Genomic DNA, 114,557 nt, shown 5'->3' with positions numbered 1-114,557 from the left:
AGGCTCACAGAGACTGCGAAGGAGCTGAAATCATGTATATCGCAGGCTTCGTCATTCCCGTGCCGGAGGACAAGATGGAGGCCTATCGCCGATGGGCCGAGAACGGCGCGGCGCTGTTCAGGGAATACGGGTGTCTGGAGATCGTCGAGTCCTGGGAGGACAACGTCCCCAGTGGCACGCACACCGACTTTCGCCGCGCCGTGAATGCGAAGGACGGCGAGAAGATCGTCTTCACCTGGCAGGTCTGGCCCGACAAGGCAACGCTCGAGGCCGCCGAAGCCGGGATGGGCGACGACAAGCGATTTGAGGCTGCGGGCGACATTCCGTTCGATCCGAAGCGCCTGATCCTGGGCTGCTTCAGCCCGATACACGTCATGGGGCGCCAGGACCGGTAAGGGCGTCGTAGCGGAACTATATATCTTAGTAACTCACATAAGTTTGACATGTGATTTGCGAAGCCCTGCAATGCGCCGGACCGTGATTGTCGGTTCCTGCGCGCTGCCTAGATGCAGGGTGTGAACCTCAGCCTGCATCGCACGCTGGGGATGCTTTTGTGGGACCCTTAGCAGGAAAAGACATCATGACATCGACTTCGAAGACGATCGCAGCGTCTGCTGCGGCGCTGTGTGCGTCTGCGTTTTTTGTTCTGTCGGCACCGGCTGCGAAGGCCGAAGACTACTGCATCACCAATGGCGCCCAGGCCGCCCATGGTTGCGGCTATCCGACGATGGAAGCCTGCCGGCAGGCGGCCGGTGGCATCGGCGGCTCGTGCTCGCAGGCCGGCGGCGCGAAGACCACCAACGACGCGCTCGCCTTCCAGCCGAAGCAGACGCAGTCGCGCACCAAGCCTCGTTCGGGCGCGCAAAACTAACGCCTGACATCGAGACCGGATCCGGCACATTGCGGCCTCCGAGAGCGATCTCGGGGGCCGTTAACTTATGACAAGCAGACAACAATGCGCTGCGGCGCCCATCAGCGATACCTTCCGCGAAACTCGCGGGGACTGGCGCCGGTCCAGCCGCGGAAGGCGCGGGAAAAGCTCTTCTCGTTGCGGAAGCCGGCGATCTCCGCGATCCGCTTGATCGGGGTGCGGCCGCGCATCAACTCCTGCTTGGCGAGCTCGAATTTGGTCTCTTCCTTCAGATCGCGCAGCGAGGTCGCTTCCTCGCGCAGGCGCCGGTGCATGGTGCGGGTGGAGAGCGCAAGCTCGCTTGCGACATCCTCGGCGCCGAGACTGCGTCCGCGCGCATTGCGCAGCACGCGGCGCACGCGCTCGACCAGCAGCCGGTCGCGCCGATAGGGCAGCACGGTCAGCCGCAGCGCGCCCTTGAGCATGCTGTCGAGATCGGCCGGGCTGCGGGTCAGCGGCAGTGAAAGATAGTGCTTGTCGAACACGATGCGGGCGCCATCCGCATCAAAGCTCAAATGCCTGCAGAAGATCGTCGGATAGACCGAGACGTGGCCCGGCTCGGAATAGGGAAACTCGGCCGCACGTAGCGCGATCGCGGAATCGACGGCCCAGCAGGAGAAGCCGAGGACATAGCGGAGCAGGGTGACGAGGCAGAATTCGCGCAAGGGGCCGAGATCGCGCTGCTCGCGAAGGGAGATGGTCGCGGTCTCATCACCAAGCGAGAGCTCGAACAGCACGTCCTCGGTCAGCAGGCGATGATGCCGGCACCAGCGCTTTAGCGCGACTTCGAGATTGGGGGCCGTGATCGAGGCGCGGCACAGCATGCCATAGGTTCCCCAAGGCAGCCGGCGCGAGAACCAGCCGAGCGCTTCGTCGTCGAGCTCGTGCATGGCGTGGCCGGCCAGCGCCTCGAACTGGGCCGCCGTCACACGTCCGTCCTGGGATCGAACGAGATCCTCGGTGACCTGCCCCTTGCCCAATGCCTCGGCCGGATCCCGCCCGTAAACGGCATAAGCGGCAACTACGCCGTGGACGAAGGCGGCTGGGGTCATGGCGCGGCGGGGCGTCGCGGTTGCGGCTTGGAACGGCATGAAAAATCCTCGCCAAAGTTGGCGGAAAATGCAACCTTTTCGACCGCCAGGACGCCCGGGCAGGGGTAGGTTCGGACCCGACAAGAATACGGAGGAATCGCCTTGAACATCCCGAGCATCGATTTCGATCTGGGCGAAGACATCAGCATGCTGCGCGACACGTTGCGCGCCTTCGTGGAGGCGGAGATCGCCCCGCGCGCCGCCGAGATCGAGAAGGCCAACCTGTTCCCGGCGGATCTCTGGAAGCGCCTTGGCGACCTCGGCCTGCTCGGCATGACGGCACCGGAGCAATATGGCGGCTCCAACATGGGCTATCTCGCCCATATCGTCGCCATGGAGGAGATTTCGCGCGGGTCGGCAGCCGTGGGCCTGTCCTACGGCGCGCATTCCAACCTCTGCGTCAACCAGATCCGCCGCAACGGCAACGACGCGCAGCGCGAGCGCTATCTGCCAAAACTGATCTCCGGCGAGTATGTCGGCGCGCTGGCGATGTCCGAGCCCGGCGCCGGCTCCGACGTCGTCTCGATGAAGCTGCGTGCCGACAAGCGCGGCGACCGCTACGTGCTCAACGGCTCGAAAATGTGGATCACCAATGGCGGCGACGCGGACGTGCTGGTCGTCTACGCCAAGACCGATCCCGAGGCCGGCCCGCGCGGCATGACTGCCTTCCTCGTCGAGAAGGGCTTCAAGGGATTTACCCACGGCCAGCATCTCGACAAGCTCGGCATGCGCGGCTCCAACACCTATCCCTTGTTCTTCGACGAATGCGAGGTGCCGGAGGAGAACGTGCTCGGCAAGGTGGGCGAGGGCGTCAAGGTGCTGATGTCCGGCCTCGATTATGAGCGCACCGTGCTCTCGGGCGGCCCGCTCGGGATCATGGCGGCCTGCATGGACGCGGTGGTGCCCTACATGCACGAGCGCAAGCAGTTCGGCCAGCCGATCGGCGACTTCCAGCTGATGCAGGGCAAGCTCGCCGACATGTATGCGACCTGGCAGGCCACACGCGCCTATGTCTATGCGGTCGGGCGCGCCTGCGACCGCGCCGACCATGCGCGGACCCTGCGCAAGGATGCCGCGGCTGCGATCCTCTATTCCGCGGAGAAGGCGACTTGGATGGCGGGCGAGGCGATCCAGGCGCTCGGCGGCGTCGGCTACACATCCGAATTTCCGGTCGGCCGGCTGTGGCGCGACGCCAAGCTGTACGAGATCGGCGCCGGTACATCCGAGGTCCGCCGCATGCTGATCGGCCGCGAGCTGATGGCCGAGACGGCGTAGGTCCGGCGCACTTGGAATTGCCGTGGTCCCACCTGGCCGCGGCCTCTCACCAGATCACCAGAAACGCGGGACAACATGCCGCTCCATTCCAGCATCGATCCGTCGTCGTCAGACTTTGCGCGCAATTCCGAGGCCATGCGCTCCCTCGTCGCGGACTTGCGCGAAAAGCTCAGCCAGGTCGCCGGCGGCGGCGGCGAGGCCTCGCGCAACCGTCACACCTCGCGCGGCAAGATGCTGGCGCGCGAGCGCGTTGACCTGCTGGTCGATCCCGGGACCTCGTTCCTGGAGCTGTCGCCGCTGGCGGCCTACGGCCTCTATGGCGGCGACGTGCATTCGGCGAGCGTCGTCACCGGGGTGGGGCGCATCTCGGGCCGCGAATGCGTGATCGTCGCCAACGACGCCACCATCAAGGGCGGCACCTATTATCCGATGACCGTGAAGAAGCATCTGCGCGCGCAGGACATCGCGCGGCAGAACAATCTTCCCTGCGTCTACATGGTCGATTCCGGCGGCGCCTTCCTGCCGCTCCAGGACGAGATCTTTCCGGACGAGCGGCACTTCGGCCGCATCTTCTACAACCAGGCGCAGATGTCGTCGCAAGGCATCCCGCAGGTCGCGATCGTGATGGGGTCCTGCACCGCCGGCGGCGCCTATGTGCCGGCCATGTCGGACGAGAGCATTATCGTGCGCAACCAGGGCACCATCTTCCTCGGCGGCCCGCCGCTGGTGAAGGCGGCGACCGGCGAGGTGGTGACCGCGGAGGAGCTCGGCGGCGCCGACGTGCATTCGCGGCAATCAGGTGTGACCGATCACTACGCGCAGAACGACGCCCACGCGATCGGCATCGCCCGTCGCATCGTCGGCACCCTGAAGCCGTCGAGCCGGCCGAACCTCAACATGCATCCGCCGCGCGATCCGCTGTTCGCGGCCGAGGAGATCTACGGCGTGGTGCCGGTCGATGGCCGCAAGCCGTTCGACGTGCGCGACATCATCGCGCGCGTCGTGGATGGGTCGGAATTCGACGAGTTCAAGAAACTCTACGGCACGACGCTGGTGTGCGGCTTCGCCCATATCTGGGGCTATCCGGTCGGCATCATCGCCAACAACGGCATCCTGTTCAGCGAGAGTTCGCTGAAGGGGGCGCATTTCATCGAGCTGTGCTGCCAGCGCGGCATTCCGTTGGTGTTCCTGCAGAACATCACCGGCTTCATGGTCGGCAAGAAGTACGAGGCCGGCGGCATCGCGCGCGACGGCGCCAAGCTCGTGACGGCGGTTGCGACCGCCTCGGTGCCGAAGTTCACCGTCGTGATCGGCGGCTCCTACGGCGCCGGCAATTACGGCATGTGCGGCCGCGCCTACTCACCGCGCTTTCTCTGGATGTGGCCGAACGCGCGCATCTCGGTGATGGGCGGCGAGCAGGCCTCGATGGTGCTGAGCCAGGTCCGGCGCGACAATATCGAGGCCAGGGGCGATAGCTGGTCGAAGGACGAGGAAGATAAGTTCCGCGAGCCGATCCGCGCACAATATGAGAGCCAGGGGCACCCCTATTACGCGACCGCGCGTCTGTGGGACGACGGCGTGATCGACCCGGCCGACACGCGCCTGGTGCTCGGGCTTGGCCTCTCGGCGGCGTCGAATGCGCCGATCGAGCCCACCAAATTCGGCCTGTTCAGGATGTGATGCGATGGACCGCTCAAAGCTCTACCGGCGTTTTCACACGCTCCTGATCGCCAACCGCGGCGAGATCGCCTGCCGCGTCATCCGCACCGCGCGCGCCATGGGCCTGCGCACGGTCGCGGTTTATTCCGAGGCCGACCGCGACGCGATGCATGTCGCGCTCGCCGACGAAGCCGTGCTGCTCGGCCCCGCGCGGGCGCGCGACAGTTATCTCAATGTCGAGCGTCTGATCGAAGCCGCGCGAAAGACCGGGGCGGAGGCCGTGCATCCCGGCTACGGCTTCCTGTCGGAGAATGCCGAGTTTGCGCATGCCTGCCTCGACGCGGGGCTGGTCTTCGTGGGGCCGACCGCCGGGATGATGACGGCGATGGGCTCGAAGTCCGGCTCGAAAGCGCTGATGGAGAAGGCGGGCGTGCCGCTGGTGCCCGGCTATCACGGCGAGGCCCAGGACGAGGCGACGCTGGCGAAGGCCGCGAACCAGATCGGCTTCCCGATCCTGGTGAAAGCGTCCGCCGGCGGCGGTGGCCGCGGCATGCGGATCGTGCGCTCGGCGGCCGAGCTCGGGCCCGCGATCGTCAGCGCCAAGCGCGAGGCCAAGGCCGCGTTCGGCGACGACCGCATGCTGATCGAGAAATATGTCGACAATCCCCGCCACATCGAGGTGCAGATCATCGGCGACAGCCACGGCAATCTGCTCTCGCTGTTCGAGCGCGAATGCACGCTGCAGCGCCGGCACCAGAAGGTGATCGAGGAAGCGCCGTCGCCGACCCTCAATGCGGCACAGCGCGAGACGGTCTGCGCCGCGGCGCGAAAGGCGGCCGGCGCGGTGAACTATGTCGGCGCCGGCACAATCGAGTTCGTCTCCGACGGCAAGGACGTGTTCTTCATCGAGATGAACACGCGTCTCCAGGTCGAGCATCCCGTGACCGAACTGATCACCGGAATCGACCTCGTCGAATGGCAGCTGCGCGTCGCCTTCGGCGAGGCGTTGCCGCTGCGGCAGGACGAGATCCGCCTCAACGGCCACGCGGTCGAGGCGCGCGTCTACGCCGAAAATCCGACCAAGAACTTCATGCCCTCGGTCGGAAAGATCTCGACCTGGCGGCTGCCCGCGGAGACCGGCGGCCTGCGCATCGACGCGGGCTATCGCGAGGGCGACAGCGTCTCGCCGTACTATGACGCGATGCTCGCAAAGATGATCGCCTGGGCACCGACCCGGGATGTCGCGATCGAGCGGCTGAACCGCGGACTGGAGGACTCCGACGTCCGCGGCATCGTCACCAACATCCCGTTCCTGTCGGCGCTGATCACGCATCAAAAAGTGCGGGCGAATGCGATCGACACCGGCTTCATCGAGCGCGAGCTGGCGGTGCTGACGCAGGCTACGCCGGCGCCCGGCGAGCTCGAGCTCTGCGCCGCGGTCGCCGCGATCGTGAACGACGAACGGCAGGCCGCGCAGGCAGAGGCGAATTCGCCCTGGCAGACGTTCGGCTGGATGCCGGTCGGCCGCCGTCAGCGCAGCTTTGCCTTCCGTGTCGGACATGGTGTTAGTCATGGGCCCGAGCAGAAGATCACCCTCAACTACGGCAGCGGACCGTCGACGCTGGTCATCGGCGACCGCGAGCTGGCATTCGCGATCGCGCCGCGCGATGGCGGCTTCGATCTGACGCTCGACGGCGTCAAATCCCAGGTCGCCGCCGTGATCGACGGCCATGAGCTCTATTTGCGCACGCGCCACGGCCGCTTCGACCTGCATTGGGTCGATCCGTTCGGCGGCGAGACCGAGGAGCAGGCCGGCGCGGACAAGATCGCGGCACCCTTGCCGGGCACGGTCGTCGCCGTGCTGGCCGAGGAGGGCGCAACGCTGGAGAAGGGCGCGCCGATCCTCACCCTCGAAGTGATGAAGATGGAGCAGACCCTGCGGGCGCCCTATGCCGGCGTGCTGACGTCGATCAAGTGCAAGGTCGGCGACATCGTGCAGGAGGGCGTCGAGCTCGCCGTGGTCGAGCCTTCAGGAGAATGAGATGAGCGAGCCCGTCCGCATCATCGAGATGGGGCCGCGCGACGGCCTCCAGAACGAGAAGATTCCCGTCAGCGTCGAGGGCCGCATCGCCTTCGTCGAGGCACTGGTCGCTGCCGGCCTCGATACGGTCGAGGTCGGCGCCTTCGTGTCGCCCAAGGCGATCCCGCAAATGGCAAGCTCCGATGCCGTGCTGCGCGGCGTGAGCCATATAACGGGTGCCGAATTCCACGTGCTGGTGCCGAACGAGAAGGGCTATGACGCCGCCCGCGCCGCGGGCGCGAAGGTGGTCTCGGTGTTCGCGGCAGCCTCCGAAGGCTTTTCGCGGGCCAACATCAACTGCACGGTCGCGGAGTCGATCGAACGGTTCAAGCCGGTGCTGGCGCGCGCCAAGACCGACGGCATCAAGGTGCGCGGCTACATTTCCTGCGTGCTGGGCTGTCCGTTCGACGGCGAGATCAAGCCGAAGGCGGTGGCCGATCTTGCTAGCACGCTGTGGGACCTCGGCTGCTACGAGATCTCGCTCGGCGACACCATCGGCGTCGGCACCCCGGCCAAGGCGAAGGAAATGCTGCGCGCCGTCAGCGCCGACATCCCCGCCGCCAATCTCGCGATGCACTTTCATGACACCTACGGCCAGGCGCTCGCCAACCTCTATGCCGGGCTGGAGCAGGGCGTCCGCGTCATCGATGCCGCCGCCGGCGGCCTCGGCGGCTGCCCCTACGCCCCCGGCGCGACCGGCAATGTCGCGACCGAGGATGTCGTCTACATGCTCGAAGGCATGGGCATCAGCACCGGCGTCGACATGGAGAAGCTGCTGGCGGCGACGAACGAGATGAGCGGCGTGCTGGGCAAGCCGCCCGTGAGCCGCGTGGCGTCCGCGCTGAATGCGAAGAAGAAGCGAACTACGTCCTAATTTTCGTAGGGTGGGCAAAGGCGCATAGCGCCGTGCCCACCATCTCTCCGCGATCGAATTTGGAAATGGTGGGCACGCTTTCGCTTCACCCACCCTACGAGACAACGAAACGCGCGGTCAGGCCGCCTTCAGCCCAACATCCGGCAGACGCGGCCGGTTCTTGAGCGCCTTCACCATCATGGCCTCGACCTCGGCCTTTTCCTGCGGCAGCAGGGCGAGGCGGGGCGGACGGGTCAGCACCGTGCCGCGGCCCATGATGTGCTCGCACAGCTTGATGCACTGGACGAGGTCCGGGCGCGCATCGAGATGCAAGAGCGGCATGAACCATTCGTAGAGCGGCATCGCCTCGGCATAGCGTCCCGCCTTGGCCAGGCGAAACAGTGTCTCGCCCTCGCGCGGGAAGGCGTTCGACATGCCGGAGACCCAGCCCACGGCGCCCATGGCGACGCTCTCGACGATGACGTCGTCGAGGCCTGCGAACAGCACGAAGCGGTCGCCGACCATGTTCCTTGTGTCGATGAAGCGGCGCGTGTCGCCGGAGGAATCCTTGAAGCAGACGACCGTCTCGACGTCGGCGAGCGAGGCCAGGATGTCGGGGGTGACGTCGTTCTTGTAGATCGGCGGGTTGTTGTAGAGCATCACGGGAAGGTCCGTCGCGGTGGCGACGGCGCGGAAATGCGCGGCGGTCTCGTGCGGCTTCGACGAATAGACCAGGGCCGGCATCACCATGACGCCGTCGATGCCGACGCGCGCGGCTTCCTTCGCCGTCTCGACCGCGAAGGCCGTGGTGAACTCGGCGATGCCGCACAGCACGGGCACGCGCCCGGCCGCGACGGATTTCGCCGTCTCCATGATCGCGACCTTCTCCTTGCGATCCAGCGACGTGTTCTCGCCGACGGAGCCGCAGACGATCAGACCGGAGACGCCGTCGCGGATCAGTCCGTCCATCACCTTCGCGGTCGCGTCGATGTCGAGCGAGAGATCGTCGTGGAATTGCGTGGTGACGGCCGGGAAGACGCCTTCCCAGGAAACGCGGCGGCTCATGGTCTTACTCCAAGTAAGTTTTGCCGGCGGGGGGCTGGGGCCGCCGGCTGTGGTGAAGAGGATGGCGGGCGGGATCAGAGCGTGGCGCCGACCTTGCGCAATTCGGCGAGGACCGGAGCCTTGGGCAGCCAGATCTTGTCGAACTCGGCAATGACCGCCTCGGTGTCGCCGGCAGGCACCTGGCGGATCGGGATCGACGCGTTCTTGAAGTTCTCGATCAGCGCGGGCTCGTTGCCGGCGAGCTCGTCGATCTGCGCGTCCAGCGTCGACTTGACCGTCTTGGCGATCAGCTCGCGGTCGGCTGCGGGGAGCGACTGCCAGACCCGGCCCGAGACCACTGCGGCCATCGGCATGAAGACGGCGTTCATCTGGAGGATCACCTTCGAGACCTTGTCGAAGCGCTGGTTCCAGGAGAATTCGAGATCGGCCTCGAGGCCGTCGACCTGGCCGTTGGCCATCGCGTCGAACACCTGCGGCGTCGGGATCGGCGTCGGCGCCGCGCCGAGCGAGGAATAGAAATCGCGATAGACCGGCGTCGGGTTGATGCGCAGCTTCATGCCCTTGATGTCGGCGAGCGAATTCAGGTCCCTGGAGGAGAACACCGCGCGCATGCCGGTGATGCCCCAGCCGAGCCCGATCGTGCCGGTCTCCTGCGGCAGCACGTCGAACAGCTTCACCGCCGCGGGATGCCGCACGAATTTCGCGACCGCCGGCGTCGAGCGGACGATGTAGGGCGCATTGATCGCGGCGATGTGCGGGACGCGCGAGCCGAGCTCGGCGGCCTGGATGAAGCCCATGTCGAGCGCACCGGACTGCAATTGCTGCATCATCGCGGGCTCGTTGCCGAGTTGGCCGGAGTGGAACACGGTCAGCGTCAGCCGACCGTTGGTGGCGGCCTTGAGGTCGTCGCCGAATTTGAGTGCGGCCTTGTTCCAGGAATGGCCGTTCGGCGTGATCAGGCCGAGACGGATTTGGCCTGCGCGAGCGCCAGCGACGGCGCGAACACCGATGCGGCTGCGCTGGCGGCGAGAAAGCGGCGACGTGAAAGCGGCATGGTCGGGCTCCTTTTGGACGGGCCTATTTGACGAGGATCAGCGAGAGCGAAGGGAAGAGCGAGAGCAGCACCAGGAGGACGCAGGAGATGACGAAGAAGGGCAGCGTCACCATAAACATCTTGCCGGGCTTGGCGCCGGTGACAGCGGCCGCAACGAAGAAGCAGAGCCCGACCGGCGGTGACAACAGGCCGAGCACCAGGTTGATCACCACGACGACGCCGAAATGCCGGGGGTCGATGTGATACACGTCGGTCGCGATCGGCAGCAGGATCGGCACCGTCATGATCAGGCCGGGAATGCCGTCGATGACCGTGCCGATCACCAGCAGGATGACGTTGCAGATCAGCATGAAGCTGATCGGGTCCTTGGCCGCCGACTGGATCCAGCCGGCGGTCTCCTGCGGCACCTTGCCGAAGATCAGGACCCAGGAGAACACGGCCGCAGCGGCCACGAGAAACAGCACGATCGCCGAATAGATGGCACTGCGCAGGATCATCTGCGGCAACTGGGAGAACTCGAACTCTTTGGTCCAGTATTTCCCGACCAGGGCAGCGGCCACGGCGCCGACCGCGGCGGATTCCGTCGCGTTGGCGAGTCCGCCGAGGATGGTGCCGACGATGACGATCGGGATCAGCAGGGTGGGTGAGGTGCGCAGGATCGTCATGACACGCTGGCGCGGCGTCTGATAGTCGGCGCGGGGATAATTGTAGATGTATCCCATCAGCGCGATGACGAGGCAGAACATCACGGTCAGGATGACGCCCGGCACGATTCCGGCGATCAGCATGTCGCTGACCGAGACCTGCGCGAGCACGCTGTAGACCACAAACATCACCGAGGGCGGGATGATCGGGCCGAGCATGCCGCCATAGGCGGTCAGTCCCGCCGCAAAGGTCTTGTCGTAACCCTTCTTCTCCATCTCCGGCACCATGATCTGGGCCATGATCGCGACCTGCGCGGTCGCAGATCCCAGGATCGAGGAGATGAACATGTTGGCGAGGATGTTGACGTAGGCGAGTCCGCCCTTCAGCGAGCCCACGAAGGCCATCGCCATGTCGACGATGCGGCGGGTGATGCCGCCGCCATTCATGATCTCGCCGATCAGGATGAAGAGCGGAATGGCGATCAGGCCGTAACTGTCGACGCCGCCGAACAGCTGGAGCGGATAGGACTGGAACAGCACCGGATTGCCGGATGCGGCGATGTAGACGAGGCCGGCGAGGCACAGGCAGAGCCCGATCGGCACGCCGACCAGCATGATCGCGACGAAAGCGGCAGACGTGATCATCAGTTGACCCCGTCGAGTTCGGAGAGCTGGAAGCCCCTCAGCGGCGTGCGCGGGACCAGCTCGAGATCTTCAAGTAGATTGGCGAGGCCGTGAATGGTCATCGACACCGCGAAGATCGGCAGCGTCAAATAGAGCACCCAGGTCGGCCAGTTCAGCGTCTGGGTGTGCTCGGTGTAGAGGAAGTTGAAGGTCTCGGCCGCGAGCTTGCGCCCGTCGAAGCCGGCGCGTGCGAGCCCGATCGGGTCCATCCAGAGCACGCAGGTGACGATCAGGGCGACGCCGAACACGACGACGAGACCTGTCGAGATCACTTTGGCGATCTTCTGGTGCTGCGGCGAAAGACGCTCCGTCAGCATCGTGACGGCGAAGTCCAGCCGCAACCGCGTCATGGCGGAGGCGCCGATGAAGGTCAGCCAGACCACGCAATAGACTGCCGATTCATCGATCCAGTAGATCGGGAAATGCGAGTAGCGGGTGACGACGTTCACCAGGATCAGTGCGGTGAGCAGGTACATCAGGCCCATCAGCGCCAGACGTTCGAAGGCCAGCAGTGCGCTCGAACCCCTGATCACAATCCGCCGGGCGCTGAACGCGCCCGTATCCGGCATCGTCCCTTCGGTCATCAAAGGCCCCAATCCCCCGTCAGAATTCTCGTGCCAAGGCAAAATGTATAATTTATACATTTTGGGTGTCAAACGGAGATTGCGGTCATTTCGGCGGCAGGACGCGCTTTTGCTGGGCACCTGGTTTTGTGGGGGGCTGGCTTTTGCTGGCGCCCTCAACATGCAAGAGAGGGACCGCTTTCTGCCGGACGAGTCGCGAAGAAAGACGGAAGGTCAGATGAAACAGCCTCTGAAGCATCGCACCCTGTCGGCTGCGATCGTCGACCAGCTCCGGCAGGCGATCCTCGACGGCACCTATCCGGCGGGATCGCAATTGCGCCAGGATGCGCTTGGCGATGCCTACGGCGTCAGCCGCATTCCGGTGCGCGAGGCGCTGTTCCAGCTCGAGGCCGAAGGGCTGGTGCGCATTGTTCCGCAGAAGGGCGCCATCGTCTCGGAACTGTCGCTGGACGAGATCAACGATGTGTTCGACCTCCGCCGCATCCTGGAGCCGCGCCTCCTGGCGCAGTCGGCGCCGCGCTTCACCGCGGAGGATTTCGCGGGGCTGGACGACATCCACAAGAGTTTTGAGAAGGCGATCAAGGCGCGCAACGTCAGCGACTGGGGCCAGCTCAATGCCGACTTCCACATGGCGCTCTACGTTCACGCCCCGCAGCCGCGCACCCGCGCGATCGTGCTGTCGCTGCTCCAGACCAGTGATCGCTACACGCGCCTGCAGCTCTCCAACACCAAGGCGATGGGGACGGCCGAGAAGGAGCACGCCCACCTGATCGCGCTCTGCCGCGCGCAGAAGGTCGATGAGGCCTGCCGGTTTTTGGAGCGGCACATCGAGGCCGTGCGCAAGGATCTGTTGCAGGTCGTAGCCGGCAGCACGATCGCGCCGAAGTCACGGCGGAAGGAGAAATCGTAGGGTGGGCAAAGGCGCATAGCGCCGTGCCCACCGTCTAGGCGTCGTACATTCTGGTGGGCACGCTACGCTTTGCCCACCCTACGGAAGTTGCGATTGCCGCTACCTGCTCCCGTCCGGCCCCATCACGAGATCCGGCAGCGCGGTCGAGATGCCCGGCACGAAGCAGAGCAGCAGCACGGCGAGCATCATCAGCAGCACGAAGGGCAGGGTGCCCCAGATCACCTCGCTGAGGGGAATATCGGGCGCGACGTTGCGGATGACGAAGATGTTCAATCCCACAGGTGGGTGGATCAGCCCCATCTCCATCACGATGGTCATGACCACGCCGAACCAGATGATGTCGAAGTTCGCGGCGCGTAAGGGTGGCAGGATGATCGGCGCGGTCATCAGGATGATCGAGACCGGCGGCAGGAAGAAGCCGAGCACGACGACCATGACGAGGATCGCGAACAACAGGCCCCAGCGCGGCAGGTGCATCGCGACGACGGATTCGGCGACCGATTGCGAGATGTGCAGATAGCTCATCACGTAGGAATAGAGCAGCGACATGCCGATGATCATCATCAGCATGGTCGATTCCCGGATCGTCGACTTCATGATCGGCGCAAGGTCGCTCGGCCGCCACACGCTGTAGATCGCGGCGATCAGCCCCAGCGCGAGGAGCCCGCCGAGGCCGGCGGTCTCCGACGGCGTGGCATAGCCGCCATAGAGCGCAATCATGACGCCGGTGAGCAGCAGCACGAAGGGTATTACGCGCGGCAGCACGCTGAAACGCTCGGCCAGCGTGTACTCGTCGCGGGCGAGAATTGCGGCTTCCGGTCCGCCTTTCCTGTAGATGGCCTCAGCGGCGGCATATTCCCGGCGGAAACGGATCACGGCATAGGTGCCGAACAGGGACACCAGCAGCAGGCCCGGCCCGATGCCGGCGAGGAAGAGACGCCCGAGTGACTTTTCCGCCGCGACCGCGAACAGGATCATGGTGATCGAGGGCGGCAGCAGGATGCCGAGCGTGCCGCCGGCGGCGATGATGCCCGCGGCAAAGCCGCCGGAATAGCCGCGCTTGCGCATCTCGGGGATGCCGGCCGAGCCGATTGCCGAGCAGGTCGCTGGGCTCGAGCCCGCCATCGCCGCGAAGAGCGCGCAGGCGAACACGTTGGCGACGCCGAGCCCGCCGGGGACGCGATGGAGCCAGGCATGCAGGGCCAAATAGAGATCCTGGCCGGCACGCGACTTGCCGATCGCCGCGCCCTTCAGGATGAAGAGCGGGATCGACAGCAGCGTGATCGAGGCCATTTCCTCGTAGACGTTCTGCGTCACCGTATCGAGGGAGGCCGACGGCATGTAGATGCCCATGAACACGACCGCGACCGCGCCAAGTGCGAAGGCGATCGGCATGCCCGAGAACATCACGACCAGCGTCGCAATCGCGTAAGCTAGGCCAATACCGAAAACGCTCATGGACGCCTGGCTCCTGCGAAAGGCAGCGCAAGCTGCACGAGAATCTGGACGCAGAGCAGGCTCATGCCGAGCGCCATCAGCGAATAGGGAATGGCGAGTGGCGGCGACCACATCGAGTTCGAGACCTGGCCGTCGACATAGGCCTCATGGGCCAGCGTCCAGGACTTCCAGGTGAAGAAGGCGCAGAACATGAATGTCGCGGCATCGACCAGCCAGAGCCTGATCCGGTTCGCCAGCGGCGAGAGCAGGCCGACGAAAGCCTCGATGCCGATATGACCGCGGTTCTGCTGCACATAGGCGGCCGTCATGAAGGTCGCGCCGACCAACAGGAACACGGCGGCCTCGTCCTGCCAGTAATTGGCGGCCTTGAACAAGGCGCGGCTCAGCACGCTGTAGCTCAGGATGGCGCAGGCCGCGACCAGCGCGATCGCCGCGAACACGACGATGATGCTGTTGAGGATGGCGAGACCGCGATCGATCGCCGCCGCAAGGCCGGTCCTTGCGGCAGCGTTGGCCTGGTCGTCACGATCCGGAAGCGGACCGTGACTCATGCCGCGACGTCGGTGGCGAGCTTGAGCAGGTTCGCGGCGGTCGCGGTCTTGGCGCCGTAATCCTTCCACGCGGTGTCGCGGGCGATGTCGCGCCACTTGCCGACGGTCGCGGCATCGAGCACCGAGACCTTGGCGCCGGCCTTCTCGTAGACCTTTGCGACCTCGACGTCGTCGTCCTGCGCGCCCTTGCGGCCGAAGACTTCGAGCTCGGCGCCAACTGCGAGCAGCACGTCCTGCTGGTTCTTCGGCAGCTTGTCGAAGATCGCCTTCGACATCATCAAGGGCTCGAGCATGAACCAGTAGGAAGCGCCCGCGCCCGAGGTCAGCGACTTCGCGACCTCTTCGAGCCGGAACGAGATCAGGCTGGTGGAGGAGGTGAGAGCGGCGTCGCAGGCGCCGGTCTGCATCGCCGCGTAGATTTCGTTCGAAGGCACCGACAGCACCGAGGCGCCGGCGGTCTGGAGCACCATGTCCATCTCGCGCGAGCCGCCGCGCACCTTCATGCCTTTGGCGTCTTCAGGCGCGACGATAGGCTTGGAGCGGCTGGCGAGGCCGCCGGCCTGCCACACCCAGGTGAGCAGGATGATGCCCTTGTCGGCGAGGAAGTCGGAGAGCGCCTTGCCGACCGGCTCCTTCTTCCAGCGCATGCCCTGGTCGTAGGTGGTGACGAGGCCCGGCATCAGGCCGATATTGGTCTCCGGCAATTCGCCGCCGGCGTAAGGCATCGGATAGAGCGAGATATCGAGCGCGCCCTTGCGCATCGCGGAGAACTGCGCGTTGGTCTTGATCAGCGAGGAGTTCGGATAGATCTCAGCGGCAATGTCGCCATTGCTGCGCTTGGCGACTTCGGCGGCGAACATGCGGCAGAGCCGGTCGCGGAAATCGCCCTTATCGATGGTGCCGCCCGGGAATTGGTGCGAGATCTTCAGCGTGGTCGCGGCATGCGCGGTGCCAGTGCCGAAGCGGAGAATGGCGGGTGCCGCGACGGCGGTCGCGAGCAGGTGGCGGCGCGTGAGCATGGTGTGATTCCCTTGGACGGTTCTTGTTTGGTGTGATTTGGGTCAGGCCTTGTGAGACCGGTGCCTGGGCCCATCCTAGCCGGTCTTTCGCCCGATGTTCTCTCATCTGATAGTTCGAGACCGAATGCCGCGGCAAGTGTCGGTCGTGCTGCGCTGCACACTTCTGGTCCTCCTAGGCCAGGCGGAACGAGGGACGGCGGCGGCGCGCAGAAATTTATCAGCGACCGCGTAACAACGCCGCGTGGCAATCCGTCGAGATTGAATAGCGGCGTCCGTCGCTGACAAACACCATCTCGAAGGGAAGACCAATCATGACCATTCGCACCCGCATCGCGCTCGGCGTCTCGGTTGCCGCTCTCTCGCTTGGCCTCGCGCTGTCGCCGGCCGCCTTTGCCCAAGACAAGATGGGCAAGGAGGACGGCATGATGAAGAAGGACACCATGTCCAAGGACGGCATGAAGAAGGATGCCATGACCAAGGACGACGGCATGAAGAAGGATCACATGTCGAAGGACGGGATGAAGAAAGACGACGGGATGATGAAGAAGAACTGATCTTCCATCGTCGCGGGAGGCGTTTGCGCAAGGCAGACGCGCGCTCTCGAAAGTCCGGAGCGGTCCCGTGGACCGCCCCGGAGCGATGTCTCAGTTCAAGTTCAACTGAATGTGACTTGTGAACGTTACTTGCGCTTGGCCTTGCGGGCGGCGTAACGGGCGTCGCGCTTGGCCTTCTGTTCGGCCTCGAGCGCAGCCGCTTGGGCGGCCGCTTCCTCGGCCTCACGCGCAAGTCGCGCAGCTTCCGCGGCCTTGGCTTCTTCCTCAAGGCGCTTCTGCTCGGCCTTTTCCGCCTCGCGCGCAGCCTTTGCCTCGGCGCGCTTGGCCGCGAGCGCCTCACGCTCGGCACGCTTCGCCGCAACCGACGGATCATCCGGTCCCGGTTGGGATTTGAATTTGTTCAAAAGATTTTTGCGGGCGTCCTGCGCCGCCTTTTGCCGGTCTGCGAAACCTGGTTCCCTGAATCCACTCATCGACGAGCCTTGTCTTCCTCGCTTTCGACCCTACATCACTGCGTGTTGGTACGTCGGCTGGGCATAGCAGGCGCCACGCGACGCAGATGCGTGTACATCGCCGCGCGTCGCAACGCCACCCAAATCGCAGCCGACCAGGTAGACGAAAATCGCCTCCCGACGATCCTCGTAGCCCGGAAAAACTGCCGAATTGTGATGTCCCTCATAAGGGAGCACGCGGAGCGGCGCCTAGCGTCCGCGCCAACGAGACGGAGCACGGGCATGATGATCTTCCGATTGAGCCTGAAGGCGCTCGCAATCACCGTCGCTGTCGCCGCCTTGGCCGGCGCCGCGTTCCTGCTCGCCCGTCCGCAGCCGATCGAAAGTGCCGTCCTGGGCGCCGACTGGGAGTGCAGCCAGACCGCGTTCGTGCTCACGACTTGCGCACCACGCGTCCGTGAGGCGATCCCCGCGGTCGAAACCTCGCGCAAGGATGCGATCCGGGCGACCCGAGGCTGAACCGGAACTTGCGATGTGACGCCACGCCGCAGAGGTGTTAAAGCCGGCTCGCCTCCGTGATCATCCCGTCATGACCAAGCCCGAGTCTGAGCCCAATTCCGAACCCAAGCCTGAACCGGGTGAGGGGCCCAAATCCCCGCCAAGACCTCAATCCGGTGACAACCGCCGCGGCGCGGTCGCCGGCCTGATTATCGCGATCGTGATCCTCGGCGTCGGCTGGTGGCTGGCCCGCGATCTCACCGCCGCCAGCAAGATGCAGGACTGCCTGATGTCGGGGCGGAGCAATTGCAACGTGATCGAGCCAGCCCGCTAGAAGTGCTCCAACGCTGCCCGCTGCAGCTCTTTGGGGCCGAAAAATCGCCGTGATCTTAATCATTTGTAACGGGACTTAGCCGATCAGGCAGGTCAGTTATGTCAGTCGGCATCAGCCCAGCGCGCAGCGAATCGTCTATCGCGCTGGGACCACGGCGATCGGCCACGGCAATCGAAAGAGTAGGGGGGCAAGCACGCATGAGTGCGTCCAGCAGCAAGAAGATCATCATTCCCTTAGTTTCGGCCATGTCGTTGCTCGCGCTCTCGGCGCAGGCGCAGGAAGCCAGGCCACCGAGGGACGCCGGCCAATTTCCGGCAGCGCCAGCTCCGGGCTTACCGTCCCAGAACAATCAGAACATGCGCAAGGGCCCGCCGCCGCAGCAGGCGGCCCGGCCTGCGCCGCAGCCCGGCGGCCAGCCCCATGCGGGCCCCGGGGCCGGTCCGCACAATGCGGGCGGCCCGCCGCCCGGACGTAACTACGCCAGGGGACCCGCACCGGCGCGCGACTGGGGCGGACACGCCTACCGCGGCAACGTCGCCTGGGATGGCGGGCGCTGGCGCCACGAGGTCCACAACGGCCGCTCCGGCTGGTGGTGGGATGTCGGCGGCGTCTGGTACTATTATCCGCAGCGGATGGCCGGTCCGCCCGGCTATATCTCCGAGGAATATTACGACGACGTGCCGGTGGCTTACGCCCCGCCGCCGGTTGCCTACGAACCGCCGCCTCCGCCGCCGCCGGCCGATCCCGGCGCGAGCGCGCTTGGCGGCGCCATCGTCGGCGGCGTGCTCGGCGGTCTGCTCTCGGGCAACGCGACGGGCGCGGCCGCGGGCGCCGTGATCGGCGGCGCCACCGGCGCGATCGCCGGTGCTACGGCTGCCTCGCGTCCCGGCTACTACCTGGCCGAGGGCAATTGCTACTACCGCTATCCGAGCGGCCAGTATGTGCAGGCCGATCCTCGCGCGTGTTACTGAGGGTCCAGGCAGCTCTGAAATGAAGAGGCGGGCGAAAGCCCGCTTCTTTTTTGTCCGGGTTTGTCGTCTTGGCTTGGCGCCGCGGCGGAACGACTGATTGCCGCGCGCCTACGACACCAGCCAGGTCATGAACGCCATGAGACCCCAGACCAGGCCCGCGATCCAGGCCAGCATCACGATGCCGATGGTCGCAAGAAAGGTGACGCCGAACGCGTCGGACCTTTTTCGCGGTGTGGGGACGTGAGCCTCGGCTGCTGCTTCTCGTGTCATGACCGCAAGACCACCCGTGCCTTCTCCCGCCTTTGGGAGCGCTGAGATGTTCTAGCCGAGACGCCGGGCGCAGGCTGTGACGCAATTCACATCCGTCTGAATGATGCCGAGTCTCACGGGTTCGTGCGGTATGGGCGTCGCACGGTCGCCGTGGGGCGCTTTAAAACCGCGGGTGCAGTTTCATATCCGCTACAATTGAAGCGTGTGGAAAACGCTCACGACAACGCTGATTATCCGCAATCATGCGGACGAAATTGCCATGCACTTGTCCAGATCGGACGGCTAGAATCCGCCCCATGTGTAACAAGTACGATCCACAGCACGAAGCCGAGGCGGCAATGAAGCGCGCCGCGGCATCAGAAGGCCCGGACCGGCAACGACTCATCGAGCTCGCCATTGCCTGGCATCAGCTGGCACGCGACCGGCGCGACGATGAACCGACGGAATAGTCGGATCGAGCCGACGACTGTCGGCCGAATCCTTGAGCCTGCGATCCACCGCAAGCGACGTTACACGCCGCGATCGATTCCTGCCGGTTTCGACCCGTGCTCGTAATCCTGGAAGCATGGTCGATCCGCCGAACGGCGATTCTGGTCGCTCCCGCCCGCCAGCGAACGAACGGCGAAGGCCAGCTGATGCTGGCTCGCCGCGACGTTCATAATGGAAGCTTGGGCCGCCGCGAGGTGTCTTGCGATCCCGCCGGAGTTCAAGTCCACGCCCGCATCGATCGCCAGAAACGACATTGCGCCGACGGCAATTCCGGACGCGACAGCCATTCTTGTCCATTCAGATGACGGCATCACAAAACCTTCGACACCTTTTCTGCATGCCGGATAGGTAGGATTCTCTCGCCGCCGGGACAGGCCCGCGCACGCTTTGTTGAAGTGCGCTGGATCTGCAAATCACGCCGCCACGGAGATCGCGGGCCGGGGTGATTTCTGGCTCTCGTCGGCTCGGCTCAGCCCGAACGAAGCCGATCCGCACGGAGAGTTAAGACTGGCGATCCCAGCAGGACTCGAACCTGCAACCCGCGGAGTAGAAATCCGCTACTCTATCCAGTTGAGCTATGGGACCGTCTTAAGGCCGCTCTTGAGCCGGCCTCGGCTACCGTCTGCCGGTCTTCTATCACGCCAAATATGAAAAATCCGCACGTCCGCCAAGCCTGAACCGAACCGTTTTCCTCAATGGCGCGACAAAACGGAACGGTGGGGTGTCAGGGTGCCGGGTTGAGTCGGCAGCGGACCGGACGATGGATCACATCGCCGGGAACGCTGAACAGCTTCCGGGACACGGCCGCCGGTCGACCGGCTAGATATTGCTGCGCCATTAGGACGGCGTGCGCGGCGGTATCTTGATCGGTCTCCTCTGGGCCTGCCTTGTCATGGCGAATGCGACGTTTTGCACCTCTGGTTCCATCGCCTTGAGTCCGTCACCTTTCCACGCATTTCATGCGACAAGCGGCGTTCGTCCGCGATTTCCGGGAGTCCATCCATGATCGGTCTTGTTCGCGCCGTCACAATCTGCGCCGCGCTGGCGCTCGGCCTTTCGGCTGCGCAAGCCGCCGACAAGGCTTTCAAACGCGACGATCTCGCCGATTCCGCGATCAAGCTCGAGGCGCAGATCAAGAGCGAGGCGGGACCGGTCGCCAAGACCAACGCGACGCTGCGCACGGATGCTGACGCCGCCTTCCGGCGCAATGATTACCGTGCCGGCCTGTCGGTGCTCGGCCAGATTGCGGCCACGACGCCTGACGATGCCGGCAACTGGCTGCGGCTTGCCAAGGTGATCTTCCAGATCTGGCCGAAGAACTCGAGCGAGCAGACGTTCCTGCTGGAGCGCGCCTCGACGGCGGCCTACATCGCCTATCAGCGCGCCGGCAATCCGGGCGAGGAGGCCGACGCGCTCGCGGTGCTCGGCAAGTCGCTGGCCGAGCGAAAACTGTGGCGGCCGGCGCTGGATGCGCTGCGGCTGTCGCTCGACATGCGCGAGGTCGCCGACGTCCGCGGCCAATACGAGAAGATGCGCGACGAGCACGGCTTCCGCCTGCTCGACTATACCGTCGATTCGGATTCGGCCAGTCCGCGCGCCTGCTTCCAGTTCTCGGAGGAGCTCGCCAAGCGTACCGACTTTGCGCCGTTCCTCGCGCTCGCGGGCCAGGACAAGCCGGCGCTGTCGGCCGAAGGCAAGCAGCTCTGCGTTGACGGCCTGAAGCACGGCGAGCGCTACAACATCAACCTGCGCGCCGGCCTGCCGTCGACGGTGAAGGAGGGGCTGCCGAAATCGGCCGAGTTCAACGTCTATGTGCGCGACCGCAAGCCCTTCGTGCGCTTCACCAGCCGCGCCTATGTGCTGCCCAGGACCGGCCAGCGCGGCATTCCCGTGGTCAGCGTCAACACGCCCGCGGTCAACATCAACGTCTTCCGGATCGGCGACCGCAACCTGATCAACACGGTGGTCGACAGCGACTTCCAGAAGACGCTGTCCAAGTATCAGCTCAGCGATCTCGGCGACGAGCGCGGCGTGAAAGTCTGGACCGGCGAGCTCGCGACCGCGATGACGCTGAACCAGGACGTCACCACGGCATTCCCCGTTGACCAGGCACTGGGCGAGCTCCAGCCGGGCGTCTATGTCATGACCGCGGCGGCCAAGGGGCCGGGCTCGGACGACGAGTACCAGCTCGCCACGCAATGGTTCATCGTCTCCGATCTCGGTGTGTCGGCCTATTCCGGCAACGACGGCATCCACGTGTTCATCAACTCGCTGGCCTCGACCGAGCCGGTCGGCAAAGCCGAGGTGCGACTGGTCGCGCGCAACAACGAGATCCTGGCCACCCGCAAGACCGACGATTCCGGTCATGTGCTGTTCGAGGCCGGCCTTGCGCGCGGCGAGGGCGGCCTGTCGCCGGCGATGCTGACGGTGACGGGCGAGAAGGCCGACTATGCCTTCTTGAGCCTGAAGACCTCGGCCTTCGACCTCAGTGACCGTGGCGTGGCGGGCCGCGTGGTGCCTGTTGGCGCCGATGCCTTCGTCTATGCCGAGCGCGGCGTCTACCGCTCCAGCGAGACCGTCTATCTCACCGCGCTCTTGCGCGACGGGCAGGGCAATGCCGTCACCGGCGGGCCGATGACCCTGGTGGTCGAGCGCCCTGACGGCGTCGAATACCGACGCGCCGTACTGTCCGACCAGGGCGCCGGCGGCCGCACGCTGTCCGTGCCGCTCAACTCGGCTGTGCCGACCGGGACCTGGCGAGTGCGTGCCTTCACCGATCCGAAGGGCTCGTCGGTCGGCGAAACCACCTTCATGGTCGAGGACTATGTCCCCGATCGGATCGAATTCGAGTTGTCCGCCAAGGACAAGCTGATCAAAGCTAACGCTCCAGTGGAGCTTAAGGCCGACGGTCATTTCCTCTACGGCGCACCCGCCGCGGGTCTCCAGCTCGAAGGCGACATGCTGATCGCGCCCGCTTCGGAACGTCCGGGTTTTGCCGGATATCAATTCGGCGTCGCGGACGAGGAGACCACCTCGAACGAGCGCACGCCGCTTGAGAATCTGCCCGAGGCCGACGCGAACGGCGTTGCCACCTTCCCGGTGACGCTGGACAAGCAGCCGGCCTCGACCCGCCCGCAGGAGGCGCAGATATTCGTCCGCATGGTCGAGACCGGCGGCCGCGCCGTCGAGCGCAAGCTGGTGCTGCCGGTCGCGCCCGCGAGCGCCCTGATCGGCGTCAAGCCGTTGTTCGGCGACAAGAACGTGGCCGAAGGCGACAAGGCCGAGTTCGACGTCGTGTTCGTCTCGCCCGAGGGCAAGACGTTGCCGCGTGACGGCCTGCGCTACGAGCTCCTGAAGATGGAGTCGCGCTACCAGTGGTATCGCCAGAACAATTACTGGGAGTATGAGCCGGTCAAGTCGACCTCGCGCGTCGCCGACGGCGACCTCACCATCGCCTCCGACAAGCCGTCGCGGGTCTCGCTCAGCCCGCGGCCCGGCCGTTACCGGCTCGACGTCAAGTCGAGCGACGCTGACGGGCCGGTGACCTCGGTGCAGTTCGACGTCGGCTGGTATTCCGATGGCAGCGCCGATACGCCGGACCTGCTGGAGACCTCGACCGACAAGCCGCAATACGCCTCCGGCGACACCATGACGGTGTCGGTGAACGTGCGCAGCGCCGGCAAGCTCACCGTCAACGTGCTCGGCGACCGCCTGCTGACGACGCAGACGATCGACGTCAAGGAAGGCACCGCGCAGGTGAAGCTTCCGGTCGGCAAGGACTGGGGCACCGGCGCCTATGTGGTGGCGACGCTGCGCCGTCCGCTCGATGCCGCCGCCCAGCGCATGCCGGGCCGCGCCATCGGCCTGAAATGGTTCGGCATCGACAAGCAGACCCGCACGCTGAGTGTGAAGCTGACGCCGCCGGCGCTGATCCGGCCGAACGCGATGCTGAAGATCCCGGTCAAGCTCGACGGGCTCAATCCGGGCGAGGACGCCAAGATCGTCATCGCCGCGGTCGATGTCGGCATCCTGAACCTCACCAATTACAAGCCGCCGGCGCCGGACGATTACTATCTCGGCCAGCGCCGCCTTTCCGCGGAGATCCGCGATCTCTATGGGCAGTTGATCGACGGCATGTCGGGCACGCGCGGCCAGATCAAGTCCGGCGGCGACGCCGGTGCGGCCGAACTCCAGGGCTCACCGCCGGCGCAGAAGCCGCTCGCGCTTTATTCGGGCATCGTCACGGTCGCCGCTGACGGCACCGCCGAGGTGAGCTTCGACATTCCGGAGTTCGCCGGCACCGCGCGCGTGATGGCGGTAGCCTGGACCGCGAGCAAGCTCGGCCGCGCCAACACCGACGTCGTGATCCGCGATCCTGTGGTGCTGACCACGACCTTGCCGCGCTTTCTGCTCAATGGCGACCACGGCACGGTCAACCTCGAAATCGACAATGTCGAGGGCCAGGCCGGCGACTACGTCATCAACGTGAAGACGGGCGGCCCGGTGAAGATGACCGGCAATCCCGCAACCACGGTCAAGCTCGCCGCCAAGCAGCGCAACGCGTTCTCGCTTGCGCTCGATGCGACCGCGGCGGGACAGGCGACGCTCGACGTCGACATCAAGGGGCCGAACGGGCTCGCACTCGCACGCCACTATGCGTTCGACGTCAAGGCGGCGACGCAGGTGCTGGCGCGGCGTTCGATCCGGACGCTGGCGAAGGGCGAGAGCCTGACGCTGACCTCGGACATGTTCTCCGACCTCGTGCCGGGCACCGGCAGCGTCTCGGTCTCGGCGAGCCTGTCCACGGCGCTCGATGCGGCGACGATCCTCAAAGCGCTCGACCTCTATCCCTATGGCTGCTCGGAGCAGATCACGAGCCGCGCCATGCCGCTGCTCTATGTCAACGAGCTTGCGGCCGGCGCGCATCTTGCCATGGACACCGAGGTCGACCAGCGCATCCGCGACGCGATCGAGCGGCTGCTGGCGCGCCAGGGTTCGAACGGGTCGTTCGGCCTGTGGTCGGCCGGCGGCGACGATGCCTGGCTCGACGCCTATGTGACGGACTTCCTGACCCGGGCCCGCGAGAAGGGCTTTGCGGTGCCGGACGTGCTGTTCAAGAACGCGCTCGACCGCGTCCGCAACTCCGTCGTCAACGGCAATGAGCCGGAGAAGGACGGCGGCCGCGATCTCGCCTACGGCCTCTACGTGCTTGCACGGAACGGCGCGGCTCCGATCGGCGACCTCCGCTATCTCGCCGATACCAAGCTGAGCAACCTCGCGACGCCGATTGCGAAGTCGCAGCTCGCCGCGGCGCTCGCGCTGGTCGGCGACCGTAACCGCGCGGAGCGGGTCTATGGCGCTGCGCTCGACAGCCTCGCGCCCAAGCCGGTGCTGGAGTTCGGCCGCACCGATTACGGCTCGCAGCTTCGCGATGCGGCGGCGCTTGTCTCGCTTGCCAGCGAAGGCAACGCGCCGAGGGCGACGCTGACGCAGGCGGTGTCGCGAGTCGAGACCGCGCGCGGGCTGACGCCCTACACCTCCACGCAGGAGAACGCGTGGCTGGTGCTGGCGGCGCGGGCGCTCGCCAAGGAGAACCTGTCGATCGAGGTCGACGGCCAGCCGGTCAAGACCGCGCTCTATCGCAGCTACAAGGCGGACACGCTGAGCGGCAAGCCGCTGAAGATCACCAACACCGGCGATGCGCCGGTGCAGGCGGTGGTCTCGGTGTCGGGCTCGCCGGTGACGCCGGAGCCGGCGGCCTCCAACGGCTTCAAGATCGAGCGCAATTACTTCACGCTCGACGGCAAGCCCGCCGACATCAGCAAGGTCAAGCAGAACCAGCGCTTCGCGGTGGTGCTGAAGATCACCGAGGCCAAGCCGGAGTACGGCCACATCATGGTGTCCGACTATCTGCCGGCGGGCCTGGAGATCGACAATCCGAAGCTGGTGTCGTCCGGTGACAGCGGTACGCTGGACTGGATCGAGGACGGCGAGGAGCCGGAGGATACCGAGTTCCGCGACGACCGCTTCACGGCGGCTGTTGACCGGGCCTCCGACTCCAAGTCGGTCTTCACCGTCGCCTATGTTGTCCGCGCCGTTTCGCCGGGTAAATACGTATTGCCGCAGGCTTATGTCGAGGACATGTACAACCCCTCGCGCTACGGGCGGACGGGGACGGGGAACGTCGAGGTACGGGCGGCGAAGTGAGTGGAGCGCAGATGAGCGAAGCCAACCAAGTGTCTCGTCATTCCGGGATGGTCCGAAGGACCAGACCCGGAATCTCGAGATTCCGGGTTCGGCTCTTCGAGCCGCCCCGGAATGACGGAGAAGGAGGGCGCACCACCATGCGCATCCTTTCCGTCCTCGCCTCCACACTCATCCTCGCCATCACCGCCTTCGTCGGCTGGGTCTACTCCCTCGGCCCGCTCCCGCTCGACGAAGCGCGGCAGGTCTCCACCACGATCGTAGATCGCAACGGAAAACTGCTGCGCGCCTATGCCATGGCGGACGGCCGCTGGCGGCTTCCGGTCGACGCCAGGACCAACGTCGATCCGATCTATCTCAAGCTGCTGCTCGCTTATGAGGACCAGCGCTTCTATGCCCATGACGGCATCGATCCGCTGGCGCTGGGCCGCGCCGCGTTGCAGCTCGGAACGCGCGGCCAGATCGTGTCCGGCGGCTCGACCATCACCATGCAGCTGGCACGGCTGATGGAGCCGCGGCGGCAGCGCTCGCTCTATGCGAAGCTGCGGCAGATGGTCCGCGCGATCGAGATCGAGCGGAACCTCGGCAAGAGCGAAATCCTCGACCTCTATCTCGCGCTGGCGCCTTATGGCGGCAATCTCGAAGGTATCCGCGCCGCCTCGATCGCCTATCTCGGCAAGGAGCCGAAGCGGCTCTCGCTGGCTGAAGCCGCATTGCTGGTGGCGCTGCCGCAATCGCCGGAGACGCGCCGGCTCGACCGCTATCCCGATGCGGCGCTCAAGGCCCGCGACCGCGTGCTCGACCGCATGGTCGAGGAGCACGTGGTCAGCCTCGATGACGCAAAGCAGGCCAAGGCCGTGCCGGTGCCGAAGCTGCGCAAGCCGATGCCGGTCCTGGCGCCGCATGCGTCCGACACCGCGCTTGCGACGGTCAAGGATACGCCCGTCATCAAGCTGACGCTGGACGCCAATCTCCAGAAGGTGCTGGAGCCGCTGGCGCGCGACCGCGCGGTTGCGCTCGGTGCGAACATCTCGGTCGGCATCATCGTGGTCGACAACGAGAGCGGCGACGTGCTCGCGCGCGTCGGCTCGGCTGATTATTTCGACGAGAGCCGGGCAGGGCAGGTCGACATGACGCGCGCCATCCGCTCGCCAGGTTCGACGCTCAAGCCCTTCATCTACGGCCTCGCCTTCGAGGACGGCTTCGTCCATCCCGACAGCCTGATCGACGACCGGCCTGTCCGCTTCGGCTCCTACGCGCCGGAAAATTTCGACATGACGTTCCAGGGCACCGTGCCGGTGAAGAAGGCGCTGCAATTGTCGCTGAACGTGCCGGCGATCGTGCTGCTCGACCGCGTCGGCTCGAGCCGGCTGGCGTCGCGGCTGCGGCAGGCCGGCGGCAATCTCATCCTGCCGAAGGACGAGGCGCCTGGGCTTGCCATGGGGCTCGGCGGCGTCGGCGTGACGCTGCAGGACCTTGCGCAGCTCTATGCCGGGTTTGCCCGCCTTGGAACCACCAAGCCGCTGCGCGAGATCGTTGCGGCCAAGGACGACCGCGAGCCGCTGCGGCTGCTGGATCAGGTCGCGGCCTGGCAGGTCGGCAACGTGCTGCTGGGCACGCCGCCGCCGGAGAACGCGGCCCCCAACCGGATCGCCTTCAAGACCGGCACATCCTACGGCTATCGCGACGCCTGGTCGGTCGGCTTCGATGGCCGCATGACCATCGGCGTCTGGGTCGGTCGGCCCGATGGAGCGCCGGTTCCCGGCCTGATCGGCCGTGTCGCCGCCGCGCCCATCCTGTTCGACGCTTTCGCCCGGACCGGTAAGACGCTGGCGCCGCTGCCGAAGCCGCCCAAGGGAACCCTGGTCGCCAGCAACGCCAAGCTGCCGCTGCCCTTGAAACGGTTCCGCCCGGTCGGGGAACTGGTGCGGACCGGCAGCGAGCAGGCGCTGCACATCCAGTTCCCGCTGAACGGCTCGCGGATCGACGTCGATCGGTCGGGTGGCTCTGAGGCCGCAGCCATGCCGGTCAAGGTCGCCGGCGGCGTTCTGCCCATGACCGTCATGGTTAATGGCACGGCGCTCGGCGAGATCGACGGGCGCCGCCAGCGCCTGATTGATCCGCCTGGTCCGGGCTTTGCGCGGCTCACCGTGATCGATGCCACTGGCGCCGCGGACACAGTTGTCATTCGAATTCAATGACCCGGCCTTAAGCGGTTGTCGGAATGACGGTTTCAGCGTAAGCGGAACCAATGGCCGAGACCTACCCAAGCCCCCGTTTTGGAGCCCCCCGCGAGCCGAAATCGCCCGTAAATCCGGGTAGCCGGCTGGTGTCGATGCTCGATGTCGTCACGGCTAGCCACGCCCGCGCGGTGGCCTTTCTGGTGCTGTGCGCGCTGCTGCTGTTCCTGCCGGGCTTCTTCACGATCCCGCCTGTCGACCGCGACGAGGCGCGCTTTGCGCAGGCCACCAAGCAGATGGTCGAGAGCGGCGACTATGTCGACATCCGCTTCCAGGAGGACGTCCGCTACAAGAAGCCGGTCGGCATCTACTGGTTGCAATCTGCGGCAGTCGAAGCCGCCGCGGCACTCAAGCTGCCGAAGGCCGAGTTGCGGATCTGGGTCTACCGGCTGCCGTCGCTGCTGGGGGCGATCGGCGCCGTGCTCATGACCTATTGGGCGGCGCTCGGCTTCGTCACGCGGCGCGGTGCGGTGCTCGCAGCGCTCTTGATGTGCGCCTCGGTGCTGCTCGGCGTCGAGGCGCGGCTCGCCAAGACCGATGCGATGCTGCTGTTCTGCGTGACCGCCGCGATGGGCGCGATGGCGCGGGCCTATCTGTCGTGGCAGCGCGCCGAGGACGAGACACATCCGCCCTGGAGCTGGCCCGCGATCTTCTGGACCGCGCTCGCCGTCGGGATCCTGATCAAGGGGCCGCTGATCCTGATGTTCGCCGGCCTGACCATCGTCGCACTGGCGATCCAGGACCGCGACGCCTCCTGGCTGTGGAAGCTGCGCCCGCTCTGGGGCCTGATGTGGATGCTGGTGCTGGTGCTGCCCTGGTTCGTCGCGATCTTCTGGCGCGCGGGCGATGCGTTCTTCGCGGACTCCGTCGGCGGCGACATGCTGAGCAAGATCGGCGCGCAGGAATCCCATGGCGCGCCGCCCGGACTGTACCTCGCGCTGTTCTGGATCACCTTCTGGCCGGGCGCGCCGCTCGCGGCAATGGCGGCGCCTGCGGTGTGGCGGGCGCGGCGTGAGCCCGGTGCGCAATTTCTGCTGGCCTGGCTGGTCCCGTCCTGGATCGTGTTCGAGGCGGTGCTGACCAAGCTGCCGCATTACGTGCTGCCGCTGTACCCGGCGATCGCGATCCTGACCGTCGGCGCGCTGGAGCGGCGCGTGCTGTCGCGCTCCTGGCTGATGCGCGGCTCGGCCTGGTGGTTCGCGATCCCGGCGGCCGCCTCGATCATCGCGGTGGTCGGCGCGGTGATGCTGACGCGGCAGCCGGCTTTCGTGGCCTGGCCGTTCATCGCGGCGTCCCTGATCTTCGGCCTGTTCGCCTGGTGGCTGTTCGACACCAACCACGCCGAGCGCTCGGTGCTGAACGCGCTGGTCGCAGCCTTGATGCTTGCGGTCGTGGTCTACGGCATCGTGCTGCCGTCGCTGACGCCGGTGTTTCCGAGCATCGAGGTCGCGCGTGCTCTGCGCAACGTCACCTGCGTCGGGCCGAAGGCGGCCGCCGCCGGCTATCACGAGCCGAGCCTTGTGTTCCTGACGGGCACCCAGACGCTGCTTACCGACGGCTCGGGCGCAGCGGACTTCCTGCGGCAGGGCAGCTGCCGCTTCGCGCTGATCGAGCAGCGCTCGGAGCGCAGCTTCGTGCAGCGCGCCGAGGCGATCGGGCTGCGCTACAAGGTCGGCGCCCGCATCGACGGCTACAATTTCTCGCAAGGGCGCGCGATCTCGATCTCGATCTTCCGCTCGGAAGGCACCGAATAGGATGCCGGCCTCGACCAACATCGCGCCGCGGCCGAGCTATCCCGCGCAGTTTCTGACCGTGACGGGGCGTGCGCTGGCGCAGCTCGTGCGTTCGCCCTCGCATTCGCGCCGCGCCGAGGCCGCGCGAAAGCTGGCGCGCCATTCGCTATGGCTCAGCGCAGCGGGCGCGGCCCTGGTCATCGCGCTGATGCTGGCGTTCGACCTGACCGAGATCCAGTTGATGCCGGCGCGCGGCACGCCCGGCCTGTGGCCGATCCGCATCCTGACCGATTTCGGCAAGGACGAGTATGTGCTCTCGGCGCTGGCCGTCGCCCTCGTGGCCGTGGCGCTCGTTGCGGCCGGCCTTTACGGCACCCGCCGCGCGTTGCTGCTCGGCCTCGGTACGCGGCTCCAGTTCCTGTTTCTCTCCGTTGCATTCTCGGTGTTGATCGCCGAGATCCTGAAATATCTCATTGGCCGCGGACGTCCGTTCGTCGGCGGCAAGGCCGACCCGTTCAACTTCATCCCGTTCGAGGGCAGCGGGGCCTATGCCAGCCTGCCATCCGGCCATGCGGTGACGGCGTTCGCGCTCGCTTTCGCGGTGTCGGCACTCTGGCCGCGGCTGCGCGTCTTCATGTTCACTTACGCAATCGTGATCCTGCTGACGCGCCTGGTGCTGCTCGCGCATCATCCGAGCGACGTCGTGGCCGGCGGCCTGATCGGCATGGTCGGCGCCATGGCGGTCCGCTACTGGTTCGCGGCCCGTAGGCTCGGCTTCGCCATCCGCGCCGATGGCAGCATCTTGGCCATTCCAGGACCGGTCGGCGGCCGCCTCAAAAGGGTTGCCCGCGGGGCCTCCGCCCCATAAAAGCGGCTGCCTGCCGGGGCCGCCGGTTCCCCGAGGCGCAGGCCAATTCCAACCACGAGCCTCATTTGTCGACGCCCCAGCCTTCGGTTTCCATCGTCGTTCCCGTGCGCAACGAAGCCGACAACATCGCGCCCCTGATCGAGGAGATCACCGCGGCGCTCGACAGCCGCTGGGATTACGAGATCATCTACGTCAATGACGGTTCGACCGATACGACCGGCGAGCGGCTCAAGGCCATCATGGCGCAGCGGGGCAATCTGCGTCAGCTCCGACATGCAAAATCCGGTGGCCAGTCCGCTGCCGTGCGCAGCGGCGTGCGTGCCGCGCGCGGCGCGATCGTGGCCACGCTCGACGGCGACGGCCAGAACAATCCGGCGTTCCTGCCGGACCTGATCGCGGCGGTCGAGAAGGGCGCCCATGTCGGGCTCGCCGCGGGCCAGCGCGTCGGACGCAAGGACACGGGCTTCAAGAAATTCCAGTCGCGCGTGGCGAACAAGGTCCGCAACGGCATCCTGAAGGACGGCACGCGCGACACCGGCTGCGGCCTGAAAGCATTCCGGCGCGAGGTCTTCCTCGCGATGCCCTATTTCGACGGGCTGCACCGTTTCCTGCCGGCACTGGTGCGGCGTGAAGGCTACGAGATCGCCTATGTCGACGTGATCGACCGGCCGCGCCGCTCCGGCGTGTCAAATTACGGTTTCTTCGACCGGCTATGGATCGGCATCATGGATCTGGCCGGCGTGTGGTGGCTGATCCGACGCAAGAAGCCGACGCCCGACGTGACCGAGGTGACACCTCATGACTAGCCTTCTCAACTATCTGCACGACGTCTTCGTCGTGAAATTCGACGCCTGGGTGATCCTGGGCTTCGTGGCGCAGGCGTTCTTCACCATGCGCTTCGTGGTGCAGTGGATCGCGTCCGAACGTGCGCGCAAGAGCGTCATGCCGGTCGCGTTCTGGTTCTTCTCGGTCGGCGGCGGTGCGCTGCTCCTGGTCTACGCGCTCTATCGCAAGGATCCCGTGTTCATCGCGGGCCAGGCGCTTGGCCTCGTCGTCTACCTCCGCAACGTCTATTTCATCATCATCAACGGCAAGCAGGTCTCGAGCGAATAGCTCGCTCTTGTGTGCCTCATCGGCATGAACAAGTTACAAGCTGTCCTGTTCACGTCAGTCCTTCTGGTCGGCCTGCTGTTACTCGGGCTCGGCCTGTTCGAGCTCGGCAGCACCGTCGCGTTCCTTGTGCGGGCCGAGCAGACCGAAGCGCGGTTCATGGGTGCCGTCGCGCGGACCGGCGGGAATCATGGCGGAACGTTTCTCTATCCGTCGTTTCAATTCACGACGATCGACGGGCGCTCGGTGACGTTCACGTCCTCGTCGGGCTCGACCGCTCAGCCTTATTCAGACCGCGAGCAGGTCAAGATAGCCTACGATCCACGGCGGCCCGAGGATGCGCGGCTGCTGTCGTTCCTGACGCTGTGGATCGCTCCGGTCCTGCTTTGCGGCGCGGGCCTGCTGCTGGCGGGCGGCGCGGTTCTTGTTCGCGCCGGGCTAGCGCGGCAACGCCGAGGCCGCGCCTGAGGCGGGCAGGGCGGCGGTCTCGGTCTCGGTCCTGCGATACGGCTCGCCCGCGGCATCCAGCACGGGATATGCGACCGAGCAGATGTGCGAATGGATGCGGCGCAGATCGCGCAGCACGTCGAGGTGCAGCGAGGTGGTCTCGATGGTCTCGGGGCGGCCCTCGCGCAGGCGGTCGAGATGGCGCTCGACGGCGGCAAGCTCGGTGTTCTTCAGCGTGGTCTTCTCCACCAGCAGCTTGCGCGCTTCATTCGCATCGCCCGACATGAACACGCCGAAGGCGATCCGCAGCGATTCCATCGTGCGCTTGTGGAAGGCGGCGAGTTCCTCGGAGCCCTCGGCCGAGAACTGGAAGCGGCGCTTGATCTTCTTGGTCGCAAGCTCGCTCAGGCTCTTGTCGATGATGTCGCCGATGTGCTCGAGGTTGATGGCGAAGGAGATGATCTCCATCGCGCGCCGCCCCTCGCTCTCGTCGAGGCTGCCCCGCATCAGTTTCGTCACGTACAGCTTGATGGCTTCATCCAGGCCGTCGACGACATTGTCCATCTTCGAGACCTGGTCGACCAGGGCGCGGTCGCCCGTCATCATCGCGGCCATGACCTTGCGCAGCATCACCTCGACGAAGTCGCCCATCCGCAGCGTTTCGCGGGCGGCGTCGGCGAGCGCCAGCGACGGCGTCTCCAGCGCGGTCTCGTCCAGATAGCGCGGGCGGGCCGGATCGGTCTCCTGGATGCGGGCGGGCAGGAGGCGGGTCAGCAGGCGCGACATGGTGTCGAGCAGGCCGATGAAGATGATGGCGGTGCCGACATTGAAGGCGATGTGGAAGGCGGCCGTCATCCTGGCGAGATCCGGCTGCCAGGCGTGCATGTGCTCCGCGATCACGCTCAGGAATGGCAGCACCAGTGCAATCCCGATCACGCGATTGACGAGATTGCCGACCGGCAGGCGGTAGCTCGCGGGATCGTCGCGCCTGGCCCCTTCGAACACGGGGTTGATGGCGCTGCCGAGATTGGCGCCGAGCACCAGAGCCAGGGCCGCGTAGGGCGTGATGAACTGCGAATAGGCCAGCGACATGATCAGCAGCACGCTGGCGACGCTCGAATGCACCGCCCAGGTGACGAGCGCCGCGATGACGATGCACAGGATGGGATCACCCGTGATCGCCGACATCACGACGCGCACGCCGGGTGCGTTCTCGGCCGGCGCCAGCGTGTCGAGCAGGATGTGCAGCGACAGCAGCATCAATCCGAGGCCGATGCAGACGCGGCCGACGTCCTTGATCCGCGAGCGCGGTCCGGAGCGGAAGGCGACGAGGCCGAGCACGAACAGCACGGGCGCGACGGCAGCAATGTTGAACGACAGCACCTGCACGATCAGCGTCGTGCCGACATTGGCCCCCAGCATGATGGCAAGCGCTGCGGCGAGGCTGACGAGGCCCTCGGCGGTGAACGAACTGGTGATCAGGGCGGTCGCGGTGCTGCTCTGGAGCAGCGCGGTGAGCCCGAGGCCGGCGGCGAACGCGCTGACGCGGTTGCCGAGCGCCTTGCCGAGCAGGCGGCGGAGGTCCGGGCCGAAGGCGCGCAGGATCCCGCTGTGGACCATGTGCAGTCCCCACAGCAACAGCGCCACGCCGCCCATCAGATCGAGCAGAACCAACGTTCCCATGCTCCGTGTCCGGATTGGAGTCGTTTGGTGAAGCTAGCGCCAAATGTCTGGGGATCAAACCATTTGTTGGCGCGTCGGCGTTAACGTTTGCGGCGGCTGCGCGTTCCCGCGGCGCGGATGCCGCGACCTCAGGCGCGATGCCTTTTGAGCAGGCTCACATTGCTGTCTTGAGGGCATCGAAGCCGCGATCGAGATCCGCTTTGAGGTCGTCGGTGCTTTCGAGCCCGATATGCAGACGCAGGGTCGGACCGCCCGGCGCCCACTTGGTCGCGGTGCGATAGCCGTCGCAGTCGAAGGGAATCGCAAGACTTTCGAAGCCGCCCCAGGAGAAGCCCATGCCGAACAGCTTGAGCGTGTTGAGCATGGTGTCGACGGCCTTCTGCGGGGCCGGCTTCAGCACGATGCTGAACAGGCCCGAGGCGCCGGTGAAGTCGCGCTTCCAGATCGCATGGCCCGGATCGGTCTCGAGCCCGGGATGCAGCACGCGCGCGACCTCGGGTCTGGCCGCGAGCCAGCGCGCCATGTCGAGGCCGGAACGATGATGCTGCGCCAATCGCACCGACAGCGTGCGCAGGCCGCGCAGCGCCAGGAAGACGTCGTCGGGGCCGGCGCAGACGCCGAGCAGGCGGATGCCCTCGGCGATCTGCGGCCACGCTTTTGCGTTGGCCGAGATGGTGCCGAACATGATGTCGGAATGGCCGCCGATATATTTGGTTGCCGCCTGCATGCTGATGTCGACGCCCTGCTCGAGCGAGCGATGATAGAGCGGGGTGGCCCAGGTGTTGTCGTCGATGACGAGCGCATCGCGCGCATGCGCGACCTCGGCGATGGCGCGGATGTCGGGCATCTCGAACGATTGCGAGCCCGGCGCCTCTACCAGCACCGCACGCGTGTTGGGCTTGAACAGCTTGTCGATGCCGGCGCCGATCAGCGGATCGAAATAGGTGGTCTCGACGCCGTAGCGGGCGAGCATGCCGTTGCAGAAATTGCGCGAAGGCCGATAGACATTGTCGCAGACCAGAATGTGGTCGCCGGTCTTCAGCACCGAGAGCAGGGTGGTGGAGATCGCCGACAGCCCGGATGGCACGATGCCGACGCCGGCGCATTGCGGCCCCTCCAGCGCCATCAGCGTGTCCTGGAACGCCCTGGTCGTCGGGGTGCCGTGGCGGCCATAGGTGAACTCGCCGCGATGGGCATGCAGGTCCTCGGCGGTCGGATAGAGCACGGTCGAGCCGTGGAACACCGGCGGATTGACAAACCCCTTCTGCGCCTTGGTGTCGCGGCCAGAGGTGACCAGCCGGGTCTCGGCCTGCTGCTGGGAGGGGTGCGAGGAATCCATGCGCCTGCTTTCAAAACTGCGTTTCCGGCGGGCGCGATGCGCCCCGCTGGCCGGCCGAAAGGCCGCTGTCGTTAATAACAGAACACAGAAGAGTCCCGTCAACCCCTTGACCCGGCTCGCCAGTCGTTCTGTGATGCGTAGGTGCTATTCAGTCGCCGCATGTTGAGGGGCCTGCCGCGACCTTCGATCCATCGTCTGACCGGACCTTGCGCCACAGCCATAATGGCGGGCGCCTGCGGCGGGGATTAAGGTATGGCCTCCCGAGATCGGCGAGTGTTCGGCAAAGTTTTCCAGCATGACTCTTGCAAGGCTCACCCTGGCAGAGACGATCCTGAGACAACATTCCTGACCTTGAGACGACCCTTGAAAGGCCTTCCCCCCCATGAAACGCGTAACCCTGGCTCTCACTCTTGCTCTCGCCGCCGGCCTGACTGCCCAAGCCGCCGATGCGCAAACGCTCAAGACCGTCAAGGACCGGGGCACGCTGTCCTGCGGCGTCAGCCAGGGCCTGCCGGGCTTCTCCGCGCCCGACGACAAGGGCAACTGGACCGGGCTCGACGTCGACGTCTGCCGTGCGATCGCGGCCGCCATCTTCAACGATCCGACCAAGGTCAAGTTCGTGCCGACCTCGGCCAAGGACCGTTTCACGGCGCTGCAATCCGGCGAAATCGACGTGCTCTCGCGCAACACCACCTGGACCATCTCGCGCGACACCTCGCTGGGCGCCAACTTCACCGGCGTGACCTATTATGACGGGCAGGGCTTCATGGTGAAGAAGTCGCTCAAGGTGAATTCCGCCCTCGAGCTCAACAGCGCCTCGGTCTGCGTGCAGACCGGCACCACCACCGAGCAGAATCTGGCCGACTACTTCAAGGCCAACAACATGAAGTACGAGGTAATCGCGTTCGGCACCAACGACGAGACGGTCAAGGCCTATGAGGCCGGCCGCTGCGACGTGTTCACCACCGACCAGTCGGGCCTCTATGCCAACCGCCTCAAGCTCGCCAATCCCAATGACCACATGGTGCTGCCCGAAATCATCTCGAAGGAGCCTCTCGGCCCGATGGTGCGCCACGGCGACGACCAGTGGTTCGACATCGTGAAATGGACGCTGTTTGCCCTCGTCACCACCGAGGAGCTCGGGGTGACCTCGAAGAACGTCGACGAGAAGGCGAAACTCGAAAGCCCTGAGTTGAAGCGCGTGCTCGGCAGCGACGGCAATTTCGGCGAACAGCTCGGCCTGACGAAAGACTGGGTGGTGCGGATCGTGAAGGCGGTCGGCAATTACGGCGAGGTGTTTGATCGTAACGTCGGCGCGGGCTCGCCGCTCGCCATCAATCGCGGCCTCAACAATCTCTGGAACAAGGGCGGTCTCCAGTACGCGCCGCCGATCCGCTGATCCCGCTTGAGCGGCACGCGGCGATGAGCACCGAGGCTCGAAAACCGCCGGCCCAGATCGCGCTGAAGATCAGGCGCATTCTGGGCGGCAAGGCAGGCTGGAACGGCGTCGCCGTCCAGTTTGCCTTCGCGGCGATCCTGGGCTGGATCGGTTATGAGATCGTCTCCAACGCCCGCGCCAACCTCGAAAACCAGCACATTGCCGCCGGCTTCGGCTTCCTCAGGAACAATGCCGGCTTCGACGTCAACCAGACCCTGATCTCCTACACCGGCTCGGACACGTTCCTGCGCGTGTTTATCGTCGGGCTTCTGAACACGCTCGTGGTCTCGGTGGTCGGCATCTTTTTCGCCACCGTGATCGGCTTTATCGTCGCGCTGTGCCGGCTGTCGCCCAACTGGCTGCTGTCGCGCATCGGCGAGCTCTATGTCGAGATCATCCGCAACCTGCCGCTGCTGTTCCAGATCCTGTTCTGGTACCTGGCGGTGCTCGCGGCGCTGCCAAATCCCCGGCAGAGCATTTCGCTGCTCGGCATCGCCTTCGTCAGCAATCGGGGCCTCGTCATTCCCCGTCCGATCGGCGAGAGCGGGTTCGAGCCGTTCCTGGCGATGCTGGTCCTCGGCATCGTCGCATCGCTGGCGTTGCGCTTCCATGCGCGGCGCGCGCTGTTCCAGCGCGGGCAGGTGATCCGCATCTGGCCCTATGTGCTGGGCCTGCTGTTCGGGCTGCCGCTGGTCACGATGCTGGTGTTCGGTCTGCCCTTCACCTTCGAGCTGCCGCAGCTCAAGGGCTTCAATTTTGCCGGCGGCTCGCGGATCATCCCGGAGTTCGTGGCGCTGACGGTCGCCTTGTCGACCTATACCGCCGCCTTCATCGCCGAGATCGTGCGCGCCGGAATCCTGTCCGTGCACAAGGGACAGATGGAGGCGGGGTCCTCGCTGGGCTTGAGCCGCGGCACAACGCTCCGGCTGATCGTCGTGCCACAGGCGATGCGCGTCATCGTGCCGCCGCTGACCAACCAGTATCTCAACCTCACCAAGAACTCCTCGCTGGCGGTCGCCATCGGCTATCCCGACCTGGTGTCGGTGTTCGCCGGCACCTCGCTGAGCCAGACCGGACAGGCGATCGAGATCATCGCCATGACGATGGGCGTCTATCTCTTGATCTCGCTCGTCACCAGCGCCGTCATGAGCGTCTACGGTTGGCGCGTCAGCCGGAGTCTGGGCGCATGACCGACATCACCTCGTCCAGCTTCGTTCGCCAGGACCTGCTCACCGAGCGTCCCGCGCCGGTGAAGACCACGGGCTTCGTCGGCCTGATGCGCACGCGCCTGTTCAACTCGCCGACCAACATTCTGCTCACGATCGTGGGCGCCCTGCTGCTCTGGTTCACCATCATTCCCTCGGTCAGGTTCCTGATGGTCGATGCGGTCTGGGCCGGCAAGGATCGCACGGCCTGCCTGGCCGAGAATGCCGGATTTGCGGTCGGCGCCTGCTGGCCCTACATCCAGGCCAAGCTGCCGCAACTGATCTACGGCTTCTATCCCGAGGCCGAGCGCTGGCGGGTCAACCTCACGCTCATCCTGGCGGCGGTCCTGCTGGTGCCGCTGCTCGTTCCGCGCCTGCCGTCGAAAGGGCTGAACGCCGGCCTGTTCTTCTTCGCCTTTCCGGTGGTCGCATTCTTCCTGCTGCGCGGCGGCGGCATCACCGGCTTTGGCCTGAGCTGGACGGCCGGCCTCCTGCAATTGTTCGACGACAGCATCATCGGGGCAGGGCAGGCCCTGCTCAATCTCAGCAAGACGTCGGCCATCGCCCCATTGCTGTGGGTCGTTGGCAACCTCGTCGTGCTTGTCGGCACGGCGATCTACTGGCTGATCTTTCCGCTGACCTGGCTGCGCGATCAGCTCCAGGGAACGGGCCAGTCGGTCTGGGTCGATTTCGCCATCACCGCGGTGATCGTCTCCCTGATCGCCTTCCTTCTCGGCGGTGGTGTGCGCGCCGGCTGGCGTGCGCTCGCATCGAGCATTGCCACCTTCGTCGCCATCGCCATCGTGATCAAGCTGATGGGGCTCGATCATGGCGGGCTGCCGGTCGTGGAGACGAGCCTGTGGGGCGGCCTGCTGGTGACGCTGGTGGTGTCCGTCACCGGCATCGTCACCTCGCTGCCGATCGGCATCGCGCTGGCGCTGGGCCGCCGCTCCACCATTCCGCTGATCCGGATCTTCTCGATCGCCTTCATCGAGTTCTGGCGCGGCGTGCCGCTGATCACCGTGCTGTTCTTCGCGACCTACATGCTGCCTCTGTTCCTGCCCGGCAATTTCACCGTTGACGGTCTGGTGCGTGCGCTGATCGGCATCGCGCTGTTCACGGGCGCCTATCAGGCCGAGAACGTTCGCGGCGGGCTTGCTGCTATCCCGCGCGGGCAGGGCGAGGCCGCGGCCGCCCTCGGGCTGTCCTGGTGGAAGACGACCTCGCTGATCGTGCTGCCGCAGGCGCTGCGCCACGTCATTCCGAACCTCGTCAACAGCTTCATCTCGCTGTTCAAGGACACCTCGCTGGTCTCGATCGTGGCGCTGTTCGACCTCCTGGGCTCGCTCAGGGCCTCGTTCTCGGATCCGAAATGGTCGACGCCGTCCACGGCGTTCACGGGTTTCGCGTTCGCGGGGATCATCTATTTTCTGTTCTGCTTCGGAATGTCACGCTACTCGCTGTTCGTCGAGCACCGCCTCAACGCCCACCGCCGCAACTGATCGAGGCCACCATGTCCGACCCCATCGTCAAGATTTCCGGCCTGAACAAATGGTACGGCGAATTTCACGTCCTGCGCGACATCGACCTCGAGGTGAAGAAGGGCGAGCGCATCGTGATCTGCGGGCCCTCGGGCTCCGGCAAGTCCACGCTGATCCGCTGCATCAACGCGCTGGAGGAATTCCAGGAGGGCGAGATCGTCGTCGACGGCATCGCGCTCGGGCCGAACCTCAAGCATGTCGACGCGGTGCGCCGCGAGGTCGGCATGGTGTTCCAGAGCTTTAACCTGTTCCCGCATCTGACGGTTCTGGACAATTGCACGCTGGCGCCGATCTGGGTCCGCAACATCCCCAAGAGGGATGCCGAGGCAACCGCGATGAAATTCCTGGAGCGGGTCAAGATCCCGCACCAGGCCAACAAGTTTCCGGGCCAGATGTCGGGTGGCCAGCAGCAGCGCGTCGCGATCGCGCGCGCGCTGACGATGAACCCGAAGGTGATGCTGTTCGACGAGCCGACCTCGGCGCTCGACCCCGAGATGGTCAAGGAGGTCCTCGACACCATGGTCGACCTCGCCGGGGAGGGCATGACCATGCTGGTCGTGACCCACGAGATGGGATTTGCCCGCGAGGTCGCCAACCGCGTCGTGTTCATGGACGCCGGCCAGATCATCGAGGCCAATACCCCGAACGAGTTCTTTGCCGCCCCCCAGCACGCCCGCACAAAACTGTTCCTGAGCCAGATTCTGCGGTGAGCGCCTGAAAATCCGGCGGCCTCGCTGCTCCAACCGACCCACCAGCTTCGCACCATGCGAATCAGCTTGCCTCTTTTCGGACCATCCTCCGGAGAGAGACCTTGCAGAGCAGTGTCGGCGCGCGCGCATACCAGAATGCGCGATTGGAAAAGAAGCTGAGGAAGCAGGCGGACGCCGTCATGTCCTTCGCGATCGAGGCGCTTGGGCAGGGCAGATTTGACGAAGTCGAGATCCTTTGCCGCGAGATCCTGAAGGAGGTTTCGGATCACTTCCACGCCACGCACCTGCTCGGCCTGCGCGCGTTCGACGGCGGGTGGCTCGAGGACGCGCAATTCCTGCTTGAGCGCGCGGTTGCACTCGATCCGCGTTCGCCCGATGCCCATGGCAATCTCGGGGCCGTGTATTTCGCGCTCGAGAGGTTCAAGGATGCCCGCGCATGCCAGGAGAAGGCCATTGCGCTGAAGCCGAATTGTCCGATCACCCTGACCAATCTCGGCAATATGCTGCTGCACCTCGGCCTCGCCAAGGAGGCGATCGAACTGCACGAGCGCGCCACCAGGCTGAAGCCGAACTATGCCGATGCATTTTGCAACCGCGGGATGGCGGAACTGATGATCGGCCAGTTTGAGCGCGCCGGGGTGGACTTCGATCGCGCCCTGTCGTTTCAGCCGCGTCACGCCGAAGCGATCGCCGGCAAGGCCATGGTGAGCCTCGAGCTCCGGCACTTCGAGGCGGCGGAGGCCGCCTTCGAAGCTTCGCTCGCGCTCAAGCCGGGCTCACCGCGGATTCTGGTGCAGCGCGGACGGCTCCATTTGACCCTGTACCGGCTGGAGCAGGCGGCCGCGGATTTCGATGCAGCGCTGGCGCAATCGCCACGGAACGAGCTCGCGCTGTGCTGGAGGGCGCAGGTCGACATTATGGTGAGGAACACGGCGGGGGCGATGGCGGGCGTCAAGACCCTGCTTGAGGTCAATCCGCAATCCGAGGCGGGCATGTCGCTCCTGGCCTCTTGCTATGCGAACCAGGGAGACATCGCGACGGCGCTCGAATATCTCGATGCGGCGCTGGCGATCGCGCCGGACTTTCCGGAGGCCATCGGATACAAGATTTTCGTGCTGGATTACCTGCCGGAGGCCGATTTCGTGGTCCAGCAGGCGGCACGAAAATATTGGTGGGATCAGATCGGCGCCAAGCTTCCGCAAAGGACCCTGTCGCCGCGCGATCTCGATCCGGACAGACGAATCGTGATCGGATATGTCGCGTCCGAATTCAGGCAGCATTCGGCGGCGTACACCCTGTTGCCGGTGATGCGCCATCACGATCACGCCAAGTTCAAGATCGTCTGCTATTCCTGCTGGCCGTTGCAGGATGGGATGACCGAGAAGTTCAAGGCTTGCGCAGACGTCTGGGTCGAGGCCGCGCAGTTTTCGGACGATGAACTGGCCGATCGTATCCAGGCCGACGGGATCGATATTCTGATCGATGTGTCCGGACATACGACCGGCAGCAGGCTCCATGTTTTCTCGCGGAAGCCGGCCCCCATCCAGGTCACGGGCTTCGGGCACGCAACAGGCACGGGCCTTCAGACGATGGACTACGTGCTCGCGGATCCGATCTTCATTCCGCAGTCGGCGCGCCACCTGCTGGCCGAAAAGGTCTATGACCTGCCGAGCCTGATCACGATCGATCCCATCCTGGACGTGCCACCTTCTGAGCTTCCCATGCTCCGCAACGGCTATGTGACCTTCGGTGTGTTCAACCGCATCTTGAAGATCTCGGACGAGGCCATCCGGGTGTGGTCGAAGGTGATGCGTGAGGTGGCGGGATCGAAGATCATCATCAAGAACGGGCTGCTCGACGATCCGATGCTGCGCGACGGTCTGATCGCGCGGTTCGTGGCACAGGGCATCGCCGAGGAGAACGTCATCTGCATGGGCTCGACCTCGCGCCGCGAGCATTTGCGGGCCTTTGCCAAAGTCGACATTTCGCTCGACACCTTCCCGCAAAACGGTGGCATCAGCACCTGGGAATCCCTCTATGCGGGCGTCCCGGTCGTCGCCAAGCTCGGCAACGGCTCCTCGTCGCGCGCCGGCGGCTCCATCGTGGCGGCCGTCGGTCTCGGCGACTGGGTTGCCGATGACGACGAGGGCTATGCCGCGATCGCGTGCAAATTTGCCGCGCAGCCTGCTCATCTGGCGAAGCTGCGCGCGGATCTGCCGGCGCAGATCGCCAATTCACCCGCCGGCAACGTCGAGATCTACACGCGTGAGGTCGAGGCGGGATATCGCCAGTTCTGGCGCGACTATTGTGCCGAGGCCTCGGAAACATGCGACGTTGCGTAGGCACGTCCGCCGCGCCGGACCGGGACGTCCGAGGCCTGAGATCATCGACATCAGCTCTGGATGGTGCATGCCCGAGGCTGGTCCCGAGCCAGATCCCGCGCGGGGCACCGGAAGATCCCGGGGTGTTGCCGGTCCAGCCGATCGGGCGGCCTCGGCCGCGAATCAGTTAGACTCTCGGTAAGGCCATCCTCCGGAGAGTAACCTTGCAGAACAGCGGCGGCGCGCGCGCATTCCAGAACGCGCGATTGCAGAAGAAGTTGATGAAGCAGGCGGATGCCATCATCTCCGCCGCGGCCGCCGCCTATGGCCAAGGCAAATTTGCCGAGACAGAGGCGCTATGCCGTGAGATCCTGAAAGCGCTTCCGGATCATGTCGACGCCTTGCACCTGCTCGGGATGTGTGCGCATGACGGCCGCCGCCTGGAGGAGGCCCGGGAGCTGCTCGAGCGCGTGATTGCGCTCGATCCGCGCCTGCATGACGCCCATAACAACCTGGCGACCGTGCACTTCGACCTCGGTAATTTCGAGGAGGCGCGGCGGTGTCAGGAGAGGGCCATCGCGCTGAAGCCGAATTTCGTGGTCGCGCTGACCAACCTCGGCAATACGCTGATGCATCTGGGGCAGTACGAACAGGCGCTCGAACTGCACGAGCGCGCAATCAAGATCAAGCCGGACTACGCCGATGCGTTCTGCAATCGCGGAATGGTCGAGATAGTGCTTGGACAGATCATGCGCGCCAAGGAAAGTTTCGATCGCGCCTTGCTGTTTCAGCCGCGTCACGCCGAGGCAATTGTCGGCAGCAGCATGGTCTGCATGGAGCTCCGGCACCACGAGGAGGCGGCAGCCAAGCTTGCCACGGCGCTCGCGATCAAGCCCGGCTCGCCGAGGATTCTGGCCCAGCGAGGGCGGCTCAGTTACGAGTTGCAGCGCCTGGAGCCGGCGCTTGCGGATTTCGAGGCCGCGCTTGCCATTTCGCCCAAGCTCGAACTGGCCCTCCGGGGCAAGGCACAGGCCTGCCTCGTGATGGGGAAGACCGCGCAGGCGATGGCGGCCGCAACGGCCTTGATCGAGCAAAATCCGCGCTCCGAGGTCGGCTTGGCGTTGATGGGATTTTCTCATTCAAATCAGGGAGAGATGGACGCCGCGATCGAATATCTCGATCGTGCGCTGGCGATCCGCCCGGACTATGGAGATGCGATCAGGGGCAAGATCTTCTTGCAGGACTACCGCGCCGAGGCCGATTTCGCGCTCCAGCAGGCGGTACGACGAGATTGGTGGGACTTGATCGGCTCCAGGCTGCCGCGGCGGACGCTGCCGAAGCGGCCGCTCGATCCGGACAAGCAGATTGTGGTCGGCTATGTCGCTGCCGAATTCCGGCAACACTCGGCGGGCCTCACCTTGCTACCGGTGCTGCGCCATCATGATCACGCCAACTTCAAGATCATCTGCTATTATTCCTGGCCGGGAGCGGACGAGTACACCGCCATGTTCAAGTCGCTGGCGGACGTCTGGGTCGACGCCTGGGACCTTTCGGACGACGAACTCGCCGATCGCATTCAGGCTGACAATGTCGACATCCTGATCGACGTTTCGGGCCATACGACCGGTAACAGGTTGCAGGTTTTCGCGCGAAAGCCTGCCCCGATCCAGGCCACTGGGTTCGGACACGCGACGGGCACGGGCATGCAGACCATGGACTATGTGCTCGCGGATCCCGTTTTCATTCCGCCGTCGGTCCGGCATCTGTTTCCCGAAAAGATCCACGATCTGCCGTGCCTGATCACGATGGAGCCCGTCTCGGATCTGCAGCCGTCCGAGTTGCCGATGCTCCGCAACGGCTACGTCACCTTCGGCGTGTTCAACCGCATCTACAAGATATCGGATGATGCGATCCGTGTGTGGTCGCGGATCATGCGCGAGGTTCCGGGATCCAAGATCGTCCTCAAGCACGGTCTGCTCGATGATCCCCTGCTGCGCGATAGCCTGATCGCGCGTTTCGTGGCGCAGGGCATTGCCGAGGAGAATATCACGTGCCTCGGCACCACCTCGCGCAACGACCACCTGATGGCCTTTGACAAGATCGATATTTCGCTCGACACGTTCCCACAGAATGGCGGCATCAGCACCTGGGAGTCCCTCTACAAGGGCGTTGCCGTCGTCGCCAAGCTCGGCATTGGAGCCTCTTCGCGTGCCGGCGCCTCCATCGTGGCCGCCGTCGGTCTCGGCGACTGGGTCGCCGAGGATGACGATGGCTATGTCGAGATCGCCCGCAAGTTTGCATCGCAGCCCGATTATCTGGCGAAGTTGCGCGCGGGATTGCCGGCTCAGATCGCAGCCTCGCCCGCCGGCAATGTCGAGATCTACACGCGTGAGCTCGAAGCGGGTTACCGCCAGTTCTGGCGAGACTATTGTGCCGCCGCCTCGGAGAGCGGCGACGCTGCGGTAAGCCGGACAGACGCACCTAGCGGTTCCTGAGCCGGATCCTGCAGCGAGCCCCGGAATAGCCCGGAAGGATTTCCGGTCCCGCCGACCGGCCGGCCCGCCGCGCGAATCAGTTAGACTCGCCGCGGGCCATCTTCCGGAGAGACACCTTGCAGAGCAGCGCCGGCGCGCGCGCATTCCAGAATGCGCGATTGCAGAAGAAATTGAAAAAGCAGGCGGACGCCGTCATCTCTGCCGCGGCAAGCTCCTATGGCCAGGGCAGGTATGCGGAGACCGAGGCGCTCTGCCGCCAGATCGTGCAAGCCGTTCCGGATCATTTCGACGCCACGCACCTGCTCGGCCTGTCTGTGCAACAGGGCGGGCGCCTGGAAGAGGCGCAACAGCTGCTCGAGCGCGCGATCGCGATCGATCCGCGTTCGCACGAGGCCCACAACAATCTCGCGGCCGTGTACGTCGTTCTTCAGAAATTCGAGGCCGCTCGCGCCTGTCAGGAGAAGGCGATCGCGCTGAAGCCGAATTTCACGCCGGCCCTGACCGGCCTCGGCAATACCTTGCTCAACATGAACCTGCCCGAGCAGGCGATCGAGATGTACGATCGCGCGATCAGGCTAAAGCCTGACTATGCCGACGCGTTCTGCAACCGTGGCCTGGCCGAGCTTGCGCTGCGCCAGCTTGATCGCGCCAGGCAAAGTTTCGAGCGGGCGCTGCTGTTTCAGCCGCGAAACGTGGAGGCGCTCGTCGGCAAAGGTTTGGTCAATATCGAGCTCAAGAACTTCGACGAGGCAAAGGGCGCGCTCGAGGCGGCGCTCGCGATCAGGCCAGGTTCGGCGAAGATCCTGGCGAACCGCGGACGGCTAAATTTTGAGATGTCGAGGTTGGAACAGGCGGCTGCGGATTTTGACGCAGCCCTTGCGATTTCGCCCAAGCTCGAGGTGGCCTTGCAGGGGAAGGCGCAAGTCTCGCTCGCCGTGGGAAATACGGCGCAGGCGATCCTGGCCTGCACCACGTTGCTGGAGGAAAATCCGCGCTCCGCGAGCGCGATGGCGCTGATGAGTGCTTGTTTTGCAAACCAGGGAGAGATCGCACCGGCGATCGAATTGCTGGATGCCGCGCTGGCCATTGTGACGGATGCCAGCCTGATCGGGCGGAAGATCTTTTTCCTGGACTATCTCTCCGAGACGCCGATTTCGCTGTTCAGCAGGCCGTCCGAACGCAGTGGTGGGACGCAATCGGCGTCAAATTGGCGCAAAGGAAGCTCGCGCCCCGGCAGTTCGATCCCGACAGGAGGATCGTGATCGGCTATGTCGCTGCCGAGTTCTGGTTCCACTCGGCAGGGTTCACGCTGTTGCCGGTGCTCGCTCATCACGATCATAGCAAATTCGAAATCGTCTGCTATTCGTGCTCACCGGTACGAGATGAAGTGACCGCCAAATTCGAGTCGCTGGCGGACGTCTGGGTCGAGGCCGGGCGGCTCTCGGACGATCAATTGGCCGATCGCATCGAGGCCGACAAGGTCGATATCCTGATCGACGTGTCCGGACACACGACCGGCAATAGGCTCCCTGTCTTTGCGCGGAAGCCGGCCCCCATCCAGGTCTCTGGATTCGGACACGCGACCGGCACTGGCCTTCGGACCATGGACTATGTGCTCGCGGATCCGGTCTTCATTCCGCAATCGGCCCGCCATCTGTTGGCCGAGAAGGTCCATGATCTGCCCTGCCTGATCACGATCGATCCGATCCTGGATGTGCCGCCCTCGGAGCTTCCGATGCTCCGCAATGGCTACGTGACCTTCGGCGTGTTCAACCGGATTTACAAGATTTCGGATGAGGCGATCCGCGTTTGGTCGCGCGTCATGCGTGAGGTGACCGGGTCGAAAATCATCATCAAGCATACTATGCTTGACGATCCCTTGGTGCGCGACCGCCTGATCGCGCGGTTCGTGGCGCATGGCGTCGCCGAAGCAAACATCACTTGCCTGGGCTCGAGCCCGCGCGCCGAGCATCTGCGGGCCTTTGCCAATGTCGATATTTCGCTCGACACGTTCCCGCAAAATGGCGGCGTCAGCACCTGGGAATCCCTCTATGCGGGCGTTCCGGTCGTCGCCAAGCTCGGTAAAGGTGCCTCCTCGCGCGCCGGTGCCTCCATCGTGGCGGCCGTCGGTCTTGTCGACTGGGTTGCCGATGACGACGCGGGCTATGCCGCGATCGCGTGCAAATTTGCGGCGCAGCCCGCTCATCTGGCGAAGTTGCGCGCGGATTTGCCGGCTCAGATCGCGGCCTCGCCCGCCGGCAATGTCGAGATCTACACGCGCGAGGTCGAAGCGGGTTATCGCCAGTTCTGGCGCGACTATTGTGCGGTTGCCTCGGAACGCGGCGAGGTGGCGTGAACCAGCCGAACCGCGACGATCAAACGAAGGGCGGCTTGATGTTGCTGCGCTTCTCCAGCCATTCCGGCACCGGAAGGTTCTTGGCGCGCATGAAGTCCGCATTGAACAGTTTTGACTGATAGCGGCTGCCGGAATCGCAGAGCACGGTGACGATGGTCTTGCCGGGGCCGAGCTGCTTGGCGAGGCGTATCGCGCCGGCGATGTTGATGCCGGTCGAGCCGCCGAGGCACAGGCCCTCGTGCTGGAGCAGGTCGTAGATTTCCGTGACGGCGTCAGTGTCGGGAATGAGATAGGTGTCATCGACCTTCGCGCTCTCGACGATCGCGGTCGCCCGGTTGAGGCCGATACCTTCGGTGATCGAACCGCCCGGCGTCGCCTTGGCTTCGCCGGTCCTGAAATACTCGAACATCCCGGCACCATGCGGGTCGGCGCAGGCGATCCGGACGTTCTTGTTCTTTTCCTTCAGAAGGCGGCTGACGCCGGCGAGCGTGCCGCCGCTGCCGACCGAGCAGACGAACCCGTCGACCTTGCCGCCGGTCTGCTCCCAGATCTCCGGCCCCGTGGACTCGTAATGCGCTTTCGCATTGTCGAGATTGTTCCACTGGTCGGCGAACAGCACGCCGTTAGGCTCGGTCTTGCGCAGCTCGTCGGCGAGCCGGCGGCCGACATGCTGGTAGTTGTTGGGATTGGCGTAAGGAAGCGCCGGCACCTCGATCAGCTCGGCGCCGCACAGCTTGAGAAAGTCCTTCTTCTCCTGGCTCTGCGTCTCCGGGATCACGATCAGCGTGCGATAGCCGCGCGCACTCGCCACGACCGCGAGCCCGATGCCGGTATTGCCGGCGGTCGCTTCCACCACGAGGCCGCCGGGCTTGAGCTCGCCGCGCTTCTCGGCCTCCAAGATCATCCACTTGCCGGCGCGGTCCTTCACCGACTGGCCGGGATTCATGAATTCGGCCTTGCCCAGAATGGTGCAGCCGGTCGCCTCCGAGGCGCGTTTGAGCTTGATCAGCGGGGTGTTGCCAATGGCTTCGACAACGTCGTTTCGAATGGTCATGTCAGGGGGAAATCACTGGCAAGGGGTTGATCAGGTTGGCCAGAACCTAGTGCCTGGGAGGCCAAAGGGGAAGGCTTTTGCGCTGCGGCGAAACGGGTGGAAGTGCCCCTCCGGGCAACCATATTTCGGGGGAAGATGAGCGCGGGCGATCCTGAGCTGCGGCGCCGGATTTCGGTGGAATGATTTGTCCGACAACTGTCAGGGCATGGAAGATAATGGTCGTCGCGATCAACCTTGGCGCCCAATCTCCGCCGGGGCGAGATGGCGGACGACACGTCTGCACAACAGCTGCATATTCCTTCTCGATCACTGCCGGCTTCGTGACGATGGCCCGCCGCGGTTTGAGGTGGAGCCAAAGCCGCATAAAGCTTGTTGCCGACCAATGCTCCGCCGGATCAAACGGATCCGTGTGGGTGTGGCGCCAATATCACATGAAATCTTGGTAAGCTTGAATCCGCTTCGCGATGGCGGAAAAATACGAGAAGTCTTTGCAAGACAGCCATATCTTGCACTTTCATGGCGCGGATATCCGCGCATCCGGGTCGCCATCTCGCACCTGCGGGACTGTCCCGCTGTTCCGCGCCCGGCTAGTATGAAGCTCAAAGTTCCGCTGAAAGCATCACCGTTGTGATCGAGCTACACGAAGCCCCCCGACTGTCCGGCCGCGAATCGGTTAATCCGGCTGCGCGGTGGCGGCTCGGTCTGCCCGGCGGGGGGTGGAAGTGACACAGCATGTTCTGGCGACCGTCATGCGGCGGTCTCTAGGTTCTGCGTCCCGGACGCGTCGTGCGGCGCGCTGGCTTGCCGTGCTGTGCCTCGCCGCCGGTTCAGGCGGTTGCGTGCTGACGCAGGATCTTCCGGATCCCGCGCTCGATGTTCCCACGCAGTACAAATACGCCGGGAAGGGGGATACGCCGCCGTCGCTGGATTGGTGGCGCGGCTTCCGTTCCGCCGAGCTGACGCAGCTGATGGAGGAGGCGCAGACCGTCAACCTCGACATCGCCGCCGCCGTCTCGCGCATCGTCCAGGCGGACGCCCAGGCGCGGCAGGCGGGCGCCGCGCTGCTGCCGAGCGTGTCGACCGGCGGATCGGAAACCTATTCACGCACCTCGGGCTCGTCATCCTCGGGTCTCACCAACGGCGGCCGCGAGGTCGTCAATTATTCGGCTTCGCTGAGCGCGAGCTACCAGCTCGATTTCTGGGGCCAGAATCGCGACGCACTCCAGACCGCGGAGGAGACAGCGAACGCCAACCGTTTCGATCGTGACGTCGTCGCGCTCACGACGCTGGCGAGTGTCGCCAACGCCTATTTCCAGGTGCTGACCTCGCAGGATCGCCTCAGGACCTCCCAGCGCAACATCGCGAGCGCGCAACGCATCCTCGATGCCGTCAAGGAGCGTCGCAAGGCCGGCACCGGCACCGATCTCGACGTTGCCCAGCAGGAGAGCGTGGTCGCCAACCAGAAGGCGCTGGTGCCGCCGCTGCGCCAGACGCTCGACCAGAACGTCAACGCGCTCGCCGTGCTGGTCTCGCGCCCGCCCGAGAGCGTGCGCGTGCTCGGCGGCTCCCTGGACCGGATCGCGATCCCGCGCGTGACGCCCGGCCTGCCGTCGGAGCTGCTGACGCAGCGGCCGGACATCCGCCGGCAGGAGGCGCAGCTCGCCTCGGCGACCGCGAACATCGGCAATGCCCGCGCGCAGTTCTTTCCGACCATCCAGCTCACCGGCAATGGCGGCTATCAGAGCTCGGCGCTGGTGTCGCTGTTCCAGCCGCATGCGGCCTTCTTCCAGCTGGTCGGCAGTGCCACCCAGCCGATCTTCGACGGCGGCAAGATCCTCGGCAATTTCGAATTTGCCAAGGCGCGGCAGGACGAACTGCTCCAGACCTACCGCAAGACCATCGTCCAGGCCTTCGCCGACGTCGACAATGCGCTGTTCTCGATCAAGCAGACTACGATCAAGCTGCAATTGCAGCGCGATGTCGTCACCGCCTCGCGGCGCGCGTTCGATCTGTCGGAGCAGCAATTGCGCGCCGGCACCGCCGATATCGTGACCGTGCTCAACACCCAGCTGACCCTGTTCCAGGCGGAAGACGCGCTGTCGCAGGCCCAACTCGCACGGCTTCTCGCCATCGTCAGCCTGTATCAGGCGCTCGGCGGCGGCTGGGAACCGAGGATGGAGAAACCGGTCAATGCTCTTTAAGCCGGATAAGAAGGTTGACGCGAAGGCGGGGACGGTGAGGAAATCGTCGCGCGGCGGCTTCATCCTGACTCTGGTCACGCTCGCGATCCTCGGCGGCCTCGGCTATCTCGGCTGGACCGTGTGGCATCAGCAGCCGCAGCAGGCGAACGGCCGCAACCAGCGCCCCGATCTGCCGGTGCCGGTGCTGGCGGCAACGCCCCGCATCCAGGACGTCCCGGTCTATCTCGACGGCGTCGGCGCGATCCGCGCGCTCAACACCGTTACCGTGCGCTCGCAGGTCGACGGCAAGCTGATCGCGGTCAATTTCACCGAAGGCCAGGACGTCAAGAAGGGCGACGTGGTCGGCGAGATCGATCCCGCGCTCTATCAGGCGACGTACGATCAGGCGGTCGCCAAGAAGGCGCAGGACCAGGCCCAGCTCGCCAACCAGCGCATTGACCTCACCCGCTATGAGCAGCTCGCCGCCTCCAACGCCGGCTCCAAGCAGCAGGCCGATACGCAGCGCGCGCTGGTCGCCCAGACCGAGGCGCTGGTGAAGGCCGACCAGGCCGCGATCGACAATGCGGCGGCGACGCTGAGCTATACCAAGATCGTTGCGCCGATCTCGGGGCGCGCCGGCCTGCGCCAGGTCGACCAGGGCAACATCATCCACGCCGCCGACACCACCGGCCTCGTCGTCATCACGCAATTGCAGCCGATCGCGGTGTGGTTCAGCCTGCCGCAGCAGCAGATCATGCGGGTCAATGCGGCCGCCGCCAAGGGCGCGCTCGCAGTCGACGTGTTCGGCAATGACGGCGTCACCGTGATCGACACCGGCAAGCTGACCGGCATCGACAACCAGGTCGACCAGACCACCGGCACGCTCAGGCTGAAGGCTGAGTTCCCCAACGCCAATTACCAGCTCTGGCCGGGCCAGTTCGTCAATGTCCGCCTCAAGGTCGAGACCTTGATGCAGGCGCTGGTCGTCCCGACATCGGCGGTCCAGCGCGGTCCGATCGGCACCTTCAGCTATGTCATCGGCGAAGACAACGTCGTCTCGGCCAAGCCCGTGACGGTGACCCAGCAGAACGAGCATGACGCCGTCATCGCCAGCGGCCTGTCGGCGAACGACCGCGTCGTGACGACAGGCTTTGCCAATCTGTCCGATGGCTCAAAGGTCGTCGTCGGACGCGACGACCAGACGCCGTCGGCCGACCTCGCGCCGCGCAAGCGCTCGCGCGGGCCGGACGCTCAGAAAAAGGATGGCGCCAAGGACGGCCAAAAGGACGGCGAGCCCCGCGCCAAGCGGAGCAGCAGCGAAGGCGACCAGAAGGGACAGACCGGGCCGGCACCGGGACCCGGGGCAACGGGAAGTGGAGCCAAGCAGCCATGATCCCGACAACAGCCGCCTGAGCGGCAGGCGCATCCCATGGGTGTCTCCGAACCCTTCATCCGCCGTCCCATCGCGACCTCGCTGCTCGGCATCGCGCTCCTGATCGGCGGGCTGCTGGGCTATTTCTCGCTCCCGGTCTCGGCGCTGCCGCAGGTCGACTTCCCGACCGTGCAGGTGACGACGCAGCTGCCGGGCGCCAGCCCCGACGTGATCGCCTCGCTGATTACCGCGCCGCTGGAGCGGCAGCTCGGCCAGATCCCGTCGCTGTCGGCGATGAACTCGACGAGCTCGTTCGGCGTCAGCCAGATCTCGCTCCAGTTCGACCTCAACCGCGACATCGACGGCGCGACCCAGGACGTCCAGGCCGCGATCAACGCCGCAGCCGGCGTGCTGCCCAAGACGCTGCCTTATCCGCCGACCTACGCCAAGGTGAACCCGGCGGATGCGCCAGTCATGACGCTGGCGCTGCGTTCGGACACGATCTCGCTGCGGGCGATGAGCGACATCGCCGATACGCTTCTGGCGCAACGGCTGAGCCAGATCTCCGGCGTCGGGCGCGTTTCCGTGCTCGGCGGGCTGAAGCCGGCCGTGCGCATCCAGGCGGATCTGGCGCGGCTGGCGGCCTATGGCATCGCCATGGAAGATCTGCGCACCGCGATCGCCAATGCCAACGTCTCGGGCCCGAAGGGCTCGCTCGACGGCGCGCAGCAATCCTACATCATCGCCGCCAACGACCAGATCGCCGCCGCCGAGGCCTACAAGCCTGTCATCATCGCCTATCGCAACGGCTCGCCGGTCACGATCGCCGACGTCGCGCAGATCGTCGATGGCCTGGAGAACGACCGCACCGGCGGCTGGTACCAGGGCACGCCGGCCGTCATCATCGACATCCAGCGCCAACCCGGCGCCAACGTCATCGACGTCGTCAGCCAGATCCGCGCCGAAATCCCGAAGGTCCAGCGCGCGATCCCGGCCGGCGTGAACCTCACCATCGTCTCCGACCGCACCGTCACCATCCGCGCCTCGGTGCGCGACGTGCAGTTCACGCTGATCCTCAGCGTCGTGCTGGTGACGCTGGTGGTGCTGCTGTTCCTGCGCTCGCTCAGGGCCACGCTGATCGCGGGCGTGGCGTTGCCGCTGTCGCTGATCACGAGCTTCGGCATCATGTATTTTGCCGGCTTCAGCCTCGACAATCTGTCGCTGATGGCGCTTACGATCGGCACCGGCTTCGTGGTCGACGACGCCATCGTGATGATCGAGAACATCGTCCGCCACATGGAGAATGGCGACGGGCCGATGGAGGCCTCGCTGAAGGGCGCCAGCGAAATCGGCTTCACGGTGATCTCGCTGACGGTGTCGCTGATCGCGGTGTTCATCCCGCTTCTGTTCATGTCGGGCCTCGTCGGGCGCATGTTCCGCGAATTCGCGCTGACGCTGACGATCGCGGTCGTGACCTCGGCCGTGGTCTCGCTGACGCTGACGCCGATGATGTGCTCGCGGCTGCTGAGGCACGCCCACGAGGAACTGGCGGTGCCGGGCCTCGCTGCGATCAGCCGCTTCATCGACCGCACCGTCGAGTTCTATCACCGCACGCTGCTCTGGGTTCTGGAGCGCCAGCGCGCCACGCTGGTCGTGACCTTCGCCACGCTGATCGCAACCCTCGTCCTCTACGTCGTGGCGCCAAAGGGCTTCCTGCCGCTTCAGGACACCGCCTCGATCACGGCGGTGACGGAGGCCGGACCCGACGTCTCGTTCGCGGAGATGCAGAAGCGGCAGGCCGAGGCCGCCGACGCCATCAAGGCCGACCCCGACGTGGTCGGCGTCGTCTCGGTGATCGGCGCCGGCTCGGTCAATCCGACCACCAATGTCGGCCGCCTCGTCATGACCTTGAAACCGCGCGGCGAGCGGCGTGACGACGTCAGCGTGGTCGTGACCCGGCTGAAGCAGAGGGTGTCGGGCATCCCCGGCATGACCGTCTATTTCCAGCCGGTGCAGGACGTGCAGATCTCGACCCAGTCGAGCCGCTCGCAATACCAGTACACGCTGACCGGCACCGATGCGGCGCTGGTGTCGGAATGGGCGCGCAAGCTGGTTGCGGAGATGCGGCGCGATCCCTTGTTCCGCGACGTCTCCTCGGAGGCGCAGGAGGGCGGCCTGCGGGCGCAGCTCGATGTGGATCGAACGCGGGCGGGCCAGCTCGGCGTGAGCCTGCAAGGCATCACCGACACGCTGAACGATGCCTTCGCCCAGCGGCAGATCTCGACCATCTACGGCCAGGCCAACCAGTACCGCGTCGTGCTGGAGGCGCTGCCGATGTACCAGCGCGATCCCTCGATCCTGTCAAAGCTCTATCTGCCGGGCGCCGCGAGCGCCATCGTCGGCGCGCCCAACGCCCAGGTGCCGCTGTCGGCGGTGGCGACGCTGAAGCGCACCACGGCGCCGCTGGCGATCTCGCACCAGGCGCAATTCCCGGCGATCTCGCTCAGCTTCAACCTCGCGCCGGGCGCAGCCCTCGGCGATGCCGTCGAAGCGGTGAAGACGATCGAGACCCGCATCGAAATGCCCAACAGCATCGTCGGGGTCTATGCCGGCGATGCCGCCGAATTCGCCAAGGCGCTCGCCGGCCAGCCCTGGCTGCTGCTCGCCGCCGTCATCACGATCTACATCGTGCTCGGCGTGCTCTACGAGAGCTACATCCACCCGATCACCATCCTGTCGACGCTGCCCTCGGCCGGCGTCGGCGCGATCCTGGCGCTGGTCCTGTGCGGACAGGATCTCTCGGTGATCGGCCTGATCGGCATCATCCTGTTGATGGGCATCGTCAAGAAGAACGCGATCATGATGATCGACTTCGCGCTCGAGGCCGAGCGCGGGCAGGGGATGTCGCCCAACGAGGCGATCGTGCAGGCGTGTCTCTTGCGTTTCCGCCCGATCATGATGACGACGCTGGCCGCGCTGTTCGGCGCGCTGCCGCTGGCGATCGAGAGCGGCACCGGCGCCGAGCTGCGCTTTCCGCTCGGCATCTCCATCATCGGCGGCCTGCTGCTGAGCCAGCTCCTGACGCTGTACACCACGCCCGTGATCTACCTGGCGCTCGACCGCATCAACCGCCGCCTCGAGCAGGCGCTGCCGCCGGCCGAATCCGGCGGCCCACCGGTCGCGGGCGCGACCGAGGGGATGCAGTGATGGCATCGATCTCGGAGCCCTTCATCCGCCGCCCGGTCGCGACCACGCTGCTGTCGATCGGGTTGTTCCTGCTGGGTGTCGTCGCCTACGAGTTCCTGCCCGTCGCCTCGGTCCCGAACGTCGACTTCCCCGCCATCTTCGTCTCGGCCAGCCGGCCCGGCGCCGACCCTTCCGTGATGGCGGCGACTGTGGCCTCGCCGCTGGAGCGGCGGTTAGGTGAGATATCAGGCATCAACCAGATCACCTCGACGTCGTCGCTCGGCGTCACCAACATCCAGCTCCAGTTCGACATCGGCCGCAACATCGACAAGGCCGCGCGCGACGTGCAGGCCGCGATCAACGCCTCGTTGGTGGACCTGCCGAGCGATCTGCCGACCCTCCCGCGCTTCCGGAAAGCGAACACGGCCGGCGCGCCCGTCTTCGTGCTGGCGCTGACCTCGAAGACACTGTCGGCGAGCGCGATCTACGACGTCGCCGATACGGTGCTGGCGCAGCGCATCTCGCAGGTGCCGGGGGTCGGCGACGTGACGGTCAGCGGCGCCGACCAGCCGGCCGTGCGGGTGCAGCTGAACCCCGTCGCGCTGTCGAACGCCGGCATCGCCACCGACGACGTGCGGACCGCAATCGTCAACGCCAATCCGCTTGGTCCCGTCGGCATCTTCAACGGCGAGCGCCAGAGCGAGACGCTGTCGCTGAACAAGCAGATGCGCACCGCGAAAGAGTTCCGCGACATCGTCATCAAGAGCTCCAACGGCAATTTCGTCCGGCTTTCCGACGTCGCCGAAATCGAGGACTCCGTTCGCAACGCCCGCTCGATCGCCTGGTTCAACAAGCAGCCGGCGGTGCTGATCCAGATCACCAAGCAAGGCGATGCCAACGTCATCGACACCGTCGACCGCGTGAAGGCGCTGATCCCCGAGCTGAAGCAATGGATTCCGGCCGGCGTGGACATTTCCACCCTGGTCGATCGCACCAGCACGATCCGCGCCAGCGTCCTCGACATGCAGTGGACCCTGCTGGCAACCGCCATCCTCGTGATGCTCGTCGTGTTCGTGTTCCTGCGGCGGATGACGCCGACGATCGCGGCCGGCATCTCGGTGCCGCTGGCGCTGGCCGGCACCTGCGCCGGGATGTGGGTCGCGGGCTTCTCGATCGACAATCTGTCTCTGATGGCGCTCGCCATCTCCGTCGGCTTCGTGGTCGACGACGCCATCGTCATGATCGAGAACATGTTCCGCAATCTCGAGCACGGCATGCGGCCGTTCCAGGCGGCGCTGGAGGGGGCCAAGCAGATCGGCTTCACCGTGGTGTCGATCAGCCTGTCACTGATCGCCGCCTTCACCCCGCTGATCTTCATGGACGGCATCGTCGGCCGCCTGCTGCGCGAATTCTCGCTGACGCTCACCTTCGCGATCCTGGTCTCGACGCTGGTGTCGCTGACCGTGACGCCGATGATCTGCGCCCATTACATCCGGCAGACCACCTCCGGCACGGCGACGCTGTTCGATCGCCTGATCGAGGGCTCGCTGTCGCGCATCGTCGCCTTCTACACCCGCACCCTGCGCACCGTGCTGGAATTCCCGCTGCTGACGCTGCTGGTGTTCTTCGCCACCATCGGTCTCACGGTGACGCTCTACATCAAGGTCCCCAAGGGTTATTTCCCGACCGACGATTCCGGCTTCGTCATCGGCGCGACGCGCGCCTCGGCCGACATCTCGTTCCAGTCGATGCTCGGCCTCCAGCAGCGGCTCGCCGACATCGTGATGCAGGATCCGGCCGTAGCCGGCATCGGCTCGACCGTCGGCAGTGGAGGCGGGGGTCCGGGGGCGGCAACCTCGAACCGCGGCACCATGTTCATCAGCCTGAAGCCGCCGGAGGAGCGCGACCACGTCTCGACACAGGTCGTGATCGACCGTCTCAGGCGCGCGCTGTTCCCGGTGCCCGGCATCCGCCTCTTCATGTTCGCCGCCCAGGACGTGCGCGCCGGCGGACGGCAGAGCGATTCCGACTACCAGTACACGCTCTCCTCGACCGATCTCGACCTGTTACAGAAATGGGCGCCGATCGTCGCCAAGCGCATGGAGAGCGTCGAAGGCATCACCGACATTTCCAGCGATCGCGATCCCGGCGGGCTTCAGCTGACGCTCAGCATCGACCGCCAGAAGGCCTCGGCGCTCGGCGTCAAGGTTCAGGACATCGACAACGCGCTGAACAACGCGTTCTCGCAGCGGCAGATCTCGATCATCTACACGCAGCGCAACCAGTACATGACCGTGCTGGAGATCGACCCGAAATTCCAGGTCGATCCTTCCAACCTCGATCGCATCTATGTCGCCGGCGCCGGCGACGTGCAGGTGCCGCTGTCGGCCGTGGTGCGCGCGACGCGCGGCCTTGCCGCGCTCGCGGTCTATCATTCGCAGTCGTTCCCTTCGACCACGGTGTCGTTCAACCTGCTGCCGGACGTGCCGCTCCAGGCGGCGACGCAGAACATCCAGCGGGCGGTCGAGGAGCTGCATATGCCGGAAGGTATCCGCGGCAGTTTTGACGGCAATGCCGGCGATTTTGCCAGGACCAGCGGCCGCCAGCCGCTGCTGATCCTCGGCGCGCTGGTGGCGATGTATATCGTGTTAGGGGTGCTCTATGAGAGCCTCGCCCATCCGCTCACGATCATCTCGACGCTGCCCTCGGCCGGCCTCGGCGCGCTGCTGGCCCTGCAGATCACCAACACGCCGCTGACGGTGATCGCCTTCGTCGGCATCATCCTCCTGATCGGCATCGTCAAGAAGAACGGCATCATGATGGTGGACTTCGCGCTCGATGCCGAGCGCCGGCGCGGCCTGTCCTCGGCGGAGGCGATCTTCGAGGCCTGCCAGGCCCGATTCCGTCCCATCCTGATGACGACGATGGCGGCGCTGTTCGCCGGCATTCCGCTGGTCGTCGCAACCGGGCCCGGCACCGAGCTCCGCCGTCCGCTCGGCATCACCATCATCGGCGGCCTGTTCGTCTCGCAGATCCTGACGCTCTACACCACGCCCGTGATCTACCTGCTGATCGACCGCCTGCGGCGGCGAACAGGGCGGCGTCCGCTGCCCGCACCGGCGGAATAGGTTGTTGAACCGCCGTGCAAAGCGTATAGCGGCGGCCATGTCGAACCCCACCGCCGCTGCGCCGGCCGACCCGATCCCCGAATGCCCGCACTGCCAGAAGCCGATGCCGCTGTGCATCTGCGACAGTGTCGCGCCCATTGAAAATCGCCTCGGCCTCCTGATCCTCCAGCATCCGCAGGAGCAGGACAGGGCGCTCGGTACCGCGCGGTTGACTGCGAAGCACTTCCCCAATGCCGTGGTGCGCGTCGGCCTGTCCTGGCCGAGCCTGTCCAAGGCGCTCGGGCAGCCGGTCGAGAATGCCTCCCACTGGGCCGTGCTCTATCTTGGCTCGGCCCGCGCGGCCGATCTCGAAGCCGAGGCCGAGATCGTCGCGCTCAACCGCAAGGGCGAGGTCGCGGACAATCAGCGCGCGATCCTCGGCAAGCTCGAAGGCGTCGTGCTGCTCGACGGCACCTGGAGCCAGGCCAAGGCGCTGTGGTGGCGCAATCCGTGGATGCTCAAATGCCAGCGCGTGATCCTCAACCCGTCGCGCCCCTCGCGCTACGGGCGCCTGCGCAAGGAGCCGCGCAAGGACGGGCTGTCGACCATCGAAGCGGCTGCTGCGATCCTGGCAGGCCTAGAGCGGCGCCCCGACATCGCCGAGACGCTGCATGCGAGCTTCGAGCGGATGCTGACGCGCTATCGCGAGGTGCAGGCGGAGATGCCTGAACTGGCGCCGAAGCCGGTGGTCAAGGACCGCCGGCGCGGTGTCCGGCGGGGCAAGCGAGCCTGACTTCGGCCTACGTCATCCGCGCGATCCTGCTGGTTCGCCGCTGCCGGCGCGACCGAGGAGATTCTCGGCCGATATCTCGCTGGCGCGAAGGCTTAGCCGCCCGGTCGGGGTTGCCTAAGCCATTGATCCCCTATATTGGTCCGCCCTTACGGGGCCACGTGGCGGAGTGGTTACGCAACGGTCTGCAAAACCGTGTACACCAGTTCAATTCTGGTCGTGGCCTCCATCACAAGCTTCTGATTTTTCAGCCAAAAAATCAAATTCGGCGCAGGTTCCACCGATGCCGCTCGCCGTCGGCTGCCGGGGTGAGGCGGGACGCTGCCACCGGGTTTGCCCGGGGCTTGGCGGAAACCAGCGATTCAGGCCCGATGGCATAGACTTCGCATCTGCGAAGTGATGCGTCACGAACCCTGAAAGCTGGAGAGCACGTGAGCGACGTCGTTCGATTTGTCCCGAAATCCGAGCTGGAGCGGGCCCGCCTCATCCGCGAGGCCCGTGCGATCTATGACAGCATCTTTCCGCCGGCCGCACCCGACCGGGTGCCGCAGGACGGCGAGGAGCGCGTCAAGAATTGATCGTGGCCGCGCCGGGTCCCGGCGCATGGCGATGCCAAACCGCCCAATAGGCGGGCGCATCCGTTCCCGGTGAAGGTGGCCTCAGCAGGCCGCGTACCAGCCGTCCGGGAACGGCAGCATGGGCCAGGCGCCCTCATTGTCATTGGCGGCTTTGGGCGTTGCGTCGAAGCTCCACGAGCGGGGCACGAATTCCTCCTCCGGCGCGGGCGCAAGATCGTCATGGACCATGGCGTCGCGGACGGCATCCAGCAGCAAGTTGAATTCGGCTTCGCTCATCGCACCCTCCGGAACGCGGATGGCGCAATGTCGCAAAGCCGGTTTGTTTCCCGATTGAGCCGATCGTTCGCATTTTAGCGATCCGGCGATCAGGTCCCGTATGGTTAGCGATTCCTGAAAATCCCCGCGGGAACTTAGGCGTCCCGGGCTGGCTGCCCGTGTGAAAGGGATCACATTCTCCGCGATTTATTTCTCCTACCCCTGCACACACCGGCCAACGCGGGCCGGGCAGACAGGAGACTTCGTCATGAAGGCAAGGTTCTTGCGGTTTGCGGGTGTGAAGAGCCGGGCGCGACACGCCTCCACGGTCGGACTGTTCCTGACGCTGTTTGCCTCCGCGGCTCACGCGCAGCAGGGAACGCCCGAGCAGCGCCGGGCCTGCACCCCCGACGTCTACCGGCTCTGCGCCGGCGAGATCCCCAATGTCCGCGCCATCACGGCCTGCCTGCGCCGTAACCGGTCAAGCTTGAGCGAGGCTTGCCGTTCCGTGTTCGATCAGGCCGGCGGCTGACATAGCGGGTCTGTGAGTTTGTGCGCAGCAAGTGGCTCGTGCGGCCTCGCGAATCCGGCATAGTCACCCTGTGGATATGCTGCGGACAGGCTGTGGAGGGGCGGTGATCTGCTTCGGATATTGCACGCAGATACGTCCGTAGCGCATCAAATCCCTGTCAAATGACCCAATCGAATGGTTCCCTGATCGTGCAGACCCCTGCATGATACGAGATCATTTGGTTCCGCCGAATTCGGAATATCGATTCACCGCGCGCAAAGCCTGCGAACAGTTTTTGTGCAGCGGCTTGCCCAAATTGCGGGCCCCCTCGATCCAATTTTTTGTACGCCCGCGGACAAGCTTTCCCCGGCGCACTCCACCTAGGCTCGCTCCCGAGATCTGGAACATGGCCAGTGCCATGACAATTCGAAGGAGCTGGATATGGAGAGACGGGTATTGCCCCAAGTACGGAGGAACGTGCGGCGGGGGATCGCACGCTCATCGTTGCCGTGGCACAAGGCCGCGCTCGGCGCCGCCATCGCTCTCGGCGTTCTCGCCGCACCGCTCAGCGCGCAGGCCGCAGCGCCCGCCGCCTGCGCCGCGCTCCAAGGGAAATATCCGGACTGGAAGGGCAAGACGCTCGTCAACGCCATCAACCCCCACACGCCGGGCTATGAGACGATCGATCCCAAGGATCCCAGCAAGTATATCGGCTTCGACATCGATCTTGGCGAGGCCATCGGCGAATGCCTCGGCTTCAAGCTGACCTACAAGCCCGTGGTGTTCGCGGCGCTCCTGACCACACTCGCCGCCGGACAGGCCGACATCGTCATCTCCGACATCTACGCCACCAAGGAGCGCGCCAAGGCCGCCGACTTCATCACCTACTCGAAGGTGTTCGATGGCGTGCTGGTCGCCAAGGGCAATCCGAAGGGCATCAACGGCATCAACATGTCGATGTGCGGTGCGGCTGCCGCGGAAAACACCGGCTATGTCGAGGTGCCCCTGATCCAGGCCCTGATCCCGGAATGCAAGAAGGCCGGTAAGGCGGAGCCGACCATCCAGCTCTACGACAACAACGCCAACTGCATCCAGGCCATCCTCGCCGGCCGCGCCGACACCTATGTCAACGACGTCAACACCGTTGACAGCGCGGTGAAGGCCTATCCGGACAAGCTGGAGAAGGCGATCGCGGTGACGATCCCGTATTCGGTCGGCATTGCCGTCCCGAAGGACAAGCCGAAATTCCGCGACGCCGTGCTCGCCGCGCTGATCGAGGTGCAGAAGGCCGGCACGCATATGGAGCTTCTCAAGAAGCATGGGCTCGACGTGAACAACTTCAAGGAGCCGGACATCCTGACGGCTGACTGATGTCGCTGTTCCTCCATTACCTGAGCATGCCGTATCTGCTCGAGGGCATCGAGCTCACCCTCGAGGTGACCGCCCTCGGGCTCGGCGGCGGATTGATCCTCGGATTGATCCTCGCCGGCATGCAGCTCTCCCGCTTCTGGCTGCTGGCGGCGATCGCCAGGGCCTACACCGTGATCTTCCGCGGCACGCCGCTGATCCTCCAGATGGTGTTCGCCTACGACGCGCTGCCGCATATCGGCATCAAGCTGCCGGCGGTGCTGGCGGCCGGCCTCGCGCTCGCCTGCAACGAGGCGCCGTTCATCGCCGAGATGCTGCGGGCCGGCGTGCTCGGCGTCGACCGCGGGCAGGTGACCGCCGGTCAGGCGCTCGGCATGACGCCGCGGATCCTGATGTGGCGGGTGATCGCGCCGCAGGCGATCCGCACCATGATCCCGGCCTTCGGCAACGAGGCGGTGAGCGCGCTGAAGAATTCCTCGCTCGCCTCCGTCGTCGCGGTCCAGGAGCTGACGCTGCGCTCGACCCAGCTGGCGTCCTCGACCTTCGACTTCTTCTCGATCTTCTTCGCCTCGGGCCTTCTGTATCTCGTGCTGACCGCCACCATCAGCGTCATCCAGCTGTTCGTCGAATGGCTGCTCGATCTCGACCGTGCCAAGGGCCGCGAGCGCAAGCTTGCTGATTACCTGCCGTGGCGCCGCGTCGATCTCGGCACCAACCTCGAACTTGCAGCCGTCACCGTTGATGATCCGGAGCCCGCACAAGCAGAGCTCGCGGACACCGCGCCGCTGGCGCTGACCCGCGAGGAGCGCACCCGCCGCGCCGCGACGATCGCGCGCAACAACATCGCGGTCGAGGCCAAGGACCTCACCAAGAGCTATGGCCCGCAAAAGGTGCTTAGAGGTCTCGACCTCACGGTCCGCGTCGGCGAGGTGGTCGCGCTGCTCGGCCCCAGCGGCTCCGGCAAGAGCACGCTGCTACGCTGCATCAATCATCTCGAAAACTGGGACGCCGGCACCGTGCGCGTCGGCGGCCGGCGTCTCGGTTTTGACGACGACGGCAAGCTGCTGTCGCCGCGGGCGATCGCCAACGAGCGGGCGACCGTCGGCGTCGGCATGGTGTTCCAGCAGTTCAATCTGTTTGCCCATTTGTCGGCAAAGGAGAACATCGCCGGTCCTCTGCGATGGGTCCACGGTATGCCCCGGATCGATGCCGAGCGCCGCGCCACCGAGCTGCTCGACCGGGTCGGGCTGTCGCACCGCGCCGATGCGCTGCCGCGGCATCTCTCCGGCGGCCAGCAGCAGCGCGTCGCCATTGCGCGGGCGCTTGCGCCGAACCCAAGCGTGCTGCTGCTGGACGAGCCGACCTCCGCGCTCGATCCCGAGCTCGTCAACGAGGTGCTGGAGGTGATCCGGCGCCTCGCCATCGACGACGGCCTCACCATGATCATCTCGACGCACCAGATCCGCTTCGCCGATGAAGTCGCCGACCGCGTCGCTTTCCTGAGCGGCGGCACGATCATCGAGGAGGGGCCGGCGCACGAGGTGCTCTCCAACCCCCGCAATCCACTCACCGCGCGCTTCCTCAGCGTAATGGAAGCCGACAAGACACCGGAGGCGGTCCGATGAGCGCAGTCTCCACAAGGTTCAAGACTCCCGAAGAGGCCACCTCATGACGCATTTCACGCTGCCGGTTTCGCCGAAAACCGTTCACTGGGGCTATTTCTCCAAGACGGTCGCTCCGGCCCTGACGCTGCGCTCGGGCGACCGCGCCACCATCGAGACGCTGACCCATCACGCCAACGACGATTACGAGCGCATGATCCAGGGCGATCCCGGCGCCGAGAGCGTGTTCCAGTGGACGCGCGAGCACAAGGCGGTGGCGCGGCGCGGCTCGGGCCCCGTCGAAGGCCCGTTCATCCGCGGCGCGGGCGAGGGGATCGGCGTGCACCTCCTCACCGGCCCGGTCGCGATCGAAGGCGCCGAGCCCGGCGACATTCTCGAAGTGCGCATCCTCGATATCAGGCCGCGGCCGAGCTGCAGCGCCTGCCATGCCGGCCGCTGCTTCGGCTCCAATGTCGCAGCGAACTGGGGCTTTCACTACCACGACCTGATCGAGGAGCCGAAGCCGCGCGAGGTCGTCACCATCTTCGAGCTCGACACCTCGGGCGAGCCCTACGCGAAGGCGGTGTACAACTATGTCTGGACGCCGCAGACCGACCCTGATGGCATCGTGCATCCGATCATCGACTATCCCGGGGTCCGCGTCGACCACACCACCATCAGGAAGCGCGAGAACATCCTCGCGAGCGTGAAGGTGCCCGCACGATTGCATTTCGGCACCATGGGCCTTGCGCCGTCGGAAGCCGATTTCGTCAGCTCGATCCCGCCGAGCTACACCGGCGGCAACATCGACGACTGGCGCATCGGCAAGGGCGCGCGGATGTTCTATCCGGTCGCGGTTCCCGGCGCCTATTTCTCGGTCGGCGATCCCCACGCCGCCCAGGGCGACAGCGAGCTCGGCGGCACCGCGATCGAGACCTCGCTGACCGGCGATTTCGAATTCATCCTGCACAAGAAGGCCGATCTGGCCGGCACCAATCTGGAAGGCCTCGACCATCCGATGCTCGAGACCGAGCAGGCCTGGTCGTTCTACGGCTTCACCTATCCGAACTATCTCGCAACCCTCGGGGCCGACGCACAGACCGAGATCGCCAATCACTCGAGCCTCGACCGTGCGATGCGCGATGCGTTCCGCAAGCTGCGCCGGTTCCTGATGACGGTGCACGGCCTCAGCGAGGACGAGGCGATCTCGCTGCTGTCGGTCGGCGCCGATTTCGGGGTCACCCAGGTGGTCGATGCCAATTGGGGCGTCCACGGCACGATCCGCAAGAACATCTTCCGGTGCGATTAGATCTCTCCGTCTTGTCATTCCGGGGCGAGGCAAAGCGTCGAACCCGGAATCCATTTCACCACCGTCTTCTGCGCCCGATGGATTCCGGGTTCGCGCTTGGGCACGCCCCGGAATGACGAGCGTCAAGACGAGCTCATCATGCTCTAACACGTTGAAGGTTAGCCTGTTTTCGGAATGAGAGGATGACCAACGAGCCCCATTTGCGGCCCGTCGCTGCGACGGAGGATCGCGTGCGTCTGGCACAGAGGTTGCTTCGATCAACTGCAATCTGGGTTGATCCGATGAGCTTCCGGCCGTTCACGAGCGAGTCCTACGCGCAAGACGACCGCCCCGAAGCCTGGCGGGACGTGCTGGCTGCCGTCGGCCTGCAACCGGCGACCGGCCATTCCTTCCTTGACGGACATGCAACCGCATCGCATCGCCATACTGCGGGCGTCGCGCTGACGCGCATGGCCGCGGGCGCGCAGACCATCGGTCCGCTCTCGCAATTCAACGAAGACATTCCGATCGCACTGATGCCGGTCGAGGACGGCATGGTGCTGAAGAGCGCCGGCGGCCACCGCATCGTTCCCGTCGGACATCTCGTGCTGCTGCCGCGCATCGGGGACTGGAGCATCGTGTTCCAGCGCGACATGCGCGCGATCGTTCTGTCGGTGACCTCCGAAGCGCTGCACGGGCGGTTCTCGGGCAAGCCGCGGCTCGGCGAGCCCCGCGTCGTGCCGCCCGGCGGCTTTGCCGATGTGTTCGCGCGCCTGCTCGACGCGACCGCGCGCACGCTCGACAGCTTGAGCGATGCCGAATGGAATGCGGTCGCGCAGAGCCTCGTCGATCTCCTCCTGACGCTCGCGCATCAACTGGCGGCCTCGACGTCCGAGGCTGGCTCGAGCGCGACACAGGCGGCGCTCCTGCACCGAATCTGCCAGACCATCGAGCGCCGGCTCGACGATCCCGAGCTGGTGCCCGCGCGCGTCGCTGAGGCCGAGGGGATTTCCGAGCGCTACTTGCAAAAGCTGTTCGAGACGGTCGGCGATAATTTCACCCACTACGTCCGCGAACGCCGGCTCCAGCGCGCCTGGGCCGACCTGTCCAATCCGGCGGAGGCGCATCGCTCGATCTCGGAGATCGCCTACGCCTATGGCTTTGGCGATTCCGCGCATTTCAGCCGCGCCTTCCGTCATCGCTTCGGCCTGCCGCCGCGCGAGTTCCGCCAGCAGGAGGCGGAGCGGGCGACCTCGCAGCACGGCGTCGCCGGTCAGCGTGGCTGGCCGCAGGAGGCGCTGGCGCAGCTCCGGGTGCATCCGAGCGTGGAGGCACGCAGCAGCGTCGCGTGTGCCGGCGCCGAGGAGCGCACGACAACGGAGCGCAGGCATCACCATCTCCCGGTCGAGGACAGCCGCGTCCATTGGGGCTATTTCAGCCGCTCATTGCAGCCACAGATCGAGATCGCTTCGGGTGACACCATCACCATCGAGACGCTGACCCAACACGCCTCCGACGCACCCGACATGATGATCGCGGGCGATGCCGGCGCCGAGAGCGTGTTCGGATGGACGCGCGATCGAAAGAACGTCGATCGCCGCGGGGCAGGGCCGATGGATGCCAGCGTGTTCGGCCGCGGCGCCGGCGAGGGGTTTGGCGTGCACATCTGCACTGGGCCCGTCGCGGTGAAGGACGCCCAGCCCGGCGACGTTCTGGAAGTGCGCATCCTCGACATCGTGCCGCGCGCAAGCCGCAATCCGATCCATGCCGGCCGCGTGTTCGGCTCCTCGGTCGCGGCGTGGTGGGGCTATCACTACAACGAGTTTCTCGGCGGTCCGAAGCCGCGCGAAGCCGTGACGATCTACGAGATATTTGACGACACCGTCGCGCCGCACGCCCGCGCGCTGTATTCCTACCGCTGGGAGCCACAGACCGATCCGTTCGGCGTGGTGCACGCGACCTACGACTATCCCGGCGTTCCCGTCATGCCCGCCACGATCAAGCGCCGCCACGCCGTGCTCGACGGAATCCGCATTCCCTTGCGGCCGCATTTCGGCGTGATCGCGGTGGCGCCGCGCGAGGTCGATTTCGTCGACTCCGTGCCGCCGTCCTATTTCGGCGGCAATCTCGACAATTGGCGGCTGGGGAAGGGGGCGGCCGTCTATCTTCCGGTCTCCGTCCCCGGCGCGCTGCTGTCGGTCGGCGATCCCCACGCAGCCCAGGGCGACGGCGAACTCAGCGGCACCGCGATCGAGTGCTCGATGACCGGCACCTTCGAGGTGATCCTGCACAAGAAGGCCGACCTTGCCGGCCAGCCTTTCGCCGATCTCTCCTATCCCCTGATCGAGACCGCGACCGACTGGGTGTTGACCGGCTTCAGCCATCCCAACTATCTCGCCGAGTTCGGCGCGCAGGGGCAGAGCGAAGTTTACGCCAAGTCCTCGCTCGACCTTGCCATGAAGGATGCCTTCCGCAAGATGCGGCGCTTCCTGATGAACGTGAAGGGCCTCAGCGAGGACGAGGCGATCGCGCTGATGTCGGCCGCCGTCGATTTCGGCGTCACGCAAGTCGTCGATGGCAATTGGGGCGTGCACGCCATCCTCAGCAAGCGCCTGTTCGAGAACGCCTCCTAACCCCAAGGATATCCCAAGTGAAATTCCACATGATCAGCGGCGGACCGAAGCCGGTGGCGCCCTTCAGCCACGCCGTCGAGACCGACGGCTTTGTCTTCGTCACCGGCCAGATGCCGGACACGCCGCAGTCGCCGGGCGTGCTGCCCGACGGCATCGTGGCGCAGACGCGAGCAGTGATGGAGAACCTGAAAGTGGTTTTGGCCGGCATCGATCTCGGCCTCGAGCACGTCGTGATGACGCGGATCTACCTCACGCGTTTCAAGGAAGACTACGCCGCGATGAACGAGACCTACCGCACCTACTTCGCGCCCGACCGGCTGCCGGCCCGCACCTGCGTCGGCGTCACCGGGCTTGCCTATGACGCGCTGATCGAGATCGACCTGGTGTGCCGGCGGCCGTGAGGCATGTGTGCTTTGTAGGGTGGGTTAGCCGAGCGGCTACGCGAAGCGCTGGTCGGCTGGCGTAACCCACCACTTCTGCTTCTGCGGAGATAGACACTGCGACCCCACAATCCCTTGCGTTGCCCGTCGGGCAAGACACCCAAGTCGCGGGTCAATCCGCTCAAGCGAAAATATTCCACTTTACCGAAATTCGGCTTTGGCGTATTCGTGCGCCACCTCATCCCGGTCAGAGGGGCGTATCGCGATCGTCACGACACGCGGGGTGAGCTGCGGTGGACGCTAGTCACATCGGCGCGATGGGCATCGCAGGGCGGGCAACCGTGAGCGAAGGCCGTCGCGCACACGACCGGTGTGATCTGCGTACGGCAAAACCGTGTCGTCCTGGCGCCCGGGGTCTGTGCGCCAAGTCTTGTGGTGATGCGGCGGCCCGACCGGGCGCGCACATCAGCGATCCGCAAGGCGACGGGGGCAATAGTGCATCGCTCCCCGGGGAGAACGCGGCATAAGCCGTCAAACCACTGCGCAGGGAAGGCCGGTTGTTATGGCTTCACCTGTATGCCGCTGTGCAGCTGCCGTCATCACCATGAAGAACGAGGCGCAGAACAAGCTTGGCAACAACGTCATCGACTTCGAGATCGCAAAGAAGCGGATCGAGATCATGCCGTCGGCCCTCGCCGAGATGGTCAAGCCGATCGCCAACCTGAAGGACGTCCGCATCCTGCACACCGGCGGCGCATTCGGCGGCAATGGCGCCGGCGGAGGCAATGTCGGTTTCGGCGAAGGGCTCGCGGGCGAGCTGCTCAAGGTGCACGCGCTGCGTCCGATGATCGACGAGATCCTGCGCCAGAGCGGTTTTGCGCCGGGCGATGATCCCGTGCAGGCGCTGGTCGGCGCCGTGACGGGCAAGAGCAACGGTGCCGCTGTGCCGGCGCCCGCGCCGGAGAAAACGAACGCCGCCGATCTATGAACGCCCGTTCATTGCTGCTGAGAATTCGAATCGATAAGAAATCCCCGTGCGCGTCTCGCGTCGCGCACGGCTCCGGAGTGCTGATCGAGGCGTGTTGAACCTTTCGATCACGCTCCGGACGAACCGTTGGAGGCAACGCCATTGGTTGCCGCGGCGCCTGCGCCGATCGACGTCAGGCGCTTAAAGCCTGTTTCGATCGGGGGAATTTCACATGAAGTATTTTCTGGCTGCACTCGTCGCGATCGGTCTTTCGATCGCCGCCACACCGTCGTTCGCGGCGGACGCCCGCAACGTCACCGTCGTCAACGAGACCGGCTATGCCATCAAATTCCTGGGCTTCAACGCGCCGGACGATGGCCTGGACGAATGGGACAACGAGCTCGACAAGGTTTTGCAGAACCAGGCGAGCACCTATGTCGAGTTCGACGATGACGACGAGGGATGTGTCTGGAACATCCGCGTCGACTGGCAGAACTACGACGAGTCGGTGCTCTGGAAGAACGTCAACCTCTGCAAGTTCACCGCGCTGCGGCTGCGCTACGACTCCGGCACCAAGACCACGTCCTTCGTCGCCGAATAGTTTTCCGCCCGACATGGCCCGGAGGAGGGGCCGTCCGGCCCTTCCTCAGGCGCGTTGCGGAAGATGACGAATTCGTCCTTTGCAAGCGCAACCGGCTTTGTTATACGCAGCCGCGCGCGAACGAACGGTTCGCCTTTTCCTCGGTAGCTCAGCGGTAGAGCATCCGACTGTTAATCGGATGGTCGCTGGTTCGAATCCAGCCCGGGGAGCCAAATTCCGCCTTAATTTCAGTAGCTTGCAGTCGCGCCTTGATGTGGTGCGCGATGTCGCTCGGGCCATCTCTCAACACGGTGCGTGCCCGAATCCGACGCAGAATAGTGTTCAAGCAAACGTTCCCGACCGCAGCTTCGCCTCCGTGCGGCTTGGCACCAAATCGACTTAATTCAAATCAAGCTTGGCAGGGCCGGACTCTTACGGAGCTGATTCCCATGCCCCACATCCAGATCGACCGTGCCCACCTGGCTCCCTCGATTCTGCCGGCCGACATTCCCGAGCTCAGCGACGACGAATGCATCGCCTGCCTGGCGCGCGCGGTCGAGACGCCCGATTCGGCGCGGCTGGACGAGGTCGCCGCCCTGATCGGCCGCCTCGCGGTGACGATCGAATAGTCCATCGCCCCCTGATGCGGCGAGTCGCGGAGGCGTTGGCCGGCGGAGGCCAACGGCCATGTTGCGTTTTCGCCGGGCATGTTCCAAAGATGCCGGCAACTTTCGTCCGCGGCATCGTCCGCATTTCAGGGTCCGCAAATGTCCGGTTTCTCGACCGCGCGCCTCAAAATGGTCGATGGCCAGGTGCGCACCAACGACGTCACTGATCGCCGTGTCCTCGACGCCATGCTCACGGTTCCGCGCGAGGCCTTCGTGCCGGCGAGCCGCCAGGCCTTGGCCTATCTCGACCTCGACCTCGATGTGAGCGAGGGCGGCGGCAAGCGGTTCCTGATCAAGCCGCAGCTGACCGGTAAGCTGCTCCAGGCCGCCGAGATCGGCGAGGGTGACAACGTGCTGGTGGTCGGCTGCGCCACGGGCTACCTCGCGGCACTGGCCGCCAAGCTGGCGGGTCGGGTTACCGCGACGGAATGCGATTCGGCCCTGGTTACGAAAGCCAAGGACGCCTTCGCCGCCCTCGGGCTCGCCAATGTCACTTGCAAAGCCGCTTCCTGCACCGAGGGTGACCCCTCTGCCGCACCGTATGATGTCATTATCCTCAATGGCGCTGTCGAGGTGACGCCGGAAGGGCTGCTCGGGCAGCTTAGGGAAGGCGGGCGTCTGGTGGGGGTATCTGCCGAATCCCGGCCGCCGCGGGCCGTGATCGTGACCCATACCCACGGCGAATTCGGCCATCGGGCGCTGTTCGATGCCGCTGCGCCGGTCCTCCCAGGGCTGGAACGGGCCGCCGCCTTCGTCTTCTGACGCTCCAAAGCCCGTTAAAATCCCGTTCTGAATCAGAAGTGTGGCCGGGATGCTGCACGTGAAGAGTTTCCACCGAGAACTACCTTGAGGTAGTTCCGTCGCGCCAATCCGCGTCCTATGTTGCGACGGGGCAACGACTCCACTCGGTAGACGGTAACCCAGCTCGCGGGCACGAGCCGGACGTTAGAATGAACGGAATTTTTGGGATGCATGGGGTGAAGCTCTTCACCGGAGCTGCGGTTTCGGTCTTGGTGCTGGCGCTTGCCGGGCCGACGCCTGCCTTGGCGGACACGATCGAGGCCGCCTTGGTGCGCGCCTATCAGAACAATCCGCAGCTCAACGCACAGCGCGCCCAGGTGCGCTCGACTGACGAAAACGTGCCGCAGGCCTTGTCAGGCTATCGTCCCAAGGTCGCGCTGACGGCGAGCACCGGGTATCAATATCAGGATATCCAACAGGTGCAGAGGGGCCCGGGGATCCATGAACCCAATCCCCTTCAGCCCAACGCCGCCAGCCTGACCATCAACCAGACGCTCTACAACGGCAATCAGACCGCCAACAAGACGCGCGCTGCGGAGAGCCAGGTGTCAGGGTCTCGCGAGGGGTTGCGCGTGCTCGAGCAGACCGTTCTGCTGCAGGCCGCCAGCACCTACATGGACTACCTGCGTGATGCGGCAACGCTCGAAGTTCAGCGCAGCAACGTGCGCGTGCTCGAACAGACGCTCAAGCAGACGCGCGATCGCTTCAATGTCGGCGAGGTTACCCGCACCGACGTGGCGCAATCCGAAGCGCAGCTGGCTGCGGGCAGGACGCAGGCTCTGACCGCTGAATCGAATCTCACGACGACGCGCGCGAACTTCCGCCGGATCATCGGCAACGAGCCGACGAATCTTGCCCCGGGCTCGCCGGTCGACCGCTTCCTGCCCGCGACGATCGCCGCCGCGGTCAATCTCGGTTTGGTCGAGAACCCGAGCGTCACGGCTGCGATGTACGGCATCGACGTCAACTATCTCCAGGTCAAGATCAACGAAGGCGCGCTGCTGCCGACGGTCACGGTTCAGGCGGGCATCACCCAGCAGTTCCAGCAGACTCTGACCGTCTTCCGAACGACGACCGCTTCCGCCATCGCGACGGCTTCCGTGCCGATCTATCAGGGCGGCATCGAATATTCGCTCATCCGCCAATCGAAAGAGAACCTGGCGCAGCAACGCCTGAATCTTGAAACCACTCGCGATCAGACCCGCGCCAACATTGTGCAGGCCTGGGGCCAGCTGGAGGCCGGCAAGGCGCAGGTGCAGTCCGCGCAGGCGCAGGTCACGGCCTCCGAAATCGCGCTGAACGGCGTGCGCGAGGAAGCCAAGGCCGGCCAGCGCACCACGCTCGACGTGCTCAACGCGCAGCAGGCGCTGGTGAACGCACGCGTTGCGCTCGTCACTGCGCAGCATGACCGCGTGGTGGCGTCCTACTCGGTGCTCAACGCGGTCGGCCGTCTCGCGCCGCAGGTGCTCGGTCTCAACACCACGGTCTACGATCCGAGCGTGCACTACCAGCAGATCCGCGACAGCTGGGCTGGTGCGCGCACGCCCGACGGGCGCTGATTCCCATAAGTGTCCGGTCAGCCTCGCAAACAGCCGAGGCCGACCGGCGCTTTGCTTGCAATCATCAAAATCCCTGACATAGCCTTGCCAAGAAGATGCGGGTCGATTCGCCCCCGCACCTGATGTCGTGTGCGTAAAGCTTGAGTGCCGAGGGCAGGGGCGCACCGCCGCACGTTGAGCCGTGATCTGGGGACAAGTCGGCCTGCCGCGACGAAAATGTCGGGGCGTCCGTTGCGGAACCGGCCAATCCTGCCGTGCTTGGTGTAAAACAACGCATGCGAGGGCGTTGATGATGTGGAGTCGGAGATGACGCAGCCTGCAAAGGTCACAGAACCCTCGATGGAGGAGATTCTGGCCTCGATCCGGCGCATCATTGCCGACGACGAGGCCAAGCCGCCGCCGGCAGACACCGCGAAGCCCGAGAAAGCCGCGGCGCCGGCAGCGCCGCCGAAGCCGATGAACGACATTCCGCCATCCAAGGTCGCACCCGCCAAGCCCGCTGCCGAGAAGCCCGCCCCGCCGCCGGCCGCAAAGCCGGCGCCGCCCCCGCCGCCTGCACCTGCCGCGGATGTCGGGCCAAACAGCCAGGACGATATCGACGCGCTGCTGGCGGGGCTCGACACAGCCACGTCGGCGCCCGAGGTCCGCGCCCCGGATCCCGAGCCGGAGCCCGAGCCCGACGTGCTCGAATTGACCGACGACATGGCGATGGACCCGGAGCCGACGCCGCCTCCGCCGCCGCCGAGCTTCCGCAAGGTCGAGCCGCGCGACGATCTCGAATTCGCCGAATCGCCCCCACCACGCCCGGCGCCGGCGCCGCCGTCCTACGCATCGGTGGATTTCGATGCGCCGCCGCTGCCGCCGCAGCAGCCGATCCTGGCGCAATCGACGGTCTCGGCTGTCGAATCCGCCTTCAACTCGCTGGCTCATACGGTGCTCAGCAGCAACGCGCGGACGCTGGAGGACCTGGTCAAGGAGATGCTGCGCCCGATGCTGAAGTTGTGGCTCGACGACAACCTGCCGGGCCTCGTTGAACGCATCGTGAAGGCCGAAATCGAGCGGGTCTCGCGCGGCGGCAGGTAGCGCCGGTCGCGGAGCCCTCATAAAGCCCCGCTTGTACGTCACATTTGACCTCTCGACCGGGCCGGGAAGCCGTTTTGCCGCCAGGCTCTCCGTTGACCTTTTCGTTGACTTGCCCCCCGCGCGCGGCTTTCTAGCAGCCCCATGATCGAGAAAAATTACCAGCCCGCCGATATCGAAGCCCGCATGTCCGTGGTGTGGGAGGACAGCCGTGCCTTCAAGGCCGGCCGCCCCGACCGCCGCGACGCAGTGCCATTTACCATCGTGATCCCGCCACCGAACGTGACGGGCTCGCTGCATATGGGCCACGCCCTCAACAACACACTCCAGGACATTCTGTGCCGGTTCGAGCGCATGCGCGGCCGCGACGTGCTGTGGCAGCCCGGCACCGACCATGCCGGCATCGCCACCCAGATGGTGGTCGAGCGGCAGCTGATGGAGCGCCAGCAGCCTGGCCGCCGCGAGATGGGCCGCGAGAAGTTCCTGGAGCGGGTCTGGCAGTGGAAGGCCGAGAGCGGCGACACCATCGTCAACCAGCTCAAGCGCCTCGGCGCGTCCTGCGACTGGTCGCGCGAACGCTTCACCATGGACGAGGGCCTGTCCAAGGCCGTCATCAAGGTATTCGTCGAGCTGCACCGCGACGGCCTGATCTACAAGGACAAGCGGCTGGTGAACTGGGACACCAAGCTCTTGACCGCGATCTCCGATCTCGAAGTGCAGCAGACCGAGGTGAAGGGCAGCCTCTGGTATCTGCGCTATCCGATCGAGGGCAAGACCTTCAGCCCCGAGGATCCCTCGAGCTTCATCGTCGTCGCCACGACGCGCCCGGAGACCATGCTCGGCGACACCGGCGTCGCCGTGCATCCCGATGACGAGCGCTATCAGAAGCTGGTCGGCAAGCACGTCATCCTGCCGCTGGTCGGCCGCAAGATCCAGATCGTCGCGGACGACTATTCCGATCCGGAGAAGGGCTCCGGCGCGGTGAAGGTGACGCCGGCGCACGACTTCAACGACTTCGAGGTCGGCAATCGCCACGGCCTGCGCCGGATCAGCGTGCTCGACAAGGAAGGTTGCCTCGATCTCCTCGACAACGAGGATTATCTGCGCGACCTGCCGGAAGGCGCCGCGCAATTCGCCGAGGAGTTCAACAAGGTTGACCGCTTCGTTGCGCGCAAGCGCATCGTCGAGCGGCTGGAATCGTTCGGCTTCGTCGAGCGGATCGAGCCGCACACCCACATGGTGCCGCACGGCGACCGCTCCAACAGCGTGATCGAGCCGTACCTGACCGACCAGTGGTACGTCGACGCCAAGACGCTGGCCAAGCCCGCGATCGCGGCGGTGCGTTCGGGCGAAACCAGCTTCGTGCCGAAGAACTGGGAAAAGACCTATTTCGAGTGGATGGAGAACATCCAGCCCTGGTGCATCTCGCGCCAGCTCTGGTGGGGCCACCAGATTCCGGCCTGGTACGGGCCGGACGGCAAGGTGTTCGTCGCCGAGACCGAGGAGGAGGCGATCAGCCACGCGCTCGGCTACTACGTCGAGCAGGAGGTCATCACGGCCGAGCAGGGCCGCGAGATGGCGCTCGACCGCAACAAGCGCGAAGGCTTCATCACCCGCGATGAGGACGTGCTCGATACCTGGTTCTCCTCGGCGCTGTGGCCGTTCTCGACGCTGGGCTGGCCCGAAGACGCACCCGAGGTGCAGCGCTACTACCCGACCAACGCGCTGGTGACCGGCTTCGACATCATCTTCTTCTGGGTCGCCCGCATGATGATGATGGGCCTGCACTTCATGAAGGAAGTGCCGTTCTCGACGATCTACATCCACGCCCTCGTCCGCGACGAGAAGGGCGCCAAGATGTCGAAGTCGAAGGGCAACGTCATCGATCCGCTCCACCTGATCGACGAATACGGTGCGGACGCGCTGCGCTTCACGCTGGCCGCGATGGCGGCGCAGGGACGCGACATCAAGCTCGCCACCAGCCGCGTCGAGGGCTACCGCAATTTCGCGACCAAGCTCTGGAATGCGTCCCGCTTTGCCGAGATGAACCACTGCGCCGTGCCCGAAGGCTTCGAGCCGGCGAAGGCGAAGGAGACGCTGAATCGCTGGATCGCGCATGAGAGCGCGCACACCACGCGCGAGGTGACCGAGGCGATCGAGGCCTATCGCTTCAACGATGCCGCCGGCGCGATCTACCGCTTCGTCTGGAACGTCTATTGCGACTGGTATGTCGAGCTCGCAAAGCCCGTGTTGCTTGGCCCGGACAGCCCCGCCAAGGACGAGACCCGCGCCATGGTCGCCTGGGCACGTGACGAGATCCTGAAGCTGCTGCACCCCTTCATGCCCTTCATCACCGAAGAGCTGTGGGAGGTGACGGCGAAGCGCGACGGCCTGCTGGCGCTGGCCGCGTGGCCGCTGAAGCCGGCCGAGCCGACGCCGGAGCAACTGGCGATGTTTGCCGCAGCCGCAGGTCCCACCGCTCCGTTGATCTCGCCGGCCCTGATCGTGCCGATCTTCGACCATGCCGACTTCACCGATCCCAAGGCTGAAGCCGAGATCGGCTGGGTGATCGACCTCGTCACGCAGATCCGCTCGGTGCGCGCCGAGATGAACATCCCGCCGGCGACGCTGACGGCGCTGGTCCTCGCCGGCGCTTCGGCCGAGACCAGGGAACGCGCGCCGCGCTGGACCGACGTCATCAAGCGTATGGCGCGGCTGTCGGACATCTCCTTCGCCGACCGCGCGCCTGACGGCGCCGTCCAGCTCCTGGTGCGCGGCGAGGTGGCCGCGCTGCCGCTCAAGGGCGTGATCGACGTTGCCGCCGAACGCACCCGTCTCGACAAGGAGATCGGCAAGGCCGACGCCGACATCAAGCGCGCCGAGTCCAAGCTGGCGAACGAGAAATTCGTCGCCAACGCGGCCGAGGAGGTCGTCGAGGAGGAGCGCGAAAAGCGAGAGGCGGCGCTGGCCCGCAAGGCCAAGCTGCTGGAGGCGCTGGAGCGGCTCAAGCAGGCGTCGTAGCCTCGCTGTCATTCCGGGGCGGCTCGAAGAGCCGAACCCGGAATCTCGAGATTCCGGGTCTGGTCCTTCGGACCATCCCGGAATGACAACTACCTCGGAAACGGCTTGCTCAGGAATTTCGAGCCCTTGACGCCATAGCGCCAGGGCAGCTCGACGGCCTTGGTGATGCCGATCCGGATGCCTGTCGCCACCTCCAAATCCTCCGTCCGCGCATGCAGCGCGATCGGCGGCCGGTCCAGCGGCAGGGCATTGTGCGCGATGGTGATGCCGAGCGCCTCCGTCAGCTTGCCCGGGCCCGAGCACAGCGCGTGCACGTCCTGGAGATGACGGCGGCGGCGCATTGCGGCGATGCCGTGCGTCGGCTCCAGCGCGCGGATCAGCACCGCCGCGGCCGAGCCTTCCGCCTCGCAGACGAAGTTCACGCACCAGTGGATGCCGTACGAGCGGTAGACATAGGCAAAGCCGGGCGGGCCGAACATGACATGGTTCCGCGGCGTCGGGCCGTTGTAGGAGTGCGCCGCCGGCTCGGTATGATGATAGGCCTCAACCTCGACGATGAGGCCGCCGACGCCATCGACCAGCATGGTGGCGCCGATCAGGTCGTGGGCGACCTCGCGGACGCTGCGGCCAAAAAAGGCGCGCTTCAGGGGCTTGCCGAGCCGCGGAGGAGAAGTCTTCGAGGTTGGAGCCATTCGAGGTGAGAATCGTCTGAGAACAGAGCAGGATATTGCCCATATCTGCCATGTTCCCTGAAGCGGTGCGAGCCGGGTTGCGATGCCGGGCAAGACCGACTAGGTAGGACCTGAACAGACCGGACACCTCATGGTCGTTATTGTCGATACCATCTCGAACCCGCTGCGCCCGCGCCACCCCGAAAAGGTGAATCGCCCCGATTCTGCTTCGCCGCCGAAGCCGGACTGGATCCGTGTGCGCGCGCCCAACACCCGCGGCTATGCCGACACCCGCAACATCGTGAGGGCGAACGGCCTGCACACGGTGTGCGAGGAGGCGGGCTGCCCGAATATCGGCGAGTGCTGGGACAAGAAGCACGCGACCTTCATGATCATGGGTGACACCTGCACCCGTGCCTGCGCCTTCTGCAACGTCAAGACCGGCCTGCCCAACGCGCTGGATGCGGCCGAGCCGCAGAACGTCGCCGAGGCCGTGGCCAAGCTGGGCCTCGCCCACGTCGTTATCACCTCGGTCGACCGCGACGACCTCGCCGATGGCGGCGCCGAGCATTTTGCCCAGACCATACGCGCGATCCGGGCCGCGTGCCCCTCGACCACGATCGAGATCCTGACGCCGGACTTCCTGCGCAAGGAAGGCGCGCTGGAGGTCGTCGTCGCGGCGAGGCCCGATGTCTTCAACCACAATCTCGAGACCGTGCCGTCGCGCTATCTCACGGTACGGCCCGGCGCGCGCTACTTCCATTCGATCCGGCTGTTGCAGCGGGTCAAGGAGCTCGATGCGTCCATCTTTACCAAGTCCGGCATCATGGTGGGCCTGGGTGAAGAGCGCCACGAGGTGCAGCAGGTGATGGACGATCTGCGCTCGGCCGACGTCGACTTCCTGACCATCGGGCAATATCTCCAGCCGACCCGTAAGCATCACGCGGTGATGCGCTACGTGCCGCCGGACGAGTTTTCGTCCTATGAAAAGGTCGCCTACACCAAGGGCTTCCTGATGGTGTCGGCGAGTCCGCTCACCCGCTCGTCGCATCATGCCGGCGAGGATTTCGCGAGACTGAAGGCTGCGCGGGCAGCTCACGCCAGCTGACGTATCATGCATCGAGTTTCGAGCAAGCACCGCGTCAACCACAGTGCGTCCGAGATGTTTGATCTGGTCGCCGATGTCGAGCGCTACCCGGAGTTCGTGCCGCTGTGCAGCGCGCTGAAGGTCCGCCAGCGCATGGCGAAGCCCGACGGCACCGAGGTGCTGGTCGCCGACATGACGGTGTCGTTCAAGCTGGTCAAGGAATCCTTCACCAGCCGCGTGACGCTCGACCGCGCCAACCTGAAAATCCTCGTCGAATATCTGCAAGGCCCGTTCCGTAATCTGGAAAACCGCTGGACGTTCGAGCCCAAGGGCGAGGGCGTCTGCGACGTCGGGTTCTTCCTCGCCTACGAGTTCAAGAGCCGCATGCTGGCGATGCTGATGGGCTCGATGTTCGACGCCGCGTTCGCGCGGTTTTCCACCGCGTTCGAGAAGCGCGCGGATGCGATCTACGGCCGGCCGAAGCTGGCGTCGACGTAAGGCGTAGCCTCTCCGCCGTTATTGCGAGGAGCCCTTGCGACGAAGCAATCCAGAGCCTTTCCGCGGATGGATTCTGGATTGCTTCGCTACGCTCGCAATGACAGCGGGGCTCAATCAACGGCCTTCACGATATCCGGCGGCTGCGAGGCATAATACGCCGCGGCCTGCTCGATCTCCTGTGGCGTCATCGCGCGGGCGATGTTGCGCATCTGCTGGCTGATGTCGTTGCGCCGCTCGCCTGAGGCGAAGGCCTGCAGCTGCGCCTTCATATAGGCCTCGGATTGCCCCTCCAGCCACGGGCTGCCGGTCTTGTTGTCGAGGCTGCCATGGCAGGCGCCGCACGGCGCGATGCCGCGGATCGGCGCGCCGTAGATGACGATGTTGGGTTTCGGCAGAAGCGGCGTCGGATGATAGGCTGGTAGCCGCGGCAGATAGGCGTAGTAGTTCGCGAGGTCGGCGATCTCCTGGTCGGTCAGGTTGACGGCAAACGGCGACATCACGGCATTGGTGCGCGCGCCTGAGCGGAAATCGTGCAGCTCCTTGTAGATCACGGCCGCATACTGACCGGCGAGGTTGGGCGAGTCCGCGCGGCTGATGCCGGTCGGGCCATGGCAGATCGCGCAGCGCTGCGCGAGCGTGGCGCCGCGGCCAATCGCCTCCTGGCTCGGACGCGACAGCGTGTGCGAGGTGAGCACGACCTCCGACAGACGCATGCTCTGCTCGGGCGCCGTCACGCTTGCCGCGCGCCGCGGCACACCGGCGGCGCTACAGATCGCATCCCAGACATTGGCGAACTGCACCCAGGGCTGCGCGAAGGGCAGCACGATGAAGCCTGCGATCGCCGTCACGACGAGGATCGCGGCGGTGATGCCAACGCCAATCTTGAAATGGCCGTTACGGAAGGTGAAGAGGTCGCGCGTGCTCATCACTGCGCTCCCACATAGACGGCCGGCACCGACGTGCCCTCGGTCAGTGCCAGCGTCAGGATCGGATAGCCGTAATTGGTGATGGTCAGGGCGATCATCAGCGCCACCCACAGCGCATGGGTGTTGAGCGCGACCGGCACCGTCGCCGGCTGATGCACCGCCAGCGCGAAGCGATAGGGGCCGGCATCAGCCTGAGGCGCACGCATCCCTCGGGCCAGAATGACCAGGAACAGGATGCCCGAGGTCAGCAGGATGAAACCGCCAATCGCGGAGAATGTGACGGAGAGCGCCTGCGGCGCGATCGCGGGATCGCCGAAGTCGAAATAGGCCATGCGGCGCGGCATGCCCAGGATGCCGACCCAGTGCCAGGGGAATGTCGTGACGATCATGCCGACGAACCACAGCCAGAGCTGAGTGCGGATCAGGCGAAGGTCGGTCAGCTCGCGCTCGGTGAGATGCGGCCACAGATCATAGGCGATCGCGAAATACATGATCACGATGGCGCCGCCGAAGATCAGGTGGAAATGGCCGGTGATCCATTGCGTGTTGTGGATCGACGCGTCGAGCTGATAGCTCATGTTGATGAGGCCGCCAGCGCCGCCGAAGCCGAGCATGACGAACGAGAACGCGAGCGCCAGCATCATCGGATTGTCCCAGGGCAGCGCCCGGATCCAGCCGAACAGGCCGCGGCCGCCGCGCAGGCGCGCCGCGATCTCGACCGAGGCGCAGATCGTGAACACCGTCAGTAGCGTCGGCAGTGCGACCAGTGCGGTGAAGGCCGAATGGATGAACTTGAAGCCGGCGCCGACCTGCGGATCGGCGAAGGTGTGGTGCATGCCGATCGGCATCGCCACCACCAGGAACAGGATGAAGGAGATCCGGGCCATGCTGTCGGAATAGACCCGGCCGCCGATCGCGCGCGGCACGATGGTGTAATAGGCGATGTAGGTCGGCATCAGCCAGAAATAGACAATGGCGTGCAGCGTCCAGGAGAAGAAGACGCGGGCAAGACCGGCGTCGATCGTCGCCTTCAGCCCCGCCGCGACGGGAATGATCTGGAGCAACAACTCGAGCGCGGCACCGACCGCGGTCCACGCCCACAGATAGGAGCCGGCGACATTGGCGAACATCGCGAGCGGCACCGGCGCGCCGGGATGGGCTTTTCGCCAGACGCGCAGATTGACCGACATCAGCGCGACCCAGATCCATGAGCCGACCACGACCAGCACGACGCCGAGATAGTAGAAGACGTTGCCGATCAGCGGCGGATAGAAGGTGTAGAGCACCGAGGCGCGCCCGAGCGCGACCGGGATCACAGCCATGATGCTGCCGGCAACGATCAGCCAGAAGCCGGCCCAGGCCCAGCGCACGCCGACCAGGCGCTGCTCCAGCGCGGACTCGCTGATGGCGTAGCCAAAACCCATCGCGACCAGGGTCGGGAACACGTAGCCCATCACCGTGCCGTGCGCCGTCAGAGAGCGGTAGTAGAGCTCGGGGTTGGAGAGCCAGGTGCCGATCGGGCTGCGGATGAACATCTGCCAGGCGCCGAGCGTCAGCGCGACGCCGAACAACGCAAACGCAAACCAGAAATGGGCGAGGATGAGCTTCCTATTGGCCAACACAGCTCAGCCTCCCGCCGCCCTTCGCCCGATCGGCGAAGTCGGTCTTGTCGATCACCTTGACCTTGCCCCACATGCCCTCGTGGCCGAAGGAGCAAAACTCCTGGCAGGGCATCAGATAGTCGCCGGTCCTGGTAAAGCGCATCAGCTGCTCTGAGATGTAGCCCGGCACCAGCATGGTGTTGACATTGGTGCCCTGGATCAGGATGCCGTGCACGACGTCGGCGCTGGTGGCGCGGAGCGTGATCGGCGTGTCCACGGGCACCATGATGCAGGCCGGCGTGAAGGAATATTGCTGGCCGATCGCGCGCACCGTCACATTGCCGTTGGCCTCCAGCACGCTGCCGAGATTGCTTTCGACGAATTCGCCCGAAAGATGAATCCGCGATGGATCGGTGGTCTCGACGCGCGGCTGCGGCATGGTCGCGCGATGGATGCCGGCGAAAGCCGCCAACAGCGCCATGCCCACGACGATGATCACGGCAATAGTCGCCCATCGCCGCTCGACACGGGCCGCGACCTCGGCGCTGCCATGGGTGTCCTCTGCGCTCATTGCAGCGATCCGCGCGGCAGGAAGACGAACAGATAGAAGGCGAGCCACATCGCGACCACGCAGGCCGTGGCGATGCCGGCGAGCACGATCGCGCCGGACGGGCCTTGCGCGACGACTTCCTCGACAGCGTGGTCGGCGGCGGCTGGGCTGGTCGGCGGATCGGAATTGATCATGATGGATCTCTGGCGTCCTCAGTTCAGCGGTGCGGAGCGCAGCTCGTTGGCCTCGCGGGCCGAGACCGGCGTGCCGCGATTGCCCCAGGCGGTGCGGATGTAGGAGACGACGGCGGCGACCTCGTTGTCGGAGAGCAGGCCCGCGAACGGCGGCATGCCGTAAGGCATCGGATTGCCCTTGGTGCCCGGCGGATAGCCGCCGTTGAGCACCATGCGGATCGGGTTGACCGCCGACTGCATCTCGATCGACTGGTTGTTGGCGAGCGGCGGCCAGTGCGGCGGCTTGCCTTCGCCCTGCGTGCCATGACAGCTCGCGCAGTTCTTGTCATAAACGGTCTTGCCGAGGCTGATTAGCAGGCTGCTCTCGGTGGTCGGCAGCGCCGAGCTCGCCGGCGGCGGCGGGGAGGGCTCCGAGATGCCCTTGAGGTACACCGCCATCGCCTTGGTGTCCTCGTCGCTCAGATATTGCAGGCTGTTGTGCACGACTTCGGCCATCGGGCCGTAGACGACACCGCGGGCCGAAACGCCGGTCTGGAGCAGGTCGGTGATGTCCTTGATGCTCCAGTCGCCGAGGCCCGCCTCGCGGTTGGACGTGAGCGAGGGCGCGTACCAGTTCTGCATCGGGATCAGGCCGCCCTTGAAGGCGTCCGATTGCGAGGTGCCGCCGAGCGCGTTGATCGGTGAGTGACACATGCCGCAATGGCCGAGGCCCTCGACCAGATAGGCGCCGCGGTTCCACTCGGCAGACTTGGTCGGGTCCGGCTTGAACTCGCCCTCGCTGAAGAACAGCGTGCGCCAGCCGAGGATGAGCTGGCGGTTGTCATAGGGAAAGCGCAACTCGTGCGGCCTGTTCCTCTGGCTGACCGACGGGATCGAGCGCAGGTAGGCGAAAATCGCGTCGCTGTCGGCGCGCGTCACCTTGGTGTAGGAGGCGAACGGCATCGCCGGATAGATCAGCCCGCCATCCGGGAAGCGGCCATTGTGCATCGTCCTGTAGAAATCGTCCGCGCTCCATTTGCCGATCCCGGTCTCCGGATCGGGCGTGATGTTGGAGGTGTAGAGCGTGCCGAACGGCGTCGGCATGGCGCGGCCGCCGGCGAACAGACGGCCTTCCGGTGCGGTGTGGCAGGCGGTGCAATCGCCGGCGCGGGCGAGATATTCGCCGCGCGCGATGATATCGCCGGTCTTGTCTTTGTCCTGCGCCTGCGTGGCCGTCGTGAACGCGGCGAGAGCGAGGAGCGTGATCGACAGTCTTGAGCCCATCATCCGCCTCGTCAGTTGGGCTGGCTGCCGCAGCCAAAAGGCAGCGCGTAGGTGCCTTTCGGGACGGGAGCCGGGTTCGCGGGCGCCGGCCGCGTCGCGAGCCAGGCTGCAACGGCGGTGACGTCGGCCTCGGTCAAATGGCCGGCGACGAGCTGCATGCAGTCGGGCGATTTCGCCGTGCGGTTGCCGTAGCGCCAGGCGCCGAGTTGGGCGCTGATGTAAGGCGCGCGCAAGCCGAGCAGTCCGGGGATGCCGGGCTGCATGCCCGTGAGTCCGGGACCATGGCAGCTCACACAGGCCGGAATGTTGCGGCCCGCATCGCCGCTGGTCGCAAGCTGCTCGCCCTGCGCCAGCACGTCCTTGCTGACCTCGCTCGGCGCCGGTTGCGGCAGCGGCGGGTGCTCGGTGGCAAAATACTCCGCCATCGCCTCCAGATACGGATCCGGCAGGAATTCCAGCAGATAGTTCATCGGCGGATATTTGCGCCGACCGCTGCGGAAGGCGAGGAGCTGGTTGTAGAGATAGCCGGCGGGCTTGCCGGCGAGGCGCGGGAAATAGACGTCGCTGGTGCCTTCGCCCTTGTTGCCGTGACAGGGCGTGCAGGCCTCGACCCGCGCCGCCATCGTATCCGGCGGCTGGTTGGCCGTTTGTGCGGCTGCGCCGTCAAGGGCGGCCAAGATGGCAATGGCCAGAGCAGTGGTGCGAGCGAACAATTCGTCGCCCTCCAGAAGGCTGGGCCGGTTGATTCCGGACCACAACATAGAGCGGCATTATTGCGCCAATATGGTCGCGCGCAAGTTCGGATGGGGACGATGACGTTTGGTCGCGCTCTTGCACTGCATATAACGATCGGATTCGACAAGATTTGCGTGCTTTTTGAAAAGCAAGCGCGGCATCTCAGTCTCGCCGCGCGTCTTGCCCGAGCCTTGTTTCGTGCTTCCATTGACCTCGACACAAAACACAGCTGGGTTCAGAAGGCGGAAGATCGCTACGCTGAAGCTAACGGATGTTGAGTGGCCTACAGGGATTGACCGTGGACCATATTACTTTCAAGGAAATCGCGGACACCGATCTGGCGACATGCGGGACTTCTGCTGCGGCGTCCTGGGTATCGCTTCGCTCACCCGGGCTACGGGACTCACCCCCGCGGTGACCGCGACGGCCTGCGCTTCGCCGCATGCCGGCGCGGCGACCGCGTCACACGGGGGCGCAAGCGGCTCGCGGCGGCGCGTTGTGGCTTGGCCGTGACTTGCGGGCCGCGGGCGAGATCCATCAGCATGCGCAGTGCCTCGACCACCGAGCGCTGGCGTACCGCGGTGCGGCCGATCGCGCCGAAACGGTGCTCGCGATGGATGATGCGGCCGTCGCGTGCGGCGGCGGCGAAGTGCACGAGGCCGACCGGCTTGCCGGGCGTGGCGCCGCCAGGGCCGGCGATGCCCGTGATGGCGACCGCGAGGTCGACACCGGCACGCTCCAGCGCGCCGATCGCCATCGCGGTTGCGGTCTCCTTGCTGACGGCGCCGAAATTGGCGAGCGTACCTGCTTCAACGCCGAGCATCGCGCGCTTGGCGTCGTTGGAATAGGTGACGAAGCCGCGGTCGATCACGTCGGAGGAGCCGGGGATGTCGGTCAGCGCGCCGGCAACGAGCCCGCCGGTGCAGGACTCGGCCGTGGCGATCGTCAGCTTGCGCATCCGGCACAAATCGAGCAGCGAGCGGGAGAGGGCGCGTGCGTCGCTGCCGGCCATGGCCTAGACGCTCCAAGTCTTCTCGTTAAACGGCAGGCGGATGGTGGCGCTCGCGGTGGCCGCGATGCCTTCCTCGCGGCCGGTGAAGCCGAGCCGCTCGCTGGTCGTCGCCTTCACCGCGACGCGCGAGATGTCGACGCCGGAGATCTCGGCGATGCGCGCGCGCATGGTGTCGCGCAGGGGGCCGATCTTCGGCCGCTCGCAGATCATCGTCACCTCGAGATTGGCGACGCGGCCGCCGCGCTGGGCGACGCGCTCGATGGCGTATTTCAGGAACTGGTCGGAGGAGGCGCCCTTCCACTTCGCATCGCTCGGCGGGAAGTGCGAGCCGATGTCGCCGTCGGCCAGCGCACCGAGGATGGCATCCACCAGCGCATGCAGGCCGACATCGCCGTCGGAATGCGCGAGAAAACCCTTGCTGTGCGGCACGCTGACGCCGCAGATCATGACGTGGTCGCCTTCGCCGAAGGCGTGGACGTCGTAGCCCGTGCCGGTCCTGATGTCGCCGAGCTGGGCGGCCAGGCGCGCTTCCTCGCGCACGAAATCTTCGGGAGTGGTGAGCTTCATGTTGGCAACATCGCCTTCAAAGGTTGCAACCGTCAATCCCGCCCATTCGGCAATCGCGGCATCATCGGTGAAATCGCTGCGCCCGTCCTTCGCCGCGCGACGATGCGCCTCGAGGATGACATCGAAACGAAAGGATTGCGGCGTCTGCGCGATCCGCAGCCGGGCCCGATCCGGCGTGTCCTCGACGTTGCCGCTCGCGCCGGTGAGCTTGATGGTGTCGGTGACGGGAACGACGGGGATCGCGGCGCCGGTGCGGCTCGCCGCATCGATCGCGCGCGAGATCACACCTTCCGAGACGAAGGGACGCGCGGCGTCGTGGATCAGGACGATGTCGGGCTGGTGCTTTGCGAGCGCTTCGAGACCGGCAAGCACCGAGGCCTGGCGCGTGGCGCCGCCATTGGTCGGCGGCTCGTGCTTCAATCCTGCGACCGCTGCCGTGAACATGGCGCTGTCGTCGGGGTTGACCACGGGCTGCACTGCAAACACGTCGGGGTGGCGGCTGAAGGCTTCCATGGCGCGATAGATCACGGGCTGGCCGCCGATCTCGCGATATTGCTTCGGCCCGCCGGCGCCGGCGCGCAGCCCGCGACCTGCCGCGACAAGAACGACTGCGGTGCGCTGTGATTTCGCCATAGGACTCAAATACTCAGTTGCTAATGAAAGAGTCGGAAGTGGGTGATTGCCGGCATGCCTCTAGCACGGCAGGCCCGCAAAAAAAGGGGGTTTCCCTGGATTGTGGGAAACAGCAATTTGCTGCACTGCACTTGAAAGATTTGCAGAACTGTCTAAACTGTAGGCATGACGCTTGACTGCACAAGAATTGTGCGCAAGATAGGTCATGGCAGGTGCGATGAGGCCCTGCGAGTGAATGAGACCACTGTGACCGGCTCGGCAGGATCAGGCTCCAAGCCCTTGAAAATAGGCGATATTGAGGTCGCCACCCCGGTCTTCCTGGCACCGATGTCGGGAGTGACTGACTCGCCCGTCCGGCGGTTGGTCGCCGAGCTTGGGGCAGGTCTGGTGGTGTCCGAAATGACCGCCAGCGATGAGCTCGCCAACGGCCACCGGATGTCCCGGTTGCGCTGCGAAGCGACCGGAATCGGTCCGCACGTGGTGCAGCTCGCCGGCTGCGAGGCGCACTGGATGGCCGAAGGCGCCCGGATCGCCGAAGCGGAAGGCGCCGATATCATCGACATCAATATGGGCTGTCCGGCCCGCCACGTCACGGGCGGCCAGTCCGGCTCGGCCCTGATGCGCGATCTCGACCACGCTGTCGGCCTGATCGATGCGACGATCGCGGCGGTGAAGGTGCCGGTGACGCTGAAGATGCGGCTCGGCTGGGACGACCGCAGCCGCAATGCGCCGGAACTGGCGCGGCGCGCGGAAGCCGCGGGTATCAAGCTCGTGACCGTGCATGGCCGCACCCGCTGCCAGTTCTACAAGGGCGAGGCCGATTGGGATGCGATCCGCACCGTGCGCGAGGCGATCTCGATTCCGCTCATCGTCAACGGCGACATCACCTCGTACGAGAAGGCGCTCGCGGCGCTCGAATCCTCCGGCGCCGACGCCGTGATGATCGGCCGCGGCGCACAGGGCCAGCCCTGGCTGCCCGGCCAGATCGGCCGGCGCCTGAAGGGCGGGGCGGCGGAAGCCACGCCGTCGCTCGCGACGCAACTCCATTATGTCCGCACGCTTTATGAAGGCGTGTGCGCGCTCTACGGCCTGCGCGTCGGTCTCAAGCATGCCCGCAAGCATCTCGGCTGGGCGCTGGACGTCGCCGCCGATGCGAGCCGCGCGCCGGTCGAGAAGCTGAAATCCTGGCGCCGGACAATTCTGACGTCCGAAGATCCCCGCCTCGTTCACCAGTCACTGCAAGATGCCTTCGACGACTTCGCATGGAGCGCTGCTGCATGAGCTCAGCCGCTGAACAACGTCGGCCGCTACCGTCCGACAGCGATGCGATCCTGGACGCGCTTCCCAATCCCGTGCTCCTGATCGGGCCGGACGGCAAGATCGTCGCCGCCAACATCGCAACCGAAGCCTTCTTTGAGATCTCGACGCAATTCCTGAAGCGGCAGTCGCTGAAAGAGCTGGTGCCGTTCGGCAGCCCCTTGCTAGCGCTGATCGACCAGGTGCGCTCGTCGAACTCGCCGGTGAACGAATACAAGGTCGATTTGGGCACGCCCCGCATGGGCGGCGATCGCCAGGTCGATCTGCACGTCGCCCCGCTCACCGAGCGGCCCGGCCATATCGTGGTGATGCTTCAGGAGCGCACCATCGCCGACAAGATGGATCGGCAGCTCACCCATCGCAGCGCCGCGCGCTCGGTGATAGCGCTAGCAGCGATGCTCGCGCATGAGATCAAGAATCCGCTCTCCGGCATCCGCGGCGCGGCGCAGCTGCTGGAGCAGCAGGCCTCGTCCGAGGACCGCATGCTGACGCGGCTGATCTGCGACGAGGCCGACCGCATCGTGACGCTGGTCGACCGCATGGAGGTGTTCGGCGACGAGCGTCCCGTGGTGCGCGGGCCGGTCAACATCCATTCGGTGCTCGATCACGTGAAGCGGCTGGCGCAGTCGGGCTTTGCCCGCAACATCCGCTTCATCGAGGACTACGATCCCTCGCTGCCGCCGGTGCTGGCGAACCAGGATCAGCTGATCCAGGTGTTCCTCAATCTCGTGAAGAACGCCGCCGAAGCCTTGATCGACGTGCCCGATGCCGAGATCCAGCTCACCACCGCGTTCCGCCCCGGCGTGCGCCTGTCAGTCCCCGGTCAAAAATCCCGGGTATCCTTGCCGCTCGAATTCTGCGTGAGGGACAACGGACCAGGCGTGCCGGACGATCTTCTGCCCAACCTGTTCGATCCCTTCGTGACCACCAAGCAGACCGGCTCGGGTCTGGGCCTCGCCCTGGTCGCAAAGATCGTCGGCGATCACGGGGGCATCATCGAATGCGAATCTCAGCCGCGCAAGACCACCTTCCGCGTGCTGATGCCGATGTATTCCACATCGGTCAAATACGCCGATCACAGCAGTCGCGACGGCTCTGCCGGGAAGTCGTCGTCTGCATCACAGGGGGCAAAATGAGGATTAACAATGCCCGCAGGTAGCATTCTCGTTGCAGATGACGACACCGCCATCCGCACGGTTCTCAATCAGGCTCTGTCCCGCGCCGGCTATGAGGTCAGGCTCACCGGCAATGCCGCAACGCTATGGCGCTGGGTCAGCCAGGGGGAGGGCGATCTCGTCATCACCGACGTGGTGATGCCGGACGAAAACGCCTTCGACCTGTTGCCGCGGATCAAAAAGATGCGGCCGAATTTGCCCGTCATCGTCATGAGCGCGCAGAACACCTTCATGACGGCGATCCGCGCCTCCGAGCGCGGGGCGTACGAGTATCTGCCGAAGCCCTTCGACCTGAAGGAGCTGATCGCCATCGTCGGCCGTGCGCTCGCCGAGCCGAAGGAGCGAACCTCGACGCCGGACGAGGATGCCGAGATGGAGGCGATCCCGCTGGTCGGCCGCTCGCCGGCGATGCAGGAAATCTACCGCGTGCTGGCGCGCCTGATGCAGACCGACCTCACCGTGATGATCACGGGCGAGTCCGGAACCGGCAAGGAGCTGGTGGCGCGCGCGCTGCACGATTACGGCAAGCGCCGCAACGGCCCGTTCGTCGCCGTCAACATGGCGGCGATCCCGCGCGACCTGATCGAGTCCGAGCTGTTCGGCCATGAGCGCGGCGCCTTCACCGGCGCCAACACCCGCGCCTCGGGCCGGTTCGAGCAGGCCGAGGGCGGCACGCTGTTCCTGGACGAGATCGGCGACATGCCGATGGAGGCGCAGACCCGCCTGCTGCGCGTGCTCCAGCAGGGCGAATACACCACCGTCGGCGGCCGCACCCCGATCAAGACCGACGTGCGGATCGTTGCGGCCTCCAACAAGGATCTGCGCGTGCTGATCCAGCAGGGCCTGTTCCGCGAGGACCTGTTCTTCCGCCTCAACGTCGTGCCGCTGCGGCTGCCTCCCTTGCGCGAGCGCATCGAGGACCTGCCGGATCTCGTGCGCCACTTCTTCGCGCTGGCCGAGAAGGACGGCCTGCCGCCGAAGAAGCTGGATGCGCTGGCGCTGGAGCGGCTGAAGCAGCACCGCTGGCCCGGCAACGTGCGCGAGCTCGAAAATCTCGCCCGGCGCCTCGCGGCGCTCTATCCGCAGGACGTGATCACGGCCTCCGTCATCGACGGCGAGCTTGCGCCGCCCTCGGTCAGCCCGGGTGCTGCGGTCCAGCAGGGCGTCGACAATCTCGGCGGCGCGGTGGAGGCGTATCTGTCCTCGCACTTCCAGGGCTTTCCGAACGGCGTGCCGCCGCCGGGCCTCTATCACCGCATCCTCAAGGAGATCGAGGTGCCGCTGCTCACGGCCGCGCTGGCGGCGACCCGCGGCAACCAGATCCGCGCCGCGGACCTGCTCGGCCTCAACCGCAACACCCTGCGCAAGAAGATCCGGGACCTCGACATCCAGGTCTATCGGAGCGGGGGCTAGTTCTAGCTCGCCGCCTCGGGCGGTGGCTCAGCTCCCCCTAACCAAGGCGGAGCTGAGCCTGTCCGGATCGCGCTGGCCTTGATGGCTGACGCGGTGAGCAGAAGTCCGAATCGGACTAAATTGTTCCGCTGGAACATTCAAATGGGGCATTCGACCGCGGGGTGCGGTCTCTCGCCTATCTGACCAGTCGGGCTGATGCCGGCAGCATGGCCACGTCAGCCGGTGCCTGTCTGCCGGGGCCGTTGACCAGCAGGTCGGAAGCCACGATCAGCAGCAGAACGGCCGCGACCATTATCGCGAGAAAGAACCTGTCCATCCCAGTCAAGCCGGAATGGACGGATTCCGTTCCCGCTGACCCGGCGTGCCCTGTGGATGCGCCGGTCCGTCGCGGTGGGGGCGCCGCGGAATTGTCGCAATTCGGCAACAATGTGGTACGAATACATCAGTATCCGCCGCCGCCGCGGACCCCTGTTTTCAGCACCCATTGCCGGAATGACCAGCGCAGACACGTCGGCCGCATCCTTTGACACGGCCCCAGCTGAAGAGCCCCGACGCTGGTCGCCGCGACGCTGGCTGGCGCCCTTTGCCGTGGCGCTGGCGCTGCTGTCGGGCCTGCTGACCTTCCTGGTCCTGACTGGCCTCACTAGGATCGATCCGACGCCGGAGGTGGTCCGCACGTTCTATCTGATGAATGCGGGCACGATCCTGCTCCTGGTCGGGATCATCGTCCGCGAGCTCTGGCAGCTCATCCTGGCGCGCCGGCGGGGCAGGGCGGCGGCACGTCTCCATGTCCAGATCGTCAGCCTCTTTTCGATCGTGGCGGTGCTGCCGGCCGTGCTGGTTTCCGTCGTCGCCAACGTCACCCTCGAGCGCGGCCTCGACCGGTTGTTCTCCGGGCCGACCAAGGAGGTCATCCAGAATTCGCTAAACATCGCGCGGGCCTATATGCAGGACCATGCGCAGCTGATCCGCGGCGACATTCTCGGCATGGCCAACGATATCGCGCACGCCCGGCCGCTCTACGACCAGGATCGGCGGTCGTTTCGCGAGCTGCTGACGGCCAGTGCCAGCTCCCGCAATCTGCCGGGCGCGATGATCATCGACAAGAACACCAACATCCTGGAATCCGCCGACACCGGCATGCGGCTGGCCTATTCGCCGCCGGCGCCGGACTTCCTCAGCAACGTCAACGAGTCCGAGCCCGAGATCGCGGTGCTGCCGGATGCGAGCTTCGTCGCCGCGGTGATCCGCCTGCGCGCCTTCAGCGACACCTTCCTCTATGTCGCGCGGCCGCTCGATCCGAACGTGGTCAACCAGCTCAAGCAGACCGAGGTCAGCGTCGCCGAATATGCCCAGATCGAGTCGCGGCGGCTCGGCATCCAGGTCGCCTTCGCGCTGATGTTCGCGGTGATCGCGCTGACCATCCTGATGGCTTCGGTGCTGATCGGGCTGAACTTCGCCAACTCGCTGGTCTCGCCGATCCGGCGGCTGATGAACGCGGCCCACACGGTCTCGACCGGCGACCTTCACGTGAAGGTGCCGGTGCACCAGTCGGAGGGCGATCTCGCCCAGCTCGGCGAAACCTTCAACAAGATGACGCAGGAATTGCGCAGCCAGCGCGACGAACTGGTCAACGCCAGCGACCTCATCGACAGCCGTCGCCGCTTCATCGAAGCGGTGCTGTCTTCGGCGAGCGCCGGCATCATCGGCGTCGATACTTCGGGCAGCGTCGGCATCCTCAACCGCTCCGCCGAGAAGCTGATCGGGCACTCCGAAGCGGAGACGCTCGGCCATGCGCTCTCCGACGTCCTGCCGGAGCTCGACGAGATGATGAAGACGGCGCGGGAAGGCACCCAGCGCCTGGTGCAGGGCCAGATCACGATCACCCGCGACGGACAGGAGCGCAACCTCTCGGTCCGCGTCAGCGCCGAGAAGAACCAGCCGCACGACAGCTACATCATCACGCTCGACGACATCACCGAGCTGGTGTCGGCACAGCGCACCTCGGCCTGGGGCGATGTGGCGCGCCGCATCGCCCATGAGATCAAGAACCCGCTGACGCCGATCCAGCTCTCGGCCGAGCGCATCCGCCGCAAGTTCGGCAAGGACATCACCGAGACCAAGGACAAGCAGATCTTCGAGCAGTGCACCGACACCATCGTGCGCCAGGTCGACGACATCAGGCGCATGGTCGACGAATTCTCGCGCTTCGCGCGGATGCCGAAACCGGTGATGGAGGGCGAGGACGTCGTCGACACCGTGCGGCAGGCGGTGTTCCTGATGAAGGTCGCCCACCCCGAGCTCGATATCGAGGCCGAGTTCAAGGAAGATCCGTTGCGCGCCCAGTTCGACCGCCGGCTGATCTCGCAGGCGGTCACCAACATCGTCAAGAACGCCACCGAGGCAATCGAGCAGGTCCCGCCGGAAGAGCTCGGCAAGGGCCGCATCGACGTCGTGGTGTCGCGCGAGGGCGAGGACGTGCTGATCGACGTCATCGACAATGGCATCGGCCTGCCCAAGGTGGCGCGCTCGCGGCTGCTCGAGCCGTATGTGACGACGCGGGCTAAGGGCACCGGCCTTGGCCTTGCGATCGTCGGCCGCGTGCTGGAAGACCATGGCGGGCGCATCGAGTTGAAGGACGCCTCCGACTTCCGCGCAGGCCAGCGCGGCGCCTGGATGCGGATGCGCTTTGCGATCTCCGGCACGCCGGCGAAGACCGAAGGGACCGAGCAGGCGCCGGCCGTCAAGAATACGCGCGAGGAAGCGACCGCGGAAACGGTCAAGGATGCGGCGAAGGAAGCGAAAATCGCCAAGGAATCCATCAAGGGCACCGAAACAAAAGGGCCGGCAGCCGAAACCAAAGAGCCGGCTGAAAAGACCAATGATTCAACGAAGATCGAAGCCTCAACAGGCAGCTGACAAGACAGGCGCGACCCATGGCAAGTGAAATTCTGATTGTCGATGATGAGGCCGATATTCGGGATCTCGTTGCGGGCATCCTCGAGGACGAGGGGTTCGTCACCCGGACTGCACGCGACAGCGACTCGGCCCAGGCCGAAATCGCCAACCGCAGGCCGCATCTGGTGTTCCTCGACATCTGGCTCCAGGGCTCCAAGCTCGACGGCTTGCAGCTCCTGGAGCAGGTCAAGAAGGACAATGCCGACCTGCCGGTCGTGATGATCTCCGGCCACGGCAACATCGAGACCGCGGTCGCCGCAATCAAGCGTGGCGCCTACGACTTCATCGAGAAGCCGTTCAAGGCGGACCGGCTGATCCTGGTCGCCAACCGAGCGCTGGAGAACTCGCGGCTCAAGCGCGAGGTCAAGGAGCTGAAGCAGCTCGCACCGAGTGCAAGCTCGCTGGTCGGCCGCTCGCCCAGCATGAACCAGCTGCGCCAAACCATCGAGCGCGCGGCCAAGGCCAACAGCCGCATCCTGATCGTCGGCCCCGCCGGCGCCGGCAAGGAGCTGACTGCGCGCACGCTGCACACGGCCTCGGGCCGCGCCGACGGTCCCTTCGTCGTCATCAACGCCGCCGCGATCACGCCCGAGCGCATGGAGCACGAGCTGTTCGGCGTCGAGCAGTCCAATGGCGAGCAGCCGCGCAAGCCGGGCGCGCTCGAAGAGGCGCATGGCGGCACGCTGTTCATCGACGAGATCGCGGACATGCCGCGCGAGACCCAGAACAAGATCTTGCGCGTGCTGGTCGAGCAGTCGTTCCAGCGCGTCGGCGGCACCGGCAAAGTGCAGGTCGACGTGCGCATCATCTCCTCGACGGCGCGCAACCTGGAGGAGGAGATCGCGGCCGGCCATTTCCGCGAGGACCTCTATCATCGCCTCTCGGTCGTGCCGATCCGCGTGCCCGCACTCTCGGAGCGGCGCGAGGATATTCCGGAGCTGATCGACTACTTCATGGAGCAGATCTCGGCCGGCAGCGGCCTGCCCAAGCGGCAGATCGGACAGGACGCGATGGCAGTGCTGCAATCGCATGTCTGGCCCGGCAATGTGCGCCAGCTCCGCAACAACGTTGAAAGAGTCATGATTCTAGCCGCGGGCGGACCGGAGGTCATCATCACCGCCGACATGCTGCCGCAGGACGTCGGCTCGATGGTGCCGGCGATGCCGACCAGCAACAATGGTGAGCACATCATGGGCCTGCCGTTGCGCGAAGCGCGCGAAGTGTTCGAGCGCGACTATTTGATTGCACAGATCAGCCGTTTTTCAGGAAATATTTCTCGCACGGCTGAGTTCGTTGGCATGGAACGGTCGGCACTGCATCGAAAGCTGAAGGCACTCGGCGTCGGTTAGAACGCTGCGAGCGAATTGGATACCGGCCCGCATACAGAAATCGCCGCGACGTCGTGGCGGCTCGTCAGGGATAAGCGAGGAAAATCATCGATTTCCGTAGTTTTTCGGGGCAATAGGGCATGGGCTGCCGCGTGAAGCGGCTTGCCTAATATCCCGACCTGTCCTCTAATCGAACCGCTGTTCCTCCGAGGGGGATCTCATGAGGAGCGGCAACCGGAAGAGGCCCCGAATTTCACAAAGAGGGCCGCAACCGGTGCAATAAAAAGAAACTCAAAGCGAGAAAAAAACAATGGCGGCAGACCGCGCACAAAACCTACAGGACACCTTCCTTAATCACGTTCGCAAAACCAAGACGCCACTGACGATCTTTCTGGTCAACGGAGTGAAGCTCCAGGGCATCGTGACCTGGTTCGACAATTTCTGTTTGCTGCTTCGGCGCGACGGTCACTCGCAGCTCGTCTACAAGCATGCGATCTCGACCATCATGCCGGGCGCTCCGATCCAGCTGTTCGAAGGCGGCGAGGATCAGCCGGCTTGAGAGTGACCTGATTGGAACCCCGGAATTTCGACGGGGATGCCGACCGTTCGCGGCCGGCAGGGGCTAAGCAAACGGGGCGGGTGCTTGTCATCGGCCCCTACTTGCGTGTGCGCGCGGGCGGTACCGACGCGCAATCGGAAAGTCATGTCGTGCGTGACGCCGAGGCCCGGCTCGATGAAGCCGCGGGCCTCGCGCGCGCGATCGATCTCGTCATCGCCGACGCCATCATCGCGCCGATCAGCCAGATCCGTCCCGCCACCTATATCGGCAAGGGCAAGGTCGAGGAGATCGCCGCGCTGGCCAAGAGCCTCGACGTCGAGCTCGTGGTGATGGATTGCGCGCTGGCGCCGATCCAGCAGCGCAACCTCGAGAAGGAGCTGCACGCCAAGGTGCTCGACCGCACCGGGCTCATTCTGGAAATCTTCGGCCGCCGCGCCAAGACCAAGGAAGGCTCCCTTCAGGTCGAGCTCGCGCATCTCAACTACCAGCGCTCGCGCCTTGTGCGATCCTGGACCCATCTGGAACGCCAGCGCGGCGGCTTCGGCTTCATGGGCGGTCCCGGCGAGACGCAGATCGAGGCCGACCGCCGCCTGATCCAGGAGCGCATCTCCAAGCTCGAGGGCGAACTGAAGAAGGTGCAGGCGACGCGGCGGCTGCATCGCGCCGGGCGCCAGCGCGTGCCGTATCGCGTCGTCGCATTGGTCGGCTACACCAATGCCGGCAAGTCGACGCTGTTCAACCGCCTGACGCGCGCCGACGTGCAGGCCGCCGACATGCTGTTTGCAACCCTCGATCCGACCCTGCGCGCGCTCACCCTGCCGCATGGCGGCAAGGCGATGCTGTCCGACACCGTCGGCTTCATCTCCAATCTGCCGACGCAGCTCGTCGCCGCCTTCCGCGCCACGCTGGAGGAGGTGCTGGAAGCCGACGTCATCCTGCATGTCCGCGATATCTCGCATGAGGACGCCGAGGCGCAGCAGAGCGACGTCGACGCGGTGCTGCGCCAGCTCGGCATCAATCCCGACGATTCCGGCCGCATCATCGAGGTCTGGAACAAGATCGACCGTTACGACGCCGAGCAGCGCGAAGAGCTCTTGAACATCGCCGCGCGCAGGCCGGAGGATCATCCGGCGATGCTGGTCTCGGCCGTGTCAGGCGAGGGGGTCGACGCGCTGCTCGCCGCGATCGAGGAGCGGCTTGCGGCCAAACGCACCACGCTCGATCTCTCGATCGACGCCGGCGACGGTGCCGGAATCAGCTGGCTGCACCGCAATTCCGAGGTGCTGACCAAGGAGCTGCACGACGGCCGCTTCGACATGACCGTGCGGGTGGACGAGACCAAGCGCGATATCGTGGTGAACCGGTTCGACGCCGTGCCGCATCACGCCGCGTAACAGGTGTCGTCCGGCGAGTGAGTTGGGCCAACTGCGGCCTCAAGCAAGACCGTCGTCCCGGACAAGCGTAAGCGCAGATCCGGGATCCATAGCCACAGGCCGTTGGAATTGGCACGCTGGTGGCTTTCAACGTGCTTCAACAACAACCAGTCGGGGTAATGGGTCCTGGCTTTCGCCAGGACGACAGTGGAGTTAGCGGCGCGCTTGGCTGCTTCTCTCAACAGCAGGAGCCCGCTGTTCCTCACCCTTCGCCGCATTCCATAGCGCATCCATCTCCGCCAGCGATGCCTGCTCCAGCGTCCGTCCCTGTGCCTCCAGCGCGCGTTCGATAAACGCAAACCGCCGCTCGAACTTGGCATTCGTCGTGCGCAGCGCGGCTTCCGGGTCGGCGTCGACATGGCGGGCAAGGTTGACGAGTGCGAACATCAGATCGCCGGTCTCCTCTGCCAGCTCCCGCTTGTCGTTGCGATCCAGCGCGGCCTCGATCTCGTCGGCTTCCTCGCGGATCTTTTGCAGCACCGCGCGAGGATCGTTCCAGTCGAAGCCGACGGTGGAGGCCTTGCGCTGCAGCTCCATGGCGCGGGTCAGCGCAGGCTGGCCGGCCTTCACGCCCGAAAGCAGGGATTTGTGCGACGGAGCTTCCTCCGGCGGCCGGCGCGCGGCGCGCTCGGCTTTCTCCTCGGCCTTGATGCGGTCCCAGACTTCCTTGACGTGGGAGGAGGCGAGATTGCCGTCCTTGTCGGCGAAGACATGGGGATGCCGCCGGATCATCTTGCGGGTGATGGCCTCGACCACGTCTCCAAAGGCGAACGCGTTCTGCTCCGAAGCCATCTGGGCGTGGAACGCGACCTGGAGCAGGAGGTCGCCGAGCTCTTCACGCAAATCGTCGAGATCGCCGCGGGTGATGGCGTCCACCACCTCATAGGCTTCCTCGATCGTGTAGGGCGCGATGGTCGCAAAATTCTGCTCGAGGTCCCAGGGACAGCCGGTCACCGGCGTGCGCAGCGCGGCCATGATCTCGATCAGGCGGGAAATGTCGCGGGAAGGGGTCATTGCGGGCCATTGCTCCTGGGTCTCCAGCCTTATGCCAAAAGCGGCCCGCCGATCCCAGCGCGGCGCGACGGAACGGGCCGATTTCCACCGATTGGCGGGCCCGTTCCGCAGTGCTAAAGCGCGGGGCCATGAGTGACGCATTTTCATCCGAAACCGCCCTGGTGCTGTTCTCCGGCGGGCAGGACTCCACCACCTGCCTTGCCTGGGCGCTCAGCCGCTTCGCGCGCGTCGAGACGCTGGGGTTCGACTACGGCCAGCGCCATGCTGTTGAGCTCGCTTGCCGTGATCGTCTGTTCGATGGCCTCAAGGGCCTGCGCGCGGATTGGGCGGACAAGCTCGGCGAGAGCCACACGCTGTCGATCCCGACCTTAGCCGCGCTCTCGGACACGGCGCTGACGCGCGACGTCGCGATCGCGATGGGCGCGGACGGCCTGCCCAACACCTTCGTGCCCGGCCGCAATCTGGTGTTCCTCACCTTTGCCGCGGCGCTGGCCTACCGGCGCGGCATCACCCACATCGTCGGCGGCATGTGCGAGACCGATTATTCCGGCTACCCCGATTGCCGCGACGAGACCGTCCGCGCCATGCAGGCCGCGCTCTCGCTCGGCATGGCCCGTAAATTCGAGCTGCATACGCCCCTGATGTGGATCGACAAGGCCGCGACGTGGAAGCTCGCGCATGACCTCGGCGGCGAGGGCCTCGTCGATCTCATCCGCGAACAGTCGCACACCTGCTATCTCGGCGAACGCGGCGCGCAGCATGAGTGGGGATACGGCTGCGGCGAGTGCCCGGCGTGCAGCCTGCGGGCGAAGGGGTGGAACGAGTACGTGGCGCACAGGTAGCGTCTCAAACTCCACCGTCATTGCGAGAAGCTCTTGCGACGAAGCAATCCAGAATCCCTCCGCGGAAAGATTCTGGATTGCTTCGCTGCGCTCGCAATGACGGGTGTGGTGCGACCTACCTAAAATCCTCCGGCTTCAGCTCAATCGGCCTGCCGTGCGGCGTCCTGTCGGCGGCGTGATCCCAGGCGTCACGGTAGCGGTGCAGCGTCTCCGTGGATGCGACACCCTTGCGTGCGACGAGCCCCTCCAGCGTAGCGAGCCAGTGCAGGTAGTAGGTTTCGCCCGTATCGGGGTCGCCGGCGGCCTGCGCGCGCTTGATCTCGGAGGCCAAGGCTGCGGCCCATTCCGGCCAGGTGAACACGCCGCGCTCGTGCAGGCTCAAGGCCATCGCGAACGCATGGGCCTCCCAGGGTGCGCGGAACACCGGGCCGTCGTCATCGCGCGGAATGCTCGGAATGGCCGCGGTCGCGGCGGCAGCAAGCGTGCTGCTCATCACGCCAGGTCCAGATACGGCTCGAACGCGTCGATCGAGACCTTCGAGGTCGGATCGCCATCCGCGCCCCAGAGATCGCTGCCCTCGAACACGACCGTGTAGAGCCATTGCGGATTTTCGCCGCGCTCCATCGCCGCCGAATCCGGAAAGACGTGGCAGCCATGGTTGAGCTCGACCACGCCGACATGGCCACGGACATAGCGCGGCAGCCGCGTGTGCGTCGCCGGATGGATGTTTTTCGCCCGCACGCGATCGCCGATGTTGAATTTCGCTGGCGCCGGGGCAGGGCGGGCGAACTTGCCGCGCACCATGACGCGCTCGACGTTGGCGAGGTCGAACTTGCCATGCTTGAGCGCCTTCGCAGGCTGGATCGCGTGGCCGGCGGCGACCTCCTCGCGGGTGAGGTAGCCCTTCTCGATCAGCATCTCCTCGAGACCGAGAAACCATTTCTTGTAATAGGAGCTTGACAGGTACACGTGCGGCGGCAGCGTCTCGCGATAGAAGCGCGAGGTGTCGATGTTGAAGGCGCCGGCCGCGCCCATCGCGCGCACCATGGCGAGAACGCGGGATTCCCATTCTTCGTGAAACATCGGTTCGTTCGGCTCGGGCTCGACCTTGCCGAACCCGTCCATGCCGCCCATGTCGTGCACGCCGTTCATGACGGCGCTCCCGGCGTCTTGGGGAATCCGGTGCCGATCATGGAATCGCGCGTGACAAGCTCGGCGAGCTGCTCCTCGCTCCAGCCCTCCGTACCCCCGGGCCGCATCGGCAGCACCAGGAAGCGCGTCTCGGCGGTGGAATCCCAGACGCGAACTTCGATATCCTTGGGCAGCGCGACGCCGAAATCGGCGAGCACGCCGCGCGGGTCCTTCACCGCACGCGAGCGATAGGGCGCAGCCTTGTACCAGACCGGCGGCAGCCCCAGCATTTCCCAAGGGTAGCAGGAGCACAGCGTGCACACGACCATATTGTGCCGCTGCGGCGTGTTCTCGACCACGACGAGATGGTCGCCGACGCGGCTGACATGGCCGAGCGTGCCGATCGCCTTCGAGCCATCCTCGAGCAGCGCCTGCTTGAAGGCCGGATCGGTCCAGGCCTTGGCGACGACGCGGGCACCGTTGTGCGGGCCGATCCTGGTCTCGTAGGCCTGGATGATGGCATCGAGCGCGGCCGGCTCGACATAGCCTTTTTCAGTCAGGATCGTCTCGAGCGCGCGCACGCGCAGCTCGGTCTCGGACAGTTCGGAATGGTCGTGATCGTGGTGATGATGATGATGGTCGCTCATGGACGGAAGATAGTCCCAGAATCCGGGCCTTGTCGAGGCGAAGACTCTGCTAACATCGGGCCATGGGATGGGCTGCACGAACCGGAATAACCGCCGCAATCGCGGCTCTTGTCGTATTCGCAGCGCAGGATGCGCGCGCCGCGAATGGCGCCTATGCGGTGGATGCCGCCGACATCTCGGAAGTCGGCTCCTGCAAGGTCGAAAGCTGGCTGTCGACGGCTTCAAACACCGATGTCGAGGCAGTCGCCAATCCCTCCTGCGTCGTCGATCCTTTCAGGCCGATCGAGCTGAGCATGCAGACCATCCGGGCCCGCAGCGACGGCGACTGGAGCACGACGGTCGCTCCGAAAGCCAAGACGAATTTCATCCCCACCGGCATCGGGCGGTGGGGATTGTCGGCTTATGGCGGCGGATCATTCGATGCGGCGACCGGCGAGGCGCTGTCCGCCTTTGCCGTCATCCCCGCGACCTTCCGCCTGTCCGAGACCATGCGCGTCAACGTCAACGGCGGCTGGCTCTGGGATCGCACGGTCGATCGCCACTATCTGACCTACGGCATCGGCTTCGACTGGAAGTTCACCGACACGTTGCAGTGGACGATCGAGGCCTTTGGCCAGGCCGGCGCGTCCGAAATCGCGAGCGCCGTGCAGCCGCGCTTTCAGACCGGCGTCCGCTACCGGCCGAACGAGATATTCTCCGTCGACGTGATCTACGGCCGCAACATCACCGGCGAGAACGCCAACTGGATCACCATCGGCACCACAATCCGCTTTCCGGTCCATGGCAGCGAGCCGGAGCACCGGCGCACCGGGCATTTGTGACCGCGAGGGAAAATCAGGCACCGGGCGGCAGAACCCGCGTCAAGCCATTGATCGCGCCGCGGACAGTCCTTATACGCCGCGCAGGGACAAGAGCGGCCCGGCCAACGGGCGGCACGACGCAACGACAATCGAGGGGGAGGGCCCATGGCCGCGAGCTCACAGGCACCTGAGGCGAAAGGGTTTCGCTGGAAGCTGATCGCACCGCTCGTGGTGTGGCTGGCGATCTATCTGTGGCCGGTGCCATCAGGGCTCAACGTCAATCAATGGCACTACTTTGCGGTGTTCGCGGCCGTCATCACCGGGCTGATCCTGGAATCGATGCCGGTCGGCGCGGTCGGCCTGATCGGGCTCACGGTCGCCGGCGTCGGCGGCTATATCGATTCCGATCCGACCAAGTCGCTGCGCTGGATGCTGGCGGGATTTGCCGAGAGCACGGTGTGGCTGATCGTCGGCGCCTTCGTGTTCTCGATCGGCTATCGCAAGAGCCAGCTCGGCCGGCGCATCGCGCTGGTGCTGGTGCAAAAGCTCGGCAGCAACACGCTCGGCCTCGGCTATGCGGTCGCGATGTCGGACTTCCTGCTCGCGCCGGCAACGCCCTCCAACACCGCGCGCAGCGGCGGCATCGTCTATCCCATCATCAGCAACATCCCGCGCATCTATGGCTCCGAGCCGGGATCGACCGCCGGCAGGATCGGCACCTATGTGATGTGGACCGCGTTCGCGGCGACCGCGGTCACCAGCTCGCTGTTCTTCACCGCGCTCGCGCCCAATGCGGCGGCGCTCGCCATCGTCAAGAAGACCGTCGGGGTCGAGGTGAGCTGGGGCCAGTGGTTCATCGGCTTTGCGCCGCTCGGCATCCTCCTGATGATCCTCGTCCCGCTGCTCAGCTATCTGGTGTGCCGGCCCGAAGTGAAGCGCAGCCCGGAAATCGCCGAATGGGCGGCAAAGGAGCTCAGCGAGATGGGCCCGATGTCGCGCAACGAATGGATCATGCTGGCGCTGATCGTGCTCGCGATGTTCCTGTGGATCGCGGGCTCCAGCCCGGACATCAACGTGCCGCTGCTCGGCTCGAACTTCGTCAACGCCACCACCGTCGTCTTCATCGTGATCTCGTTGATGCTGGTCACGGGCGTGATCGAGTTTGCCGACATCGTCAGCGAGAAGAGCGCCTGGGAGGTGTTCTTCTATTTCACCTCGCTGCTGACGCTGGCCTCGGGCCTCAACGAGATCGGCTTCATCAAATGGTTCGCGACCGAGTACGCAAAGCCGCTCGCCGGGCTGTCGCCGTCGACCGCGATGATCCTGCTGGTCGCGCTGTTCTTCTGGATCCACTATTTCTTCTCCAGCATCACCTCGCATGCCGCCGCCGTGCTGCCTGTCGTGCTCGCGGTCGGCTCGGGCATTCCCGGCCTGCCGGTCACGACGCTCGCCATGCTCTGCATGTATTCGCTCGGCTTGATGGGCGTGATCTCGCCTTACGCCACGGGGCCGGCGCCGATGTATTTCGGCAGCGGCTATATCGGGAAGGGCCAGTTCTGGGGTTTTGGCCTGGTCTTCGGGCTGCTCTATTTCGCAGGCCTTCTCCTGATCGTGCTGCCCTGGTTGCAGGTCCACTGAGCCGGGCGGCGCGACTGATGCCCCCGGCAGATGAATTTTCTTCGCCGGGGCGGGATTGGGAAAACTTCGTCCAACTCCCCGCAAATATCTGACATTGCAAGAAAGACCCGTTCGGGCGATGGTGCATGCTGCGGTGCAGCGCGCTCGACCCGGGCGCCCGGTCGCAGTTTCATTCCCCGTCGCGCGATGCGACCTGGTTCCCGTGCGCCCCCTGGGACACGCGGCAAGCGAACTATTGTACAAGAAGGCCGCCGCCATGAACGCCCACCAATCGCTCGCGATCGGACAGAGGATCGAAACGCGCGATGCGATTTCACCTGCCGCGACCGCGCCGGACGCGATGGTCCGTTTCGAAGGCATTTCGAAGACCTATCCGGCCTATCGCGGCAAGCCCGGCGTCAACGCCCTGCAGGACATCGACTTCGCGATCCCGCGCGGCTCGATCACCGGCGTGATCGGCCGCTCCGGCGCCGGCAAGTCGAGCCTGGTCCGGCTGATCAACGGGCTGGAGAAGCCGACCACGGGACGCGTGATCGTCGACAACAAGGATATCTCGGCGCTGGCGGGCCGCGAGTTGCGGCTGGCGCAGCGCTCGATCGGCATGATCTTCCAGCATTTCAACCTGCTGTCGTCGCGCACCGCGGCCGACAACATCGCGTTGCCGCTCGAGATCGCCGGCTGGGCCAGGGCGGATATCAAGGCCCGCGTCGCCGAGCTGCTGGCGCTGGTCGGCATCGCCGACAAGCACGACCGTTATCCCTCGGAACTGTCCGGCGGCCAGAAGCAGCGCGTCGGCATTGCGCGGGCGCTGGCGACACGGCCGAGCGTGCTGCTGTCGGACGAGGCGACGTCCGCGCTCGATCCGCAGACCACGCGCGCGATCCTCGATCTGCTTGCCAACATCAACCGCGAGCTTGGCGTGACCATCGTGCTGATCACCCACGAGATGTCCGTGGTGCGCCAGCTCGCCAGGGAAGTCGTGGTGCTCGACGCCGGCCATGTCGTCGAGAGCGGCCACGTCGCCGACATCTTCACCCGTCCCAAACATCCGATCACGCAGTCCTTCCTGGCCGAAGTGGTCGGCGACAGCCTGCCGGTGTCGCTGGCGAGCCGGATCGTGTCGGAGCCGTCTGCCGGCGGGCAGGCCGTGATCCGCGTCCAGGTGCGCGGGGCGGGGGCCGGCGACACGCTGGTGGCGCGGCTCGCGCGCGAGCTCGGCCTCGACGTTGCGCTGCTTGCGGCGCGTATCGACGAGATCGGCGGCCAGCATGTGGGCTCGCTCACCCTTGGTATCCCTCTCGGTATTTCCAGCGGCGAAGACGCGGTGACGCGGACGCTCGCCTGGCTCTCTCAATATCAATTCCCGGCGGAGCGTCTCGGCTATGTCGCCTGAACTCATCAATTTGATCATCCAGGCCACCTTCGAAAGCCTGTACATGGTCGGTATCGCAGCGCTGCTCGGTACCGCCTTCGGCCTGCCGCTCGGCGTGTTCCTGGCGACCAGCCGGAAAGGGGAGCTGTTCGCGGCCCCCGTCGTCAATCGCGTGCTCGGCATCGTCGTCAATGCGACGCGCTCGACGCCCTTCATCATCCTGGTCGTCGCCATCATCCCGTTCACGCGGCTCGTCGCCGGCACCTCGATCGGTTCGACCGCGGCGATCGTGCCGCTGACCATCGCCTCGACGCCGTTCATCGCGCGCCTCGTCGAAGCCGCGATCCGCGAGGTCGACGGCGGCCTGATCGAGACCGCGTCCTCGTTCGGGGCTTCCCCGATGCAGATCGTGTTCAAGGTGCTGATCCCCGAGGCATTGCCCGGCTTGTTGCTGGCCCTGACGCTCGCGGTGGTGAGCCTGCTCGGCTACTCCGCCATGGTCGGCGCCGTCGGAGGCGGGGGTCTGGGGGATCTCGGCATCCGTTACGGCTACCAGCGCTTCATGCCGGAGATGATGCTGGCCGTCGTCGTCGTGCTGATCGCACTGGTCCAGCTCGTCCAGAGCGCCGGCGACTATCTGGCGGGCCGGGTCAATCGCCGGCTGCGGCATCGCTGACACAAGCTTCTACACACCGGAGAGCTCAATGCGCTTTCCGGCAACGCTCGCGGCTGCAGCCAGCGAGTGATGTCGCCTTCGTCAGCGTGAATTCACTCCGCCGCCAGTTCGACCTCGCTCGCGGTGGGCAATCCGATCGACGGCGGGCCGGCAACCAGGCTGTCGAGGTCGACCAGCAACAGATCGGCAATGTGGGTGAGCTGGTGGAGCGGGATGCTGACCTCGCCGTTCTCGGCACGTGACACGTAATCGGGCGAGACGCCAATGAAGTTCGCAATCTGGAGCTCGGTATAGCCCCGTGCTTCGCGCGCGCCGCGCACCTGCGCACCAATATGCTGCCGGTGCAGAGCCTGCTCTGCTTCGGTCATCATGAGGGCCTGCTCGTCCAGGCTCGCAACACCGTCCGCGAATGCGACGCCGAGCAGTCTGCGCTTCTGCCATGCCACACGACAGGGTTTTCGCAGCCCGTCGGCAAAGATCAGCGCGGCCTCCTTCGGAAACGACAGCGACCAGTCGAGCTTCAGCCTTGCGCCCGTGCCTGATACGTCCGAGATCGTGCAGGGGATGCTGACGATGCCTCTGGCGCCGTCAAACTCGATGATCCCGGTCCTCGCGGTCGGTTGCCTGGTCGCAGCGCGCAATTCGCTCATGGACGTCGAACCCCGGGTGCCCAGCACGCGCTGGCGCAGAACGTTGCGGCGCGTTCCGCAAAATGAATGAAGTATCCCGCAGCTGAATCTACCTCCTGGGTTCCTCAGGCTCAATCGAGCCTGGCGGGCATGGTAAAGGATTCGTTCTCCGCGCTCGCCTTCGATGTCGGCGAATGTCCTGTCCGGTCGATCGACCGTGTTCGTCTAGAAGGATTCCAAATCCGGAGCACATGCACGTTGGGTCGCGCATGGGCGCATTCGCCGCAGTTGCTGCGCACAGCTCTGGAGAAATTCTAACGCTGTTCCTATCGCACTCCGAAATCGCCTGCGTTAGGGCGGGGCATCAAGAACGATACCGGCAAAGCCGGCAGTGCGTGGGGCCTCGCAAGACGTGACCAACTTCCAACTTCCTTCGCGTTCCCAAACGCGTCTTCGACAGCTTCAGGTGTTCTTCTTCGGCGCCGTCAGCACATTTTCTCTCGTCGCCCCCTTCGGTTCGGTGCAGGCGCAGACGCAAATTCCCGCTGTCTCCGTTGAAGCGCCGGCTCAGCGTGCCCGTCCCGCGGCGGTTGCTTCGTCGCGACGGTCGGCAACGACGCGCAGCTCCCGCACCAATCGTCACGCTCCCGCGCAGCAAGCCGCGCCAACCCGGTCGGCTTCGAACGGCGCCACCGGCGAACGCGCCAACGGTCCGGTGCGCGGGTTCGTCGCCACGCGCAGCGGCACCGCCACCAAGACCGATACGCCGCTGATCGAAACGCCGCAGTCGGTGTCCGTCGTCACCACCGACCAGGTCAGGAACCAGGGCGCGGTCTCGATCGGCGAGGCCCTGCGCTACACCGCCGGCGTCAGCGGCGACGTCAATGGCGGTTCGGACACCCGCTTCGGCGCCCTCCAGATCCGCGGCTTCGACACCACCATGTCGGGCCTCTACGTCGACGGCCTGCGAATCCCATCGAGCAACTACGTGCATTTCAACGGCCTCGATCCCTACGGCGCCGAGCGCCTCGAGGTCCTCAAGGGACCGTCCTCGGCGATGTATGGCGGCAGCGGCACCGGCGGCATCCTCAACTACGTGACCAAGCTGCCGACCGCTCAGCAGTTCGGCGAGGTCTCGGTCTCCGGCGGCAGCTTCAACCGCTATCAGGGCCAGTTCGACATGGGCGGCTCCGCCAACAAGGACGGCACCGTGCTGTGGCGGCTGACCGGCGTGGTCCGCGACGGCGAGACCCAGGTCGACTTCACCAAGGACAACCGCGTCTTCATCGCGCCCGCAATCACCTTCAGGCCGAACGAGGACACCACCATCACGATTCTGGCCAACTACCAGAGGGACCGGGCAGGGTGGGGCCTCCAGTTCCTGCCCGCCTCAGGCACGGTGTGGCCGAACAACGGCCGCACCATCCCGGTCTCGTTCTTCGCGGGCGTGCCGAGCTTCAACGCGTTCAACACCGAGATCGCAACCGCCGGCTACCAGCTCTCGCACAATTTCACCGACAACATCACGTTCCGGCAGAACCTGCGCTACGCCTATCAGCACAACGAGGAAAAGGTGTTTTACGGCGGAGGCTATACCGACGAGGCCGCGGGGCAGCTCGCGCGTTTCGGCAGCTACAGCAACTCGTACATCAACTCCTTCGCGGTGGACAACCAGCTCCAGGGCAAGTTCACCACCGGCATCCTCAGCCACACCACGCTGGTCGGGATCGACTATCGCAACACCTCCTTCCGCGACACCGCCTTTGGCGTCACGACCTCGGCCCCCGAGATCAACGTGTTCAACCCGGTCTATAGCTACGACTGGACCATCGGCGCGATGAGCGACAACACCGGCGTCAAGCAGTCGCAGGTCGGCCTCTACGCGCAGGACCAGATCAGGCTCGGCCGGCTGTCGTTCCAGCTCGGCGGCCGCCAGGATTTCGTCACCACGCAGGTCGACAGTGGTATCTTCGACACATCGGTCTCGAAGGATGCTTCGGCCTTCACTGGCCGCGCCGCCGTGATGTACAATTTCGACAACGGCATCGCGCCGTATTTCAGCTATTCCGAGTCGTTTCTGCCGGTGCTCGCGACCGGACCGCGCGGCCAGCTGCTCAACCCTGAAACCGGCGTGCAGTACGAGGTCGGCGTCAAGTACCAGCCGATCGGATGGAACGCGCTGTTCACCTTCGCCGCCTTCGACCTGACGCGCGACAACGTCGTCACCTACGCGCCTCCGCTGAACGTTGCTGAGCAGACCGGTCAGGTGAAATCGCGCGGCATCGAGCTCGAAGGTACCATGTCGCTCGCCGACGGCTGGAACCTGCGCGCCGCCTATGCCTATGTCGACGCCATGCTCACGCAGTATCCGGTGAATGTCGGCAAGGCGCCGGTCACCGTGCCGCTCAACCGTGCCTCGCTGTGGAGTGACTACACGCTTCAGAACGGGCCGCTCGCCGGACTCCAGTTCGGCGGCGGCGTCCGCTATGTCGGCGCGACCTGGGGTGACGATGCCAACACGTTCAAGGTGGGAGCCTCGACCGTGCTGGATGCGCTTGTTGCCTACACCAGGGACAATTGGCGCCTGTCGCTGAACGTCACCAACCTTGCCGACACGCGCTATGTCGCCGCCTGCTACAGCCTGTCGGGCTGCTTCTACGCGGAGGGACGCAAGGCCATCGGCAAGCTGACCTATCGCTGGTGAGTTCAAATTGAAAACGATCCGGCAAGCGGACCGGACCTGTTTGGTGAGAGACGACGATGAGAGCGATATTCGGCAGGCTGCATCGCTGGGCGGGACTGCTCACGGCCGGATTCCTGTTCTTCTCCGGCATCACCGGCGCGATCATTTCCTGGGATCACGAGATCGACGACGTCCTGAACAGCCACCTGTTCGACGTCACCAGCAAGGGACCGGCCATTCCCTCGATCGAGCTCGCCAAGCTGATCGAGCAGCGCGATCCCCGCGCGCGCGTCGTCTATCTCTTCATGACGCCGGAGGAGGGCCACTCGCTGTGGTTCTTCATCATGCCGCGGATCGATCCCGCGACCGGCAAGCGCTATGCCCTCGACTACAATCAGGTCTTCCTCGATCCCAACACCGGCGTCGAGCTGGGGCGGCGCTATTGGGGCGCGGTGTGGCCGGTGACGCGGGAGAACTTCGTCTCGTTCCTCTACAAGCTGCACTACACGATGCACATCCCGGAGTTCTGGGGCAGCGACCGCTGGGGCATGCGCCTGCTCGGCATCATCGCCATCATCTGGACAATCGACTGCTTCGTCGGCTTCTACCTGACCCTGCCGTCACGGCGCAGCGCGAAGGCCGCGCGGGCGCCGCAAGTCACGCGCCAGCTCGAACGCGGCTTCTGGGCGCGCTGGGCGCCGGCCTGGACCATCAAGACGTCGGGCAGCGCCTACCGGATCAATTTCGACATCCACCGCGCCTTCAGCCTGTGGACCTGGGGCGTGCTGTTCGTCATCGCCTTCACGGCGTTCTCGCTGAACCTCTATTTCGAGGTGTTCTCGCCGCTGATGAAGATGGTGTCGAACTACACGCCGACGCCCTATGAGCAGCGGCCGTACCGCGATCTCGACAATCCGATCGAGCCCAAGGTGACATTTGCCGATATCGCCGCGCGCGCGGCGGCCGACGGCAAGGGGCGAGGGTGGTCCACTCCGGTCGGCGCGCTCAGTTACGGCCCAGCTCACGGGGTCTATGCCGCCGCCTACTTCCATCCCGGCGACGATCACGGCGCCGGCGGGGTCGGCCCGGCGCAGCTCTATTACGACAGCGAGGACGGCCGTCCGCTCGGCGCGCGTCTGCCCTGGGTCGGCACCGCCGCCGACATCTTCGTGCAGGCGCAGTTTCCGCTGCATTCAGGCCGCATCGTCGGACTGTTCGGCCGCATCCTGATCTCGATCATGGGGCTGGTGGTGGCCGCGCTCTCGGTCACCGGCGTCGTGATCTGGTGGCGCAAGCGCCGCGCCCGTGTCCGGGTGCGCGAGACCGCCGCGATGCGCCTGAGCCGGCAGCTCACGCCGGCGGAGTAGGGCGCTCACGCCCCCGCCGGTGATCGCAACGGCTTACGCGTTGATCGGAATCAAATCCGCCCCTGGGAACCTTCGCTAGCTTCGCGGGGTGTTTAACCCGATTTGCAGTTGCGTCAGCCAGGGCTTGGAGGCCCATGTTTGCTTTCCTCTCCGATAAGAGGGCCAGGCACGCCAGGACAGGTGGACGCGAGAGGATTGTGATGCGCACTTACTATTTCGACATGAAGGATGGCGTTCCGGCTCGGGACAAGTCGGGTCTGGAGTTTGGAAGCGACGGCGCCGCCATTGCCCACAGCAAGAGCCTGGCGGAAGACGTTCGCACGAAGAGGCCGGGAGGACATCCAGATCTCCGGATCGTCGTCATCGATGAGAACGGCCGCGAAGTTCATCGCGAGCCGGTATATTCGAAGAACCGTTGACCATAGCGGTCCATTTACGCCGGCGGAGCAGGGCCCCACGACGGCGCGGCGACCACCACGGATGAACCTTCCCGCGAAACAGAGGCACCAAGACTGAAGACAGCTCTTGCTTCGTGGGATCGATATGAAGTGCCTTGCCCTACTCTGCCTGCTCGTCCTGGCTGCGCCTGCCCATGCGGCCACTCCCGAGCAGCGCTATCTCGAGCTGCGCGATCGCTACATCACAAAGTTCTCGAAGGCTGCGGAAAACGACCAGACCTCCAGGCAGCACGATGCGGCGCTCAACGAGCTGGCAGGCGTGCTGCGCGGCTTGGTGGGACCGGTCGCGATCAAGGGGCTGCCGGCAGAGGGCAAGTCGAACGCCGATACGCTTTTCAAGGGTGACTCAGGCTTCGGCCATCTCGACGGGCTCGGTTTTGCGTCGGAAGGCGACAAGCTGCAAGCCGTGGTGACGACCATGGCGCTGCTCAAGCACTGGCTGCGCGAGCATCGCGAGGACGGCATGCCGCAGGAGACCGGCGCCGCATTCAAGTCGGATCGCTTCTATTATCAAGCGATCCAGGACTCAGCGTTCGCCAAATATGCCGAGCTGCCGGTCACCAAGCCCGCATCCGCGAGCGCCGCAGTCGCCGTTCTCGGCGTGCGCGGCAATGGCGATCTGAAGGGACCGCCGCATGAAATCGACGTCGTCGCGATCCAGGGCGAGAAGGTCTTCTTTCTCACCTCATCGGACGCCGTGAAGACGACGCCGATCCCGGCCTGCGAGAAGGTCTGGAAGCAGATGATGGCGAGGCCCGTCGACAAGAAGGATCCGCGCGGCGACATGACCCGCGAAGATAACGCGATGACGGCCTTCACGGCGTGCTTCGCCAAGGAAGCACCAAGCCAGGGCTGGTTCGCGGCCGCCGTCAAGAAGGCGCAGAGCCAGTTGGACCTGCTGCCGCTGCGCTACCCACTTTTCTTGGAACGTGAGTCGTGATTCAAGGTCGGGATGATACCCGAAGCAAGAGAAGTCCACCTTTCGAGGAAAGATCGCAAGGTGCTTGAGGCGTGCTGTCGCTCACCGGTGACGTTGCAGCGCGATTTGAATGAGGGCTCGCATCAGGAATACACCGAATTCTTCCGGCGCGAGCTTACCCCGGTCTTTGCGGCGATATTTTCGCTGGCAGATATGGGCGACAAGGAGCTGGACGTCACCAACCCCAATGCATTTTTCGAATTCTCCAAGAGTCGCAACGAGCGTTCGCTCGGCAAGGCGACCGACAACTCGACAGACATCAACGGCAATCCGTCCGGCTGGCTGTTCTCGGCCTATGACCACATGACGGTCGAAGACATCCTGACAAGGCTCGGGAAATAGCATTGCGGGCGCATTCGCTCGCTTGACGAGCGACGTGCCCGGCTCCGTGGCTGGCTATCGAGCGTTCCGACAAGGACAGACGCGATGGTGGATCTTGCCAATTTGCAGGCGATCGTTGCCCGAAGCTCCACCAAGCCGCTGCTCGCGGTGCTGCTGTTCAAGTTCGGCGAGGCCGGCCGCGCCAGGGAGTTCCTGCAGCAATGGATACCGCGAACTGCGGCGGGAAGGGCGCCGGACCCCGCTGGGCCGGCCTTCCACTTCATGTTCAGCTGGAAAGGCATAGAGGCGCTGATGGCGGGGCGTCCCGGCTTCGACGTGGCGCAGGGGCGTCGGGAGTTCGACGTCTTTTTCGTGGATCCGGCGCAGGCGCCGGACGGCGGCGTCGCGGAGCAACTCGGTTTCTCCGGAACCAGCGCTCCGGCTGCGTGGTGGGATGGCAAGTTCAAGTCGGGTGATGTCGATCTCGCCATCCACATCGGGTTCGACACAGCCGAGCAGAAATCCGATTGCCTCGCAGACTTGCGACAGTCGGCGGCAAGCTTCGGTGTGCAGGAACTAGCGCTCGAAGGTTGGGACGACAGCGCGCTGGCCGGCAGCCTGCCGGCCGACGGCCGCCTGCATTTCGGCTACCGGGATGGAATCACCGCCCCCAACATCGACTGGCAGGACGCTGGCACGCCCGGCACGGTCGACTGTCGCGAGATCGTCGTCGGTTATCCGAACGAAGCGTTTCCCACGACGCCGCACAATCCCGGCCCATGGCAGGACTTTGCACGGGATGGCTCCTTTGTCGGCTTGTCGTGGGTGTATCAGGACGTCGCGGGCTTCAACAAATTCCTCCAGGACAACGCGCCGCTGGCGGCGCCGCATGTCGGCCCGGAACTGGCCGAGGAGTGGATCGCCGCAAAGCTCATGGGACGCTGGCGGCACGGATCGCCGCTGTCCAGGTTTCCGGACGCACCGCCGTCGACCCCGCAATTGGATGATTCATTCGGCTATGGCGACGATCCGAATGGCGTCAAATGCCCGCTCGGGGCTCACATTCGAATTGCCAATTGCCGCGATCAGCCGATGAAATATGCCAATCAGGTTCGCTTTCCGAAAGGGCCGCCGCGCGTCATCCGCCGCGGATTCTCCTATGGGCCCCGCCTGGACGGCGTGCGGGACGATGGCAAAGATCGCGGCATCGTCGGTCTCTTCTACTTCGCCAGGATCAACGAGCAATTCTACACGATCCTGAGATGGATGCAGAAAACGGAGTTCGCCGATGCCTACAAGAAGCTCCCGAACGGATACAATGCCCAGGATGCCCTGACCGGGAATCGCCGATATCCGAAGGCTGAAACCCAGTTCTTTGTCCCTCTGAAGGACAACGCCTCCGTGACCTTTCGGTTGGAGGAATTTATCCGTTTCAAGGGGGTTGCAGTCCTGTTTGCGCCGAGCATGCGAGCGCTCAGTACGATGATTTCAGCCTAGCGCGCAGTGCCGCCGGGATTCCAGCCGCGGCCGCCTTCGCCAAAGATCTCATAGCCGCTCGGCGTCACCGCAACCGTGTCCTCGAGCTTGATGAAGCCGCGCTTCGGATGCTTCATCGTGGTTTCGATCGAGACCACCATGCCAGGCTCGAGCGGCAGCCGCGCGTCCGTGTCGTCATAGGGAACCGGACCCGTGGCGGTCAGGCGAGGGGCCTCGTGGCTGACGAGGCCCATGCCGTGGGCGAGGAAATCGGTGCAATCACGCTGGGTGATCTGGGCGAGCTGCCGCTAGGCCGCGACGTAGATGTCGCCGCCCATGGCACCCGGCCGGACCGCGGCGAAGGCGGCGCGCTGCACCGCCTCGATCTCGGCCAGACAATCCCTGAGCTCGGCATCGGGCTCGCCCAGCACCGCCATGCGGGCGAGGTCGCCGATATAGCCGTGAAAATTGCCGCCTGAGTCGAGCGACAGCACCTCGCCTTGCTCCCACCGCTGCGCCGACGGCGCGCGGTTGTGGCTGTTGCCGCAGGCCAGCAGGCAGAATTCGAAGGTGAGTCCGCGGTTGACCTCGGCGATGCGAAGTGCGTCCGACAATTGCTGCTTGGTCGTGCCGGGACCGTGCCCGGCGATCACCTCCAGCATCGCGGCGATCACCAATTCAGACGCAGTCTTGAGCTTCGCCAGCTCGTCGGCGGACTTGACCGCGCGCAGACGCTCCAGGACGAGGAGGGCGTCCTTGAGCGCGGCGCCGGACAGGGCGTCGGCAAGCGCCCGGCCCGCATCCATCGGCAGGAACGCCATCTCGACCCCGACCCGCTTCATCGGCACGCCGGCGTTCTTCAGGGCCGCGACGGCCCGCGTGATCGCGTCGACCGAGCCGCTGGACACGGTCCGGACCTGCGGCACCCAGGGCGGCGCCACGGCGCGCTGATGGGTCTCCAGGCGGTGGCCGATATAGACGGACTTTTCCGGCGCGCCCTTGGGATAGACTAGGACGGGCAGATAGCGGCTGACGCCCATGGCATCCATGTAGTCGAAGAAGATCGCGCGCTCGGCCCCGAGCAGGTACTGCACATTGTGCTTGGAGGTCGCGATGAGGACGTCGAGGCCGGCTGCTTCCATCAGGCGGTCGAGCTTGGCGGCATCGAATGGAATGGCGCGCGAGCCGGTCGCGCCGGCGACGTTCAGCTCCATGATGGACCTCCCAATAGGCGACGGTTTGGACCGCCTGTGTTCTTGCCTGCGACCATCCGAGCGACCGTCGGATCGTCGCAGCGCGCCGCGATTGTCCGCCGGGAGCGGGGTTCTGGGTAGCTGCGGATTTGGCTGGTGCGTATTGCACGTCAATTCCATCCCGAATCTCAAAAAACGCTAGCAATTGCAGTGGCTTGATTTCGATGATTTTGAGTCTCAGCGACGCCTGAATTCGAGTCCGATCCGGGTTCCAAGCAATGGAATTCGAGTCTGATTCATTTGCATCTAGCCGGCTTCCTCGGAACCGGGAGCCAACTAGAATTGGGAGGTGAAGGTGGTTTATTGCCGGGATGCGCGATCTGCGCTCATTGGATGGAGGCGATCGACAAATTCGGCTAGCTCGTCTGAAGAGTAAGGCTTGAGCTTAACATTCGGAATGCCGCGATAGCCATGAACTGCAAAGGCGTCTATCGAACGCTTGCATCGTCTTTTCACAGAGGGCGAAGTAGCCTGGATGGTTCGGCGGTCGGTTCAAATGGGCTGAAGGCCTGCGGGAGACCTCAAACGGTTCGCAGCGGAAGCTGGCGTGCAGCACTACTACGAGACCGCGCCATACCGGCCCAGGAACCTCAGCGGCACCTCAAGCTGACGGCCTATTACGCCGCGCCGCCTCCGTCGGAGGAGCCCCATTAGCGGCGCGGTGCTCGCTCTCTCGGCGGCGGAGAGGGACTCATTTTCATCTGCAATGGACTCATTTTCCGCTGCAATACGCAGCTGGCCTGACCTGCACGACCATATCCATGATTCGCATAAGGTATATTATGGAATATATTTATATACAATCAGATCAAATATTTAGACGGAATTCCTGCCATCCCGGCTTCGCTCCGGCGCGACTTTCGGCTCGGCCCTCGAAACGTCGTTCCAACTCTTGACGGCTACTGTGCATGGGGTTGTTTTTCGCTTTTTGAATCCGGCTCCATGGGCCGAAACCGATATTGCGGTGACGTGGTGCGGCCTCAGCGCGCCCCACGTGGCCCGCGCCCAGAGCGCCGAGTTCAGCTACAAATACGCCAATAACCTGCCGGACACCCATCCGCTGAACGTGCGCGCCAGGGAGATGGCGGCGGCGATCAAGAGCGAGACGAACGGCAAGTTCGACCTTCAGATCTTCCCGAACAACCAGCTCGGCTCCGACACCGACATGCTGAGCCAGATCCGCTCCGGCGGCGTCGAGTTCTTCACGCTGTCGGGCCTGATCCTGTCGACCCTGGTTCCGGCCGCGTCCATCAACGGCATCGGCTTCGCGTTCCCGG

The 114,557-nt window shown here is 65.2% G+C and carries 93 protein-coding genes, 3 tRNA genes and 4 pseudogenes (1 of these 100 running past the window's edge); 69 read left to right on the top strand and 31 right to left on the bottom strand.

Annotation, left to right across the window (positions count from 1 at the left end):
- The first annotated feature begins 32 nt into the window (after positions 1 to 32).
- Both ACFLEY_RS24310 and ACFLEY_RS24305 read left to right on the top strand, forming a co-directional pair.
- Complete coding sequence (locus tag ACFLEY_RS24310) at positions 33 to 395, top strand: DUF1428 domain-containing protein (RefSeq protein WP_039184454.1); 363 nt, start codon at positions 33 to 35, stop codon at positions 393 to 395.
- A gap of 185 nt (positions 396 to 580) precedes the next feature.
- A complete protein-coding gene (locus ACFLEY_RS24305) occupies positions 581 to 871 on the top strand; it encodes a DUF3551 domain-containing protein (RefSeq protein ID WP_028171335.1) in 291 nt (96 codons plus the stop codon).
- 101 nt (positions 872 to 972) lie between these two features.
- Here ACFLEY_RS24305 and ACFLEY_RS24300 read toward each other — a convergent pair whose 3' ends face one another.
- Positions 973 to 2,001, bottom strand: coding sequence for an AraC family transcriptional regulator (locus ACFLEY_RS24300; protein WP_211433378.1), 1,029 nt, complete (start codon positions 1,999 to 2,001; stop codon positions 973 to 975).
- Between the two features lie 102 nt (positions 2,002 to 2,103).
- On the opposite strand from ACFLEY_RS24300, the gene ACFLEY_RS24295 reads away from it, so the two are divergent.
- From ACFLEY_RS24295 to ACFLEY_RS24280, 4 genes are all read left to right on the top strand, one after another.
- Positions 2,104 to 3,276: an isovaleryl-CoA dehydrogenase gene (locus ACFLEY_RS24295; RefSeq protein WP_028171337.1), complete on the top strand. Its 1,173-nt coding sequence runs from the start codon at positions 2,104 to 2,106 to the stop codon at positions 3,274 to 3,276.
- A gap of 75 nt (positions 3,277 to 3,351) precedes the next feature.
- Positions 3,352 to 4,956: a carboxyl transferase domain-containing protein gene (locus ACFLEY_RS24290; RefSeq protein ID WP_028171338.1), complete on the top strand. Its 1,605-nt coding sequence runs from the start codon at positions 3,352 to 3,354 to the stop codon at positions 4,954 to 4,956.
- Between the two features lie 4 nt (positions 4,957 to 4,960).
- Positions 4,961 to 6,976, top strand: a complete 2,016-nt coding sequence (locus ACFLEY_RS24285; protein ID WP_060912284.1) for an acetyl/propionyl/methylcrotonyl-CoA carboxylase subunit alpha — start codon at positions 4,961 to 4,963, stop codon at positions 6,974 to 6,976.
- Position 6,977: 1 nt separating this feature from the next.
- Positions 6,978 to 7,889: a hydroxymethylglutaryl-CoA lyase gene (locus ACFLEY_RS24280; RefSeq protein WP_060912283.1), complete on the top strand. Its 912-nt coding sequence runs from the start codon at positions 6,978 to 6,980 to the stop codon at positions 7,887 to 7,889.
- 117 nt (positions 7,890 to 8,006) lie between these two features.
- Here the strand turns inward: ACFLEY_RS24280 and ACFLEY_RS24275 are convergent, their stop codons facing one another.
- From ACFLEY_RS24275 to ACFLEY_RS24260, 4 genes and pseudogenes are all read right to left on the bottom strand, one after another.
- Positions 8,007 to 8,933 (bottom strand): dihydrodipicolinate synthase family protein, encoded by a 927-nt coding sequence (locus ACFLEY_RS24275; RefSeq protein ID WP_060912282.1) that lies wholly within the window; start codon positions 8,931 to 8,933, stop codon positions 8,007 to 8,009.
- A gap of 74 nt (positions 8,934 to 9,007) precedes the next feature.
- Positions 9,008 to 9,987: pseudogene (locus ACFLEY_RS24270) on the bottom strand (TRAP transporter substrate-binding protein).
- A 23-nt stretch (positions 9,988 to 10,010) separates the two neighbouring features.
- Positions 10,011 to 11,276 carry a TRAP transporter large permease gene (locus ACFLEY_RS24265; RefSeq protein WP_060912280.1) on the bottom strand — a complete coding sequence of 422 codons (1,266 nt, stop codon included), beginning with the start codon at positions 11,274 to 11,276 and terminating at the stop codon, positions 10,011 to 10,013.
- The gene (locus tag ACFLEY_RS24260; protein ID WP_211433391.1) at positions 11,276 to 11,884 is read right to left on the bottom strand and encodes a TRAP transporter small permease; all 609 of its coding nucleotides are present in this window, start codon (positions 11,882 to 11,884) and stop codon (positions 11,276 to 11,278) included. The genes ACFLEY_RS24265 and ACFLEY_RS24260 overlap by 1 nt, the downstream gene beginning before the upstream one ends.
- A 232-nt stretch (positions 11,885 to 12,116) precedes the next feature.
- On the opposite strand from ACFLEY_RS24260, the gene ACFLEY_RS24255 reads away from it, so the two are divergent.
- A complete protein-coding gene (locus ACFLEY_RS24255; RefSeq protein WP_060913099.1) occupies positions 12,117 to 12,809 on the top strand; it encodes a GntR family transcriptional regulator in 693 nt (230 codons plus the stop codon).
- A 99-nt stretch (positions 12,810 to 12,908) separates the two neighbouring features.
- On the opposite strand, the gene ACFLEY_RS24250 is transcribed toward ACFLEY_RS24255, so the two are convergent.
- Genes ACFLEY_RS24250 through dctP form a run of 3 tightly spaced genes read right to left on the bottom strand, consistent with a single transcriptional unit; the run spans position 12,909 to position 15,837 of the window.
- Positions 12,909 to 14,267: a TRAP transporter large permease gene (locus ACFLEY_RS24250; protein ID WP_011087200.1), complete on the bottom strand. Its 1,359-nt coding sequence runs from the start codon at positions 14,265 to 14,267 to the stop codon at positions 12,909 to 12,911.
- Positions 14,264 to 14,818, bottom strand: coding sequence for a TRAP transporter small permease (locus ACFLEY_RS24245; RefSeq protein ID WP_060912279.1), 555 nt, complete (start codon positions 14,816 to 14,818; stop codon positions 14,264 to 14,266). The genes ACFLEY_RS24250 and ACFLEY_RS24245 overlap by 4 nt, the downstream gene beginning before the upstream one ends.
- Positions 14,815 to 15,837 carry a TRAP transporter substrate-binding protein DctP gene (gene dctP, locus ACFLEY_RS24240; protein WP_011087202.1) on the bottom strand — a complete coding sequence of 341 codons (1,023 nt, stop codon included), beginning with the start codon at positions 15,835 to 15,837 and terminating at the stop codon, positions 14,815 to 14,817. Before dctP ends, ACFLEY_RS24245 begins: the two co-directional genes overlap by 4 nt.
- A 311-nt stretch (positions 15,838 to 16,148) precedes the next feature.
- Between dctP and ACFLEY_RS24235 the strand changes: the two genes are divergently transcribed.
- Positions 16,149 to 16,391, top strand: a complete 243-nt coding sequence (locus tag ACFLEY_RS24235) for a pentapeptide MXKDX repeat protein (protein ID WP_060912278.1) — start codon at positions 16,149 to 16,151, stop codon at positions 16,389 to 16,391.
- A 125-nt stretch (positions 16,392 to 16,516) separates the two neighbouring features.
- On the opposite strand, the gene ACFLEY_RS24230 is transcribed toward ACFLEY_RS24235, so the two are convergent.
- Positions 16,517 to 16,864: a DUF6481 family protein gene (locus ACFLEY_RS24230; protein WP_028171345.1), complete on the bottom strand. Its 348-nt coding sequence runs from the start codon at positions 16,862 to 16,864 to the stop codon at positions 16,517 to 16,519.
- Positions 16,865 to 17,125: 261 nt separating this feature from the next.
- Between ACFLEY_RS24230 and ACFLEY_RS24225 the strand changes: the two genes are divergently transcribed.
- From ACFLEY_RS24225 to ACFLEY_RS24215, 3 genes are all read left to right on the top strand, one after another.
- Positions 17,126 to 17,362 carry a hypothetical protein gene (locus ACFLEY_RS24225; RefSeq protein WP_028171346.1) on the top strand — a complete coding sequence of 79 codons (237 nt, stop codon included), beginning with the start codon at positions 17,126 to 17,128 and terminating at the stop codon, positions 17,360 to 17,362.
- A 70-nt stretch (positions 17,363 to 17,432) separates the two neighbouring features.
- A complete protein-coding gene (locus ACFLEY_RS24220) occupies positions 17,433 to 17,675 on the top strand; it encodes a hypothetical protein (RefSeq protein ID WP_060912277.1) in 243 nt (80 codons plus the stop codon).
- 197 nt (positions 17,676 to 17,872) lie between these two features.
- Entirely contained in the window at positions 17,873 to 18,646 is a 774-nt protein-coding gene (locus tag ACFLEY_RS24215; protein ID WP_038967145.1) for a hypothetical protein, read from the top strand.
- Positions 18,647 to 18,754: 108 nt separating this feature from the next.
- On the opposite strand, the gene ACFLEY_RS24210 is transcribed toward ACFLEY_RS24215, so the two are convergent.
- Complete coding sequence (locus ACFLEY_RS24210) at positions 18,755 to 18,916, bottom strand: hypothetical protein (RefSeq protein ID WP_011087208.1); 162 nt, start codon at positions 18,914 to 18,916, stop codon at positions 18,755 to 18,757.
- Between the two features lie 296 nt (positions 18,917 to 19,212).
- Here ACFLEY_RS24210 and ACFLEY_RS24205 point away from each other — a divergent pair, with 296 nt between their 5' ends.
- Positions 19,213 to 19,365, top strand: a complete 153-nt coding sequence (locus ACFLEY_RS24205; protein WP_165448158.1) for a hypothetical protein — start codon at positions 19,213 to 19,215, stop codon at positions 19,363 to 19,365.
- Positions 19,366 to 19,425: 60 nt separating this feature from the next.
- Here ACFLEY_RS24205 and ACFLEY_RS24200 read toward each other — a convergent pair whose 3' ends face one another.
- Together ACFLEY_RS24200 and ACFLEY_RS24195 are read right to left on the bottom strand one after the other, a co-directional pair.
- Complete coding sequence (locus ACFLEY_RS24200) at positions 19,426 to 19,692, bottom strand: hypothetical protein (RefSeq protein WP_063824291.1); 267 nt, start codon at positions 19,690 to 19,692, stop codon at positions 19,426 to 19,428.
- A 221-nt stretch (positions 19,693 to 19,913) separates the two neighbouring features.
- Positions 19,914 to 19,990: transfer RNA gene (locus tag ACFLEY_RS24195), tRNA-Arg, on the bottom strand.
- 417 nt (positions 19,991 to 20,407) lie between these two features.
- Here ACFLEY_RS24195 and ACFLEY_RS24190 point away from each other — a divergent pair.
- The 7 genes from ACFLEY_RS24190 (at position 20,408) to ACFLEY_RS24160 (ending at position 32,028) form a co-directional block, all read left to right on the top strand.
- Positions 20,408 to 25,612, top strand: a complete 5,205-nt coding sequence (locus tag ACFLEY_RS24190) for an alpha-2-macroglobulin (RefSeq protein ID WP_060912276.1) — start codon at positions 20,408 to 20,410, stop codon at positions 25,610 to 25,612.
- A gap of 137 nt (positions 25,613 to 25,749) precedes the next feature.
- Entirely contained in the window at positions 25,750 to 27,810 is a 2,061-nt protein-coding gene (pbpC, locus tag ACFLEY_RS24185; RefSeq protein ID WP_211433381.1) for a penicillin-binding protein 1C, read from the top strand.
- A 50-nt stretch (positions 27,811 to 27,860) separates the two neighbouring features.
- On the top strand, positions 27,861 to 29,603 hold the full coding sequence (locus ACFLEY_RS24180; RefSeq protein ID WP_011087212.1) for a glycosyltransferase family 39 protein: 1,743 nt from the start codon (positions 27,861 to 27,863) through the stop codon (positions 29,601 to 29,603).
- A 1-nt stretch (position 29,604) separates the two neighbouring features.
- Positions 29,605 to 30,450: a phosphatase PAP2 family protein gene (locus ACFLEY_RS24175; protein WP_060912275.1), complete on the top strand. Its 846-nt coding sequence runs from the start codon at positions 29,605 to 29,607 to the stop codon at positions 30,448 to 30,450.
- Between the two features lie 65 nt (positions 30,451 to 30,515).
- Positions 30,516 to 31,256, top strand: coding sequence for a glycosyltransferase family 2 protein (locus ACFLEY_RS24170; RefSeq protein WP_060912274.1), 741 nt, complete (start codon positions 30,516 to 30,518; stop codon positions 31,254 to 31,256).
- The gene (locus ACFLEY_RS24165; protein ID WP_011087215.1) at positions 31,249 to 31,563 is read left to right on the top strand and encodes a lipid-A-disaccharide synthase N-terminal domain-containing protein; all 315 of its coding nucleotides are present in this window, start codon (positions 31,249 to 31,251) and stop codon (positions 31,561 to 31,563) included. The genes ACFLEY_RS24170 and ACFLEY_RS24165 overlap by 8 nt, the downstream gene beginning before the upstream one ends.
- 9 nt (positions 31,564 to 31,572) lie before the next feature.
- Positions 31,573 to 32,028, top strand: coding sequence for a DUF3592 domain-containing protein (locus ACFLEY_RS24160; RefSeq protein WP_060912273.1), 456 nt, complete (start codon positions 31,573 to 31,575; stop codon positions 32,026 to 32,028).
- Here the strand turns inward: ACFLEY_RS24160 and ACFLEY_RS24155 are convergent.
- The gene (locus ACFLEY_RS24155) at positions 31,999 to 33,690 is read right to left on the bottom strand and encodes a Na/Pi cotransporter family protein (RefSeq protein WP_060912272.1); all 1,692 of its coding nucleotides are present in this window, start codon (positions 33,688 to 33,690) and stop codon (positions 31,999 to 32,001) included. The genes ACFLEY_RS24160 and ACFLEY_RS24155 overlap by 30 nt on opposite strands.
- Before the next feature lie 154 nt (positions 33,691 to 33,844).
- Positions 33,845 to 35,029, bottom strand: coding sequence for a cystathionine beta-lyase (gene metC / locus ACFLEY_RS24150; RefSeq protein ID WP_060912271.1), 1,185 nt, complete (start codon positions 35,027 to 35,029; stop codon positions 33,845 to 33,847).
- Positions 35,030 to 35,411: 382 nt separating this feature from the next.
- Between metC and ACFLEY_RS24145 the strand changes: the two genes are divergently transcribed.
- The 7 genes and pseudogenes from ACFLEY_RS24145 (at position 35,412) to ACFLEY_RS24115 (ending at position 47,095) form a co-directional block, all read left to right on the top strand.
- A complete protein-coding gene (locus ACFLEY_RS24145) occupies positions 35,412 to 36,428 on the top strand; it encodes an amino acid ABC transporter substrate-binding protein (RefSeq protein WP_011087218.1) in 1,017 nt (338 codons plus the stop codon).
- Between the two features lie 23 nt (positions 36,429 to 36,451).
- Positions 36,452 to 37,657 carry an amino acid ABC transporter permease gene (locus ACFLEY_RS24140; RefSeq protein WP_060912270.1) on the top strand — a complete coding sequence of 402 codons (1,206 nt, stop codon included), beginning with the start codon at positions 36,452 to 36,454 and terminating at the stop codon, positions 37,655 to 37,657.
- Positions 37,654 to 39,174 carry an amino acid ABC transporter permease gene (locus ACFLEY_RS24135; RefSeq protein WP_011087220.1) on the top strand — a complete coding sequence of 507 codons (1,521 nt, stop codon included), beginning with the start codon at positions 37,654 to 37,656 and terminating at the stop codon, positions 39,172 to 39,174. The genes ACFLEY_RS24140 and ACFLEY_RS24135 overlap by 4 nt, the downstream gene beginning before the upstream one ends.
- A gap of 11 nt (positions 39,175 to 39,185) precedes the next feature.
- Positions 39,186 to 39,923, top strand: a complete 738-nt coding sequence (locus tag ACFLEY_RS24130; RefSeq protein ID WP_028174094.1) for an amino acid ABC transporter ATP-binding protein — start codon at positions 39,186 to 39,188, stop codon at positions 39,921 to 39,923.
- A gap of 101 nt (positions 39,924 to 40,024) precedes the next feature.
- On the top strand, positions 40,025 to 42,265 hold the full coding sequence (locus tag ACFLEY_RS24125; protein ID WP_060912269.1) for a tetratricopeptide repeat protein: 2,241 nt from the start codon (positions 40,025 to 40,027) through the stop codon (positions 42,263 to 42,265).
- 203 nt (positions 42,266 to 42,468) lie between these two features.
- Positions 42,469 to 44,739 (top strand): glycosyltransferase family 41 protein, encoded by a 2,271-nt coding sequence (locus ACFLEY_RS24120; RefSeq protein WP_060912268.1) that lies wholly within the window; start codon positions 42,469 to 42,471, stop codon positions 44,737 to 44,739.
- A gap of 116 nt (positions 44,740 to 44,855) precedes the next feature.
- Positions 44,856 to 47,095: pseudogene (locus tag ACFLEY_RS24115) on the top strand (tetratricopeptide repeat protein).
- A 19-nt stretch (positions 47,096 to 47,114) separates the two neighbouring features.
- On the opposite strand, the gene ACFLEY_RS24110 reads toward ACFLEY_RS24115, so the two are convergent.
- A complete protein-coding gene (locus ACFLEY_RS24110; protein ID WP_060912267.1) occupies positions 47,115 to 48,149 on the bottom strand; it encodes a cysteine synthase A in 1,035 nt (344 codons plus the stop codon).
- A gap of 749 nt (positions 48,150 to 48,898) precedes the next feature.
- Between ACFLEY_RS24110 and ACFLEY_RS24105 the strand changes: the two genes are divergently transcribed.
- From ACFLEY_RS24105 to ACFLEY_RS24075, 7 genes are all read left to right on the top strand, one after another.
- The gene (locus tag ACFLEY_RS24105; RefSeq protein ID WP_249162784.1) at positions 48,899 to 50,350 is read left to right on the top strand and encodes an efflux transporter outer membrane subunit; all 1,452 of its coding nucleotides are present in this window, start codon (positions 48,899 to 48,901) and stop codon (positions 50,348 to 50,350) included.
- Complete coding sequence (locus ACFLEY_RS24100; RefSeq protein ID WP_028174088.1) at positions 50,340 to 51,722, top strand: efflux RND transporter periplasmic adaptor subunit; 1,383 nt, start codon at positions 50,340 to 50,342, stop codon at positions 51,720 to 51,722. Before ACFLEY_RS24105 ends, ACFLEY_RS24100 begins: the two co-directional genes overlap by 11 nt.
- Before the next feature lie 36 nt (positions 51,723 to 51,758).
- A complete protein-coding gene (locus ACFLEY_RS24095; RefSeq protein ID WP_060912266.1) occupies positions 51,759 to 54,908 on the top strand; it encodes an efflux RND transporter permease subunit in 3,150 nt (1,049 codons plus the stop codon).
- Positions 54,908 to 58,015: an efflux RND transporter permease subunit gene (locus tag ACFLEY_RS24090; RefSeq protein ID WP_060912265.1), complete on the top strand. Its 3,108-nt coding sequence runs from the start codon at positions 54,908 to 54,910 to the stop codon at positions 58,013 to 58,015. Before ACFLEY_RS24095 ends, ACFLEY_RS24090 begins: the two co-directional genes overlap by 1 nt.
- A gap of 37 nt (positions 58,016 to 58,052) precedes the next feature.
- The gene (locus ACFLEY_RS24085; RefSeq protein ID WP_028174085.1) at positions 58,053 to 58,787 is read left to right on the top strand and encodes a tRNA-uridine aminocarboxypropyltransferase; all 735 of its coding nucleotides are present in this window, start codon (positions 58,053 to 58,055) and stop codon (positions 58,785 to 58,787) included.
- A 152-nt stretch (positions 58,788 to 58,939) separates the two neighbouring features.
- Positions 58,940 to 59,013 (top strand) — tRNA-Cys (locus tag ACFLEY_RS24080).
- A gap of 202 nt (positions 59,014 to 59,215) precedes the next feature.
- The gene (locus tag ACFLEY_RS24075; RefSeq protein WP_165448159.1) at positions 59,216 to 59,362 is read left to right on the top strand and encodes a hypothetical protein; all 147 of its coding nucleotides are present in this window, start codon (positions 59,216 to 59,218) and stop codon (positions 59,360 to 59,362) included.
- 81 nt (positions 59,363 to 59,443) lie between these two features.
- Here ACFLEY_RS24075 and ACFLEY_RS24070 read toward each other — a convergent pair whose 3' ends face one another.
- Complete coding sequence (locus ACFLEY_RS24070) at positions 59,444 to 59,638, bottom strand: hypothetical protein (RefSeq protein WP_060912264.1); 195 nt, start codon at positions 59,636 to 59,638, stop codon at positions 59,444 to 59,446.
- A 247-nt stretch (positions 59,639 to 59,885) separates the two neighbouring features.
- On the opposite strand from ACFLEY_RS24070, the gene ACFLEY_RS24065 reads away from it, so the two are divergent.
- The 14 genes and pseudogenes from ACFLEY_RS24065 (at position 59,886) to ACFLEY_RS24000 (ending at position 76,074) form a co-directional block, all read left to right on the top strand.
- Complete coding sequence (locus ACFLEY_RS24065; protein WP_060912263.1) at positions 59,886 to 60,149, top strand: hypothetical protein; 264 nt, start codon at positions 59,886 to 59,888, stop codon at positions 60,147 to 60,149.
- Positions 60,150 to 60,569: 420 nt separating this feature from the next.
- Positions 60,570 to 61,499, top strand: coding sequence for an ABC transporter substrate-binding protein (locus ACFLEY_RS24060; RefSeq protein ID WP_011087235.1), 930 nt, complete (start codon positions 60,570 to 60,572; stop codon positions 61,497 to 61,499).
- On the top strand, positions 61,499 to 63,121 hold the full coding sequence (locus tag ACFLEY_RS24055; protein WP_060912262.1) for an amino acid ABC transporter permease/ATP-binding protein: 1,623 nt from the start codon (positions 61,499 to 61,501) through the stop codon (positions 63,119 to 63,121). The genes ACFLEY_RS24060 and ACFLEY_RS24055 overlap by 1 nt, the downstream gene beginning before the upstream one ends.
- A gap of 43 nt (positions 63,122 to 63,164) precedes the next feature.
- Positions 63,165 to 64,406: an acetamidase/formamidase family protein gene (locus ACFLEY_RS24050; RefSeq protein WP_060912261.1), complete on the top strand. Its 1,242-nt coding sequence runs from the start codon at positions 63,165 to 63,167 to the stop codon at positions 64,404 to 64,406.
- Positions 64,407 to 64,687: 281 nt separating this feature from the next.
- A complete protein-coding gene (locus ACFLEY_RS24045) occupies positions 64,688 to 67,018 on the top strand; it encodes an acetamidase/formamidase family protein (protein WP_211433392.1) in 2,331 nt (776 codons plus the stop codon).
- A gap of 17 nt (positions 67,019 to 67,035) precedes the next feature.
- A complete protein-coding gene (locus ACFLEY_RS24040) occupies positions 67,036 to 67,419 on the top strand; it encodes a RidA family protein (protein WP_011087239.1) in 384 nt (127 codons plus the stop codon).
- A 568-nt stretch (positions 67,420 to 67,987) separates the two neighbouring features.
- A pseudogene (locus tag ACFLEY_RS24035) lies at positions 67,988 to 68,386 on the top strand (flotillin domain-containing protein); the annotation flags it as partial.
- Positions 68,387 to 68,597: 211 nt separating this feature from the next.
- A complete protein-coding gene (locus ACFLEY_RS24030) occupies positions 68,598 to 68,966 on the top strand; it encodes a hypothetical protein (RefSeq protein ID WP_060912259.1) in 369 nt (122 codons plus the stop codon).
- 137 nt (positions 68,967 to 69,103) lie between these two features.
- Positions 69,104 to 69,178 (top strand) — tRNA-Asn (locus ACFLEY_RS24025).
- A gap of 216 nt (positions 69,179 to 69,394) precedes the next feature.
- On the top strand, positions 69,395 to 69,574 hold the full coding sequence (locus ACFLEY_RS24020; protein ID WP_011087243.1) for a hypothetical protein: 180 nt from the start codon (positions 69,395 to 69,397) through the stop codon (positions 69,572 to 69,574).
- A 138-nt stretch (positions 69,575 to 69,712) separates the two neighbouring features.
- Positions 69,713 to 70,375, top strand: coding sequence for a protein-L-isoaspartate O-methyltransferase (locus ACFLEY_RS24015; protein ID WP_060912258.1), 663 nt, complete (start codon positions 69,713 to 69,715; stop codon positions 70,373 to 70,375).
- A gap of 206 nt (positions 70,376 to 70,581) precedes the next feature.
- Positions 70,582 to 71,973 carry a TolC family outer membrane protein gene (locus ACFLEY_RS24010; protein ID WP_211433393.1) on the top strand — a complete coding sequence of 464 codons (1,392 nt, stop codon included), beginning with the start codon at positions 70,582 to 70,584 and terminating at the stop codon, positions 71,971 to 71,973.
- Between the two features lie 306 nt (positions 71,974 to 72,279).
- Positions 72,280 to 73,056, top strand: a complete 777-nt coding sequence (locus ACFLEY_RS24005) for a PopZ family protein (RefSeq protein WP_211433382.1) — start codon at positions 72,280 to 72,282, stop codon at positions 73,054 to 73,056.
- Positions 73,057 to 73,197: 141 nt separating this feature from the next.
- Positions 73,198 to 76,074 carry a valine--tRNA ligase gene (locus ACFLEY_RS24000; protein ID WP_211433383.1) on the top strand — a complete coding sequence of 959 codons (2,877 nt, stop codon included), beginning with the start codon at positions 73,198 to 73,200 and terminating at the stop codon, positions 76,072 to 76,074.
- A gap of 89 nt (positions 76,075 to 76,163) precedes the next feature.
- Here the strand turns inward: ACFLEY_RS24000 and ACFLEY_RS23995 are convergent, their stop codons facing one another.
- On the bottom strand, positions 76,164 to 76,766 hold the full coding sequence (locus ACFLEY_RS23995) for a DNA-3-methyladenine glycosylase (RefSeq protein ID WP_028174073.1): 603 nt from the start codon (positions 76,764 to 76,766) through the stop codon (positions 76,164 to 76,166).
- Positions 76,767 to 76,896: 130 nt separating this feature from the next.
- On the opposite strand from ACFLEY_RS23995, the gene lipA reads away from it, so the two are divergent.
- Positions 76,897 to 77,853 (top strand): lipoyl synthase, encoded by a 957-nt coding sequence (gene lipA / locus ACFLEY_RS23990; RefSeq protein WP_060912256.1) that lies wholly within the window; start codon positions 76,897 to 76,899, stop codon positions 77,851 to 77,853.
- A gap of 6 nt (positions 77,854 to 77,859) precedes the next feature.
- The gene (locus ACFLEY_RS23985; RefSeq protein ID WP_027542754.1) at positions 77,860 to 78,330 is read left to right on the top strand and encodes a type II toxin-antitoxin system RatA family toxin; all 471 of its coding nucleotides are present in this window, start codon (positions 77,860 to 77,862) and stop codon (positions 78,328 to 78,330) included.
- A gap of 110 nt (positions 78,331 to 78,440) precedes the next feature.
- Here ACFLEY_RS23985 and ACFLEY_RS23980 read toward each other — a convergent pair whose 3' ends face one another.
- From ACFLEY_RS23980 to ACFLEY_RS23955, 6 genes are read right to left on the bottom strand one after another with little or no spacing between them, the layout of a single operon-like run.
- Positions 78,441 to 79,256, bottom strand: coding sequence for a c-type cytochrome (locus tag ACFLEY_RS23980; RefSeq protein WP_028174071.1), 816 nt, complete (start codon positions 79,254 to 79,256; stop codon positions 78,441 to 78,443).
- Entirely contained in the window at positions 79,256 to 80,878 is a 1,623-nt protein-coding gene (locus ACFLEY_RS23975; protein WP_028174070.1) for a b(o/a)3-type cytochrome-c oxidase subunit 1, read from the bottom strand. The genes ACFLEY_RS23980 and ACFLEY_RS23975 overlap by 1 nt, the downstream gene beginning before the upstream one ends.
- Positions 80,865 to 81,428, bottom strand: a complete 564-nt coding sequence (locus ACFLEY_RS23970) for a cytochrome C oxidase subunit II (RefSeq protein WP_060912255.1) — start codon at positions 81,426 to 81,428, stop codon at positions 80,865 to 80,867. The genes ACFLEY_RS23975 and ACFLEY_RS23970 overlap by 14 nt, the downstream gene beginning before the upstream one ends.
- Positions 81,425 to 81,601 (bottom strand): hypothetical protein, encoded by a 177-nt coding sequence (locus tag ACFLEY_RS23965; RefSeq protein ID WP_028174068.1) that lies wholly within the window; start codon positions 81,599 to 81,601, stop codon positions 81,425 to 81,427. The genes ACFLEY_RS23970 and ACFLEY_RS23965 overlap by 4 nt, the downstream gene beginning before the upstream one ends.
- An 18-nt stretch (positions 81,602 to 81,619) precedes the next feature.
- Positions 81,620 to 82,864 carry a cytochrome c gene (locus tag ACFLEY_RS23960; RefSeq protein WP_171901342.1) on the bottom strand — a complete coding sequence of 415 codons (1,245 nt, stop codon included), beginning with the start codon at positions 82,862 to 82,864 and terminating at the stop codon, positions 81,620 to 81,622.
- Between the two features lie 11 nt (positions 82,865 to 82,875).
- Positions 82,876 to 83,487 (bottom strand): c-type cytochrome, encoded by a 612-nt coding sequence (locus ACFLEY_RS23955; protein WP_231166733.1) that lies wholly within the window; start codon positions 83,485 to 83,487, stop codon positions 82,876 to 82,878.
- A gap of 189 nt (positions 83,488 to 83,676) precedes the next feature.
- Here ACFLEY_RS23955 and ACFLEY_RS23950 point away from each other — a divergent pair, with 189 nt between their 5' ends.
- Positions 83,677 to 83,877 (top strand): hypothetical protein, encoded by a 201-nt coding sequence (locus ACFLEY_RS23950; RefSeq protein WP_129557617.1) that lies wholly within the window; start codon positions 83,677 to 83,679, stop codon positions 83,875 to 83,877.
- A gap of 125 nt (positions 83,878 to 84,002) precedes the next feature.
- On the opposite strand, the gene ACFLEY_RS23945 is transcribed toward ACFLEY_RS23950, so the two are convergent.
- Together ACFLEY_RS23945 and ACFLEY_RS23940 are read right to left on the bottom strand one after the other, a co-directional pair.
- Positions 84,003 to 84,611, bottom strand: coding sequence for a CinA family protein (locus ACFLEY_RS23945; protein WP_028174064.1), 609 nt, complete (start codon positions 84,609 to 84,611; stop codon positions 84,003 to 84,005).
- A gap of 3 nt (positions 84,612 to 84,614) precedes the next feature.
- On the bottom strand, positions 84,615 to 85,811 hold the full coding sequence (locus ACFLEY_RS23940; protein ID WP_060912253.1) for a bifunctional 2-C-methyl-D-erythritol 4-phosphate cytidylyltransferase/2-C-methyl-D-erythritol 2,4-cyclodiphosphate synthase: 1,197 nt from the start codon (positions 85,809 to 85,811) through the stop codon (positions 84,615 to 84,617).
- A 279-nt stretch (positions 85,812 to 86,090) separates the two neighbouring features.
- On the opposite strand from ACFLEY_RS23940, the gene dusB reads away from it, so the two are divergent.
- The 7 genes from dusB to hflX all read left to right on the top strand — a co-directional run bounded on the left by dusB (position 86,091) and on the right by hflX (position 95,955).
- On the top strand, positions 86,091 to 87,092 hold the full coding sequence (gene dusB, locus ACFLEY_RS23935) for a tRNA dihydrouridine synthase DusB (RefSeq protein ID WP_161537076.1): 1,002 nt from the start codon (positions 86,091 to 86,093) through the stop codon (positions 87,090 to 87,092).
- Complete coding sequence (locus tag ACFLEY_RS23930) at positions 87,089 to 88,264, top strand: nitrogen regulation protein NR(II) (RefSeq protein ID WP_211433384.1); 1,176 nt, start codon at positions 87,089 to 87,091, stop codon at positions 88,262 to 88,264. Before dusB ends, ACFLEY_RS23930 begins: the two co-directional genes overlap by 4 nt.
- Before the next feature lie 9 nt (positions 88,265 to 88,273).
- Positions 88,274 to 89,716, top strand: a complete 1,443-nt coding sequence (gene ntrC, locus ACFLEY_RS23925; protein ID WP_028174062.1) for a nitrogen regulation protein NR(I) — start codon at positions 88,274 to 88,276, stop codon at positions 89,714 to 89,716.
- Between the two features lie 492 nt (positions 89,717 to 90,208).
- Positions 90,209 to 92,635 (top strand): PAS domain-containing sensor histidine kinase, encoded by a 2,427-nt coding sequence (locus ACFLEY_RS23920; RefSeq protein WP_060912252.1) that lies wholly within the window; start codon positions 90,209 to 90,211, stop codon positions 92,633 to 92,635.
- Positions 92,636 to 92,652: 17 nt separating this feature from the next.
- The gene (locus ACFLEY_RS23915) at positions 92,653 to 94,023 is read left to right on the top strand and encodes a sigma-54 dependent transcriptional regulator (RefSeq protein ID WP_060912251.1); all 1,371 of its coding nucleotides are present in this window, start codon (positions 92,653 to 92,655) and stop codon (positions 94,021 to 94,023) included.
- Between the two features lie 289 nt (positions 94,024 to 94,312).
- Positions 94,313 to 94,561: an RNA chaperone Hfq gene (gene hfq / locus ACFLEY_RS23910; RefSeq protein WP_007591126.1), complete on the top strand. Its 249-nt coding sequence runs from the start codon at positions 94,313 to 94,315 to the stop codon at positions 94,559 to 94,561.
- An 11-nt stretch (positions 94,562 to 94,572) separates the two neighbouring features.
- Positions 94,573 to 95,955, top strand: a complete 1,383-nt coding sequence (hflX, locus tag ACFLEY_RS23905) for a GTPase HflX (protein WP_028174060.1) — start codon at positions 94,573 to 94,575, stop codon at positions 95,953 to 95,955.
- Between the two features lie 192 nt (positions 95,956 to 96,147).
- Here hflX and mazG read toward each other — a convergent pair whose 3' ends face one another.
- Positions 96,148 to 97,008 carry a nucleoside triphosphate pyrophosphohydrolase gene (mazG, locus tag ACFLEY_RS23900; protein ID WP_060912250.1) on the bottom strand — a complete coding sequence of 287 codons (861 nt, stop codon included), beginning with the start codon at positions 97,006 to 97,008 and terminating at the stop codon, positions 96,148 to 96,150.
- 128 nt (positions 97,009 to 97,136) lie between these two features.
- On the opposite strand from mazG, the gene queC reads away from it, so the two are divergent.
- On the top strand, positions 97,137 to 97,850 hold the full coding sequence (gene queC, locus ACFLEY_RS23895; RefSeq protein ID WP_060912249.1) for a 7-cyano-7-deazaguanine synthase QueC: 714 nt from the start codon (positions 97,137 to 97,139) through the stop codon (positions 97,848 to 97,850).
- 115 nt (positions 97,851 to 97,965) lie between these two features.
- Here the strand turns inward: queC and ACFLEY_RS23890 are convergent, their stop codons facing one another.
- The 3 genes from ACFLEY_RS23890 to nthA are packed head-to-tail and all read right to left on the bottom strand — an operon-like array spanning position 97,966 to position 99,628.
- Positions 97,966 to 98,343, bottom strand: coding sequence for a nitrile hydratase accessory protein (locus tag ACFLEY_RS23890; protein ID WP_028174057.1), 378 nt, complete (start codon positions 98,341 to 98,343; stop codon positions 97,966 to 97,968).
- Positions 98,343 to 99,002 carry a nitrile hydratase subunit beta gene (nthB, locus tag ACFLEY_RS23885; protein WP_060912248.1) on the bottom strand — a complete coding sequence of 220 codons (660 nt, stop codon included), beginning with the start codon at positions 99,000 to 99,002 and terminating at the stop codon, positions 98,343 to 98,345. The genes ACFLEY_RS23890 and nthB overlap by 1 nt, the downstream gene beginning before the upstream one ends.
- Positions 98,999 to 99,628, bottom strand: a complete 630-nt coding sequence (nthA, locus tag ACFLEY_RS23880; RefSeq protein WP_060912247.1) for a nitrile hydratase subunit alpha — start codon at positions 99,626 to 99,628, stop codon at positions 98,999 to 99,001. Before nthA ends, nthB begins: the two co-directional genes overlap by 4 nt.
- 62 nt (positions 99,629 to 99,690) lie before the next feature.
- Between nthA and ACFLEY_RS23875 the strand changes: the two genes are divergently transcribed.
- The 4 genes from ACFLEY_RS23875 to ACFLEY_RS23860 all read left to right on the top strand — a co-directional run bounded on the left by ACFLEY_RS23875 (position 99,691) and on the right by ACFLEY_RS23860 (position 104,114).
- Entirely contained in the window at positions 99,691 to 100,449 is a 759-nt protein-coding gene (locus ACFLEY_RS23875) for a hypothetical protein (RefSeq protein WP_060912246.1), read from the top strand.
- 144 nt (positions 100,450 to 100,593) lie between these two features.
- Positions 100,594 to 102,066, top strand: a complete 1,473-nt coding sequence (locus ACFLEY_RS23870; protein ID WP_396604952.1) for a DASS family sodium-coupled anion symporter — start codon at positions 100,594 to 100,596, stop codon at positions 102,064 to 102,066.
- A gap of 256 nt (positions 102,067 to 102,322) precedes the next feature.
- Complete coding sequence (locus ACFLEY_RS23865; protein WP_211433385.1) at positions 102,323 to 103,459, top strand: methionine ABC transporter ATP-binding protein; 1,137 nt, start codon at positions 102,323 to 102,325, stop codon at positions 103,457 to 103,459.
- The gene (locus tag ACFLEY_RS23860; protein ID WP_011087273.1) at positions 103,449 to 104,114 is read left to right on the top strand and encodes a methionine ABC transporter permease; all 666 of its coding nucleotides are present in this window, start codon (positions 103,449 to 103,451) and stop codon (positions 104,112 to 104,114) included. Before ACFLEY_RS23865 ends, ACFLEY_RS23860 begins: the two co-directional genes overlap by 11 nt.
- A 92-nt stretch (positions 104,115 to 104,206) precedes the next feature.
- On the opposite strand, the gene ACFLEY_RS23855 is transcribed toward ACFLEY_RS23860, so the two are convergent.
- Positions 104,207 to 104,764, bottom strand: coding sequence for a helix-turn-helix domain-containing protein (locus ACFLEY_RS23855; protein WP_060912244.1), 558 nt, complete (start codon positions 104,762 to 104,764; stop codon positions 104,207 to 104,209).
- Between the two features lie 694 nt (positions 104,765 to 105,458).
- Here ACFLEY_RS23855 and ACFLEY_RS23850 point away from each other — a divergent pair.
- The 6 genes from ACFLEY_RS23850 to ACFLEY_RS23825 all read left to right on the top strand — a co-directional run bounded on the left by ACFLEY_RS23850 (position 105,459) and on the right by ACFLEY_RS23825 (position 112,048).
- Positions 105,459 to 107,447, top strand: a complete 1,989-nt coding sequence (locus ACFLEY_RS23850) for a TonB-dependent siderophore receptor (RefSeq protein WP_211433386.1) — start codon at positions 105,459 to 105,461, stop codon at positions 107,445 to 107,447.
- 56 nt (positions 107,448 to 107,503) lie between these two features.
- Entirely contained in the window at positions 107,504 to 108,793 is a 1,290-nt protein-coding gene (fsrB, locus tag ACFLEY_RS23845) for a siderophore utilization protein FsrB (RefSeq protein WP_011087276.1), read from the top strand.
- Positions 108,794 to 108,993: 200 nt separating this feature from the next.
- Positions 108,994 to 109,212 (top strand): DUF6894 family protein, encoded by a 219-nt coding sequence (locus tag ACFLEY_RS23840; RefSeq protein ID WP_038967569.1) that lies wholly within the window; start codon positions 108,994 to 108,996, stop codon positions 109,210 to 109,212.
- A 124-nt stretch (positions 109,213 to 109,336) separates the two neighbouring features.
- A complete protein-coding gene (locus ACFLEY_RS23835; RefSeq protein ID WP_396604951.1) occupies positions 109,337 to 110,191 on the top strand; it encodes a hypothetical protein in 855 nt (284 codons plus the stop codon).
- Between the two features lie 12 nt (positions 110,192 to 110,203).
- Positions 110,204 to 110,572 (top strand): hypothetical protein, encoded by a 369-nt coding sequence (locus ACFLEY_RS23830; protein WP_249166208.1) that lies wholly within the window; start codon positions 110,204 to 110,206, stop codon positions 110,570 to 110,572.
- Positions 110,573 to 110,656: 84 nt separating this feature from the next.
- Positions 110,657 to 112,048, top strand: a complete 1,392-nt coding sequence (locus ACFLEY_RS23825) for a hypothetical protein (RefSeq protein ID WP_060912241.1) — start codon at positions 110,657 to 110,659, stop codon at positions 112,046 to 112,048.
- Here ACFLEY_RS23825 and ACFLEY_RS23820 read toward each other — a convergent pair.
- A pseudogene (locus ACFLEY_RS23820) lies at positions 112,045 to 113,241 on the bottom strand (M24 family metallopeptidase). The gene ACFLEY_RS23825 and the pseudogene ACFLEY_RS23820 sit on opposite strands and share 4 nt — an antisense overlap.
- Before the next feature lie 967 nt (positions 113,242 to 114,208).
- On the opposite strand from ACFLEY_RS23820, the gene ACFLEY_RS23815 reads away from it, so the two are divergent.
- Positions 114,209 to 114,557: the 5' portion of a TRAP transporter substrate-binding protein gene (locus ACFLEY_RS23815; RefSeq protein WP_060912240.1), read on the top strand. The gene runs 662 nt beyond the window's last position; 349 of the gene's 1,011 nt are visible here — the first part of the coding sequence; the start codon lies at positions 114,209 to 114,211; the stop codon falls past the right edge of the window.

This window comes from Bradyrhizobium sp. YCK136 (genome assembly GCF_044570075.1).
In the GTDB taxonomy this organism is placed as follows: domain Bacteria; phylum Pseudomonadota; class Alphaproteobacteria; order Rhizobiales; family Xanthobacteraceae; genus Bradyrhizobium; species Bradyrhizobium diazoefficiens.
Note: the sequence above shows the minus strand (reverse complement) of the source record. Positions and strands in the feature narration are given on the sequence as shown.

Bases quoted from the DNA above. Each gene is read 5' to 3' on its own strand.
- ACFLEY_RS24070 (WP_060912264.1), bottom strand. From the start codon at position 59,638: ATGAGCGAAGCCGAATTCAACTTGCTGCTGGATGCCGTCCGCGACGCC.
- lipA (WP_060912256.1), top strand. From the start codon at position 76,897: ATGGTCGTTATTGTCGATACCATCTCGAACCCGCTGCGCCCGCGCCAC.
- ACFLEY_RS24100 (WP_028174088.1), top strand. From the start codon at position 50,340: ATGCTCTTTAAGCCGGATAAGAAGGTTGACGCGAAGGCGGGGACGGTG.
- ACFLEY_RS23830 (WP_249166208.1), top strand. From the start codon at position 110,204: ATGATACCCGAAGCAAGAGAAGTCCACCTTTCGAGGAAAGATCGCAAG.
- ACFLEY_RS23835 (WP_396604951.1), top strand. From the start codon at position 109,337: ATGAAGTGCCTTGCCCTACTCTGCCTGCTCGTCCTGGCTGCGCCTGCC.
- ACFLEY_RS24200 (WP_063824291.1), bottom strand. From the start codon at position 19,692: ATGGCTGTCGCGTCCGGAATTGCCGTCGGCGCAATGTCGTTTCTGGCG.
- ACFLEY_RS24225 (WP_028171346.1), top strand. From the start codon at position 17,126: ATGATGATCTTCCGATTGAGCCTGAAGGCGCTCGCAATCACCGTCGCT.
- ACFLEY_RS24085 (WP_028174085.1), top strand. From the start codon at position 58,053: ATGTCGAACCCCACCGCCGCTGCGCCGGCCGACCCGATCCCCGAATGC.
- ntrC (WP_028174062.1), top strand. From the start codon at position 88,274: ATGCCCGCAGGTAGCATTCTCGTTGCAGATGACGACACCGCCATCCGC.
- nthA (WP_060912247.1), bottom strand. From the start codon at position 99,628: ATGAGCGACCATCATCATCATCACCACGATCACGACCATTCCGAACTG.
- ACFLEY_RS24055 (WP_060912262.1), top strand. From the start codon at position 61,499: ATGTCGCTGTTCCTCCATTACCTGAGCATGCCGTATCTGCTCGAGGGC.
- ACFLEY_RS24090 (WP_060912265.1), top strand. From the start codon at position 54,908: ATGGCATCGATCTCGGAGCCCTTCATCCGCCGCCCGGTCGCGACCACG.
- ACFLEY_RS24255 (WP_060913099.1), top strand. From the start codon at position 12,117: ATGAAACAGCCTCTGAAGCATCGCACCCTGTCGGCTGCGATCGTCGAC.
- ACFLEY_RS24105 (WP_249162784.1), top strand. From the start codon at position 48,899: ATGCGGCGGTCTCTAGGTTCTGCGTCCCGGACGCGTCGTGCGGCGCGC.
- ACFLEY_RS24000 (WP_211433383.1), top strand. From the start codon at position 73,198: ATGATCGAGAAAAATTACCAGCCCGCCGATATCGAAGCCCGCATGTCC.
- ACFLEY_RS23870 (WP_396604952.1), top strand. From the start codon at position 100,594: ATGGCCGCGAGCTCACAGGCACCTGAGGCGAAAGGGTTTCGCTGGAAG.
- ACFLEY_RS24095 (WP_060912266.1), top strand. From the start codon at position 51,759: ATGGGTGTCTCCGAACCCTTCATCCGCCGTCCCATCGCGACCTCGCTG.
- ACFLEY_RS24145 (WP_011087218.1), top strand. From the start codon at position 35,412: ATGAAACGCGTAACCCTGGCTCTCACTCTTGCTCTCGCCGCCGGCCTG.
- metC (WP_060912271.1), bottom strand. From the start codon at position 35,029: ATGGATTCCTCGCACCCCTCCCAGCAGCAGGCCGAGACCCGGCTGGTC.
- ACFLEY_RS24135 (WP_011087220.1), top strand. From the start codon at position 37,654: ATGACCGACATCACCTCGTCCAGCTTCGTTCGCCAGGACCTGCTCACC.
- ACFLEY_RS24030 (WP_060912259.1), top strand. From the start codon at position 68,598: ATGAAGTATTTTCTGGCTGCACTCGTCGCGATCGGTCTTTCGATCGCC.
- ACFLEY_RS24020 (WP_011087243.1), top strand. From the start codon at position 69,395: ATGCCCCACATCCAGATCGACCGTGCCCACCTGGCTCCCTCGATTCTG.
- ACFLEY_RS24045 (WP_211433392.1), top strand. From the start codon at position 64,688: ATGAGCTTCCGGCCGTTCACGAGCGAGTCCTACGCGCAAGACGACCGC.
- ACFLEY_RS24065 (WP_060912263.1), top strand. From the start codon at position 59,886: ATGAAGGCAAGGTTCTTGCGGTTTGCGGGTGTGAAGAGCCGGGCGCGA.
- ACFLEY_RS23965 (WP_028174068.1), bottom strand. From the start codon at position 81,601: ATGATCAATTCCGATCCGCCGACCAGCCCAGCCGCCGCCGACCACGCT.
- ACFLEY_RS24235 (WP_060912278.1), top strand. From the start codon at position 16,149: ATGACCATTCGCACCCGCATCGCGCTCGGCGTCTCGGTTGCCGCTCTC.
- ACFLEY_RS24300 (WP_211433378.1), bottom strand. From the start codon at position 2,001: ATGCCGTTCCAAGCCGCAACCGCGACGCCCCGCCGCGCCATGACCCCA.
- ACFLEY_RS24140 (WP_060912270.1), top strand. From the start codon at position 36,452: ATGAGCACCGAGGCTCGAAAACCGCCGGCCCAGATCGCGCTGAAGATC.
- queC (WP_060912249.1), top strand. From the start codon at position 97,137: ATGAGTGACGCATTTTCATCCGAAACCGCCCTGGTGCTGTTCTCCGGC.
- ACFLEY_RS23980 (WP_028174071.1), bottom strand. From the start codon at position 79,256: ATGAGCACGCGCGACCTCTTCACCTTCCGTAACGGCCATTTCAAGATT.
- mazG (WP_060912250.1), bottom strand. From the start codon at position 97,008: ATGACCCCTTCCCGCGACATTTCCCGCCTGATCGAGATCATGGCCGCG.
- ACFLEY_RS24230 (WP_028171345.1), bottom strand. From the start codon at position 16,864: ATGAGTGGATTCAGGGAACCAGGTTTCGCAGACCGGCAAAAGGCGGCG.
- ACFLEY_RS23960 (WP_171901342.1), bottom strand. From the start codon at position 82,864: ATGGGCTCAAGACTGTCGATCACGCTCCTCGCTCTCGCCGCGTTCACG.
- ACFLEY_RS24275 (WP_060912282.1), bottom strand. From the start codon at position 8,933: ATGAGCCGCCGCGTTTCCTGGGAAGGCGTCTTCCCGGCCGTCACCACG.
- ACFLEY_RS24220 (WP_060912277.1), top strand. From the start codon at position 17,433: ATGACCAAGCCCGAGTCTGAGCCCAATTCCGAACCCAAGCCTGAACCG.
- ACFLEY_RS23860 (WP_011087273.1), top strand. From the start codon at position 103,449: ATGTCGCCTGAACTCATCAATTTGATCATCCAGGCCACCTTCGAAAGC.
- ACFLEY_RS24290 (WP_028171338.1), top strand. From the start codon at position 3,352: ATGCCGCTCCATTCCAGCATCGATCCGTCGTCGTCAGACTTTGCGCGC.
- ACFLEY_RS24260 (WP_211433391.1), bottom strand. From the start codon at position 11,884: ATGCCGGATACGGGCGCGTTCAGCGCCCGGCGGATTGTGATCAGGGGT.
- ACFLEY_RS24005 (WP_211433382.1), top strand. From the start codon at position 72,280: ATGACGCAGCCTGCAAAGGTCACAGAACCCTCGATGGAGGAGATTCTG.
- ACFLEY_RS23945 (WP_028174064.1), bottom strand. From the start codon at position 84,611: ATGGCCGGCAGCGACGCACGCGCCCTCTCCCGCTCGCTGCTCGATTTG.
- ACFLEY_RS23970 (WP_060912255.1), bottom strand. From the start codon at position 81,428: ATGAGCGCAGAGGACACCCATGGCAGCGCCGAGGTCGCGGCCCGTGTC.
- ACFLEY_RS24310 (WP_039184454.1), top strand. From the start codon at position 33: ATGTATATCGCAGGCTTCGTCATTCCCGTGCCGGAGGACAAGATGGAG.
- ACFLEY_RS24245 (WP_060912279.1), bottom strand. From the start codon at position 14,818: ATGAGTCACGGTCCGCTTCCGGATCGTGACGACCAGGCCAACGCTGCC.
- dctP (WP_011087202.1), bottom strand. From the start codon at position 15,837: ATGCTCACGCGCCGCCACCTGCTCGCGACCGCCGTCGCGGCACCCGCC.
- ACFLEY_RS23915 (WP_060912251.1), top strand. From the start codon at position 92,653: ATGGCAAGTGAAATTCTGATTGTCGATGATGAGGCCGATATTCGGGAT.
- ACFLEY_RS23840 (WP_038967569.1), top strand. From the start codon at position 108,994: ATGCGCACTTACTATTTCGACATGAAGGATGGCGTTCCGGCTCGGGAC.
- ACFLEY_RS24110 (WP_060912267.1), bottom strand. From the start codon at position 48,149: ATGACCATTCGAAACGACGTTGTCGAAGCCATTGGCAACACCCCGCTG.
- ACFLEY_RS24060 (WP_011087235.1), top strand. From the start codon at position 60,570: ATGGAGAGACGGGTATTGCCCCAAGTACGGAGGAACGTGCGGCGGGGG.
- ACFLEY_RS24165 (WP_011087215.1), top strand. From the start codon at position 31,249: ATGACTAGCCTTCTCAACTATCTGCACGACGTCTTCGTCGTGAAATTC.
- ACFLEY_RS23995 (WP_028174073.1), bottom strand. From the start codon at position 76,766: ATGGCTCCAACCTCGAAGACTTCTCCTCCGCGGCTCGGCAAGCCCCTG.
- ACFLEY_RS24010 (WP_211433393.1), top strand. From the start codon at position 70,582: ATGCATGGGGTGAAGCTCTTCACCGGAGCTGCGGTTTCGGTCTTGGTG.
- fsrB (WP_011087276.1), top strand. From the start codon at position 107,504: ATGAGAGCGATATTCGGCAGGCTGCATCGCTGGGCGGGACTGCTCACG.
- ACFLEY_RS24205 (WP_165448158.1), top strand. From the start codon at position 19,213: ATGTGTAACAAGTACGATCCACAGCACGAAGCCGAGGCGGCAATGAAG.
- ACFLEY_RS23825 (WP_060912241.1), top strand. From the start codon at position 110,657: ATGGTGGATCTTGCCAATTTGCAGGCGATCGTTGCCCGAAGCTCCACC.
- ACFLEY_RS24280 (WP_060912283.1), top strand. From the start codon at position 6,978: ATGAGCGAGCCCGTCCGCATCATCGAGATGGGGCCGCGCGACGGCCTC.
- ACFLEY_RS23875 (WP_060912246.1), top strand. From the start codon at position 99,691: ATGGGATGGGCTGCACGAACCGGAATAACCGCCGCAATCGCGGCTCTT.
- ACFLEY_RS24265 (WP_060912280.1), bottom strand. From the start codon at position 11,276: ATGATCACGTCTGCCGCTTTCGTCGCGATCATGCTGGTCGGCGTGCCG.
- ACFLEY_RS24050 (WP_060912261.1), top strand. From the start codon at position 63,165: ATGACGCATTTCACGCTGCCGGTTTCGCCGAAAACCGTTCACTGGGGC.
- ACFLEY_RS23930 (WP_211433384.1), top strand. From the start codon at position 87,089: ATGAGCTCAGCCGCTGAACAACGTCGGCCGCTACCGTCCGACAGCGAT.
- ACFLEY_RS24215 (WP_038967145.1), top strand. From the start codon at position 17,873: ATGAGTGCGTCCAGCAGCAAGAAGATCATCATTCCCTTAGTTTCGGCC.
- hfq (WP_007591126.1), top strand. From the start codon at position 94,313: ATGGCGGCAGACCGCGCACAAAACCTACAGGACACCTTCCTTAATCAC.
- ACFLEY_RS24190 (WP_060912276.1), top strand. From the start codon at position 20,408: ATGATCGGTCTTGTTCGCGCCGTCACAATCTGCGCCGCGCTGGCGCTC.
- ACFLEY_RS23865 (WP_211433385.1), top strand. From the start codon at position 102,323: ATGAACGCCCACCAATCGCTCGCGATCGGACAGAGGATCGAAACGCGC.
- ACFLEY_RS23855 (WP_060912244.1), bottom strand. From the start codon at position 104,764: ATGAGCGAATTGCGCGCTGCGACCAGGCAACCGACCGCGAGGACCGGG.
- nthB (WP_060912248.1), bottom strand. From the start codon at position 99,002: ATGAACGGCGTGCACGACATGGGCGGCATGGACGGGTTCGGCAAGGTC.
- ACFLEY_RS23950 (WP_129557617.1), top strand. From the start codon at position 83,677: ATGACGTTTGGTCGCGCTCTTGCACTGCATATAACGATCGGATTCGAC.
- ACFLEY_RS24250 (WP_011087200.1), bottom strand. From the start codon at position 14,267: ATGAGCGTTTTCGGTATTGGCCTAGCTTACGCGATTGCGACGCTGGTC.
- ACFLEY_RS24285 (WP_060912284.1), top strand. From the start codon at position 4,961: ATGGACCGCTCAAAGCTCTACCGGCGTTTTCACACGCTCCTGATCGCC.
- ACFLEY_RS24155 (WP_060912272.1), bottom strand. From the start codon at position 33,690: ATGGGAACGTTGGTTCTGCTCGATCTGATGGGCGGCGTGGCGCTGTTG.
- ACFLEY_RS24015 (WP_060912258.1), top strand. From the start codon at position 69,713: ATGTCCGGTTTCTCGACCGCGCGCCTCAAAATGGTCGATGGCCAGGTG.
- ACFLEY_RS24210 (WP_011087208.1), bottom strand. From the start codon at position 18,916: ATGACACGAGAAGCAGCAGCCGAGGCTCACGTCCCCACACCGCGAAAA.
- pbpC (WP_211433381.1), top strand. From the start codon at position 25,750: ATGCGCATCCTTTCCGTCCTCGCCTCCACACTCATCCTCGCCATCACC.
- ACFLEY_RS23985 (WP_027542754.1), top strand. From the start codon at position 77,860: ATGCATCGAGTTTCGAGCAAGCACCGCGTCAACCACAGTGCGTCCGAG.
- ACFLEY_RS24175 (WP_060912275.1), top strand. From the start codon at position 29,605: ATGCCGGCCTCGACCAACATCGCGCCGCGGCCGAGCTATCCCGCGCAG.
- ACFLEY_RS23940 (WP_060912253.1), bottom strand. From the start codon at position 85,811: ATGGCGAAATCACAGCGCACCGCAGTCGTTCTTGTCGCGGCAGGTCGC.
- ACFLEY_RS24305 (WP_028171335.1), top strand. From the start codon at position 581: ATGACATCGACTTCGAAGACGATCGCAGCGTCTGCTGCGGCGCTGTGT.
- ACFLEY_RS23890 (WP_028174057.1), bottom strand. From the start codon at position 98,343: ATGAGCAGCACGCTTGCTGCCGCCGCGACCGCGGCCATTCCGAGCATT.
- ACFLEY_RS24180 (WP_011087212.1), top strand. From the start codon at position 27,861: ATGGCCGAGACCTACCCAAGCCCCCGTTTTGGAGCCCCCCGCGAGCCG.
- ACFLEY_RS23920 (WP_060912252.1), top strand. From the start codon at position 90,209: ATGACCAGCGCAGACACGTCGGCCGCATCCTTTGACACGGCCCCAGCT.
- ACFLEY_RS23955 (WP_231166733.1), bottom strand. From the start codon at position 83,487: ATGGCGGCGCGGGTCGAGGCCTGCACGCCCTGTCACGGCAACAAGGGC.
- ACFLEY_RS24130 (WP_028174094.1), top strand. From the start codon at position 39,186: ATGTCCGACCCCATCGTCAAGATTTCCGGCCTGAACAAATGGTACGGC.